A 115,343-nucleotide genomic window follows, 5' to 3' on the forward strand; every position below is an offset into this window, starting at 1 on the left:
GTATTGAAGCTTTCGGAAAAGCTGCGCGGTGAGGCCGAATCCAACCAGGGGCTTTTCACCACCCCCACCATGCCAGCCGTGTTGCGCTATACCGGCGTGCTTTTTGATGCCTTGGATGCCCCTTCCCTGCCCACGTGGGATCGCCTTGCTATTGGCGATGCCCTCTTTGGCGTCCTCCGCGCCAGCGACCCCATTCCGCATTACCGGCTTTCGGGTGGCTCGAAGCTTGGCGGCCGCACCATGAAGTCGCGCTGGGGCAAGCAGATTACGCAGGCGCTCGAGGGAGTGGACGAGCTTATTGTCGATCTGCGCTCGGGCACTTACCAGCAGCTCGGCCGGGTAAAGGATGCGGTAACGGTACGGGTGGAAAGCCTGCAGGACGATGGTTCGCGCAAGGTGGTCAGCCACTTCAATAAGCACTTCAAGGGCCTGTTAGCCCGCGAGTTAGCGCTCTCGCCTGCCGACGCCTATAGCGCCGCCGACGTTGCCGCCATCGCGCGCGCCGCGGGTATGACCGTTGAGGAGCCGGGGCCTGGGTCGAGTGAGCTTACGCTCGTCGTCAAGCGCTGAGCCCAACGCTGCCCGCTTAGCGCAGCTGCGGGTTATACAGCAGGCTATTGCGCTGTACCGAACATTCGGTAGCCACGCGGACCGAGCGGGCAACATGTCCGGACTCGCGCAAGGAATAAAGCTGGCTAACTACCCTATCACGCAGATCCCAGGGCGAGATGGTGTTGAGATAAATCTTGGTGCCGCCTTCGAATCCGGCAAGGGTAGAAATGCGGAGCTTGATGAGAATGCGCCATGGCTGAGCGACGTCGACATCGGCAGGCTTGTGGTGCCACTCCTCATTGCAGGGAACCTCGCGGCCGACAGCAGCGTGGGCAGCATGGACGAGGTCGCTCATGGCGCGGATTTCTTCTTCCGACTGCCGCCACGGCTCGCAGGTCGCGGACTTGGAGTAGACCTCCAAGGTGGGATAGCGGTGCCCAAAGCCGGCGAAGAGGACGGCATGGTCGTTTTCCGCAATGATGAGGTTGCGGCTAGCGGCATAGTCCACCGCCCACTCGTTGTACATATTCATATTGCTGCGCAGCATCTGTACCTCCCGGTGGGAGGCCATGCCGCGGTCATCGATGGCAACGAGTTGCTTGTGCAGGTGCTCAAAGGAGGCGCCGGCTGGCTGCAGCCAATTTTGGAAGGCCACCACATAGGGTGCGTAGCGGTTGCGTTCGTAGAGGTCGCGCATGGCGTCAATAGTCAGCTGCATAAAGAGCAGGTGCTCTTCGGCGCTGAGGGTGCCGGAAGATACCACTTGGGAATCATCCTGTGCACCGCGCTCAAAATGGCGGCCCGCCACGATGACGTCGTGGCCACCTGCGAAAAAGCCCGCCGCCTGTTCTATAAGTTCCTCGTCGCTTGCCTCGGGCAGGTGCGCTGCCTTTCGCTTCGTGCGCACGATATTGAGCACATGTTCACGGCCGGCAGGATCTGCAAGGTAGTTGTCCATGCGTTGGCGGGTCTCAGCATCCATGTCGAAGCCGTAGTTGGCGTGCCAATAGTCAAAGGAGACGATTTCAAACAGATTTGGAATGCGGCGAAAGGCCGGGACGGTGTGGCCGTATTCGCTCAAGGGCAATCCACGCACAATCCCGCCGGACGGCAGGATGCGGGCCTTTTCCGGCGGGGTATCAGTCATGCGCCCTGAACAAAAGGCGCAGCGGTGGGTGAAGTCTTCTTCCTGCAGTGGCTGCGGGTTAGCCACTGGCGTGGACAGCGGGCGGTTGCCGCGGCCCGGCACGGTCCACACTTCGGTCCCGGAGAACGGGTTGACCTGCTTGACCGTGCCATCCCGCATGGTCTGGATAGGTTCTATGCGGGCAAAAAGTGCATCACTCATGCCCACCAGCGTAGTTAGTTCTGGGAGTTATTTGGCGACGGACCGACGGCGGGACACTGCGCACGCACCGCCGACGCAGACTGCCAGCGTGACGCCCAGAATCAAAGCAGACACACCGCGGGAATGGTCCAAGGGGCCCAAATCGCTACCCAGGACCAAGGTCTGCATATTGGCGAAGGGCAGGCAGCTCAACAACGCTTCTGCCCACGAAGCGTCAAATGCCATAAGCGCAGTTTCAAGAACAAAGAACTCCACCACGAGGATCATCGCCGCAAATGTGCCGCTACGCAAGAGATAAGCCAACCCCATAGCCAGCAGGCTAAAGCCGGCCCATTCCAGGTAAGCAAACACCACTCGGTTGCAATCCGGCCACTGGTGAAAGCTTGTGAAGTCAATATCGCCGCCGAGTGCCGCAATCAGCAAGGTTCCCACAGCTATACCCAGCGTGGCAGCGAGCAAGAGTGATACCAGGATGACTAAGAATTGGCTGAGCACTATGCCAACGCGGCGGTTGGAGGAAAGATAAGACCATGCAACGGTTCCCTTTCCTAGGTCACCTCCGACCATCATCGCAGATGCAAAGATCATCACCACCATGGCGAGGTCACTAGCTGCCAAGACATCACTGGATTGAAACTTGCCGTCCGCGGTGCCGTTGAAGTCATAGCCCCAAGCCGTAAGCACGCCGCCGGCGGTCATGCCGAGTGCCACGATGGCGAGGTAGACCCAGGTAGAGCGAAGAGAAAAGAGCTTGCGGGATTCTGAAACCACAGTATTCATAGAAATCTGTCCTTAAAGGTTGGGTTGTGCGTTTAGGCGGAGCGGTAGGCCACGTGGTCGGCGGTCGCGCCGAGGTAGGCCTCTTCTAGGGAGGGCTGTTTGCGTTCCAAGCTGGAGATAAGAATGCGGTTATCCAGGCAGATGCGGCCGATGTCGGAGCCTTCGAGGCCGCGCACGCGCAGGACTTCACCGTCAAAGGAGGTTTCCGCATCGGTGCCGTGCAATAGGCGCAGGAGTTCATCGGGCTGGTCCACAATTACCTCGAGGCTTGCGCCTCCCGTGCCATTGACAAACTCCTCCACGGTGCCCTCGCCCAGCAGCTTGCCCTTGCCGATGACCACGAGGCGGTCTGCGGTGAGCTGCATTTCCGAAAGCAGGTGGGAGGAAACCAGCACGGAGCAACCGGCCTCAGCGAATTCGCGGATGCGGGCACGCATCCAGTGCACGCCTTCGGGGTCGAGGCCGTTGACGGGTTCGTCGAGAAGCAAGTGCTTCGGCTCGCCGATAAGCGCACAAGCAAGGCCCAGGCGCTGCTTCATGCCTAGCGAATAGCCGCCCACGCGCTTAGTGGCTACCTGAGTTAGGCCGACGCGGTCCAAGGTGTCATCCACGTGGTTCATAGACACGCCCTGCAGCGCGGCCATGTAGCCCAGGTGGGCACGGGCGCTGCGGCCCGGGTGGAACCAGTTCGCATCCAGCAAGGTGCCCACCATGGTGGCGGGATTGGACAGTTCACGGAAAGGCGTGCCATCAAAAGTCGCGGTGCCGGAAGTCGGATTCTCCAGCCCCACGCACATGCGCATGGTGGTGGATTTGCCGGAACCATTCGGTCCGAGGAAGCCGGTGACTTGACCGTCAGGAACCTCGAAGGAGAGGTCATCTACTGCTTTAAAGGAACGGAAATTCTTGGAAAGGTGTGAAACTTTGAGCATGGTTCCCATCGTGCCGCCTGACCGGCACAAAGTAACCATCCTTGGGAGTGATTTAGCAGGTCATACCTAGGGATGAGACAGCAGTTCCTCCACCGAGACCACGCCATGGGTAAGGGCGTAGAGCACAGCATGCACGCGGTCGCGCGAGCCGGTTTTCGTCAAGATATGGCGTACGTGGGTCTTGACCGTGGCCATGGAGACGAACTCGCACTCGGAGATTTCGGTATTCGAATACCCCAGTGCCATTAGCTTGAGGACGTCTAGCTCGCGTGGCGTGAGATCTTCTGCCGGAGGGGCGGTAGCTGCTGCCGCAACGGGGGTGGCATGTGAATCGGGCTGTGACGCGGACTGCCCGCTGCGCAATTGCTGCAGCACCTGTGCGGTAATGCGCGGTGAAAGGACGGCCTCGCCAGAATGTACGGTGCGAATGGCGGCGAGGAGTTCCTCCGGTTCGACGTCTTTGAGCAGGAATCCAGAAGCCCCGGCGGAAATGGCGCCGTGGACAAAGTTCTGGTCATCGAAGGTGGTAAGCATAATGACTTGGGTATCCGGGAATTCCGGCAGCAGCCTTTCGGTGGCGGCGATGCCATTGACGCGGGCCATCTGGACATCCATGAGCACAATATCGGCAGGCTGCGCGCGGGCGAGGTCGAGGACTTCATCGCCATCGGATGCCTGCCAGGCAACGTCTAAATCCTCTTGGGAGCCAAGGAGCATGGCGAACCCGGCGCGCACGAGGGGCTGGTCATCTACTAGGCCAATGCGGATGGGAGCGGCATGCGATCTTGCTGGCTGCTCAGAGTTAGTCATTGGGTACCTCCACGGTGATAAAGAAGTGTCCGTCCTCTGTGCGGGTAGCAACGCTGCCGCCATAGGCCCTAACGCGCTCGCTCATCCCGATGAGCCCGTAACCGGGCTCGTGATTGTCCGGCGTGCGTGCGGCCGGGTTATCGGCGCTCAATACTAGGCCGCTTCCAGTAGAGCGAAAGCGCAGCACTCCCCTTTTATCGCGGGAATGCTTGAGCATATTGGTCAAAATTTCTTGCACCACGCGGTAGACGGTGAACTGATAGAGCTCGTCGCTTTCGGTCGGCAGGTCCTCCAGCCCGTGCACGGTGATATCGAAACCGCTGCGGCGGGCTTCCGAGATGAGTCCTGCGATATCACTCGCGCCGGGCGCCTTGGTATCGGCGCGGGAATCTCCATCTCGCAGCACGGAGAGCAATCCGCGCATCTGTTTGAGGGAATCGCGGGAGGTAGAGGCGATGGTTTCTAAGGCTTCTGTGGCCGCTGCGGGATTTTTGGCGGCGGCGAACCGGGCGCCGTCGGCAAGAGCGATAACGCCCGCTAAGTTATGCGCCACAATGTCATGCATTTCGCGGGCGATGCGGTTGCGCTCTACCGCGCCGGCCATCTCCGCACGTTCAATCAGAAGCTGCTGGTCCTCGCGCTTTTTGCGGTCATTGGTGCCAAGCAGGAAGAAAAAGCCCATGACCGGCCACGCGATGATGACGACGGAGGCGAAGGCAGGAAGCGGGCCAACAGTGGTGTCTTCGAGGCCAAAATCGATGCCGCTGATAATCCTCCGCCCGTATAGGTCCGCTGCGGTGGCCGCCAAGGAGCCAAAGGCAATCCACCCTATCCAGATTCGCTGTAGTCGTTTGGGTGAATGTGCTCCTATCAGAAACACGCAGTAAGCCAAAGGGAAAAAGTGAGCGTTGCCCATTGCAGCAAGCGGGGTAAAGATGCACACCGTTAGCGTGATAGCAGTGACCCCGATGGCATATTCCCTGAGCTTGGGGTGTAGCCAGAGTGCTAGTGGAATAACGACTGTATAAAGTACGAGAACCAGCTCCTGGAAAAGCGAAGTTCTATCAATAACACCTTCTGCCGCCGGCACCGAAGCCCCCCAGAAAAACAGCGGAATGATAATTCTCCACGGTGGGCCTACCCACGCGCGAAGTGCATCGGGCCATAGCTTCTTCATGGCTTTCTAGGCTAGCGCAGGCGCTAAGCTTTAGTCCTCATCCCTGGGGCTGACTAGACTGGCGGGCATGCACCACGAGTTCTTTGAGGTTGATGTTTTTGCCACGGGTGCCTTTAACGGCAATGCCTTGGCGGTGATCGCGGGCGCCGACGGCCTAAGTACCGAGCAAATGCAGGCAATCGCGAACTGGACCAACTTTTCTGAGACCACCTTCTTGCTCGAGCCTCACGACGCCCGCGCGGACTACCGCGTGCGCATTTTCACCCCGTACGAGGAGTTTGATTTTGCCGGCCACCCCACCTTGGGCAGCGCTGCCGCGTGGCGGGCGCTAGGCAATAACCCGCAGACAGAGGGAACTATCGTCCAAGAATGCGGCGTGGGCTTGGTAACCGTCCGCGAAGAGGGCGAAGTCTTGTCCTTTGCTACCCCGCCGCTGCGCCGCGATGAACCGCTAAGCCCGGCGGATCTGAAGGAGGCCTGCGGTGGGCTGGGGCTAGATAGCGCGGATATTGTTGACCATGGCTGGGTGGACAATGGCCCGGGCTGGCGCCTGCTGCAATTACGCGATGCCGCGGCGGTGCGCGCGGTTGAGCCTCGATCCGAGCGCCCCAAGGTCGGCGTAGTGGGCCTTAATCCCAACGCCGCAGAGGGTGAGTCGGCCTATGAGGTTCGGGCCTTTACCACGCAATTCGAAGACCCAGTCACCGGTTCTTTCAATGGCGGCGCCGCGCAGTTTATGCGCTCGCGTAACTTGGTGCCGGCGCGTTATACCGCAACACAAGGCAGCCAGATAGGCCGAGCGGGCGAAGTATTTATCAACGATGACGGCACGGATATTTGGGTAGGCGGTCGCGCCCAGATTCGCGTGCGCGGAACACTGGAGGTTTAGATGCAGCTACACCACGATTTTGCTCAGAAGCTCCCCCACTTGGTTCGCCCCACCGAGGGTGAGGAGCAGCCGAACCCAGAGATGGTCATTTTGAACGAGGAACTGGCTAGTCAGTTGGGCTTTGACCCGGACTGGCTGCGCTCCTCCGAGGGCATAGATTTCCTTACCGGCCGAGCAGGCGGCCACGCTATGGCCTATTCCGGCTTCCAATTCGGTGCGTTTAACCCGCAGATGGGAGACGGCCGGGCCATGCTCTTAGGCGAGGTAGAAAAGGACGGCCGTTTGTGGGATCTCCATGCCAAAGGGACTGGGCTTACTCCCTTTTCCCGCCTCGGGTCCGATGGCCGCGGAACGCTATCTTCCATGCTGCGCGAGTACCTAATCTCTGAGGCTATGCATGCCTTGGGTGTTCCCACCACCCGGGCGCTGGCGGTTATCTCCACCGGCCGGCCCATTCAGCGCGGGCACGTGCAACCGGCCGGCATTGTGGTACGCGTGGCAGCCAGCCATATCCGCGTCGGCACCTTTCACCTAGCCGCGCAGACGGATTACACCCGCCAGTTGGCCGACTATGCCATTGCGCGCCACTACCCTGGCGCGGACTACCAGGAATTTTTCACCCAGGTGATGGATGCGCAGATCCGCACCGTGTCCCACTGGATGCGCTTGGGCTTTATTCATGGCGTGATGAATACGGATAACACCACCATCTCTGGCGAAACCATTGACTATGGCCCCTGTGCCTTTATGGAGGCCTATTCGACCGCCACGGTCTTTTCCAGCATCGATAGGCAGGGCCGTTATGCCTTTGGCAATCAGCCCTCCATTCTGCGATGGAACCTGGCCCGCTTGGCAGAATCCCTCCTGCCGCTTTTTGATTTGGACATGAATAAGGCCATGAGCTTTGCTCAGGAATCCATCACCGGCTTTAGCGACCGCTTTGAGGACCAGCGCAGAGCAGATTTAGCACAGGCTCTGGATACCTCTCTAGAAGTCGCTTCTTCCTATGCAGCTGCCATGCAGCTCAACGGCCCAGATATCACGCTGGCTCACCGCGCTCTTGCCGACGCCGCCGCGGGCCACCCCACCCTCGCCCGCGAGCTCTTTGCCGAGGGAGACTTCTTGGATGACTACCTTGCCTCCTCGCCCGATCCTTCCCGCGTCGATAGCGCCATGCCGCGGGTCATCCCGCGCAACCTCGCTGTAGAATCCGCGCTGGATGCTGCCGAACGCGGGGAGATGGGCCCGTATCAGGAGCTCCTCCACGCGGTCACCCACCCGTGGGAGCCCAACTCCACGTTCGAATCGCCGGATCCTAATGGTCTCGAGGGCTACCTCACCTACTGCGGCACCTAGGGCTGCCATTACCTGCCTAGGACGCACGAAACCCTCGCACCGGCACGAAGGGGGTGCGAGGGTTTGTGAGGCCGAAAGCTAGCTCTTAGCGGTCCAGCTTCAGGGTCTTCTGGGTGTACTCCCACATCTCGTCGTACAGCTTCTCATCGTTGCGCAGCTTGATGCCATAAGACGGAACCATCTCGCGAATCTTGTCTGCCCAATCAATCATGTGCTCGCCGAAGCAACGCTCCAGCAGCTCCAGCATGACGGCCGGGGCAATGGATGCACCCGGGGAAGCGCCGAGCAGGCCGGCGATATTGCCCTCCTGGTTATTCACCAGGGTGGTGCCGAACTCGAGGGAACCGAACTGCGGGGCACCAGCAGGCTTAATCACCTGGACGCGCTGGCCAGCGATAACGGTTTCCCAGTCGCTTTCCTTTGCTTCCGGTACGTACTCGCGCAGGGCTTCCACGCGGTCCGAGAAGCTCTTGCGCACCTCATCGACCAGGTACTTGGTCAGGCCGAACTCCTGCACGGCAACGCCGAGGTAAGAGGTGATGTTGTCTGGGCGGATGGACTTGAACAGGTCCAGGTAGGTGCCCTTCTTCAGGAACTTCGGGCTCCAACCACCGTAAGGACCGAAGAGCAGGCCCTTCTCACCGTCGATCACGCGGGTATCCAGGTGCGGCACCGACATTGGTGGGGCGCCCACGGCAGCCTTGCCGTAGACCTTAGCCTGGTGCTGCTCGATAAGCTCTGGGTTCTTTGAGCGCAGCCACAGACCGGATACTGGGAAGCCTGCGTAACCGGCAACTTCCTTCACCTTTGCCTTGCGCAGCAGGTCCAGGGCGTAACCGCCAGCACCAACGAAGACGAACTTTGCCTTAACTACGGTGATGTCACCGGTGTGCTTGTTCTTGGAGTACACCTTCCACGCGGAGCCATCGCGCTTGATGTCGATGACCTCGTGTCCGTAGCGGATCTCGGTGCCGGAAGCCTTAGCTGCGGTCAGGAACTGCTTGGTCAGCGCGCCAAAGTTGACGTCGGTACCAGCGTCGGTCCAAGAAATGGCCACCTTATTGGAGAAGTCACGGCCCTTCGCCATCAGCGGCAGCTTCTCAGCAAAATCGGAATCGTCCGCGGAGAACTGCATGCCCGGGAACATGTGCTTCTCGCTCAGCACATCATAACGGCGCTTGAGGTAATCCACCTGGATTTCGCCCTGTGCGAAGGACACGTGCGGAACCGGATTAATGAATTCGCTCGGGTCGGTGAGAATACCGTTGTTGAGCTGGTGGGACCAGAACTGGCGAGACTTCTGGAACTTCTCGTTGATGCCCAGAGCCTTGGAGATATCAATGCGGCCGTTCTTCTCCGGGGTGTAGTTCAGCTCGCACAGTGCGGAGTGGCCGGTACCGGCGTTATTCCACGGGGAGGAGGACTCCAATGCGGGGCCATCGAGGCGCTCAAAGACCATTTGGGTCCAGCTGGGCTCCAACTCGCGGAGCATAGCACCCAGGGTGGCGCTCATGATGCCAGCACCGATTAGTGCTACATCGACCTCGTCTACAACCTGTGCTGTCTTCTTAGCGGAGGACACTGTGTTATTACCTCTTCGAATTGAAAATAGATATCCATCGGCGCGGTCTACGCCTTGATTTTTAGCGCTTAGCGCCCCGCGCCACCATCGCTGCACTATGACAACCTGGCAGTGCGTCACGCATTAAGGCCTTACTCTACGCTTTTCTCATCCAATTTGGGATTTCTCCCCCAGACCAGTGGCGAAAATGTGGGAATTTCCGCCCCCACTATTTACACCCCACCGGCAGCACCATAAATTCTTCGTTGCACCTAGAATCGAGGCATGGTTACACACTCCCCGGTATGGGGCCCAGACAAGCTTGGCCCTGACTATGAAGCTGCCACCATTGACTTGGGTACAGACCCCGATGGCGAGGGCGACGTGGTCACCACCCTGGTGCACTACGCGCCGGAGCATGCGGGCGATACTGCACGTGAGTCAGCCGCCCCGTCTCGCCCGGCACTGGTGTGGCTACACGGCATGACCGATTATTTCTTCCACACCCACGTAGCCGAGCACTTTGCCGCCGAGGGTTATGACTTTTATGCCATCGATCTGCGCAAGTGCGGCCGCTCGCGCCGCTCGGGCCAGTCGTGGCACTATGCTTCGGACCTGGCGCTGTACTTTACAGACCTCACCGCCGCTCTTGATGCGATCCCCAATGATGAAGTCATCTTCATCGCCCACTCCACCGGTGGCTTGATCGCCCCGCTGTGGATGGATCATCTGCGCCGAACCGACCAAGAACGCCACCAACGCTTGGCGGGCCTCATCCTTAATAGTCCATGGCTGGACATGATGGGCGTGCCCGGCCAGGTCCTCACTCCCCTCAAGCCGCTGCTCTACACATTGGGCCGCATCGCCCCCATGACTCCCCTGCCTGGTGGCAACCTCACTGCTTACGGCGAGTCCGTGCATAAGGATTTCTACGGCGAATGGAATTTTGACCTCCGCTTTAAGCCACTGGCGGGCCATAAGAAATATGTCGGTTGGATAGCCGCGGTATTCCACGGCTTTGATGCTATTCACAGCGGCCGCGTTGATGCCGGTGTCCCCATCTTGACGCTGCAGTCCACTCGCACCCAATTGGGTCAGCCTTACTCCGACAGCGTGAACCACGCAGATGTCATCATCGACGTTGCGCAAACGCGGCGCTGGGCAAAGGAACTTAGTGCCCACTACACCTTGCATCCCATCAAGGGGGCTAGGCACGATGTGTTCCTATCGCTTCCGGACCCGCTCCAAGAAGCTTTTGACGCCTGTGACAAGTGGCTGCCCACCGTCCTAGAAACCCCACAATCTACTCAGTAATTAAGCCCCTATATATAAGGAATAAACGTGACTACTTCACACCAGTCCCACACGCCCGCTGCCGAGGAACATTTCGACCTCATCATCATCGGCACTGGCTCCGGAAACTCCATCCCTAGCCCGGATTTTGATGACCGGAAAATCGCCATCATTGAAAAGGGCACCTTTGGCGGGACCTGCCTCAACGTAGGCTGCATTCCCACCAAGATGTATGTCTACGCCGCCGATATTGCCCTAGCGGCGCGCGAGGCCGGCCGGCTCGGCCTTGATGCTCAGGTCACTAGCGTGGATTGGGATTCCATCGTGGACCGGGTCTTTACCAACCGCATCGACCAGATTGCCCAGGGCGGCGAACAGTACCGTCGCGGCGAAGAAACCCCGAACATTACCGTGTTTGATGAGCACGCCCGTTTCGTCGGCCCGAAGACCATTCAGACCGGCGAGCATGTCATCAGCGGCGACCAGATCGTCATTGCCGCCGGCTCCCGTCCGGTCATTCCGGAGGTCTATGCCAACTCGGGCGTGAAGTACTACACCAATGAAGACATCATGCGCATGGACCACCAGCCAGAAAGCCTCATCGTGGTAGGCGGTGGCTATATCGCCATGGAGTTTGCCCATGTCTTTGACGGCCTCGGCACCAAGGTCACCGTGGTCAATCGCTCCGAGACCTTGCTACGCCACCTGGATGATGACCTATCTAGCCGCTTCAACCAGATTGCTCGCGATCGCTTCGACGTGCGCATAGCCAATGGCACCAAGCTCGAGGAGACTGACACGGGCGTGCGGTTGGAGCTCGACAATGGTGAGTCCGTGGAAGCAGAAGCGATTCTGGTTGCTACTGGGCGCACCCCAAACGGCGATCAGATGGATCTGGACAAGGCGGGCATTGAACTGCTTGCCGACGCCCGCGTGAGCACCGACGAGTTCGGCCGCACCACCGCCGAGGGTGTTTGGGCGCTTGGCGATGTCTCTTCTCCATATATGCTCAAGCACGTAGCCAATGCGGAGACACGCGCAGTGCAGCATAACCTGCTCCACCCAGAAGATCTCCGCCCACTGCCCCACGACAATGTCCCCGCCGCCATCTTTACCCATCCACAAATCGCCACCGTCGGCCTGACAGAAAAGCAAGCACGGGAGCAAGGATTCGACGTCACCGTCAAGGTACAGAATTTTGGCGATGTTGCCTACGGCTGGGCCATGGAAGATCACACCGGCATCTGCAAGCTAGTAGCAGACCGCGCGACTGGGCAGCTTCTCGGCGCGCACCTGATGGGCCCGCAGGCCTCAACCTTGATCCAGCAATTGATTACCGCGATGGCCTACAAGTTGGACATGCGGGAGTTCACTCGCAACCAATATTGGATCCACCCTGCGCTGCCGGAAGTAGTGGAAAATGCCCTTTTGGGACTGGAGTGGAATAAGTGAACTGTTACGTGATCCTTCTCACACTCCTCCAGTTTCTTCCCAGGGTTTAGGACGTTTTCCCACTTCACACCAAGGAAGCCCCATTCACAATTTCAGGCAATTCACCACCATAAAGGGGCCCAAATTAATTAAATCGCTGAAATTCCAGTCTTTGACGTGCAAAAGGACGGGAGTTTTACTAAATTCACTTGGGACACCGGCTCGAGCCGATACGAACACGGCTACCGCGTGTTTATGAATACCGCCTGTGTATTCAATAACACTTTGGTTTCCCAGTGCGGAAGCCTTGCAAGTACGACTTTTAAGGAATTTTGATATGCGTATCCGCAATGCAGCAATCGCTGGCGCAACCGCTCTCGCAGTTGCCTTCGGCGGCACCACCGTTGCCGTAGCAGCTGAGGGCTCTTCCGACGCCGCTCAGACCGCTCCTGCAACCAACGAGGGCTCCTCCCAGCAGGGCTCCTCCTCCGAGGGCCAGAGCTTCCCTAACAAGGTTGACCAGGACCTGAAGCTCGAGGGTGAGAAGGCAGCTGACGGCACCAAGATTTTCGGTTCCTCCAAGGACTTCTCCGAGCAGCCGGTTTGGGCTAAGGTCCTGTACTCCCTGACCATCCTGGGCGGCATCGGTGCTGTTCTGGGCGGCGTCATCGGCCCGGTCGTCAACTTCATCAACCACGGCCCTTCCTTCTAAGCAACAGCCATACGGCTTCATCAAAACTTCCGAAAGGTAATTTTCACAATGCGTAACTTCCGCACTGCAGCCGTTGCTGCTGCTACCGCTGCTACCGTCGCTTTCGGCGGCGTAGCTGTCGCTTCCGCTGAGGACACCACCAACGAGCGTGCTTCCCTGGGCGAGAACCTCTCCTCCGTCATCAAGGACACCAAGGCTGACAAGGGCGAGTACCCGACCCTGTCCTCCAAGATCGGTGCTAACGCTGACAAGGATCAGCAGGTAACCGGCCACGACCTTCTGGGCGAGAAGAAGGGCGAGAACAACCCTCGCTGGGGCGAGATCTGGCGCGACGGCACCGTTGCTCTGGGTATCACCTCCGCTATCGGCGCCCTGATCGGTGCTTACAACTACGCCGTATACAACGGCTTCATCCCTCACGTTCTGGACCCAATCTTCCGCTAATTGCTAGCTAAAGATTGGCTCTAGATAGCTAGGGCTTACACGGGGCCTCGTTCTTAGCACGAGGCCCTTTTGCTATACGCCGGTTCACTCCTGAGGCAGAAGGATTGCCACACGCGGGGCATCGGCAAGCATGCACAAGGCCGCCTCCACTTCCCTGCCGAGGGTCGTGTGGAGGCGGCCTTTGTTAACTAGTTTTAGTCCTCGTCCGGCATGGTGAGGATTTCGTTGCCATCCTCGGTGATAACAAGGGTGTGCTCAAACTGGGCGGTGAACTTGCCGTCGGTGTTTTGGACGGTCCAGTCGTCATCCCAAATTTCGTAGTCCAAGGAGCCAAGGTTAATCATCGGCTCAACAGTCAGGGTCATACCAGGCTCAAGGATGTCGCGGTACACAGTCGAGTCATGGTGTAGGACAACAAGACCGTTGTGGAAGGTTGGGCCAACACCGTGTCCGGTGAAATCGCGCACGACGTTGTAGCCAAAGCGCTTGGCATAAGACTCAATAACGCGGCCAATGACGTTAATCTCACGGCCGGGCTTTGCGGCCTTGATGCCGCGCATCGTGGCCTCCTTGGTGCGCTCTACCAGCAGGCGGTGTTCCTCGGAGACATTACCGGCGAGGAAGGTGGCGTTATTATCCCCGTGGACGCCATTCTTATAAGCGGTGATATCGATATTGACGATGTCGCCATCCTCAATCACCGTGGTATCCGGGATGCCGTGGCAAACAATCTCATTGAGGGATACACAGCTGGACTTGGGGAAGCCGCGGTAGCCTAGCGTAGACGGGTAAGCGCCATGGTCGCACATGTACTCGTGCGCAACGCGGTCTACATAATCAGTGGTCACGCCCGGCTGTACGGCCTTGCCAGCCTCCTTGAGGGCGTTGGCCGCAATCTTGCAGGCCTCACGCATCTTCTCAATAACCTCTGGGGACTGGACGTAGGGCTCGCCAATGCCCTCCTGCACCTCGTCCTTCCACGCGTACTCTGGGCGCTCGATGCTCTCCGGCACGGTGAGGATCGGAGTGGGCTTGCCTGGCTTTAGCTTTCCTCGATTACTCATGGTTTCCCATGGTAGTCCTCTGCGCCCATAATGCAGCGGCCGGGGTCAAAAGACAGGGCCATAGCTCCAGCTCTGAGTCTACGTCTACCCTTCGGCCGGCGGAGCCGCACCCTCGTGCGGTCCGGACCGGTAGTCATCGACCTTCTGCAAGAAGTTGCTAGTGATATTGACCGAGACATCGGAGCCGCCGCCCAAAACCACGAGGGTGGCAAAGGCGATATCGTCTTCTTCCCGGTAACCGGTAAACCAGGCGTGCGAGCCCTCGTTAATCTCGGCCTCACCGGTCTTGCCGTAAATCGTGCCGCCCGCTGCCATGCTGCGTGCGGTACCGCTAGTAACCACTTGGCGCATCATGCCGCGGACGTTATCTAGCACAGGCTTCGAAATCTGCTGCGGCTTATCGGAGGCTTTGGTCTCATGGCCTTCAATCAGCGTAGGTGTTGGCGTCTTGCCATTAGCTACCGTGGCAGAGACAAGCGCCATGCCGAAAGGGCTAGCCAAGTCGTAGCCCTGGCCATAACCGGATTCGGTGCGCTCGAGTGGTTCTTTGCCCTCCGGAATGGAACCGGTAATGGTAGTAAGGCCCGGGATTTCGTATTCCACGCCGAAGCCAAACTTTTTGCCCATATCCTTCAACTCACCAGGCTTAAGCTTGGTGGAGATATCCGCGAAGGTAGTGTTGCACGATTGTGCAAAGGCTTGGCTGAGCGGAACGCTACCTAGGGCGAAGGCGTTGTAGTTGGTCACCACGCGGCCAAAGATATCCATGGTGCCAGGGCACGGAACGATGGTATCGGTATTAAGCCCCTGCTTTTCTACGCCGGCCGCAGCGGTGAGAATCTTGAACACCGAGCCGGGCGGGTACTGACCTTGTAAGGCTACATCACCGTCTTCATCGGCTTTCTCGGTTTGGGCGACGGCCAAGATATCGCCATTGGAGGGCCGAATGGCTACGAGCATGGCCTGGGAATCGGCACGCTCATTGACCGCCTCCTGCGCGGCACGCTGCACGTCGTAGTCCAGACCTACCTTGATCGATGGCGCCGCATCAGGGTCGTGCTTTTCCACATCAGAGAGCGCCGCACCATTTTCATTGACCACAGAAATAGACCAGCCCGTTTGGCCATCGACCTCATCTTGGACCGCGGAGCGCACGCGCGACATCAGATCGGGTGCCAGCCCACGGTCGCGGGTGACCAGAGCCGGTTCTTCATTGAGGCGCACGCCGTCTATGCCTTCCACCTTGGGGCGCACGGCCTTGGCTTGGTCCTCCGTAAACATGGTCACGGAAAAGGAGCCGTCTGCATCCTCCAATTTTTTGGCCAGATCCTTGGCATCCATCTCCGCAATGGAGTCATCCTGGCGATGGGCGGCAGCAAGTGCGCCGCTGATCTTGGAAGCGGTGGGCCGCACATCATCCAGCGAGCTGGTATCTACCACCAGCCGGTAATTCAGGCCCGGGCTCATCAATTCCACCCCGTTGGAAGAAACCACGCTGGCGCGCTCTGCCTCCAGCGCGCGCAGTTCCAGGTGCTGATTTGCTCCCAGGTCGGGGTGGATAAGGCTCGGCTTCCACCGCACCGTCCATTCATCCTCGGTCTTGGTCAGCGTCATCTGCGTGTCATAGCTCAAGGTGCGGTCCTTGGGCAGGTCCCAGGTGACCTTGTAGTTCGCCGTGGCGAGGTTCTCATCCTGGTCCACGCCTTCAAGCTCCATGTCGAGCCCCTCGGCTTGCAGGCCGGAGTAGGTGGCATCGAGAGCGGAGGTGGCGTCCGAGGGGGCGTCGGTAAGCGCGGCTAAACCGTCATTATTCCGGGACTCCATCCCCTGGAGGAATTCCTCCGCCACCGGTTCCGCGGAAACCGGCTTCGGCGTACAGGCAACCACGCTGGTGGAGGCGAGCGTGATAGTTGCAACCAGCGCGACCAACTTCTTCATGTCTTGGCACTCTAGCAGCGCAAGCGCCAAAAAAGACTGCCCCACACCGAAGTGCGGGGCAGTCTGCTCAAAGTGGGTGAATTACTGGGTTACGCGAACCTCAGCCTTGGCGCCTTCCACGGCTTCCATACCCTGCTCATCGGCAATGCGCATGGCCTCTTCAATGAGGGTCTCCACGATCTTGTCTTCCGGCACGGTGCGAACAACCTCGCCCTTAACAAAGATCTGACCCTTGCCATTGCCAGAAGCAACACCGAGATCGGCATCGCGGGCCTCGCCTGGGCCGTTGACAACACAGCCCATCACGGCAACGCGCAGCGGGAACTCCATGCCGTCCAAGCCGGCGGTAACTTCTTCTGCCAGCTTGTAAACGTCCACCTGGGCGCGGCCGCAGGACGGGCAGGAGACGATTTCCAACTTGCGCGGGCGCAGGTTGAGCGACTGCAGAATCTGGTCGCCCACCTTGATTTCCTCTACCGGCGGGGCGGACAGGGACACGCGAATGGTATCGCCAATGCCCTCTGCCAGCAGTGCACCGAAGGCCACGGAAGACTTGATGGTGCCCATGAACTTCGGACCGGCCTCGGTCACGCCAAGGTGCAGCGGGTAATCAGTCTTTTCCGCCAGCTGGCGGTAGGCCTCCACCATCAGAACCGGATCGGAGTGCTTAACGGAAATAGCGATATCGCCATAACCGTGCTCCTCAAAGAGGCCAGCCTCCCAAATAGCGGACTCGACGAGTGCCTCCGGGGTGGCCTTGCCGTACTTTTCCAGTAGGCGCTTGTCCAAGGAGCCACCATTCACGCCGATGCGGATGGGAATGCCGGCATCGCCTGCGGCCTTAGCAACTTCCTTCACGCGGCCGTCAAACTCGCGGATATTACCTGGGTTTACGCGGATGGCGGCGCAACCAGCGTCGATGGCCTGGAAGATGTACTTCGGCTGGAAGTGGATATCCGCAATCACCGGGATCGGAGACTTCTTGGCAATGGCCGGAAGTGCCTCCGCGTCGATGGGCTTAGGGCAAGCCACGCGCACGATATCGCAGCCGGAAGCGGTCAGCTGCGCGATCTGCTGCAGCGTGCCGTTAATGTCGTGCGTCTTGGTATTGGTCATTGACTGCACCGAGATGGGCGAGTCAGAGCCGACGCCGACCGGGCCCACCTGCAGCTGACGAGTCTTGCGGCGCGGGTGCAGGACTGGTGGTGGGCCGTCTGGGATTCCTAGACCGATGGGGGTCGACATGAATTCTCCTTGTTGAAGCACAGTAATTACATACGGTGGGTGATTAACGCCCCCACTCTAGCACTGCTTGCTTTATGCCTGAAGTGCGCGCAGCGGGGGCTGCGGCGGCTAGCCAAATAGCCGAATGGGGTTGACCACATCGGCGACGATCACGATGGCCCCAACACCCATCAGCAGCGCGGCCATCACATAGGTCACCGGCATCAGCTTGGTGTAATCGGCCGGGCCCAGAGCTGGCTTGCCCGCCATTTTGCGGATGCCATCGCGCAGCTTTTCATAGATGATGACGGCGATATGTCCGCCGTCAAAAGGCGGCAGCGGAATCAGGTTAAAAAGCGCGAGGAAGAAGTTCAGGGTGGCCAGCATCATAAAGAACATCGACCACAGGGAGCGCTCCGCCAATTCGCCGCCCACGCGGGAAGCGCCGACGACGGACATCGGGCCATCGGCCTCGCGTTCGTGGCCGAAGATGGAGGCCACCACACCCGGAATTTTGCCGGGGAATTGCTTGAGACCGTCAACCGTGGCTTCCAGCGAGTAGGTGCTGAAGCGCCAGGTTGCTGGCAGGGCGTCGACGGCGCCGTGCTTTTCGACGACATCGATAAGCTGATTGCTCAGCCCAATTGAGCCAGCATCCACTAGCTCGCCGTCGTGGTTCAATCGCTTGACCGTATCGAGGTGGACTGTGAAGTCCCTTTCTTCCCCACCGCGCTCAACCGTCAGCGTGATGGTCTCGCCGGGGCGCTGCATTACCTCATCGCGCAGCTGGGTAAAAGAATCCAGCTTCTGGCCATCGAGGGCCACAATAATATCGCCCTCCTGCACGCCGGCCTTTCCAGCGGGGCCTTTACCCGTGCACGTCTCTAGCTCTTGGTTCGGCTTCTGATTGGCCGAGCAAGTCACCTCGCCCACGCGCGGGCGAACATCAGCATCCGGATTGGGCAGGCCGGCCGTCATCGCCACAAAGTAGAGGATGACAAAGCCCAAAATCAGGTTGACACCGATGCCGCCGGCCATCACGATAATGCGCTGCCACCACGGTTTTTTATACATCGCATGGGGTTCTTCTTCCTCGGTGAGGAATTCATCCTGAGCCGTCATGCCAGCGATATCGCAAAACCCGCCCACAGGGAAGGCCGCAAGCCCATATTCGGTATGGCCCTTCCGGAAGGAAAATAGGCGCGGCCCAAAGCCAATAAAATAACGCCGCACGCGCATGCCAAAGGCGCGCGCGGTGAGCATATGGCCTGCTTCGTGCAGCGCTACGGTAAGCCCGATGCCGAGGGCGAAAAACACAATGCCCAGCAAGTTTGCCATGGTGTGAAAGCTTTCTAGTCAGCCAGCGAATCAATCAGCGCATTCGCGCGCCTGCGCGCCTCGCCTTCTACCGCGAGGATTTCATCGAGGCTAGAGACTACACCAGCAAACTCGGATGCGGAATCAAGGATCGTGCCCACGACGTCCACGATCTCCGGGAAATGGATGCGCCCAGACAAGAACGCGGCAGCTGCTTCCTCATTGGCGGCGTTGTAGATGACCCCTGTTCCCTCGGCCGCGGCCCGGCGGGCGAGGTTGACAGCGGGAAAGGCGGCATCGTCAAGCGGCTCAAAACGCCAGTCATGCGCCTGCGCAAAGTCCAAGGCCGGCTGGGCGCCTGGTACGCGGTGCGGCCAATTCATCGCCAGCGAAATGGGCAGCTTCATTGACGGCGGCGAGACCTGAGCGATAGTGCAGCCGTCTTTGAAGGTGGCCATGGAGTGAATGATGGACTGCGGGTGCACGGTGACGTCGATGCGCTCCGGGGCGATGTCAAAGAGCAGGGTGGCTTCAATCAGCTCCAGGCCCTTATTAATGAGGGTGGCAGAGTTGAGGGTATTCATCTGCCCCATGGACCAGGTAGGGTGCTGCGCTGCCTGCTCAGGGGTCACGTCCCACATCTCTTCGCGCGACCAACCGCGGAAGGGGCCACCAGAGGCGGTAAGGACAAGCTTATCCAGCTCCCCCTCCTCGCCGGCACGCAGACACTGCGCCATGGCGGAATGCTCCGAGTCAACAGGGATAATCTGGCCAGGGCGCGCCTTCTGCGTAACCAGCGTGCCACCCGCCACGAGGGATTCCTTATTGGCCAAGGCTAAATACTCGCCCATCTCCAGAGTGGCCAAGGTGGCCTTGAGCCCCAAAGACCCCACCAAGGCATTGAGTACCGTATCGGCCGGGGCCGAGCGCACTAGGTGCTCTGCAGCGTCGGCGCCACTCAAGACCGAACCGCCTAAAGCGGCCGACACCTCGGCGGCGGCGGCCTCGTTGGCCACGGCAACGTGGTCAAACGAAAGGTTGAGGCTACGGGCTTGTTCGATGATGAGCTGCGGGTTGGAGCCACCCGCAGCGATTCCCACGACGTCGAATTTATCGGGATTATCCGCAATGACTTCCAGAGCCTGCGTGCCGATTGAACCGGTGGAACCAAGAATGAGTATTCGCTGAGTAGTCACGCCTCCACCCTAGCGCCCACCACCATTGGGCGTGCGCGCCAGGTACGCCGCACTGCGACGGGGGTGTTTAATCGCCATCTCAGGTGCGATGTTTTAGAATGTGTAGCAGACAAATGGCATTGGTGTGCCCGCATGCCCATCGCACAGACGGACACACGCAGAAGCGAAGGAGAGCAAGTGTCTTCCCACAAGCCGGTACCGCAGGTATTTGACGGTGTTTCTACTGAGGACGTCCCATCCGCAGGATTCGGTTGGTCCCGCATCAGCCGCTCTGGCGTACAGATCGCCGGTTGGATCTCTGTCCTGTTCCTGCTTGCCTACAACTTTGGTAACCACAAGGGCCACGTTGAGACCATCTGGCTCATTGCCTTGGCTATCTTGATCGCCGTTGGCCTGCTCATCCACGCTTTCCAGCCTAAGTTGCACCAGGTCCGCACCGTGACCGCCCGCAACCAGCCGGTGGGCCACCAGGAGCCGGACTGGGTCTACGACCAGAAGACCAACACCGGCGTATACGCCGAGCTGACCGATTCCCAGCTGCGCGCGCTCAACATTGAGCCTTCCCGCGTTTCTCACCTGCGCGTTGAGCCAGGCACCAACAACGCCACCCCGGTTTCCTCCGGCAAGTACACGCTCTAAGCTTTTAGTACGCTTTAGCTACCGCCGCCCTTCCCCGCGAAGGTCGGCGGTTTCTTTATGCCTCCGCTTGGCGACGCCCCTCCTCCTCACCAACACATCCTGTCGTTTAGGCCCCACTCCCAGCCCCCACGGCCTCAACCGCGACCCCGAGAGGGCCGCAATGCGGCCACTGTCGCGGGGGCCGGAGGATTAAGACACCCAGTGCCCCACCTTGGCGTAAATCTCAGGCAGGGAGTTGTCCACGCGTTTTCCGCTTACCCGGAGGGCAACGATATAACACGCAACTGGAACCGCGATGACGAGGATAAACCCCAGCGCAACCAGTACCATATTCGAGCCGTAGCCGATGGCCATTGGAATGACGCCAGGGATAATCGGCGTCCAGCCAATAAACAAATTCAAAATGGCGCTTAAGAAGGCACCGGCCGAGTAGCCGGATTTATCTGCCCACATACTGCCACCGGGCCGCGCGGTGGCAAAGGGATTAAAGGTGGATAGCAGCAATGACAATCCTGCAGAAGAAATGAAAATTCCCAGTGCGACCACCATCAAGCACCCGGTGAGCGCTTTGTCGGCGCTCACCGCGAAAAGCACCGCCGCCGAGAGGACGAAAGTTATGGCTGTGGGCGCCAAGTGCGCCCAGTGCCGCGCGTAGAGAAACGTGCGCGGACGAACTGGTGCGGCCATCTTTACCCACAGGCTTGGACCGTCATAGCCAAAATCATTTGTGGCTACAATTCCGCCGAAGAGTCCCAGAAATAGCACTCCTATAGACGGCATGACGGAATCAGTAGTAAAGCCTTGAATGATAAAGACGATTGCCAGAATCGGCTGCATGATGATGGTTCCGATAAGGCGGGAGTCACGGAAGATGTAGCGCAACGAGCGCGTAAATTCCATCGCAGCTGGTCCGCGATAGGAAAAGGAGCCCAAGGAAAAGCGGTTAATCCCTTTCGCCTTTTCGCGGCGTTGGTGCTTCGGAGACAAGAGTGCGCGGCGCTCGAATTGCAGGCGCAGCAACCGGTGCCACGCCCAGATGGCTGCGCCCAGCGACGCCGCGGCGATGAGAAACTGCAAGAAGGCTACTACTGGTTCGCCTTGGGCGAGCGCGAGCGCCCAGCCCACAGGTGCACCTACAGGCGTCCAAGCCAGACCCTCGCCCACAGTTCCCAATGGGAAGTCCGAGCCCGCGAGGGACGCAAGCCGATTCGAACCAAAGATGAGCAAGAACACCGCCAGCGCACCCAAAACTTTGAGGGTGGTCGAGCTTAGCTCCGCGACAGTAACCCCGACATAGACCGCGAGGTCCACTAAAACCAGCGTCAGTACTAGGGCAAAGAGCATGCCCAGGCAGAAGGGCACGATGAACAATGCCTTGCCATTGGCCGCCAAGATCACACTTCCCGCCACCGCATAAGCGATGGAGAGCAAGACTGATACTGGAGCGCGCAGATTGAGCACTGAGGCAATAGCAAGCGCCGGTGTGATGTCTTTTAACCGCACCGGCAACGCGGAAAGCTCACGGGCAGAAAGCTGATTCTCCCCGCTGGGCATGATGAGGGTAATAACGATAAAGGCCAGCGTGCCTACAGCAGGTGCCACGGCCAGCGCTTGCATTTTTCCAGTTCCGATGGAGATATCTGCCGCGGCAAGAGCTCCTAGCGACGCAAGGCCGATGAGACCATAGAGCAAGAGGCAGATAGGGATCATGACCGCCGCGGCATTCGCCTTGAGATTGCGCGCCCACAGTGTGCGGTGCAGCTTGAGGAGCGTCGAAGTCATTGCGCCTACGCCTCCCCTTCCCCGCGCTGCGGCTCGCCGCCTTCACGACGCAGCCAGTCGAAAGAGCCCGCATCAAAATCACTCCCACCGGCAAAGTGGATGAAGGCATCCGTCAGGCTACCGCCTTGGCGCACCTCTTCGACGTGGCCAGCAGATAGCACCTGTCCTCCCGCGATAATGGCTACATGATCACACAAGCCCTCCACCAGTTGCATAACGTGTGAAGACAGGATTACGGTGCCACCGCGGGCGGCATAGGCGCGCAAGAGCTCCTGAATGAGCTGGCCGGAGACTGGGTCCACCGCTTCCAAAGGCTCGTCGAGGATCACTACCTCTGGGTTATGCAGGAGCGCACCTGCCAAAAGGATCTTCTTAGTCATGCCGGCGGAATAGTCCGCGATGGGTTTATCGGCGGCGTCGGCAAGCTGCAGGGCATCCAGCAGCTGTGCGCTGCGGCGCTCCACCTCGGCTTGGTTCATGCTGCGCAAAGCGCCGAGATAAAACAGGTACTCCGGGCCAGACAAGCGGTCAAAGACGGGAGCGCCATCAATGAGCAGGCCCATCGCCGCCTTAGCCGCAATCGGTTCCTGCCACGTATTGTGCCCAGCGATGAACGCCTCACCGCTATCGGGGCGCATCAGACCACACGCCATGGTCAGCATGGTGGTCTTGCCAGCGCCATTAGGGCCGACGATGCCATAAATAGAGCCCCGCGGAATGTCAAGGCTCAAATTCGACACCGCGGGGCGTCCAGCGAAAGATTTATTCAGACCGCGCACGGCAAAGGCCTGCGCGGTGGGGTCATCTGCAAGCGGTGGATAATTCGGAATAATCATATCCGCCAATGTTATCAGTTAGGCGGACTTATCTTCCCGTTCATCCGCTGCGAGCTGACCACACGCTGCCGCAATCTCATCGCCCTTGGTATCGCGCACCGTGCAAGGAACGCCTTGGGCCTGTACGCGGCGCACGAACTCGTCCTGGCGGTCCTGCGGGGCCGCATCCCACTCCGAGCCCGGCGTGGGGTTCAGCGGAATGACATTGACGTGAACCTTGGAGCCCAGCTTCTGATGCAGCTTGCGGCCCAGCATATCCGCGCGGAAATCCTGGTCATTCTTATCGCGAATCAGGGCATACTCGATGGACACGCGGCGAGCAGACTTATCCGCGTAATAGCGCGCAGCATCGAGCACCTCATCGACGGACCAACGGTTATTGACTGGCACGAGACCATCGCGCAGCTCATCATCCGGAGTGTGCAAGGAAACGGCGAGCGTGCAGGCCAAATCTTCGTCCGCCAGCTTACGGATTGCCGGTGCCAAGCCCACGGTAGACACGGTCACGTTGCGCTGGGAAAGACCAAAGCCGGCACCATCCTGGCCGGTAATCTGTCGCACGGCCTGCACCACGCGCTTGTAGTTGGCCAGTGGCTCACCCATGCCCATGAAGACCACGTTGGACAGGCGGCCACCTTCTGCTGCCATCGCGGCTGCAGCATGGCGGAACTGCTCAACGATCTCGCCCGTGGACAAGTTGCGGTCTAGACCGCCCTGGCCGGTAGCGCAGAACGGGCAGGCCATACCGCAGCCGGCTTGGGAAGAAATACACAACGTGGCGCGTCCTGGGTAGCGCATCAGAACCGACTCCAGCAGCGTGCCATCATGCAAACGCCACAGGGACTTAGTGGTCTCGCCGTCATCCGTGGAAGTAGTCCGGATAGGCTGCATGAGCTCAGGGAAGAAGGCTTCCTTAACTGCTTCACGCTTGCCGGCGGGGATATCGGTCATATCCTCTACATTGTCGGTATAGTGCTCGTAATAGTGCTTAGCCAGCTGCTTTGCGCGGAATTTAGGCAGGCCAATTTCTGCGAGCTTGTCAATACGCTCGGTTTCGGTCAGGTCCGCGAAGTGCTTAGGGGGAAGTCCGCGGCGCGGGGCGGAGAAGTTAAGTTTCACTGGTTGAGCCATAGTGTTGCCCATCTTTCCACGGTCTGCGTGGGTTTTTCCAATTGAAAGCCATGCCAAGTGGCATAATCGACAGGTTTAAAGAAATAATGGATGCATGACAAATCCGAATTACCCCGCAGATGACTTTTCTTCTTCCGACGCAGACCTCTCCTCGACGGAGATGAACACTTCTGCACCGGAGACCGGTTCTGACCTAGAGCCGACGGTCTCTGACTCTACTTCTCACTCCACCCAGCCTTCTGGCAAGGCCAAGGGATCTTTCGCAGCCAGCACGTGGATCGCGCTCATCGTAGGTTTCCTGCTGCTGATTGTTCTCATTGTTTTCATCATGCAAAACCAGCACGAGGTTCCCATGAACTTCCTGGGCTGGTCCGGTGAGTTCCCTGCCGGAATTGCTTTCCTCATCTTCGCCATTGGCGGAGCACTCATCATGGCGCTGGTGGGTGGCTGGCGCATGTTCGAGTTGCGCCGCCAGCTGCGCAAGCAAGCTCAGCAGGTATAAATCTCAAAAAGCCGCCGCTCCCCTTTTCCCGCCTTCTTAGGAAGGACTATTGGGGAGAGGCGGCTTTTGCGTACCCGCTGCTTCTATGGCGTAAACGTTGCCAGGAAGCTAATGGCCACCCAGGTAACCATGGCGGAAGGCAGCATGCCATCCAGGCGGTCCATCAGTCCACCATGGCCTGGCAGCAGGTCCGACATATCCTTGATTCCCAGCTCACGCTTAAACTGTGATTCCACCAAGTCGCCCAAGGTGGCGCAAATGACGAGGCCAAGGCCCATCAGGCCGCCCACCCAGGCATCGTGATGGAGCAGGAACTTCACGGTAAGCGCGCCGGTGACCACGCCGAAGACGATGGACCCGGCAAAGCCCTCCCACGATTTCTTGGGGCTTACTGCGGGGGCCATGGGATGCGAGCCAAACATCACGCCAGCGATATAGCCACCAGTATCGGATGCCACCACGCACAACATGAAAACGACGATGGAAGCGGCACCACTGGCAAACGGGGTCGACACCAGCGATAGCATTGCTGCGAAGGTAGCAAATAGCGGAATCCACGTCAGCACAAAAATGCCGACGGACATATCGCGCAGGTAGTTAATTGGTGGGCGATGGCGACCATTATGGAAGAGGCGACCAAACATAAGCGCCAGCACAGCGGTAACATAGACCGCCACAAGGCCGGGCGCGCCCAGTGGCCACGAGACCCACACCATGGCTTGGCCCAGAATAATGAGCAAGGTGCGCGGAATATAGTAGGAATGCTCCCGCAGGCGGCTGAGCACCTCCCACATAGCAACGCCAACTGCAAGGGCGACGACCGCGTACCACGCGAGCGGGCCGGCCCATACGGCGAGCACGACAAGTGCGCCGAGGCCTACGCCAACGCCGATAGCGGCCGGCAAATCGCGGCCTGCGCCATTCTTCGGCTGAGGCAATCGGCGGTTTATGGCGTCACTCACCGTGACCGGCTCCTTTCGCTGCTTCTTTCGCGCCCCCTCGCTAACGTTCACTGCTCGCCCTCCCCTACTCCAGACTTCGGAGCTGTAGGCCGCGGAACAGAAAAAGCGCCGCCGGCCGGGGACAGGCACGGCGGCAATGACGGGAGGTGCTAGACCTCCATCAGCTCGTTTTCCTTGTTTTCTACCAGCTTGTCCACCTGCTCGATGTAGCCGGAAGTAATCTTTTCCATTTCCTTTTCCGCTGCGATGACCTCGTCCTCGCCGGCGTCGCCGTCCTTCTGCAGCTTCTTCAACTGCTCCATGGCCTTGCGGCGAATATTACGGATAGCAATCTTGCCGTCCTCGCCCTTGCTCTTGGCCAGCTTCACCATTTCCTTACGACGCTCCTCCGTCAGCTGCGGAACGGTCACGCGCAGAACTTGGCCATCGTTGGTAGGATTCACACCCAAATCCGAGTTGCGGATGGAGTTTTCAATCTCATGAATCATGGACTGCTCATAAGGCTTGATGAGCAGCATGCGCGGCTCCGGTACGGAAATGGTAGCCATCTGGGTAATCGGGGTAGGTACACCGTAGTATTCGGCTACCAAGCCGTTGAACATGGTGGGGTTCGCGCGGCCGGTACGAATGGTCACCAGCTGCTCGCGGGTGTGCTCGACGGAAGCGGTCATGTGCTCTTCTGCTTCGAGCTGAATCTCATCGATCATGAGGTTAAATCATCCTTAAACGAATAGGGGTGGCTGTATAAAAAGGTAGCAGGTTCGCGGCCCTTACAGTATTAGGACTGCACCAGCGTGCCGATAACTTCGCCGCCTGCGGCACGGGCGATATTGCCCTCCTCCAGCAGGTTAAAGACCAAAATCGGCATATCATTGTCCATGCACAGGCTAAAGGCCGTGGCATCTGCAACCTTGAGGCCCTTTTCAATGACCTCACGCGGAGTGATTTCGGAGTACAGTTCCGCATCCGGGTTGGTGCGTGGGTCATCGGAGTAGACGCCATCGACTGCCTTGGCCAAGAAAAGAACCTCGGCACCAATTTCCAGGGCACGCTGCGCGGCAGTGGTATCCGTGGAGAAGTACGGCATGCCCATGCCGGCGCCAAAGATAACCACACGACCCTTTTCCAGGTGGCGGTCAGCGCGCAGCGGCAGATACGGCTCGGCAATCTGCGCCATGTTGATGGAGGTCTGCACGCGGCAGTCCACGCCCTGCTGCTTGAGGAAGTCCTGCAATGCGAGAGAATTCATTACCGTGCCCAGCATGCCCATGTAGTCCGAACGAGCACGATCCATGCCGCGCTGGGAAAGCTCCGCGCCGCGGAAGAAGTTTCCGCCGCCGATAACCACTGCAATTTCGATTCCCTGGCGGGAGACCTCGGCGATTTGGCGGGCTACGTTTTCAACCACGTCTGGGTCGATACCGACCTTGCCGCCGCCGAACATCTCACCGCCCAGCTTCAGCATTACTCGCTTGTATCCAGTTCGCTTAATATCTGCAGCAGTCACGCCTACTTCGTCTCCTTAACGCGGGACAGTTTCAATCTCCGCCCTATCTTACCCATATATCTTTCGCTTCCTCACACCGCCCGCCGGTGCAGGCCAGTAGGCAATTGCGAGGTGCCAGTCCCGCTCCTGCGAATAGACAATCCGCACAAGTCGGCACGGTGAGCGCACAACAAAGCCCACGAAGGATAATCCTTCGTGGGCTAGTCGTTACAGCGGGATGGGCTTAAGCGCCAACCTCGTAGCGAACGAAGCCGGTGATGGTGGTGCCAGCTTCTTCAGCAACCTGCTTTACGGTCTTCTTGTTATCAGACAGGGAAGCCTGCTCCAGCAGAACGATGGACTTGAAGAAGCCGTTCAGGCGGCCTTCCACGATCTTCGGCAGGGCTGCCTCTGGCTTGCCCTCCTCACGAGTGGTGGCCTCAGCGATCTCGCGCTCCTTCTCAACGATCTCTGCAGGAACGTCCTCGCGGGTGAGGTACTCAGCGTTCATTGCAGCAATCTGCAGTGCTGCGGCGTGAGCGCCTTCCTCGCTACCCTCGTAGGAAACCAGAACGCCCACTGCCGGCGGCAGGTCAGCGGAACGCTGGTGCAGGTAAACGGCAACGTTGTCGCCCTCTACGGTAACTGCACGGCGTGCCTGCAGCTTCTCACCGGTCTTTGCGGACTCCTCGTCCACGACCTCGGAGACCTTCTTGCCGTCGATTTCAATGTTGTTGAGCTCGTCAGCGGAGTTTGCCTTGGCCTCAGCAGCAGCGTCAGCAATCTTGGCTGCGAAGGTCTTGAAAGCCTCGTTCTTAGCAACGAAGTCGGTCTCACAGTTGATCTCGACCATGGTGTTGCCGGAAACTGCGATGAGGCCCTCGGTAGCCTCACGGTCAGCGCGCTTGGAGACGTTCTTAGCGCCCTTAATGCGCAGGTACTCAACGGCCTTGTCGTAGTCGCCGTTGGACTCTTCCAGAGCCTTCTTGCAATCGAGCATGCCGGAGCCGGTAGCTTCGCGCAGTGCCTTGACGTCTGCAGCAGTGTAGTTCGCCATAGTTGGGGCGATCCTCCTTGAAAATCAAACAGTGTTCGTTCAAACAGCGTAGTCGACGCGGTGAAATCGCGCCGCTTTAGGGTGGCAGAAACCACCCCTTTCCCACCTCTGCGTAAAGGTGGAGCTGGCTTCAGCAGAACCCAGCATAGATAAAACCAACCCCCGCCGCCGTTAAAGCACGGTGGCGGGGGTTGGTAAACAGCCTTGGGCAGGAATTACTCCCTTGCTGCCCCACACCAAAAGTGCGTGGGGTATTCAGTTAAACGCAGGTAAGGAAGATTCCTAGCGAGAAGTTAAGACTACTTCTCGGCCTTGTCTGCGGATGCTTCCTCAGACTTTTCCGCGGAGGCCGGGTCGGAAGCTGCGGCAGCTGCCTCAGCGTCACGCTTTTCCTTCTCAGCGGAGTCGCCGGCAGCTTCCTTAGCTGCAGCCAGCTGACGCTCCTCACGAGCCTTCTTGCCTTCCTCAACAGCGGAGGCAACGATGCCGGAGAGCAGCTTGGTGGAGCGGATGGCGTCGTCGTTGCCCGGGATCGGGAAGTCAACGTCGTCCGGGTCGCAGTTGGTGTCCAGGATGGCAACAACCGGGATGTTCAGCTTGTGAGCTTCCTTTACCGCGATGTGCTCCTTGTTGGTATCAACAATCCACAGTGCGGATGGGGTCTTGGCCATATCGGAGATGCCACCCAGAACGCGCTCGAGCTTGGCGCGCTCACGGTTGAGCATGAGAACTTCCTTCTTGGTGCGGCCCTTGTAGCCGTCCTCACGCTCGTCCATTGCCTGAAGCTCCTTCATGCGCTTCAGACGCTTGGAAACGGTCTGGAAGTTGGTGAGCATGCCGCCCAACCAGCGGTGGTTGACGTAAGGCATACCGACGCGGGTTGCTTCCTCAGCAACTGCTTCCTGAGCCTGCTTCTTGGTACCAACGAACAGGATGGTGCCGCCGTGTGCAACGGTTTCCTTGACGAACTCGTAAGCCTCGTCAATGTAGGTCAGCGTCTGCTGCAGGTCGATGATGTAGATGCCGTTACGGTCAGTGAAGATGAAACGACGCATCTTCGGATTCCAGCGACGGGTCTGGTGGCCAAAGTGCACACCAGCGTCGAGGAGCTCGCGCATGGTTACAACTGCCATGATTCGCTCGCTTTCTTTTATCTTGTCTTTCGGTTTTCCAATTGTGCGGTGTTTTATTCCGCACCCTAGCAACGAAGGCCCCGCTGACACCTTGTTTCCAAGGACCACGTCAACCGTCAGGCTGTCTCTTCCTTCCAGCAGGAAGCGACAACTTCGCCGCGCGTAGTCAATGCCTCCACGAGGTGGACACACTGCTGCCCCAAAGAATAATCCCTATACGCTGGTTTTTCCAAACCGAAGACAGCTTATCCACAACTTCGCCGCAGCCACTTTGCATCAATCGTCACAACCGACTCAATCACATCATGCAACCCAAGTTGTCCACAGCTAAAGAAGAACGGACTACCGAAACGCTTCTTTCCGGCTGACACTGTGCCCATGAATTATGTGCTTTCCTGCTCCGCATTTCCCGCTTGCCGACGCCCCAGCTTCCTCCCCACTGCTTTCCTCACCCTTCTTTCGCTTTTTATTCTGTGTTGCCCACCGGCCACGGCCTACGTCGACCCTGCCTCGGGCAAACCTAGCCCGGCGCGGGTGCTGCGTGGATTCGACGCCCCAGAACACAAGTGGAGCCCTGGCCACCGCGGCGTCGACATGGCCCTATCAGTAGGCTCGCCGGTGGTCGCCGCCGAAGACGGCGAAGTCGCCTTTGTGGGTACGGTGGCCGGCAAACCAGTTGTCTCCATTGCCCACGCGGATGGAGTGAGAACGACGTATCAGCCCGTGCACGGCTCCGTAAAGCAGGGCCAAAAAGTCCGCGAGGGCCAAGTGATAGGCCGTTTAGGCAATCCCGTCGATGGCTATCCCGGACTGCACTGGGGTGCACTCATCGCAAAAGATACCTACATCGACCCTTTAACCCTGCTGGATATGCCGGTAATTCGCCTCAAACCGCTTTAAGCTCGGGGATGGGCTTGGTCGTAAACGCGCTGCAAGCGCTGCGCGGACACGTGGGTATAAATCTGCGTGGTATTAAGCGAGGAGTGCCCCAGCAGTTCTTGCACTACGCGCAAATCTGCCCCGCCTTCCAAAAGGTGGGTTGCGGCAGAGTGGCGCACCCCGTGCGGGGTAAGCCCCTGTGCACCAGTGACTTTGGCGGCCTTTTCCACAATGCGGCGCACCTGGCGTTGATCGATGCGCCCTCCCCTGCTGCCAACAAAGACCGCTTCAGTTTCAGCCGAGGCGATTTCTCCACGGCCTTTGTCAATCCACTGCTTTAAGGCGTCTTCCGCTGCGTGCCCGAAAGGTACTACGCGCTGCTTATTGCCTTTACCGGTGACGTGCAGGGTACCGCGCTGAAAATCAATATCGCCCAGGTCCAGCCGGACCAACTCCGCCACGCGCATACCGGAGGCATAGAGCAGCTCCAGGATGGCGCTATCGCGAAGGAAGTGGACTTCATCTGCAGAGACCGCATTGCCCATAAGCTCGCCGGCCTGCTCCGGAGCAAGAACCGTGGGAAGATGACGCCCCACTTTGGGCGTAACTAAGCGGGCAGCAACGTCTCGCTTAAGGTGACCTTCGCGCACCGCCCAAGTAGAAAAACCCTTCGCTGCCGCGGTGCGCCGCGCCAGGGTGGAACGCGATTTTCCTTCCGCAACAGCCTCTGCCAACCATTGGCGCAGGCTGTTGAGGTCAAACTCCGCGAAGGTAGGCACGCTGCGTGCAAGGTCGCGCAAGTCGGCGCGATACCCGCGCACCGTCGCTTCTGCACGGCCCCTGACATGTAGTTGGAAATCCGCGAAGTCCTCAATGGCCTCAGCCATCTGCCCCTCAACTTTCGGAGCCTTCGCGGATTTTCCATCTTCACTCATGCCACAGCAGTGTACTCGCCAAACGCAGGTGCCATTTATTCCGTTTCCCGGCGTGCCCAGGTATTGCCATGCCGGACGACAACGCACATCTTTTCCAGCGCCAGAAGTAAGTGAACTGTCAGCGGTAAACGGAATCCCGCTTCACGGGCAATGTCTTCTGCCGTTGCTTTTTCCTGTCCTAGCGGTGGCGTCGCGTCAAAGACGCGCAACTCATTGCGGGAGAGGCGTTGGGTTATGGTTGCCGCAAAATTGATTTCGTACTGTGCGCCTGGGTCCACTTCCCCGGCGCGACTTACTAGAGCGCGAATTTCATCAGCACTGGTAACCAGCTGTGCGCGGCCTTCTTGAATGCGCTGGTGGCAGCCCAACGAGCCGCTAGTAGTTATCGGCCCCGGCACCGCCATCGCAACTCGCCCAAGCGCTTCTGCCCAGTTGAGGGTATTCAATGCGCCAGATCGAAATGCGGCCTCCATAACGACGGTGCCGTGGCTCAATGCTGCCACTAAGCGATTGCGCGTTAAGAACCGGTGGCGCTTCGGCGCGGTTTCCGGCGCAAATTCAGAGACGATACAACCATTGTCCGCAATCTTGGCGAATAAGTTGGCATTGCGGGCTGGGTAATCCCTATCGATGCCACACGCTGCTATGGCTACCGTGCGTCCGTTGTTGTGCAACGCTGTTTCGTGCGCGACGGTATCCACTCCCAACGCGCCGCCTGATATTGGAGTCCATTCATGCTGAACCAATCCGGACACGACGTTTTGGGTGGCCTGCCAGCCATAGCGGGAGATGGCACGAGTACCGACGATGGCCACAGCTTGAGCAACCTCTGCCTGCAATGGCGCACCGCGCACCCACAGGCTATGCGGTGGCAACGCTTGGTCATCAAAAGTAGCTGGGGCCTCCCCGCTGTGCTGATAAAAGCCGAATGCAGAGTCGAACTCCTCTGTGGGCCACTCTGGGCTTTCTGCCGTAATGAGCCGGGCCCCGACTTTTTCGGCTGCCGCCATGTCTTCGGCTTGCCGCAACCAGTCATAGCGGGAGGCCGTGCGCGCCAAAAGCGGGCCTATCCAGTCGGCACGATTGTAGATTCCGTGGGCGATTTCCTCTGCTGGGTACTGCGTGAGCAGGGCCTGCAATGCAGCAGAGGGGCCCTCGACTACGCGGTTGAGGTATACCCAGGTCGCATACGGAGTAGAGAGGTCAAGTTCGCTCATGCTGCGAGCCTCCCTACGTTAATTGAGCCGCGCAGATCGAGCGCGCGCCCCACTTCGTCCAGGTCCGGCTGCGCCTTTCCTGCTAGATCGGCCAGAGTCCAGGAGAGCTTCAATACGCGATCCACTCCGCGCTGGGATATTTCACCTTCAGCCAAGTAGGCAGACAACATGACCATTGCAGCCTCCGCAGCGGGCCTCTTTCGGCGCAAATAGGACGAGGGAACTTCCCCATTGGTGCGCGCGGTGATACCATCCGCCCACCAGCGCGCGGCGGAACGTTCACGGGCAGCGGCGACGCGCTCGGCGATGACTGCGGATTCCTCTTCACCGTCCGCGTTAATTGTTGCCGCCTGCCCGCTTAAGGTGACCACCATATCCAAACGGTCTCGCAACGGTCCGGAGAGGTTGGAGAGGTAGTTCATTCGTTCATGGGGGTTGCACCTGCACTTGGACGGATCTTCGGCCGCACACCTGCACGGATTTGCCGCCATGACCAATTGGAAGCGGGCAGGATAGGTGACCTCGCGGCGCGAGCGCGCCAACCGCACGTGTCCTTCCTCCAGCGGTGCACGCAGACCATCGAGTACTGGCGCGGCTACCTCACTGGCCTCGTCGAGAAAGAGCACACCATTGTGAGCCAAACTCACCGCACCAGGCCGCGGATGTCCGGAACCGCCGCCAAGTAAAGCCGCCCGAGTAACCGAGGCATGTGGGGCGATGAACGGGGCGCGCTCGACGACCTCACCTGGGGTTCCGGTAAGCGAATGAATTGCGGTGGTTTCAACCTGCTGGTCTGGGGTAAGGGTAGGCAGGATGGTGGGCAGGCGCGAGGCGATCATGGACTTTCCTGACCCAGGCGGCCCAATCATCATCAAGTGATGGCCGCCGGCTGCAGCAACCTCGGCAGCCCATTTGGCGTTAGCTTGGCCAGCGATATCGCTAAAGTCGAGTCGCGACGCCGCCGCAGGCGCGGGGCTGAGCGACCCCGAAAAGCTCGCCGCCTGCGGCAGCCCACGATTACCGCAGGCCCATCCGAAAGCCTCCTTCAAAGACGAAGCAACCAGTACGTCCATGTCCGGCACCAATGTGGCCTCAGCGGCATTGCCGGGCGGAACAACGAGAGTTGTAATTCCTTGTTCCCGTGCGGCCAGAAGAGCGGGGATAATACCTGCTACAGGCCGAACGGAGCCGTCGAGACCGAGCTCGCCTAGGACCAAGGTGCGCTGCAGGCGTTGGGCGGGCGAGGGAGTACTGCCATAAGACGGGAAGTCGGCCTCCGCCTGTGCCGCGAGGATCGCAAGCGCTATGGGTAGGTCAAAGTGGGACCCGGATTTGGGAAGCGAAGCCGGGGACATGGAGACCACCACTTTGGTCTTGGGCCAGGGCAGATGGGAATTGAAGGCTGCGGTTCTGATCCGGTCCCGGGATTCGGAGATTGCGGTATCCGTCTGGCCTACAACGTGAATCCCTGGCAGACCGTGACCGACGTTCGCTTCCACATCAACCAACTGCGCTAGGACTCCGTTGAGGGACATGGTCAAACAATTACCTAGAGCCATCTTCAACCCCCTTGAAGTGTTCCAGCACAAACCCTTGCCCGCGCGCGACCAGGGCAATGACGTCGAATCGCACCTCAGATAGTGGTCTTCCGTCGAGCCACTGCGCCGCTGCTTTCCGCAGGCGCGCGAGCTTCTGTGGAGTTACGGCCTCAGCTACCCCGTAGCTGGAATTAGCGCGGGTCTTAACCTCAACAAAGACGATGGTTCCGTCTGCTTCCCGGGCGATGAGGTCGATTTCTCCCACCCGATAAGAGACGTTGGCGGCGATGATGTCTGCTCCGCGCTCGCGCAAATAGCGCGCTGCGAAGGCCTCTCCCCTTTTGCCTAAGACTTGTTTATGACGAGGCTTCTTCGTGGCCAAGCGGTGTTCTGAACTAAAGTGCATTGCGATTTATCCTTGTGCATCGAAAAATTTATTGGCCTGCACAGAACACCGCAGCTGGCAGGGCCTACACAAGGGGCACAAAAGCAAAAAGACCCTAGCTGTGGATAACTTGGCTCTGCAGCACTGTTATCCACAGCTAGGGCGCGGCGCTGTGTGCGCCGTCTTGACAAAGTTATTCCGGCATCATGAATTCCGGCTTATCCAGCTCCTCGATATTGACATCCTTGTATGTAATAACGCGGACGTAGCGCACAAAGCGCGCGGAGCGGTACATATCCCATACCCAAGCATCAGACATGCGCACCTCGTAGTAGACATCAGGCCCAGAGGTATGCGGAATAAGCTCGACCGCATTAGCCAGATAAAAGCGCCGCTCAGTTTCAACGACATAGGAAAACTGGCTGACAACGTCCCGGTACTCGCGGTAGAGAGACAGCTCTACCTCAGCCTCGTAGTTATCGAGTTCCTCTGCACTCACGGTGGACCTCCAGATTGTGGGTTAGCTCGCTTTAGCTTAGCGCGAGAAGTGCTAGTTTCTAGCTAGGCACGCGCGGCAAACTCCGCATGAGCACGGCGGACGTTTTCGTAGCTCATCCGGTGCTCCGGGCACGCTCCAAGCGCCGCAATTGCGGCCTCATGCGCCTTGGTTCCGTACCCCTTATGGCTGGCTAACCCGTAGCCGGGGTACCGCGCATCCAGCTCGTACATCAGGTGGTCGCGGCTGACCTTGGCCAACACACTCGCCGCGGCGATACACCGCGCGGCCGCATCGCCGCCGATAATGGGCAGGTGGGGTTGGGTGAGGCCGGGGATAAAGAGGGCGTCGGTAAGCACATAGCCCGGACGTGTCTCCAGGCGCACAACTGCCCTGCGCATGCCGGAGATATTGGCGTGCTGGATGCCACGCTTATCGATGTCCCCCGCACCAATATGCAGTACAGACCAGTCCACAGCCTTGTCTTTAATGAGTGGAAAAAGCTTCTCGCGTTGTTTGGGGGTGAGCTTCTTGGAGTCAGTAAGTTCCGACAACTCCTTGATCGGCCGATCGGGCATCACACAGGCCGCGATGGTGATTGGTCCACAGCAGGCACCGCGACCCGCTTCATCCACACCGGCTACCGGGCCTAAACCGGCCTTGTTCAATGCGACCTCGTAGGTGCGTCGCTGTTTAAGCCGCCGCATGCGAAATTTCCGGGTGTTCCACCCCGCCCCAACGCGAAAGCGGCAAAATGATGGCCTCGACGCGCCCGCGGACATTGTCCACCGGCACGGTGCCCTGCAGGTGGTCACCCAAGTGCGCACGGGAATCGAGGGAGTTGGTGCGATTATCGCCCATCACCCAAAGGTTTCCTTCGGGGACGGTGACCGGGCCAAAATACTCTCCGCCACACTCTCGCGAACCCACGCTGGAGTCTACGGGAATCTCCGGCGGATCGAGGACGAAGGATTGGTCAATGGGTTTTCCGTTCACCATGACCGCAGGATCGCCGGCCTGACAGCTCACCGTCTGCCCGCCGGTAGCTATGACGCGCTTGACCAGGATATTTTCCCCATTGGGAAGCAGCCCTACGGCCGCCAGAGCATTTTGGGCCCCGCGCACGAAGATATTGTGCGAACGATTGACCTCAAACTCGTTATTCCACGACTCGGGCCCTTCAAAAACCACCACTTCCCCGGGCTTTGGGTCCGTGAAGTAATAGCTGACCTTTTGCACGGCGATACGATCGTTCTTGCAGCCAGGACACCCGTGCAGGGTCGGTTCCATCGACGCAGAAGGAATGACATACATCCGCCCCACCAGCGCCTGCAGGAGCACCAGCAGGACAAAGCCTGCCACCACGGGGATGAGAAAATCCCGGGTGCGCAGGCGTTGGGAGGAAGGCTTATTCCTGAATGTCCGGGTCATCGACCCCACCAATGCGGGTAAACGGCCAGAATACGAATTTCACCTTGCCGCGGACGTTTTCTACTGGAACCGTGCCATGGAACTTATCGGTCATGTGGTAACGAGAATCGGCCGAAGCAGTACGGTTATCGCCCATCACCCAGATATTGTCCTCCGGTACCTCGACGGGACCAAAGTACGGACCACCGCAGGCCTCCGAGCCGGTCGACTCATCTACCGGGTACGTTGGCGGGTCTTGCACATAGTCTTGCTCGATGGGTTTGCCATCCACCATGACTGCAGGATCGCCCTCCTGGCAGGACACCGTCTGTCCGCCGGTAGCGACCACACGCTTGACCAAGGTGTTTTCATCTGGTGGTGCCAAAGATACGAAGCTCAACGCATCCTGCACGCCATGAATGATCGGATTGGACGAGCGTGGTGAGACGTAGCTGGAATTCCAGTCCTCGGTGCCCTTGAATACAACGACATCGCCCGGCTCTGGCTCGCCGTCACCGTAATAAGAGATCTTCTCCGTAAAGATACGGTCATTTGTGCAGCCCTCGCAGCCGTGGAGGGTCGGCTCCATTGAACCCGACGGGATCACATACTGCCGGCCGATAAAATTCTGGAATAGTCCGACGATCACGAGAACCGTCGCCACTACCAGAAGGGTTTCTAGCAGCCACGGCATTTCTTTCTTCTTAGTCGCCTCTTTGCCTTGCTGGGTGGCCTCGCCCTGTACTGGGTGGGCCCCCTCGCCTTCTGGCGGCTGTTCCTGCGAGATGCTGTCTTTATTCACGCGCTAGATCCTAGCAACCCCACGCCCGACTTCCGCTCTTATCCCCCTCGCTGCAGGGGGATTCACAGTGAACTTTCCGTTTAGATCATGCTTCTAACTTTGGAATAAGCGCAATTGGGTATTAAAAATCCCCTTGCACCCACAGTGGGGCGCAAGGGGAAGCTGGCGCGCAGCGCGCTAGTACTAGCGACGCTCCTTGATGCGAGCCTTCTTGCCGCGCAGATCACGCAGGTAGTAGAGCTTCGCACGGCGGACGCGGCCACGGCGGGAGACCTTGATGGACTCCAGGTTCGGGGAGTGAACCGGGAAGGTACGCTCAACGCCGATGCCGAAGGAAACCTTACGGACGGTGAAGGTCTCACGGATGCCGGAGCCCTGACGACGGATGCAGATGCCCTTGAAGAGCTGTGCACGCTCGTTGTTGCCCTCGATAACCTTTACGTTAACGTCGAGGGTATCGCCTGGGCGGAAGGACGGGATATCGTCGCGCAGCTGTGCTGCATCGACCTTGTCAATAATGTTGGACATGCCAATATTCCTTTTCAGTTTGGGACAGAGGACCCTAGCGGCGTACTGCCTAACCGGTTCGTGCCCGTTACATAGAACGGTGCACTATTTTTCCACATACGCCAGCCGGAACCAAATTCTCATATCGCAAGCTTGCTTGCTCTGCCCAAGGTTCCTCACCGCAGTGCAAGGAACCTAGAAACCTGCCTTCTTCAGAGCATCGGCCATGGCTCCACCACCGCCGGCGCTGCCCGCACCACCCGTGCGGCCGCGCGAACCGCCCCGGGATCCGCGGCCGGACTTGTGGCCGGAGCGCTTTCCTTCTCCCCTGCCGCCGGACTTGGCGGAACCGCGTGGGGAATCACCGCGGCGTTTGGGAGCCGGCTGCCCCGGTTCATCATCCAAACGCAGGGAGAGGCCGATGCGCTGGCGCTCCACATCAACCTCCATGACCTTCACCTTGACCACCTGGCCAGAGCGCACGACCTCGTGCGGATCGGAGACAAACTTGTGGCTCATGGCAGAAACGTGGACGAGGCCATCCTGATGGACTCCGACATCCACGAAGGCGCCAAATGCCGCCACGTTGGTCACCGTGCCCTCAAGAATCATGCCCGGGGTGAGATCGGAGACCTTATGTACGCCTTCTTTAAAGGTGGCGGTCTTAAACTCAGGGCGCGGATCGCGTCCGGGCTTATCTAGCTCGGCGATGATATCGGTCACCGTAGGAATGCCGAAAATCTCGTCTGCAAAGTCTGCTGGCGCCAGCGTGCTGAGTACGCGGGTATTGCCAATAAGTTCAGAAATACCCAGGCCCGTCTTCTCCGCGATGCGGGAGACGACAGGATAGGCCTCTGGGTGTACGGCAGAGGAATCCAGTGGATCGGTACCGCCGTTGATGCGGAGGAAGCCCGCAGACTGCTCAAAGGCCTTAGGCCCAAGACGCGGTACCTTCTTCAGTTCCTTGCGGGAAGCAAAAGAACCGTGTTCATTGCGGTAGGCCACAATATTGGAGGCGATGGTGGAATTGACACCAGCTACGCGCTCGAGCAGCGGGACGGAAGCGGTATTGAGATCCACGCCCACGCCGTTTACCGCACTTTCCACCACGCCATCGAGGGTGCGGGCGAGCGCCGTCTGGTTAACGTCGTGCTGGTACTGCCCCACACCAATAGCCTTCGGATCGATCTTGACCAATTCAGCCAAAGGATCCTGCAAGCGGCGAGCGATGGAAACCGCGCCGCGCAGTGAGACATCCATGTCAGGAAATTCCTCCGCCGCAAGCGGCGAGGCGGAGTAGACCGAGGCGCCGGACTCGGAAACCACGACGGGCGTGGGTCGCTGGCCGCCGGCCTGTTTAATTAGGTCCGCAATTTCCTGAGCAAGCTTCTCGGTCTCGCGGGAGGCGGTGCCGTTGCCGATGGCCATAAGGTCTACAGAATGCTTGGCGCACAGGGTCGACAGCGTCTGAACTGCTTGACTCCACTGATTTTGCGGCTGATGCGGGTAGACAATGGCGGTGTCGAGCACCTTGCCGGTTTTGTCCACTACCGCGCACTTCACGCCATTGCGGTAGCCCGGATCCAAGCCGATGGTGGCACGCTGGCCGGCAGGGGCGGCGAGCAGCACGTCGCGCAGATTAGTAGCAAAGATCTTTAGCGCGCCTTCCTCCGCAATCTCTTTCAGCCGCATGCGAACGTCCAGGCTGGAGGAAATATAGAGCTTGGTGCGCCAGCCCCAATGGACGGCGTCGGCAAGCCACTTGGAGGAGCGATCTAGCTCGAAGCGGGAGGCGATTACATCCTCGTAATCGGCGTCATCGCCGGCATCTAGTTGCAACTGCAGCACTCCCTCATTCTCGCCACGCAGCAGCGCCAAAATGCGGTGCGAAGGCAGCTTGTGGAAGGGCTCGTTGAAATCGAAGTAATCCTTAAACTTCGCGCCTTCGGCTTCCTTTCCCTCAACTACGTGCGCGCCCATGGAGCCTTCAGTGAACATACGCTCGCGTACTTCACCCACCAGATCCGCGTCGAGCGCGAAACGGTCCACCAAGATGGCGCGGGCGCCGTCGAGGGCCTTCTTGGTGTCCTCAAAGCCCTCGGTAACAAACCCCTGTGCCAGCTCTTCTGGAGCGGCGTTGGGATCCGCAATGAGCTTATCGGTCAGCTCCTCTAGGCCGGCTTCGCGGGCAATATCGGCCTTGGTTTTGCGGCGTTTCTTATACGGCAGGTACAGGTCCTCCAGGCGCGCCTTGGTCTCGCAGGCAAGGATTTGCTCCTTGAGGGCGTCGCTAAGCTTGCCCTGCTCTTCAATCGCCGCAAGGATGGTCTCCTTGCGCTCCTGCAGTTCCTTCAAGTAGTTCGCGCGCTCTTCAATGGTGCGCAGCTGGGAATCATCCAGCCCGCCGGTGGCCTCCTTGCGGTAGCGGGCGATAAAGGGCACTGTATTGCCCTCCGCAAGCAGCTGCAACGCGGTAGAAACCTGTGATTCCTTGACGTTGAGCTCGGCGGCGATAGTGGCCGCAATATTCACGTGGTCTCCTCACTCTTTCTCGAGGTTTGGGATTAGACCCACCCAATTTACCGCACGACTCTTACACCGCCTTCGCTTGCCGACGCCCCTCTCAACGCAAATCCTCCTTTCCAGCAGGGAAAGGAGGAAGGTGCGGCGCGTGCTTAGTGGATAACCACGCGGGCGTTATCGCCGCCGGTGCAAGTAACCCGGGCGGAGCTACCGGAGCAGTACATGGTGTAGGTACCACCGGTGGTCGGCGAATGGACGCTCAAGGTGACGTTGGTGCCGCCACCCGCAACCCAGTTATTCATAAAAGCGGTGTAGACGTTGCGAGCAAAAGGACTGGAAGTCGGGCCCGTCGCATAATAGTTAGGGTAATCACCCCAGGAATGTCCATTGCTGGAGCCAGCGGAACCAGCCTGTGCCGGTGCTGGTGCCGGGGCTTCCTTGGTCTCGGTCACCGTGACCGGGCTGGAGTCCTCATCCTCTGCAGAATCCTTGGAGGAACCGGACTTCTTGCCGGACCCCGACCCAGTTCCGGATCCGCTATTCGCATCCGCCTGCTGGAATTGGCTATCGGCAGCAGCGCTGGTCGATGCATCATCCTTGTTATTGGTCACGAACATGATGACCATGGCGGCCACCGCAATGACCGCCACAATGGCTGCGATAATTGCCGCGATGGTGGCGCCGCCTACGCCACCGCTTTGCTGCGGCTGGGAATAATACTGCTGATTGTACTGGGGCGGCTGCTGGTTATATCCACCGTAGTTATTGCCATTGGGAGCCGTCATAGTTCAGGGACCACCTTGGGAATAGGAAACTGAGGGAATGTCCCCTTTACTATAACCCTAGAAGGCATATGCGCTGCAGTTTAGGCAGAAAAAGCGCTAAATGATTTCCAAATTCCGCTTATAACCCAGAATCCGCCCGCCACACCGCCGGGGCACCAAGCCCCATCTCCGTAAAACCGATTTCCGCACTGCCCACCCAGGGGGCTTGCGGCGGCAAGCAGTCTGCCACCAAGGAGGCTACTGCAGCCAGGGACTGTGTGGTCTCTCCGTTAACGATGAGCCGCCACACCGGAATTCCTTGTGGCCACTGGCCGAAACTGAAGCGATATTCCTGCGCTAGCGGGCTGCTTTCAGTGCACTCCTCCGCTACCTGGAGAGCGAAAATGCTTAGCGGCTCAAAGCCCCGTGCCCGCAGCACCTCTGGCAATGCTTCGAGGCTTTTCTCCCACTTCTTGGGCTCTATGAGCACGGAAAGATCGGCGCTTACCTCCATTAGCCTTCGCCCTCTGCGTGAGCTTCTTGTTTCAACTCCGCGATAAAGGCCCTGTCCTTCTTATCGAGCTCAGCCGTCTCCAAGAGTTCGGGGCGACGCTGCCACGTGCGCAGCAATGCCTGTTCCCTCCGCCATTTGTCTACCAAACCGTGGTTTCCCGAGGTGAGTACGTCCGGCACGGCTAGACCACGCCACTCTCGCGGCTTGGTATAGCTCGGGCCTTCCAATAGACCATCAGAAAAGGAATCTTCCTCATGAGAGCGCTTATTTCCCAGCACACCAGGGATGAGTCGCACTACTGCCTCTGCAATCACCAACGTTGCCACTTCCCCACCGATCAACACATAATCGCCGATGGAAACCTCGCGCACACGGTAGCGCCGAGCGGCGTCATCCACCACGCGCTGATCGATGCCCTCATAACGCCCGCAGGCAAAAACAATGTGCTCCTCATTGGACCACGCCCGCGCATCTGCTTGGCTAAACGGTTTTCCCGTCGGCGTCGGCACGATAAGCAGTGGAAGGTCGCTATCCTCATCGGCCGTGGCATCAACCGCATAGGCTTGCGCCTCAACCCCTTCTAATTCATCGTGGCGCGGACGGTTTAGGTGTGGCAACGCAGACTCTAGATTGGGCGCACTTTCCCGCGTGGCGACGCTATCGAGCGCCGGCCCCCAAACTTCTGGCTTCATAACCATGCCGGGGCCACCACCGAACGGCGAGTCATCGACAGACTTATGCGCATCCGTAGCCCACTGCCGCAGATCGTGCACACCTACTTCAAGGCGACCTTGTTCAATGGCCTTCCCCAAAAGCGCATGCCGCAACGGGTCCAGGTACTCCGGAAAAATGGTGATGACGTCGAGCCTCATAGGTCAAGCAATCCTTCCGGCGGATCGATGGTGCACGTTCCAGCCTCTAGGTTCACCTCAGGAACAATGGCATGCACGAAGGGAATGAGCGCCTCCTTGTTGTTGTCGAGTTTTATCTCCAACAAATCTTGGCTTCCGCCGTGGATGACCGATGTGACCTCACCGATCTCCTCGCCTTCCAGAAGTACGCGAAGCCCTTCCAGCTCGTGGTCATAAAAACCATCATCATCACTGTCAAGCGGAGCGGCAAAGAACTTGGTACCGCGGAGGCTATCCGCCACGGTACGGTCTTTGATCTCTTCGAAGGTAACGAGCAGCCTTCCCTTATGGCTCCGGACCGCCTTGATAGTTAGTGTGTGCTCCTTCTTGCCCTGCGTGCCATGAAGAACTTCCCCTACCGCAAAGCGCACCTCCGGTTCATCCGTAGTGGCCTCGACTACGACTTCACCTTTCACGCCGTGCGATTTAATCACGCGACCAATCATCAATTCCATAGCGGAAAGTCTACAACACAGACCTCTTTGCCCTTGTCAGTCATGAATTTTGGCGCTTTGGAAAGTAAACCCAGATTTTGAGTATTGTTGCCGTTAAAGTGGGCTTATGAGCGATCTACCGACCAACTCCCCGGACACGTTTGGCGCGGCTTCTCATTCAGGCGAGGATTCCGTAATGTCCGCGCTAAACCTGCTGGACATCGCGCCTGATACCGATCCGCACCGCCCGCGCCCGGGCGTACAGCGCGTCTTGAGCGCCGATGGTGCCAACCTCATTCTCTTTAGCTTTGCGCCTGGACAGTCCCTGCCCAACCATAAGGCCGCACATCCCATCACCGTGCAGGCGCTGCGCGGTGAGCTTAACTTCAGCTACGGCAGTGAAACCATCCCGCTCACCCCCGGCTCTATCGTGCACCTTCCTGCATATGAGGTGCATAAAGTCGAGGCCACGCCGGAGAGCGGCGACCCTTCTACCCCCGCAATTTTGCTGCTCACCATGCTCACCAAATAATTTATACACGCATAAGTTTTGGTGATAAAATGAGTTTTATGGAAACGCACAATAAGCCCTACCATCATGGAAATCTCCACGATGAGCTGCTCCGTATCGCTGTCCAACTAGGTAAAAGAAGCGGCCCCGACGCTATTACCGTCCGTGCGGTAACCCGCGAAGCAGGAGTGTCCCCTACCTCCGCCTACCGCCACTTCAAGGACCAAGAAGAACTGCACGATAAGGTAGCCGAGCTTGCCACCGATGAGTTGGTTCGGCGTTTGCACGAAACAACCGAGACTGCAGAAGGCCTAGATTTTCCAGAGCACCTGATGCAGATTGGTTACGCTTACCTCGAGTTTGCCTTGGATGAGACCAATTTCTTCCGCTGCATGCTGGAGTGGAAGGCGCTGCGTTTCATGCTCGGCGTAGATCCCAATACGGAAGATGATCCGAAGATGGATCACCTACAGCAGATTCGCGATTTCTTTGCCCTGTTGTCCCGCCACGCCGAAGCACTGGACAATACCACTGAGCCTACGTATTTCCTGCAAAATGCTCTGCTGGCCTGGTCGGCTATTCATGGATTTACCGTGCTTGCCATCAACGGCCCTATGTCGCAGCTTCCACGCGAGCAGATCCTCGAGCTTTTCACACCGGTTGTTGCAGGCGCCCTGCGCGGCATGGACTTTAAGCAACCCTCTAACGTCTACAGCCGCTACTCCAACTACAAGCCACAGAACTAAAGGCGAACTGGCATATCCCGACATGGATGCCGCAAGTTTCCTAGCGCGTCACCGCCAGTAGCGACCGCGTACGCAGCCCCGGCAAGGACTAGCGTGCGCGGTCGCTATAGTGTGCCGGCGTTCTTCCGCGAAAAATAAAGGCCCCGCTACTACGACCAGTGATCGTAGCGGCGGGGCCCGAAGCTAAAGCGCTATGCGCTTAACGAGGGAGGCAGATTACTCTGCGGACTCCTCAGAGGCTTCCTCAGCCTTCTCCTCGGCCTCAGCGTCAGCTTCGCCGGCGGCAGCAGCGGCAGCCTCTGCAGCAGCAGCTTCCTCAGCAGCCTTCTTCTCAGCCTCTTCCTTGGCCTTCTTCTTCTTTTCAGTGATGGCCTCGATGGTCGGGCCATTGTTAGCCTCAGCCAGTGCCTCGTTGAAGATCTCCAGCTTGGACTTCTTCTCCTCAGCAACCTTCAGGGTGCCCTCTGCGCCCGGCAGGCCCTTGTGCTTCTGCCAGTCACCGGTGACCTTCAGCAGAGCGAGAACCGGCTCGGTTGGCTGTGCGCCAACGGACAGCCAGTGCTGTGCACGCTCGGAATCGATCTGGATGAGGGAAGGCTCTTCCTTCGGGTGGTAGATACCGATGTTCTCGATGACCTTGCCGTTACGACGGGTGCGGGCATCAGCAATAACAACGCGGTACTCAGCAGCGCGGACCTTGCCCAGGCGCTGCAGCTTGATCTTGACAGCCATGTTGGCTCCTTTACTAGTCACTGGGCAGTACAGACGCGCACTAGATTGTGCGCCGGTTCAACCCTTGGATTTTATCTGCGCGTGACATACCGGCCGACCGTGGACGGAAACGGTGCTACGCAGAATATTACGTTCTTCAGTTTATCTAGCTCAGAAATCCGAGCAGACAACCTGAAATATTTTAGCGCGAGTAGCTGCATTTTCAAAAATTACTACGCCACGCACGCAGGTTCGTTATGCCTGCGATACTGAAGCAGAGTACCCTTAAGGGCCGAATATAGACATTTCGTTTCATATGTATGGCGCGCCTTCCGCCCCACCATTCAGGCATAGGCGCACGAAAAGACAGTTTATGACTAAAGAATCACCGCGAAATTTCCGGTACCGCTATGACCTTGATGGCCTGCGCGGTATTGCCATCGGCCTAGTAGTTATCTACCACGTATTCGTCGGACGGGTATCCGGCGGCGTCGACGTATTCCTGCTGCTATCCGGCTACTTCTTCTTGGGCTCCCAGCTGCGCTACGCAAGCAAGCCCAACGCCTCGCTGAACCCATGGTGGCCCATCTGGCGCACCTTGCGACGCCTAGTGCCGAGCTTGGTTCTGGTCATCGGTGTGACCTACATTCTAGTGCGAATTTTCACCCCGCAGCTCATGCGCACCGAGCTCACCCAGCAGATTACAGCCACCATGCTGTATTACCAGAACTGGGAGCTAGCGGAACAAAACGCCGACTACACGGCGGCCGCGGCCGATACCTCGCCGCTGCAGCACATGTGGTCCATGGCCGTGCAGGGTCAGTTCTACATCATGGGCATTGCCTTCGCGCTCATCTTGGCTGCCATCATGAAGTTCCGGCCGAAGCAGCAGCCTTTGGGCAAGCGCAGCTTCCCCACGGTCAACCAGATTGCTGGCCCGATCCTCATCGTGGTCACCATCGCCTCCTTCGCCTATGCTTCGCGCCACGGCCTCTACGGAACTCCGGAGAACTACTATTCCACTTGGTCGCGCGCTTGGGAGTTGACCTTGGGCGCGGTCTTGGCCATCTACGGTTCCTCCTGGAAGATTCCAGCCCGCCTCTATGACCTCTTTACCGGCCTGGGCCTTCTGATGCTCATCTTTACTGGTGCCATCATCGCGGATACCACTGCGTATCCTGGCCCGCTTTCCCTCTTGCCACTAGGCGGCGCCGTGCTCATTATCTTGGGCGGCGGTGGCAAGATTTCCAAGGCCATGGCCTCCAAGCAAGCGCGCTGGCTGGGCGATGTAGCCTACCCGCTCTACCTGTGGCACTGGCCATTGCTCATTTTGTCCACCTCCTACCTGGGTCAAGAAACCCCGTCGTGGTGGTTGGGCGTCATCATTATCGTCATTTCGCTAGTGTTGGCGGACCTCACGCACCGCTTTTTGGAAAAGCCCCTGCGCCAGCATCGCAAGCGCCCCACGGCCGAGGATCTGCCGGTACGTAAGGGCCTTTCGACCTTGCAGAAACCCGCCGGTGCCGCCCGCGGTGTGGGCGGCGTCGTAGTCGCTGCGGCTGTTGTCGGCCTCTTGGCTATCCAGCCACTGTGGATGCGCACCCTTGATGATGCTGATGCGGAGCTTTTGGATCCTGCCCTCTACCCCGGCGCAACGACGTTCATCAACGACATCACCCCGCCGGATAACGTGGAGGTCAAGCCTGATCCGATTCTGGCCGGCGGAATCCAGCCACCAGTAGCGACAAATTGGTGCTTCGTGCCAGATAGCCAGCCCGCTGACTTCTTCTTCGAAACCCGCAAGGACGGCAAGACCCCCTGCATTTTCGGTGACCCCAACGCAGAGAAGGAAGTCTATTTGGTCGGCGGTTCCCACGCGGAGCAGTATTCTGCCCCGCTGGACCGCTTAGGCAAGGAAATGGGCTTTAAGCTGGTACCACTGCTGCGCCAGGGCTGCCCGATTGAATTGGGTGACGATGTCACCGTGACCCCAGAGTGTGCCGAGTGGGGCAAGCTGGTCATGGATCGCATCGAAGAGGCGAACCCGGCCTTGGTTATCTCAAATACCACTCGCCCGCAAAATGAATTTGGCACCGGCCCCGATGCCGTGCCCGCCGGCTACCAGGCATTCTGGGAGGAATTGGCCGAACGCGATATTCCCTTCTTGGGCTTCCGCGATAACCCGTGGGGATTCGACGAAGAAGGCCGTCCACGCGAGTTTGATGAGTGCTACGTCGCTACTGAAGATGCCTACGGCTGCGGCATGCGCTTTGAGCAGGTCTACCAGCCTTATGACCCCGGTGCAGTCGTGCTGTCGAAGTACCAGAATATGCTCTCGATCGATACCGCTCCGTGGTTCTGCGATGCCAATGGTGACTGCCCGGTCATCATCGGCAATACGATGGTCTACCGCGACATGCACCACATCACCAACGCTTTTGCGGAATCAGCAATGCCGATGATTCGCGAGGCCCTAAAGCCCTTCCTCAACGGGGAAAAAGTCCAGCAGGAAGCCCCGGATATTCCACCGGAGCAGGCTGCAGGAGCCGTAGAGCAAGCACCCGCAGCACCTACCAACGCCGGCAAGCAGCATGCCAACCCCGTCCCCTACCCCAACGCTGCACAAGACGATGCCGTCTAGGCCATAGCTCGGTCGTGCACAAGCCCCGAGGGCGAAGGCGCCTCATGCGAAGGCGCGCTGGGGCTTAGGGCGGCGTCGGCAAGCGTATAAGAAGGAGGCTCCCGCAGCAACGCGGAAGCCTCCTTCTTTATGCCTTAAGGCTGGGGAACACTACTTTTTGCCCTTGCCAAAGTCCAGGTTATTGAGGTCGATATTTTCCATTCCCTTTGGCATCTTCGGCATGCCAGGCATACCGCCCGGCATGCCACCGCCGCCGCCCATTTGCTGCTGGAGCTTTTGCAGCTCCTCCATGGACGGCATGCCGCCGCCACCGGGCATTCCTGGCATTCCGCCCATGCCCGGCATACCGCCCGGCATCTTCGGGCCACGGTTGCCACCGCCGCCTTTGCCCTTCTTTCGCTTGCCATTCTTGCCTTTGCGACCCTTGGGCTTCTTCTTGGTAGCGGAGCGACCACCCATGCCGCCCATGCCGAATTGGCCGGCCATCTTGGACATCATTTTCTTAGCCTGGTTGAAGCGCTCAATAAGCTGGTTGACCTCGGAAACGCTGACACCAGAACCATTTGCAATGCGCTTGCGGCGCGAAGCATTGAGAATCTTCGGATCCTCGCGCTCCTGCGGCGTCATACCGCGAATGATCGCCTGGATGCGGTCCAGCTGCTTTTCATCCACCATGGCGGCCATTTCATTCATCTGCTTGCCGCCGGGCATCATCTTCAGCAGGTTGCCGATGGGGCCCATCTTGCGGATCATCAGCATCTGCTCAAGGAAGTCATTGAGCGTCAGCTCGCCAGAGCCCAGCTTAGAGGCTGCCTCCTCAGCTTTCTGGTGGTCCAGGGTTGCTTCAGCCTGCTCGATAAGGGAGAGCAAATCACCCATGCCCAGAATGCGGCTGGACATGCGCTCCGGGTGGAAGACATCGAAATCATCGAGCTTCTCACCGGTAGAGGCGTACATGATGGGCTTGCCGGTGACCTCACGGATGGACAGGGCCGCACCACCGCGGGCGTCACCGTCCAGCTTGGTGAGAACAACGCCGGTAAAGTCCACGCCATCGCGGAAGGCCTCGGCCGTCTGCACGGCATCCTGGCCGATCATGGAGTCGATGACAAAGAGGACTTCGTCCGGGTTGACGGCATCGCGGATATTGCGCGCCTGGGTCATCAGAGTCTCATCTATGCCCAAGCGGCCTGCGGTATCGATGATGACCACATCGTGCTGCTTCTGCTTGGCCTCAGCAATGCCCTGCTTGGCGACGTCCACCGGGTCCCCGTGCGAGGTACCCATTTCATGCTCGTTGGAGTCCAGGGAGGTTCCCGGATCCGGTGCGAAGGTCGGCACCTCAGCGCGCTCGCCGACGATTTGCAGCTGCTGCACCGCGCCTGGACGCTGCAAGTCACAGGCCACCAGCATCGGGGTATGGCCCTGCTTAGCCAGGTGCTTGGCCAACTTACCGGCCAGGGTGGTTTTACCAGCACCCTGCAGGCCGGCAAGCATGATCACCGTCGGCGGGTTCTTAGCCAGGTTCAGGCGGCGAGTTTCGCCACCCAGGATCTCAATGAGCTCCTCATTGACGATCTTGACTACCTGCTGCGCCGGGTTGAGCGCCTCAGAGACTTCCGCGCCACGGGCGCGTTCCTTGATGCGCTTGATAAAGCCACGGACGACGGTCAAAGACACGTCGGCTTCCAGCAGCGCGAGGCGGATCTCGCGAGCGGTGGCATTGATATCAGCCTCGGTCAGTTTGCCCTTACCGCGCAGGCCCGCCAGGGCTGACTGTAGGCGGTCTGATAGTGAGTCAAACACTACGGATGCGCTCCCTTAATTTAGATCGATCTAAAGTTCAACTATTCAATCTTAGTCCCTAGCCAGGGCCCTGGTCACATTCCCCACCACGGTAGCGCGAGAAACCTGCCCGGCAAGGTACACATTGACGATCATCGTCGCGCCCATAATCTCATGGCGCAGCCATACAAAGTCCGGCAATGCCTCTACCAAGTGCCCTAAAGCGCCGATGCGCTCGACCGTCCGGATGACCAAAATGCCGCCTACATCGAATGCCGCGGTGGTCACCTCCCCTGCTATGGCCGGCAGCTCCGTATAAGTTCGTGAGTTATAGGACTGAATAAACCTTATCTCCTGCGCTGCCTCCTTTAGGGTCTGTTGCACCGTGCGGATAAAGAACTCCGCCTTATAGGCACCGTCCTCCTCGCGAACGATATTCGCCCGCACGATGGTCCACCCCAGCGCCGATAGCAAAGCGAAGATGCGCTTTAGCTCCCCTTGAGAGGTACCGCACCACGACACGCTGACTTCTTGGTCTTCCCAATCCACTTTGAGCGCAACGCCTTCGCTAGATAGCGGTACATGCATAGCAGGGCGGCTGAGAACACGTGGTTTGAGCGCCTCTAGTGCCCGCGCAACGATCAGCTTCTGTGCTTGTTCCACTCGCAGTGTCCACACGCCCGGCCCGGTCGATTGGGCATCAGCCTCAGCCAAAACCGCTAACAGGGATATAGTCAGCTGGTCATAATGTGCGGCAGCCAAGAGGGCGTCGCGAGCGTCATCGGAAGCCGGGTCCATCGTCGCCGCTAACCGCGCCAAGGTGGTATGTTCTGCCACCAGGGTTTGGGCGCGCGACCTATCGGCAACACTCAACCGCATACGGGCTGCCTGGCGGGTAATCATCTCCGCACCCACTTGGGCATGAGGTCGCCCGTAGCCCTTGCCTATGTCATGGTAAAGCGCGGCCAGCAGCAATAAATCCGGACGAGCCACCGACGTACGCACCTGCGCGCACCGCGTTACCGTTGCGATGAGATGATGGTCCACTGCATGGACGTGGCTGCGCTCGCGCGGCAACAAGCCGCGCACATGCCCCCATTCTGGGACTAAGCGCTCCCACAGGCCATAGCGGTCCAAATCCTGTATGACGCGCGGCGTGCATCGCGGGGAGGACAAAATAGCGAAGAAATCATCCACCGCTGCCCGCGGCCAGCGTGGCGGCAGCTCGGGCAGTTCTTGGAGCTGGTGCCACGTGGTCTCGGCGATGATATATCCCGTGCGTGCCGCGGCAGCCGCCACGCGGGTGAGCAGCCACGGGTCCTCTACATTTGGATTGCGGGAAAGGAAAATGTTGCCGCCCTCGGACACCACGTCCACATCGAGCGGGCGGCGCCGACCCCGGCCGGCCACTGAAGCATTGCGACCTAGCACCCCACGGGCGGTAGCAAGGCCGCGCTCCACCGCCTTATTAATCGTGGCCGCAGCGCTGACCAAAGCCGCTGTCAAGGCATAACGGCTTTCAAACCCCAGGTCCGCAGCTACATCCGCGGCGAACTCGGGATCCAAGATATCCCGGTGGCGCCGGGCTGTGACGTGCAGGAGCGTGCGGGCGTCGAGAAGCAGCCGCTGCTCAACGTCCAAATCTGGAAAGTCGCACAAGTTGCCTAAAGCCATCGCGCGCAAGAGCTGAATATCGCGCAATCCCCCGCGCCCATTTTTCAAGTCCGGGTTCGTCATCGCTGCCACAGCGCCCGAACGCTTCCACCGGGTAATCGCGGTATCCAAGAAATCATCAAAGCCGCGCTGCAGCTGGCGCCGCCACGCCGCGAGCAATTGCGCCCGCGCCTCATCCACCAGAACCTTGCGCCCTGCTACAAAGGCCAGATCCAATTGGGCAAAGCCGGCAGAGGCATCTTCTGCGGCAATCGCCCCGCACTCTTGTGGGGTGCGCAGGGCATAATCCAGGCGGTACTTGGCATCCCACACGGGGTACCACAGCTGCTCCACCAAAGCCGGGTCTGGCCCGTGACCTTCCGGATAGATGAGGATGACATCAATATCCGAGTGCGGAGTCATCTCATTGCGCGCAAAGGATCCGGTGGCAGCGAGCGCTGTTCCCGGTGGAAGCTCAAGACTGCGCAATACACGAAGCGCCGAGGCATGGGCCTCGGCGCGAATCTGTGCGGCGGTATGCATGCGGGCTTAGAGCGCCGCCTCGCCGCGCTCACCGGTGCGCACACGAATGGCATCTTCAACCGGGGTTACCCACAGCTTGCCATCGCCGATCTTGCCCGTGTAGGCAGCATCCACAATGGCATCAATGATGTCTTCGACGTGGTCATCGGCCACAACAATCTCCAGCTTCACCTTGGGCACAAAGTCGGTGGCGTACTCTGCTCCGCGGTATACCTCGCTGTGTCCACGCTGCTGCCCAAAGCCCTGGCTTTCAGTAACAGTGAGGCCGCGTACTTCCTGCTGCTCCAGAGCCTGACGGATTTCCGGCAGGGTGAAGGGCTTAACGATGGCCGTGATGAGTTTCATTGTTACTCCTTGCTAACTCTTCGGGGCGGGTCTAGAGGCACCGAATAATGTGCACCCATTCTAGCCCGAGCACGGCAACTGCTGTGCAACTTTTTCCACATTGCGTATTCAGAGCGTTGGTGGGTTCAGAAGACCCCCTGTGCAACCAGAAAAGCGGCGAGCTGTTCTGTCTTCCCCGCAGCCACGCGCAGGAGCAGAACAAGCTCGCCGCCAGAAGGCGCTGGAGCTGACTAGATATCGTCTTCCTCTGCTTGCACGGTCTGAATTTCCTTATTGTTGTGCTTGGCGTGTTTGACATCGGTGACAGTTACGCCATAGATGGAACGGCCCAGATAAAAGGAACCTACCGAGCCGATGATCCATACACCGAAGCAGGCGATCAGTGCCTGGATGAGCAGCCACAGCGAAAAGCCATCGCGGCCAAAATCTACGACCAGCTTGGCCACGATAATCAGCGGTACCGCAAGTCCCACAGTGGGGCCCAGCAGGTTGGCCCGGGTCAAGGCATCGGGCGCTCGCCACAGAGACACCACCGTAGCGACCACCAAGAGCGTAGCGATGATAAGCAGAACCGAGGCGATAATTTCAGAAATGGCCATGGTTTATCGCCTGCCCTTCGAAATGATGCGGGCCATCGATAGCGTCGGTAGCACACCGGCGGCAATGGCTCCAAGGAGTGCAATGTAATACGCCATCGGGGCGTTATTGGTCATCGACCACGCCAAATACATGCAGATCATGCCGTAGAAAACGATATCCGAGGTAATGGCGCGGGTGAGCTCATCGCGCGTGCGAAGCGCCAGCAGCACGCCGCACCACGTGGCGACGCCCATGATGAATACGCATACAAATACGACCCAGCCGAACGGGGACAATGTGGCAAAGTCAATCATCGCTCGGTCTCCTTTCTGCGTTGTACGTTGCGGGCGCGGCGCTTTGGCTTTTCGACGTCCGCTTCGCTTTCTGAAAGCGGAGTGTCCTCCGCCCGTGCCAAGTCAGGCGAGCGCATATAACGACCGACGGACTCGAGCGGATACTCGTAGAAAGCCTCATCCAATTCTGTAGTCTCCCCTTGACCCGGGACGCCGTAATCGATGTCCTTAACCCGCGGGGCGAGGCGCTGTTCCATATCAGCAAGATCAGCGACGATTCCCGCCGGGTCAGATCCTTGGACTGCCTGTACTAGCACGATGCGGGGCAGCCCCTTGCGGGGCGGTTCGCGCAAACCGAGTGAGAGCGTGCCCGGGGTTGCGGTAATGGAAGACGTAAACCAGAAGATCTCCCAGGCGCTAGTCACGCGCAGTGGGTAACGAATGATAACTGGGTTATATTCGTTATCCGGTTTGAAGGCCGCCAGTGCCAAGCTAATGCCGGCGACGAAAATCTCCTTGATGAGCCACAATGCATACACAATTGCGTTCATTTAACGGCCCTCCTGGATTTCATCGATAGTGGGAACGGCAATCGGCTCGTCGCCCAAGACGGTTTCAGTATATGCGTTAGTGTCCAAAAGCTGCTCCGCTGCAGCATCCACGACATCGAGGACGATGCCGGAGAAGATGAACATGCACAGCGAACCAAGGATGAGAGCGGCGGATGGGGCCATGAGCTTTTTGCGGATGACCAGTTCATCCGGAACCTTGTCTTCCGGCAGTCCCTTGCCCCAAAAGACCTTGCGCCACACGCGCAGCATAGCCAAGAAGGCAGCGAAGGAAGCGATGATGATGGCCGCGATAGCAATCCAGGCCCAAGCACCGCCCACGCGGGCAACCTCGAAGACGATCATCAGCTTGCCCCACATTCCCGAGAACGGTGGGAAGCCCACGACGGAGAATGCACCGGCAGCGAAAATCCACGCGATGATGGGGTCGCGGCGAGCAAGGCCGGAAAGCTTGCTGAGCAAGCCAGTGCCGTAGGTCTCCTCAATGGCACCAGAGGCCAAAATCAGCGAACCAACGGTCAGCATGTGGTGAATCGTGTACATGATGCCGGCTGCCAGTGCGCGACGTGGGTCATCAGAGGTAAACGCAAGCATGACCAAAATGAAGGGCATGCCGTTGAGCATCTGGTAGCCGAGGACGCGGCGGATGGAATTTTCCGCTAGGCCGCCGAAGGCGCCGATCATCATGGAGATAATCATGATGACGATGATCAACACATTCCAGCGCTGTTCCAGATCGAATAGCTGCACGTAGAGCCGGTAGAGCATGTAGACGGCCACTTTGGTGTGCAAGCCGGAAAACAGGCCCATCACCGCGGCCGAGGTCCCTGGGTAGGTGCGTGGCAGCCACGACTGCACGGGGAACACGCCGGCCTTGGCAGTAATCGCAATGAGGATCAAGCCTGCTGCCACGGTCACCGGCCCATTGCCTGCCGCTGCGCCCTTCAGCGCGCCCAGGTTGACCGCACCGGTAACCGAATACATATAACCCACGCCAACAACCAACAAGGTGGAGGCGAAAAGGTTAACCAAGACGAAGGCACGGCCGGCTGCCAAGCGCGACCACGTACCAGACATGGTGATAAGGCCATAGGACGGCAGAAGCATGACCTCAATAAAGACGAAGAAGTTAAAGAGGTCGGCGGTGAGCAATGCACCGCACACACCAGTGATCAAGATCAGGGTGAGCGAAGGATAGTAGCGAGACTTAGTCTCTCCGCCCACAATGGCAAACCAGTTGGCACCAAACGCGACGATCATCGTAGTAATGATCATCAACGCGGAGAAGGCATCCGCCGCAAACGGAATACCCACATTGCCTTGGTAGAGGCCAACGGTATGGGCTACTACCCCATTGTTCATGGTGTAGATGAGCAGACCCAAGCCGGCGAAAATTCCAACGCCCGGGATGATAAGCATGATGGAATCGCGTACCGCACGCCACGGTGCCAGCAGTGCGAAGGCCGCTGCAATCAGCGGGACCGCTGGAAATAGCGGAAGGAGTTGAGCTACAGCATCAGCCATTATTTGTCATCCTCCTTCTGTTCAATTGCCCCGCGTTCTGCAACGGGAGTGTTGTGGTCAACCTGACCAATTCGGTCAAGCTGATTGGTGGATTCCTCCAAAATTTGGCGATTTTGGGCGTCGCGTCCCAAGGTCGAAAAGGCATGGTCGATGGTGTTGTCATCAACTGGTTCCACCACATCGGTGTCGTCGTTCTTGCCCATGGCCGCCATCGTCAACAAGATGGTCGAGGTTGCCATGGAAATAACAACGGCGGTCAGCACGAAGGCCTGCGGCAGCGGGTCGGCCATCTGATCGTGCGGAACCTGGGATGGGAAGGACTCTCCGCGGTAGGAATACACGCCCGTAGCCAGCAGCATCAGGTTGGCACCGTGACCAAAGGCCATCATGCCCAGCACGATGCGTACCAAGCCGCGCTGCTGAATGAGATAGACAGCACTGCCGATGAGCAAAGCAATAGTCAATGCAAGGATCATTACTTCTCCCCTCCCCGGTTAGCCGCGGAGCGCTTATTCTTCCTCTTCGTCTTTGCTTCCGAAGGCGTCAGCAAGGCCAACGGATCGGTCGAAGGGTTGATCGGGTCTGGGTACGGATCGTCGACGTCTTCAAGCGAAATGCGTGGAGTCGTCGGCAGCGCGGAACCATCATCATGAACCCATGGCAAGAAGTCACGCTCCGTGCCTGGGCGCAGGTAGCCGCCCAACGCGTTAATCGCCATGGTCAACATACCCAGCACCGCTAGGTAGATGCCCAAGTCGAAGATGAGCGAGGTGGTCCAGTGTTGGCCAAAGGCTTCGGCATGGATTGCAGCCAAGAAGCCACCATTGCCAATGCCGTGGTGCAAGTAGCCTACAAAGCCGGCGATCAAGGCGGTGATGATGCCGATACCGGTCAGGTGAATCGGAGTCATGCGGCCGAAAACAATTTCATCGGAGCCACGGGACAGATAGATAAGCCCGATTGCTGCACCCATGATCAGCGCCGCGGGGAAGCCGCCGCCGGAGGCATTGTGCCCGCGGAAGAAAACGATGACGGACATAATGACCAACAGCGGGATAACAACGTGCACGCCCTTGCGCAATGGCACGGAGTTCAGCTGGGACTGGCCAAACGGCGCTGGGCGTGTACCCGACTTGAATGGGAACCGCGGCAACGTCGTAGTGATTGCTGCAATAACCACCGCAGCCATGCCCAGTACGGAAAGCTCGCCCAAGGTATCGAGTGCACGGAACTCCACGATGATAGTAGCGACAACGTTGTCGCCGCCGGTGATGTCCGGAGCATTGTCCAGGTACCACATGGCCAAATCGGAGCGCTCGTGTCGGCCCATGAGTCCCCACACGCCTAGGAACGCAGCCACACCGGCCAAGACCGCAATGACGATGGAGCCGGTCTTGCGGGATTTGTTCTTCACCGGCTGGAAAGTTTCTGGCAGGTAGCGCAGCACCATCATCATGACGATGACGGACAGGGCCTCCACCATAAACTGCGTCAGCGCCACGTCAGGTGCGCCAAGCAGGAACATCTGCAGGGTCACGCCCGTGCCGGCAATGCCAATCATGATGGCACCGGTCAAGCGGTTCTGGGTGCGCACCAGCCCAAACATCGCTAGGGCGATGATGCCCAGTGGCAGCAGGTCCCATGGGTTATCCAGGCCAGCCACCCGTGGCTGCAGTGCTACCCCGTCGACGCCATCGCGAATGAGGGTGGTAGCTGCCAGCACGATAATCAAAATGACAATCGGCACCATATGGCGGGATGGATTATGCGAATCGGACATCTTGCCCAGGACGCGCCCCAACTGGGAGCAACCCTTCATCAGTGAATACAGCAAATCATTGCCGCTGCGCGGCATGAACTCGTGAGCTTCAAAGCTTGCCCACATCTTCTTGCGGGCAAAGATACCGGCAATACCGACGATGAGGACCACTAGCGAGATAAGGAAAGGAACGTTGAGCCCGTGCCAGAGGGCAAGGTGCGAATGATGCTCCAATCCCACGGCAGCCACTGCATCATCAATCGGGGCATTAAAGAGCCCAAGCACAAATACCAGCGGCAGGGACATAAAGCCCGGCAAAGCGGCGGGCAGCCAGAGCGACACGGGGGCTTCATGGACATGTCCCATATCGCGAGGACCGTCAAAGAAGGCGCCGAAGACAATCTTTGCGGAGTAAGTAAAGGTGAAAAAGGCACCGATACCAGCAACGATGAGCAGGATTACCTGGCCCGCGCCGCCAATCGGGGCGTCCTCAAACGCCGTGAGCATTCCCTCTTTGGACACAAAGCCCAGAAGCGGTGGCACCGCAGCCATCGAGGCCGCACCAATTACTACGGAGCCAAATGTCCACGGCATCTTATTCCACAGTGGTCCTAGGCGGCGAATATCGCGCGACCCAGCCTCGTGGTCGATGACGCCAATGAGCATAAACAACGAGGACTTAAACAGCGCGTGCGCCAGAGTGTGGACCAACGCTGCAGCGATAGCGAACGGGGTACCCACGCCAATGGTGGCAACAATCCAGCCCAGATGGGAGACGGTGGAATAGGCCGTAAGCTTTTTCAGATCCGTCTTCTGCACTGCAAATACCGCGGACATCACCGCGGTGCCCATGCCTACGACGATGAGCAACCAATTCCACACCGCCACATCGTGGAAGATGGTGGAAAAACGAATAAGCAGGTACACACCGGCCTTGACCACCGCTGCTGCGTGAAGGAAGGCCGATACCGGGGTGGCGGCGGCCATAGCCTCTGGCAACCAGAAATGGAATGGGAACTGTGCCGCCTTAGTAAAGGCGGACGCCGCAATCAACACGGCTACGGCTGCCGTTATCCCTGGGCGTTCCGTCCATACAGGGGACGCCAAGATATCAGAAATGGTAGTCGATCCGGTCACCGTCGCGGCGATACCCAAGCCGGTCAGCAGGGTCAATCCACCAATAAAAGTCAGGATCAGTGTGCGCTGCGAACCAGCCTCGCCGCCTGAACCGGAGCGAGCAATCAACATAAACGAAGCCAAGGAGACTAGCTCCCAGGCAAGGAACAAAACCACCACGTCGTTGGCCAGAACCAGCAACAAGATGGACAGCGTGAACGCTGTCATCAAGGTATAAAAGCTGGTGTTGCCCTCATTCTTGGGCAAATAGGCCGCCGAATACGTGAAAACGACGGCGCCAATGACCAGCGCCAACATAGCGAAGAAGATGCTCAACGCGTCCCCGCGGAGAGCAAAACTTACGTCGACGCCTGGTGCGATGAAATCACGCACCCAAGTGGCGTGGAAACTTAATTCCTCCCCGGCTGCAATGGCAGGAAATTCCTTGGCGATGAGGACCGCTGCAATAAGAAAAAGGCCAGCTAGTGGATAGCCTGCCTTTCGGTCAATAACCTTTACGGTTACCGGTGCCAAGATCACTGCCAGCGCCGCGAGGAGGACTGCATAAAGTAGCGTCACGAAATACTTGCCTCACGAACCTTGGTCTAGGTTTAATGCGAATTTCGCATTAAATACAGCCCTTTCAGGCTACCATTCCCGCCAAGGTCAAACCACATTGCAGCATTCCCCTACGCTACGTAAAAGGCAAGCACAACCGTCACAATTACGCTCGCAGGCAGAGAATTCACAGGCGCTCAGCAGGACTTATTCCCGCGCCAATTGCATAGGACTTTTTGCATAGTCTGCGAACCGACAGCGAGATGAGAGCGAAAAGAATTCGCGAGATTGTTGCACGCTATCACTCGCCCATGAAAACAAAGGACTCCCCCAGCACACCGTGGCGCACGTACGTGACACCTGATATGCAGGGGGAGTTGCAAGGTTGGCTGCTACTTCTCACCCAACAAAGCGTCGACGAAGCCTTCGACTTCGAATGGCGCGAGATCATCGGCACCTTCGCCCAAGCCCACAAGCTTGACTGGAACACCCAATTCTTCTTGTACCTGGAAGACGATTCCGCCCTTAGCGGTGCCGTCCAGCTTGGTGAGAACCACACCGGTGATATCTACTACCTCGCGGAAGATTCGTGCCTGCGTAAGGCCATTCTGCCCCACCGTGGCATCCAATACCAGCAGGACCTCGTCCACATCGGTCTTCTTTTCTACCACGCGCTTGACCTTGCCTAGCTGGTCCATCAAGTCCGTGGAGGTATGGAGGCGGCCTGCGGTGTCGACCAAAACCACATCTACTTGCTGTTCCACGCCGGTTGCTACCGCATCGAAGGCTACCGATGCTGGGTCAGCGCCTTCCTTGCCGCGCACGGTATCGGCGCCAACTCGACGGCCCCACGTCTCAAGCTGATCAGCGGCCGCAGCTCGGAAAGTATCGGCCGCGCCCAAAAGGACCTTATGGCCCATGGCTACTAGCACGCGAGCAAGCTTGCCGGTGGTTGTGGTCTTGCCGGTGCCATTGACACCGACGACCATTACGATTGCTGGCTTGCCCTCATTCGGCATGGCCTTAATGGAGCGATCCATCTCTGGGTGGCCTGCTTCAATCAGGCATTCGCGCAGCATGGCACGGGCTTCATCCTCGCTGGAAACTCCGCGCTCTGCAATCTTCTCGCGCAGGGAGTCAGTCACCTTCATCGTGGACTTGGTGCCCAAATCCGCCATGATGAGCGTGTCTTCGACTTCTTCCCAAGCTTCTTCATCCAAATCGCCTGCGGACAAAATTCCCATGAGCCCTTGGCCGATGGCATTTTGCGAGCGCGAAAGGCGCCCGCGCAAACGGCCAAGACGCCCACCGGCGGGGGCGATATCATCCTGCGGAGCTGGTGCTGGGGCAGGTTCGCCTGTTGGAACTTCGGTCTGTTCCTTGGCGGCTTCGGCTGCACCGGTTTGTGCCTCGGCAGCAGCTGCGGCTTCTTCGGCTTCCTCGCGGTCGTCCACCCGCTCCTCGATGTCTTCCGCATCATTGTCTTCAACAACCTCGTCGAAGACTGGGGACTCCTCTTCTACCTCGGCATTTTCCACGGGGACAACGTCTTCCGGCTCCTTTGCCTTTTCGGCAGCTGCCGGCTCTTCCGGCTTGGGTGCAGCTTCTGGCTGTCCAGCTGCTTCCGGGGCACGGTCCGCGTGCGATTCTTCGCTTTCCGACGCCCCAGCTGCCGCACCCGCTACGCCTGCCGCGCCAGCAGTCGTCGCCGCGGCCGCAGCGCCAGTTCCCTTAGACTGTGGTTTGTCTGTCTTATCAGCGGAAGATTCTGCCGCTTGCTTCTTCTCCTCCGCTGGCGCTTGGGCCTGGGCCTGCTTAGTAGGCTCTGCCGGCTTGTCGGTCTTCGCCGGCTTCCCCTGTTGAGGTGCCGGCTTGGTTTCTGGTTCCTCTGCCACCGACTTGTCTGCCATAGGCTTGTCGGCCACGGGCTTGTTTGCCGCGGCATCAGTCGTGGGCTGAGCAGACTGTGGCTTATCAGCCTGCGGCTTAGCCTGTGCCTGCGACTTTTCCTTAGACTGTGAGGTCTTGCCGCTGAGCTGCTCGTTGGCGATGGCGGTAGCATTCGGCTCTGCCTTAGCGGCCTGCTGCGACTGAGCGTGTTTTTCTGGGGCAGGCTTGTTCGCGCCGGGTTTGTCCGCCTGAACCGGGGCTTTCTGCGCTTCCTTAGCGCCGCCAGCAGGAGCGAATTTAAAGCCGGACTTGGCTTGATAGTTGCCGGACTTTTGCTCCTGGGTCAGCTGCTTCGGTTCTTCCTCAGCAGGCTTATCAAAGGACACCTTCTTGGCGTCGCCGCGCTTTTTGCCGATTACTACGAAAAGAATAATCAGCACGATGACGACGATCGCAATGCCGATCCATAACCATAAAGAATTCATGCCTCTATAGTGCCAGTCTTCTCAGCTCGCGGCACGTCAAACCCCCTCCTATAGCGGGAAGGGGTCCTGCGGGAAGTGGACGAGCCCCAGGTTACTTCCCCGCCTCGTCACCCCGGGGAGCATCTACACCCAAGCGAGTGGCATCCTCGCTGGCTTGCTCCGTTCCAGGGGCGCTGCCTGCGGGATTCATGCGCTGCGAAATCACGCGAGTAACACCATCGCCGCGCATGGTTACGCCATAGAGGACGTTGGCGACATCCATCGTCGGCTTTTGGTGCGTAATCACGATTAGCTGCGAGTCTTTACGCAGCTCCTCAAAGAGGGCAATGAGGCGGCGCAGGTTGACGTCATCAAGCGCTGCCTCAACCTCGTCCATGACATAGAACGGGCTGGGGCGGGCGCGGAAGATGGCTACCAGCATCGCAAGCGCAGTAAGTGACTTCTCGCCACCAGATAGCAAGGACAGGCGCTTGACTTTCTTGCCCGGTGGGCGCGCTTCCACCTCGATGCCGGTGGTGAGCATGTCCTCCGGCTCGGTGAGGATAAGGCGCCCCTCTCCACCGGGGAAAAGGGTCTGGAAAACCTTTGGAAACTCCGCTTCGACGTCGTGCCACGCATCGGTAAAAAGCTGCAAAATCTGCGCGTCTACATCCTCGATAACGCCCGCCAGATCCTTGCGGGCCTGGATGACATCCTCCAACTGAGTAGAAAGGAAGGAATAGCGCTCTTCCAAAGCCTTGTATTCTTCCAGCGCGAGCGGATTGACCTTGCCTAGTGAATTGAGGTCCTTTTCTGCTTGCTTCAAGCGCGCATTTTCCGCCCCGCGGTCGAAATCTTCGCCTGGAGTGTAGTCCTGCAAGAGATCCGAAATCGCAATGCCCAGCTGTTCCACAATCTTGGCCTCTGCTTCGTCTACACGCACCTGCGCCTGGGAGCGAGCAATTTCGGAGTCATGGGCGCGGTTGCTCAGCCGGTCCAGCTGCTGCCGCGCGGCCGATACGTGTTGCTTGACCTGCTGCAGCTGTGAGTTTAGGGAGGTGCGCTGCGCAAAGTAGTCATCGCGCTCAGAGGTCGCGCGCTCAAGCAGCTGCGCGGCGCGGGCGGCCAGATCGCGGGAATGCTTGGCTACCGCACCGGCCAATTCTCCCTGGGCTTTGCGCCGCGCCATGGCTTGCTCATGGCGGGCCTTGGCTTGGCGTTCATGCTGCGCTTGGCGACGCAATGCCTCCCCCTTCCCCGCTACCTGACCCACGTGGTCTTGGGCCGAGCGGGCTGCCACCTGCGCCTCCATTTCCATGGACTTGACCTGCTCTAGTGCTGCAGAGGCCTCGTCGCGCTCTGCCGAAGAAGGCTCGTCGGGTTGCTCGTCCGCATCGACGCGGGCGAGCCTATCGCGGGCGTCGGCAAGCTGCGTGCGGGCCTCGGTCAGCTTGACCTCGATCTCGGTCGCGCGCGCCGCGGCCTTCTCGTGCTCGTTCTTATTGGCCTCGTACTGCTTGAGCAGACGCTGGTGATCGCGCTTCCACGCATCAACTTCGGTATCGTGCTCGCGCAAGGCAGCCTTCGCCGAGGCTGCAGTCACGCGGGCATCCTCCGCCGCGATCTTCGCGCCCTCGAGCGTGCCGGATAGTTCTTCCAGCTCCTGCGTGGCGGATTCCAGCTGCTCCTCTGCCTCCGCGATGCGGGCGGAAACCTCGACCGTGGATGAGGCACCAGTGCCCACTTCTACCCAACCTTCACCCAGCACCACGCCGGATTCGGTGACGGCACGCAGGCGCGGATCCTCTGCCACCAGCTTTTTCGCCTCCGCGACATCGGAGACGAGCACGACATCCGCAAGGAGGCGGTGCAGCGCAGCGGATACCTCGGGGACCACCGCAATATGGTCGAGCAACCACGAGGTGCCTGCGGGCAAAGTCGCATCCACGCGCCAGGAAGAGGAGGGGGCGGCCACGGAGACGTCGATAAGCGCGGAGCGCGTGCCCTTTTCCAAGTCTGCAATCAGCTGGGCAGAAATCTCGCCGGCCTGGGCCTCTGCAAAAGCACCCAACGCGGCAGCTACCGCGGTCTCGTACTTGGTGGTAATGAACTCCGCCAACGGTTGGAAATGCTCGCCTACCTCAATCTTTTCCGGCGCAGTCTGAGCCAAGGTATCGATGCGGGAACGCAGGGTATAGACAGCGCGCTCACGCTCGCGCTGCTCGTCGCGAAGCTGCTCCAAACGCTTATCGGCCGCACCCGATTCACTGGCCGCCCGCACATGGGCTTCCTCAAGCGGCTCACGCTCGCCGGCCAAAGACTGCAGCTTATCCGCCACCTCATCGGCTTCCGCCTGGGCGGCTTGGGTGCGCTGCTTGGTAGAAGTCAGGGTCTCCTCTTGGCGCGCCAGCTCCTCTTCGGCCGAAGTAACCTGGCCTGCCGCCTTTTCCTCTGCGGCAATGAGGCGGACGACGCCCTCGCGCCTATCCGCAATGGCACGCAGCTGCGCCATGTGTTCGCGCTCCGCGGCCTCGAATGCCTCACGGCGCTCTGCTACCTCTTCGCGGATAGCCTCCAGGCGTTCCGCAGCCTCCTCCGCTGCGGCGAGAAGCTCTGCATGTTCTTCGTCCGCGCGGGCAGCCCGTGCCTCTAGGTCATCCGGATCCTGGCCAGAATAGGCCACCTGTGCGCCGGCATTGGCCGCTCGTTCCTCCGCGATGCGCTGGGTCGCGGAAATGCGCTCGGATAGCGTGGACAGGTCGAACCACAGTTTTTGAGCCGCCTCCGCCTGGGGGTTTACCTCCTCTAGCTGGGCTTCCACTTCTAGCTGCGAACCTGTTGCTTCTTCCAGCTGCGCGGTAACTTCTTCTACCTGCTCGGCTAAGACCTCTGCCGCGCGCTCGGCCTCCTGAAACTTGCTGCGCAGGCGCACCACCCTATCTCCTGCCAGCCGCAGGCGGGCGTCGCGCAGATCAGCCTGCACAGTGGCGGCGCGCTGCGCGGCCTCAGCCTGGCGGGCCAAAGGCTTGAGCTGCTTTCCCAACTCATCAGTAAGGTCCTGCAAGCGATCCAAATTGGCCTGCATGCCGGTGAGCTTGCGCTGCGCTTTTTCCTTGCGGCGGCGGTGCTTGAGTACACCCGCGGCTTCTTCGATATACGAGCGCCGATCCTCAGGCCGCGATTCTAGGATCTCAGAAAGCTTGCCTTGGCCAACGATGATGTGCATCTCGCGGCCAATACCGGAATCAGATAGCAGCTCCTGAATATCCATCAGGCGCGCTTTGGAGCCATTGATTTCGTATTCGCTGGCGCCATCGCGGAACATGCGGCGGGTGACCGACACTTCCGAGTATTCGATTGGCAGCGCACCGTCCGCATTATCGATAGTGAGGGTGACCTCGGCGCGCCCCAAAGCCTTGCGGTCGCCGGCGCCGGCGAAGATGACGTCCTGCATCTTTCCGCCGCGCAGCGTCTTGGCGCTTCCCTCACCCATTACCCAGGCCAGGGCGTCCACCACATTGGACTTGCCGGAGCCATTCGGTCCGACGACGGCGCAAATTCCTGGCTCGAATTTCAGAGACGTCGCCGACGCGAATGATTTGAAGCCTTTCAGCGTCAGCGATTTCAGGTGCATTTGGGTAAGTTTAGCAAGCCTTGAACGCAGCTGCCCAGCCGAGCCTAGAGGCTCGCTTCGGCGGGCTTGTGCTGCGAGTTAACGTTCGATGAAGCCAGATTCGCCCTTAGGGGAAGCCCATTGTTCGACAACCAGATCCACCGTTCCCGGGCGGCGGGTCGTACTCGGCTGCTCATTGAGGAGGCCCAGCAAGTCCTCGCATTTCTCCCGCGGGCCTTCCGCTACCACCTGCACCCGGCCATCTCTCAGATTGGTGGCATGCCCGCTCAAACCGAGCTCCAAGGCCCGGGAGCGCGTCCACCAACGAAAGCCCACTCCTTGGACGTGCCCATGGACAAAAGCGGTCATTCTCTCCAGTGCCATGCGGCCTCCCAAACTTCTAATAGCGGTCGTGGTGTCCCTTATCGCGCAACACGCGGCGATCCTCCTCGCTGCGGCGAGTGACAGGATCCGATCCGTCCCAGCACTCTACGCCCTTCAGCTCCGGCATCATATCGCGGTGGAATACCGGGTCAATGCCGTGGCTGCGCTGCTTGTTGTAATTCTTGAGCAACTTAATCGCCACACCGGAGAGTGGCACGATGACGATAATATTGAGAATCACCATGGTTGCCGCACCGGTATCGGCCAAGGCAAAGACCAGCGGCAGAGAGCCCACTGCGCCGAACCAGACAAAGAAAAGCACAACGAGGCGGAAAATTACCAGCGCAGGCTTGCTCTGGGTGAGGTACTCCAGGTTAGATTCCGCCAAGTAATAATTGCCCAGGATGGAGGAGAAAGCCAGGAAGAAAAGAATGAAGCTGACGAAGTGGATGCCCCACTCGCCCACCTCAGAAGACAAAGCCGCCTGGGTCAAGGAGACGCCTTCTGCTTCGGCGCCGTAGGCAATCTCCGGCCCCAGCAAGATGATGAAGGCGGTGATGGTACACACCACCAAGGTGTCGAAGTACACGCCAAGGGTTTGCACCAGGCCCTGCTTGACCGGGTGCGAGACTGCCGCGGTAGCCGCTGCATTCGGAGCAGAGCCCTCACCAGCTTCGTTGGAAAACAGTCCACGCTGAATACCCTTCATCATGGCCGCACCGAGACCGGCGCCAGCGATTTCCTTAATACCCAGAGCGTGGCCGACAATATCGCCAACCATTCCCGGCACCTTGTCAAAGTTCGTGATGACTACAAAACCGCCGACAAGCAGGTAGGCCACCGCCATAAAAGGCACGATGATCTGGGTGATATTGGCAATGCGGTTAACACCGCCAAAGATGATGAGGCCTGCAACCACGGCGATAACAACACCGATGATGGCACGGAACATGGTGTCATCGCGGTCAAAAGAGAAGGACACCGCATCCGCGATGGCGTTGGTCTGGAAGGCGTTGTAGACCAAACCAAAGGTAAAAGCGATAGCGATGGAGAAAAGAACGCCAAGCGGGCCCCAGCCCAAACCGCGCTTCATGTAGTACGCAGGGCCACCACGGTAACCATCACCATCGCGTACCTTCCACAGCTGCGCCAGGGTGGATTCGATGAATGCAGTTGCACCACCAAGGATGGCGATGAGCCACATCCAAAAGACAGCACCTGGGCCGCCCACGGAAATGGCCACGGCCACTCCGGCCACGTTACCGGTGCCGACGCGGGAAGCGGCCGAAATAGTGAAGGCCTTAAAAGCAGAGATACCCCCATAGTCCTCGTCCTCATCGCGACCTTCCCCCTTGGGTCGCTCGACGACGGCCCGGAACATGTCCGGCACCATGCGCACCTGCACCAAAGCGGTACGGATGCCGAAGAATAGGCCCGCAGCGATGAGCAGCCAGGGCAGAATCCACGACCAGACGCCGTCATTAAATGTCGTTACGACATTTTCAAGAAAATCCATGCAGAATAATTTACTGCCTTGAGGTTCACAACGTGAACCCCATGCGCCATAACTTATTGACAATGGGGGCAGAAATGGGTGGAACGTCCTGAAATTACGCAGCGCTCCAAGGGCGTTCCGCAGCGCTGACAGGGCTGGCCAGCCCGCCCATACGCGGCCAGGGACCGCGAGAAGTATCCCGATTCACCATTCACGTTGACGTACAAGGAATCGAAGCTCGTGCCACCCACTTTTAGGGCGGCGGCCATGACCTCTTGGGCCGCTTCAAGCAGAGCTACGGCATCCTTTTGCCGCAACGTCGATGCCCTTTTGCGGGGCGGAATCTGTGCCGCCCACAGGGATTCATCGGCATAGATATTGCCGATTCCAGAAGCCAAGGTTTGATCCAATAGTGCAGTCTTTACTGCAGTCTTCTTGGCCCGCAAGCGCCGTGCGGTTGCCACAATGTCGAAGTCTGGTTCCAACGGGTCAATGCCAATGTGCGAGATCTTCGCCCACGGTGCATAGAGCCAATAGCCAAAGGTGCGCTGGTCTACAAAGCTAAGCTCTACCCCACCGCTTAGCTGAGCGCTAATGCGCAGATGCGGCGAATCGGTCGTGCCGATTCGAACTTGGCCCGACATGCCCAAGTGGATGAAGAGGACGTCGCGGTGGGGATCCATGGAATCTTCGCCCACAAATTCCAGCCACATGAACTTTCCCCGCCGAGCCACAGCGGCGACCTCTTTACCGATAAGAAGACCGGAGAGTGGCTCATCTTGGCCACGGTTGGCACGCGGGTGCAGGACTTGCACAGACTCAAAAGTCCGCCCCACCACGTGGGGCTCAAGACCCCGGCGGACGGACTCGACTTCCGGCAGTTCCGGCATGCTTAGCCTTCTTTATGCGCAGTGCCCTGCACCAAGAGAGGAGTCTCACGCAAAGTCTGGCACGCCTCTTGAGCTGCTTGCTGCTCGGCCAGCTTCTTATTGTGTCCCACTCCATTGCCCACGGTCAGACCAGCGACGGTAGCTACCGCGTTAAAGGTCTGGTCATGTTCTGGGCCGGTGGAGGTAGCCGAGTAGACCGGCATCGGTGCCTTAAGCTCGGCACACAGCTCCTGCAAAGTGGTCTTCCAATCCAGATGGCGGCCACTCACGGTCGCATTGTCGATCTTTTCTGCAAATAGGCGCAGGATGACATCTCGCGCAGTTTCGAATCCATGCTCGCGGTAGATGGCGCCAAAGATCGCCTCGGTGGTATCGGCAAGGATGGAATCCTTATCGCGGCCACCAGTGGACTGCTCTCCCTTGCCCAGCAAAATGTGTGGGCCGAGGTTTATCTCACGAGCGATATCCGATAGTCCGTAGCGCGAGACGATCGAGGCACGCATCTTGGAAATATCCGATTCCGGACGAGAGGGATAAGTGATGTAGAGCTGGGAGGCCACCGACAGGCCCAGCACCGCATCGCCCAGAAACTCCAAGCGCTCGTTATTAGGCAAATGCCCATTCTCATTGGCAAAAGAGCGGTGAGTAAGCGCTAGGCGCAGGTGTTCTGGCTGCAAGTCCACGCCGAGCGATTCCAACAGTGGGCTGTGGTCTACTGCAGCAAATTCGGCTGCCAGTGCCTCTTCCCCGGTTAGCTTCTTTTTGCGGCTCATAGGAACTTCTCCAAACCAGCCCAGCGGGGATCGACCTTGTCTTCCTCTTCTTCGCCAGAGATACCGGTGGTCACCCCTTCAGGCGTGTCAATCTCACAGCGGTCCTCACACACCGGCGCGAAGGGAAGGTTGAGGCCTGCCTCATCGATCACGGCCTGCAATAGATCCAGCTCATCGTCTTCGATCTCCGGAATCTCATCTCCGGAGCCTTCATCATCGGCTGCAGGATCATCGCCGGAGACGAAGGATTCATCGGCAGCAAAGACCTGCGTGACATGCAAGTCCAGCTCTGGGTGCAGTTCCTTCAAGCACCGGGAGCATTCCCCTGTCAGCCGTCCAGATACGTTGGCATCCACCAAGACACCTGCACCTAGAGGGGTCAAGGTGGCGTCTACGGTGAGCTCCTCACCCTTCGGAATAGCGATCATCTCGACGCCGATCCTCTCAGGTGCGGGGCCGGTCTGGGTGCGTTGCTCCGGCGGTGCGTCAGCGCCTTGGGCGTTCAACAATTCGCCCACATCGAACTTCAATGGTGATGTCATAACACTAGGTAGTCTACCTTGCCCCGCAAACTCCGCCTAGCGGCCCGCACAGGCAAACTTTCTGTCAAGAGTCTGTCGTTTAAAGTAAAAGGGCCTATGCCTTTCCGGCTTAGCCTTTTCCCAAGCCAAAGCCATCTTTAGTGTGGAGGCATGACTTACCACTTGGCGCTAGCCTCCACGGATCCACGCAGCATCGCACTCGGATTCGCCGTGTTTAGCTGCCTTCCTGCCGCGGTATTAACCATTGCCGGCACGCTCGTGCACGCGACTCCACGGCCGGACCGTTCAGGTATCTATGGTGCTAGTGGGATTCGCCTCTTTACTGCACTCATCTGCAGCATCATTGCTGGTTTGATAGCTGGCACCATCCTGGTATTGCCCACTGGCATGGACCTTTCGGTGCTTACCGGCGCACTCATCTTTTCCCTAAGCGCAGGCGCCATTACCTGGTTTTCTCGGGAGACCATTCCCACGGCGCTTATTTCTGTAGGCACCATGCTGGTTGCCACAGGTGCGCTAGTGAGTATGTGCGCCGCGTGCTTTCCGCAGAACTTTAGTGATAGTTCTTTGACGTCACTGTCTTCCTATTTCTTTACCGCACTCGTTGCATTCCTTTTCCCTGGATTAGTAACCACAATCATTGCAGCATGTATGGCCGTCCAATCCGCCGCGCCTGCGCATCTCACCTCGAGGAAGGAAGGAAGCGCCACGTCCGCACACACGCCGTTAACAGCTGCTCCCCATGCACCGAATCCGGCAGTGTCCACCACACAGCCTCGCTCCCGCGCAACCTCCTGAACTGCTCATGCTGGTAGGGAAACATAAAGGCCCTGGTGGGTGGGAAGACGGCGTACGACAAACCGTCTGCCCACCCACCAGAGCCTTTAGCCGTGCCTGGTATAAGGGACTAAACCACCCCTCACCCCTCAAGCCCCAGAGCCCAGTTCCATCCGGGAAATGAAGCTTAAGGGCAGGAAGAATTTAAAAGTTTAGCGCTCGTTATAGCGACGCTCGTAGTTCTCACTTTCTGCGTAGCGGGAGCCGCCCGCAACACCGCCGGCACGACTCGAGGGCTGGTAGTCGCCGCCGCGGGAACGGACCCCGGCACCGCCGCGCAGTGCAGAGCGGTCGGAGCTTACGGTGCGCAGCAGCCCATTGAGGGTGGTTTCAAATTCGCTTAGCTTGCCGTCTACAAACTCATCGCATTCACTGCGCAGACGGTTGGACTCAGTGTGGGCGGACTCCACGATGCGGTGTGCTTCCTCATCAGCGCGGCGCACAACTTCCGATTCCGAAACCATGCGCTCTTGCTCGGCGCGGCCTTCTGCAACGGAACGTTCATATTCATCATTGGCCTGAGCGATGGTGCGGTCTGCTTCCGCGCGGGCCTGTTCCACCATGGACTGAGCGCGAGCTTCAGCATCAGCCACTAGCTTGGCGGCATGCTGTTCTGCGTGGGAGACCGTGGCATCCGCCTCTTCGCGAGCATGGCCCACGATGTCATCGGCCTGCGCATTAGCGTCGTTGATCGTCTGATCCGCGCGCTCTTCGGCGCCGTGCAGGATTTCATCCTGCTTATCCAAGACATCCTGCGCGTCATCAATCTCAACGGGCAGGGCGTTTCGGAGGTCGTCGAGAAGCGCGAGCATTTCATGGCGCGGAACCATGCAATTAGAGGTCATGGGGAGGCTGTGGGCCTCTTCCAAGTGCTGGACTAGTTCATCTAGGGACTCAAAGACACGGTACATGCTGCGAATTTTACATGCCCTCACGTGCCAGACGTGGAGGCCACGCACCGAGTGTGTACTGAGGATTTACCCTCCAGTGCAAACAATCGCCTTCCACCCACCCACTCACACAATCTATGGCGCGTATTTACAGCACAAACTCCCCTTCTCCACTACACAAAGGCAGCACAGAAAGGGAGCTTGAAAGAAGAAGTGAGCAGCTAGATAACGCCCTGTGCCAACATGGCGTCCGCTACCTTCTTGAAGCCAGCAATATTTGCACCGGCAACGTAATCGCCTTCACGGTCATATTCCTTGGCCGTACTATCGATGTTTTTAAAGATATTGGACATGATCGCGTGGAGGCGATCATCGGTGTAATCAAAGGACCAGGAGTCGCGGGATGCGTTTTGCTGCATTTCCAGCGCGGAGGTAGCAACGCCACCAGCGTTGGCTGCCTTGCCCGGCGCGAAGTTGATCTTGGATTCTTGGAAGACGTGGACCGCCTCTGGGGTAGACGGCATATTGGCACCTTCGGCTACGTAACGCACGCCGCCGTCAACGAGCTTCTTGGCAGAATCGCCATCGAGCTCATTTTGGGTGGCACACGGCAGAGCTACGTCTGCCTGCACTTCCCAGATATTTCCCCCCTTGTGGAATTCCACGCCGTTTCCAGCTTCTTCGGCGTAGGTGGAAATACGTTCACGGCGGGTTTCCTTGACGTCCTTGAGCAGCTCAATGTCCACGCCGTTAGGGGTGGTGATGTAGCCGGAGGAATCGGACATGGCCACTACAGTAGCGCCAAGCTCTTGGGCCTTGGCTGCGGCGTAGATGGCCACGTTGCCAGAACCGGAGACGATAACCTTGGCGCCGTCGAAAGACTCGCCGTGCGTCTTCATCATCTCATTGGTGAGGTAGACCGTGCCAAAGCCCGTGGCCTCAGTACGAACCAGGGAGCCACCCCAGGTCAATCCCTTGCCGGTGAGGACGCCGGATTCGTGCTGCGTGGTCAGTCGGCGGTACTGGCCAAAGAGGAAGCCGATCTCGCGGCCGCCGACGCCGATGTCACCGGCCGGCACGTCGCGGTATTCGCCAATATGGCGGTGCAGCTCCGTCATGAAGGACTGGCAAAAGCGCATGACCTCTACCTCGGACTTGCCCTTGGGATCAAAGTCAGAACCGCCCTTGCCGCCGCCAATGGGCAGGCCGGTCAGGGAGTTTTTGAAAATCTGCTCAAAGCCAAGGAACTTGATGATGCCCAGGTTGACCGAGGGGTGGAATCGCAGGCCACCCTTGTAGGGGCCGAGCGCGGAGTTGAACTGAACGCGGAAGCCGCGGTTGACCTGGATGTCGCCACTATCGTCGATCCATGGCACGCGGAAGATGAGCTGGCGTTCAGGCTCGCACAGGCGCTCCACCAGGCCGTAGTCCGCGTACTGCGGGTCTTTTTCTAGGACAATTTTCAGCGAATCCAGGACCTCAGAAACCGCTTGGTGGAATTCCGGTTCTCCCGCATTGCGCTTGAGCAATTTGTCGTAGTACTCAGAGATTTGGCTATCTACTGACATGGTGTGCATTCCATTCTGTGGGCTTGTAAGAACAGATACCAGTTTCCTATCAAACTACCGATAATGCAAGCATGTTCGAGGCTTTAGGGAGACATACAACGCCTTTTACCAGCGACAATAAAGTTAAATATTTTCTGTAGACCGTTCGAATCTTAAGTCGCACCGTGCCCCAGCGCGGGCGGGCTTTATAATCACGGGCATGCATATTGTTGTCGCCCCAGACTCATTTAAAGGCACCGCCTCCGCGCCCGAGGCCGCAGCCAGCATTGCTATGGGGGTGCGCCAAGCGCTTCCCGACGCCACGGTGACCACCCTGCCCATGGCCGATGGCGGCGAGGGCACCGCTGCCGTCCTCGCGCAGGCAGCAGCGGCCGGCGGACAATCCGCCGAGACCATTACCCTGCCCACTACCGACGCCATTGGCCGCTTGACTCAGGCAAGCTATGTTCTCGCCGGAGCCACTGCGTTCATTGACGTCGCCTCTGCCACTGGGCTGCCAGCCGTGCAGGACAGCCTTGATCCGCTCCACGCCGATTCCTATGGCACCGGCGTCTTGATCGCGGACGCAGAAACACGTGGCGCTACCTCGATCGTGCTGGGATTAGGCGGCACCGCCAGCATTGACGCCGGGATGGGCATCCTCACCGCACTCGGCGCCGCCGCGCACGACTCCCGCGGCTATGCCCTGCCCAAGGGCGGCGCTCCCCTCGTTCAGCTAGACCACATCGATACCGCGCAGCTCAATATCAAGGCGGGCATGCTTGACTTCACACTGCTGGCAGATACCCGCGCTACCCCAGTGCAGGCAGCAACCATGTACGGCCCGCAAAAGGGAGCTCAAGGCGAACAAGTAGCGCTGCTGGCCGGCGCCATGCTCCAAGCATGCGAGGTTACCGGCACCGATGCAGATTCTGCATATTATGGCGCCGCGGGTGGCCTTCCCATTGGCCTGTCCTGGCTCTCGCGCACCCTCTGGGGTTCAGACGAACACGTGCGCGTCCTGTCCGGCGGCACGCACGTGGCCGCTGCACTGGGCCTTCCGGAAAAGATCGCTTCGGCCGATCTCGTCATTACCGGCGAGGGCCGCTTTGATGAACAGTCTCTGACCGGCAAGGCAGTCGGAACCATCACGGATCTCGCCCGGCAAGCCGGAACGCCGGTGGGCATTATCGCCGGCTCCTTCGAGCATGACACCGACGCCTACTGCGCTCCCCTTAGCCAAGAAGGCTCGTTGGCCCAGCAGCTAGCGGCGGCCGCCGGGCACATCGTCAAGCAGCTCTAAGGCCGAATGGACAGCGACCACGGGAAGATAGCGGGCCGCTCATGCGCCAGCTCGTCTTCAAGCAATACGTGGTCCTTGGGCAGCACTGCATGCGGGGTGAGAAGGCGCGAGAGCACCATGCCCAGCTGGTTGACGGAGCCACTTACGCCCACCACCGCAATGTCATAGCGGTGCACGCTCGCATCCGCAAGGTCGCGGTCTTCATGCTCGTCGCGATAATTTTGCCGCAGCTGCTCCTCCAACCCCTCTGGAAACTGCGGCGCCTCCGGGCGAGTAACGTCAGCTGAGGAAAGCGAACCGCCCTCCACCAGCTTGTCGGTGGCGGTGGTAAAGATTTCCGCAACGCGCTCTGCTTGCGCGTTGGGAACCAAAACATCAAATTGAATAACCGGCATAGCGCCAACCCTACCCAATCCCTAAGGTGTGAAACCATGTCTGATTCTGCCCGCATCGCCCAGCTCACCACTTCCCAGGAAGCCGATCTGGGGTGGCAGCAGGACTTTTATGAGGACCTGCACCGCCACCCCGAGCTTTCGCATGAAGAGGAGCGCACCGCCGGTCGCATCCGCGCCAAGCTCGCCGATTTTGACTGCGAGGTAGTAGAAAATATCGGCGGCTTTGGCATGGTCGCCATCTTCCGCAACGGCGATGGCCCTACTGCTTTGCTGCGTGCGGACTTTGACGGCCTACCAGTGGAAGAGGCCACCGGCGTGTCCTATTCCGCCACGAATGGAAAGATGCACGCCTGCGGGCACGATATGCACACCACGGCGCTACTGGGTGCCTGCGCGCTTCTCGACGCCTCCCGCAGCTCCTGGTCCGGCACCTTCCTCGCCCTTTTCCAACCTGCCGAAGAATCCTCCGTGGGAGCTAAGGACATGTTGGCCGATAACCTCATCGAGCGCGTGCCTCGTCCCGATATTTGCCTAGGCCAACACATCATGCCCGGCCGCGCCGGCACGGTGCGCCACACCGCCGGTCCCATCATGGCCGGCTGCGATTCCCTGCGCATTCGCGTCTTTGGAAAATCGGCCCACGCTTCCATGCCCCATAACTCCATCGACCCCACCTATATCGCGGCCATGATCGTCACCCGCCTCCAAGCTATTGTGGGCCGCGAAGTTGCCCCGCACGAGTTCTTTGTCATTTCCGTAGGCGAGCTACACTCCGGCGATAAAAACAACATCATTCCCGAATCCGCCGAGCTCGTGCTCAATACGCGCTACTACGATCCCGCACTCGCGGAAAAGGTCTATGCCTCCCTCGAGCGCATGGTCAAGGCCGAGTGTGTGGCGTCCGGAAGCGAGCAAGACCCGACCTTTGAGTACTATGCCCACGGCGAGGTCACCGATAACGACGCCACGGCCCACGCACCAGTGGCCGAGGTTTTCGATGCCGCTTTCGGCTCCGATTCGGTCATCGCCGCCCCTTCTACCGCCTCTGAGGACTTTTGCTACCTACCCCAGGCATGGGGCGTGCCTTATGTCTTCTGGCATATCGGCTGCACCCCGGAAGACGAGTTGCAAGACCCACCGGTCAACCACCAAGCAACCTTCCTGCCGGACTATGCCCCGACCGTCTATGCCTCCACCCGGGCAGCGTATGGTGCGGCATTGACCTACTTGGCAAAGCCCTAAGTACCCGGTGCGCCTTTACCTATTTCCTCCCTGCAAGGCGGCGCCAATCCTATTAAGCTGGCAGGCGTTTCGTGACTTCCCACTACCTTAAGGTTTCACATGAGCCAGCCACGGCACTCTGTTTTCGAATCCACCGTTCCCTCCCATGTTCGTGCGGCCTCCGGTGTAAGCCCGCACAGCGCTTCCTACCGCAAGTTCTGGTCGGGCCTATCTGGTGCCGTCATGGAGCAGATTGCCGATAATTGGGAGCGCACCCGTTCCGCCTACGCTGCGACCCGCCAACAGCACTACTTCTCTGCGGAGTTCCTGCAGGGCCGCGCACTGCTCAATAACCTCACCAACCTAGGCTTGGTCGACGATGCCAAGGCAGCGGCCTCCGCTGCCGACCACGAGCTGAGCGATGTCCTCGAAGCCGAGCACGATGCCGCGCTCGGCAACGGTGGCCTCGGCCGCCTTGCCGCTTGCTTCCTCGATTCCGCTGTCACCCAGGACTACCCCGTCACTGGTTATGGCCTGCTTTACCGTTACGGCCTTTTCCGCCAGTCCTTTGAAAATGGCTTCCAGAAGGAACAGCCTGATGCGTGGATGGAAAACGGCTATGACTTCATCATCCGCCGCGCCTCCGAGCAGCGCCGCGTCCACTTTGATGACATGGACGTGCGCGCCATTCCTTATGACATGCCTATTACTGGCTACGGAACCGATAACGTAGGCACGCTACGCCTGTGGAAGTCCGAGCCCATCGATGAATTCGATTATGATGCCTTCAACTCCCAGCGCTTTACGGAGGCCATTGTCGATCGCGAGCGCGTCATGGATATCTGCCGCGTGCTCTACCCCAACGACACCACCTACGAGGGCAAGGTACTGCGCGTTCGCCAACAGTACTTCTTTGTCTCCGCATCCCTGCAGACCATGGTGGATAACTACATTGCCCAGCACGGCGAGGACCTCACCGGTTTTGCGCAGTACAACTCCATCCAGCTCAATGACACCCACCCAGTGCTCGCCATCCCCGAGCTCCTGCGCATTCTGCTCGATGACCACGGTCTGAGCTGGGATGCGGCGTGGAAGATCGTCACCGAGACCTTCGCCTACACCAACCACACCGTGCTCGCGGAGGCACTGGAGAGCTGGGAAGTGTCCATCTTCCAAAAGCTATTCTGGCGCATCTGGCAGTTGGTGGAAGAAATCGATCGCCGCTTCCGCGAAGACATGGCCCATCGCGGCCTGGATCAGGGTCGCATTGACTACATGGCGCCGGTGTCCAACGGGCAGGTTCACATGGCCTGGATCGCCTGCTACGCCGCTTACTCCATTAACGGTGTCGCCGCCCTGCATACCGAAATCATCAAGGCCGATACGCTGTCCGAATGGCATGAGCTCTGGCCAGAAAAATTCAACAATAAGACCAATGGCGTCACCCCGCGCCGCTGGCTGAAGATGTGCAACCCCCGCCTGGCAGAACTGCTCACCCAGCAGGCTGGTTCCGATGCGTGGGTTACTGACCTCACCCAGCTGGCCAGACTTGCCGATAAGGCCGACGATGCTGACCTACTACGAGAACTGATCGCCATCAAGCAGGCCAATAAGCGCGACTTTGCGCAGTGGGTAAACGTCCACCAAGGCGCTGAAATCGACCCTGATTCTATCTTTGACGTGCAGATTAAGCGCCTGCACGAGTACAAGCGCCAGCTGATGAACGCCCTCTACGTCCTTGACCTCTACTTCCGCATCAAGGACGAGGGCGAAACTGTGCCGAAGCGTACTTTCATCTTTGGTGCCAAGGCCGCACCGGGCTACGACCGCGCTAAGGCGATTATTAAGCTCATCAACACCATCGCAGACCTGGTCAATAACGACCCGGCCACCAAGGACATCATCCGCGTCGTCTTCGTGGAGAATTACAACGTCTCCCCCGCAGAGCACATCATCCCAGCCGCTGATATCTCCGAGCAGATTTCTGTGGCTGGCAAGGAAGCCTCCGGCACGTCCAATATGAAGTTCATGATGAATGGTGCACTGACCTTGGGCACCATGGATGGAGCAAACGTAGAAATCGTCGAGGCGGTTGGCGAGGACAACGCTTATATCTTCGGCGCCCGCAATGAAGAGTTGCCGCAGCTGCGCGCCGAGTACAACCCAGGCGAGCTTTACCAGAGCGTGCCAGGCTTGGCCCGCGTACTGGATGCGCTTGTCGACGGCACCCTGGGCGCAGACAATGCCGGTATCTTCGGCGATCTGCGCGCCTCGCTTCTCGACGGCTTCGGGGAGCACGCCCAAGACCAGTACTACGTCCTAGGTGACTTCGCCGACTACCGCGAGACCCGCGACCGCATGGCCGCGGAGTATAAGGAGGACGAGCTTGCGTGGGCAAAGAAGGCGTGGCTAAATATCTGTTATTCCGGTCGTTTCTCCTCGGACCGAACCATCGCGGACTACGCGAACGAGGTGTGGAAGATCCAGCCGACCCCGATTTCCCAGCGCTAAGAAAAGGTCCTACCCTTCGCTTCCACGGCGGAGGACAGGACCTTTATGTAGGCGGTGTGCCTGATGCTGTTTAGCGCAGGCCCACGCGCTTGAGCTGCTCATAGATGGGCTTCAAGTCAATGTTAAGCACGCCCATCTGCGTAGCTAGGAAGCCGAGGCCGCCGACAACTGCGCCCAGAATCCCCAGACCCGTAGCTAGACCAGCAGCAAAGCCCTTGCTGCTGCCTTCCTTGCCGGCATCAGCGTCATCGGACGGGTTGGCAGCGTCTTCTGGCTGCTCTGGGTCGCCTGCTTGGCCGGTGCCATCGTTCCACCACTCATCAAAGGTCAAGTTGGCTACCAGGGTGTTATCGATGTAGTCACCGCGGACCGAATCGGTTCCAGAGGTACGGGCCATGATGTCCTCGGAGCCGGCGCCCTTGAAGAAGAACGGCACCAACTGGTTGGTGTGCTGACCGGAGTACCAACCGTGGCGAGCAACCTTGCCCTTCTCACCTTCCATAGCGTTGAAGCGGTTATCCGCCTCAGGGTTATCCTCAGTCGGAGCCTCGTTCGCACCGGAGAGATAGCCGGTTTCGTGGTCTGCGGTAACAACCAGCAGGGTCTCCTCCCACGAAGAGTTCTCCTCTACCCACTTGATGGCGGCATCGACCGATTTGTTGAAGTCCTGGGTCTCTTCGATGTCGCGCACCGGGTTATTGCCGTGTCCAGCCCAGTCGATGGCACCGCCCTCGATCATGACGGAGAATCCATCCTCATCCTGCCCCAGTGCGTTGAGTGCGCCGGTGGTCATGGTGGGGAGATCCACGACGTCGTTAAGCGGGTCAGAGTACGGCTCCTTCGTCTCGCCAGAGCGGGAGTTCTGCAAGGTGGATCCTACCTGTGCGATACCCCAGTACTTCTGGCCCGGCTTGACGTCGCCTTCCGCCAGTTTCTTGAAGTCATCGTTGGACTCAAAGTAGTTCCAGTCGGTCTCGCCGGCGGAAAGCTTGGCGTAGTCCTCCTCGTACATAAAGCTGTAGTCCGGAGTATCGACCTTTTGGTGGTCATTGTCGTAGAACGGGTGACCAGCTGCCATGACAACGTCAAGGTCGCTGCCAAGCATCTCGCGGCTGATGTCCGGCAACTTATTGCGGTCCATGTTGTGCGCGGCCCACGCCGCCGGAGTGGCTTCGGAATAGAGAGTGTCTGATGGTTTGTGTGTGGGTACCTAACCCGCATAAGGAGATGGACCAGAATGACTACTGTGGCGAGACGAGATCCGGCTGATAAGGCCAAGATTGATGCGATTGAAAAGAAGCTGCTTGCTAACCCTGAAATCGCGAAGCTGATTGATGACCTAGGCACATCCACAACGGATGCCAATGACCTGGTTCGCGGCATGTTGCAAGCCTCGATTACCAGGGGACTCAACGCTGAAATGGATGCCCACCTGGGCTACGAGTCTGGCGACAGGAGCGCTAAAGCTGCTGCTGGAACAGACAATCACCGCAACGGGTCGTATCCAAAGACCGTGGATTCTAACTACGGGCCAGTCACCGTTGATGTGCCAAGAGATCGGGCTGGAACATTCTTGCCAACTATGGTCCCTAAAGGCTCGAGGAGATTGACTGATGTCGATGACATGATCGTTAGCTTGTACGCCGGTGGGATGACAATTAGGGATATCCAGCATCATATGGCAACGGCGATGCGTGTTGATATTTCCCATGAGACGATTTCAGCGGTTACTGACGCCGTCCTCGATGAGGTCATGGTCTGGCAAAACCGCCAGCTAGACGAGTTCTACCCGGTCATTTTCCTGGATGCGCTGCGCATTAAAGTCCGCGATGGCGGCCGAGTGGTCAATAAGTCCGCGTACATGGCTATCGGCGTGGATCTCGACGGTATCAAGCACATTTTGGGATTGTGGATTGCCAAAGAAGAAGGCGCTTCATTTTGGGCGCAGGTATGTGCCAATCTTTCCAATCGTGGGGTCAAGGACGTCTTTATCGTCTGCTGTGACGGGCTTAAAGGTCTGCCTGAAGCAGTTGAGGCAACGTGGCCGAACTCTATGGTGCAAACCTGTATCGTGCACCTGATTCGTGCCGCTAACCGGTGGGTAGCCTACGGAGATCGCCGGGGCGTATCGGCCGCGTTGAAAAAGATTTACACCGCCACGGACGAGTCCACAGCTAAGGCTGCCTTAGACGAATTTGAAGCCTCTGAATTGGGAGAAAAGTATCCACGCTCAGTCAAGGTCTGGCGAGATGCTTGGGCGCGTTTCGTACCGTTTCTGCAGTTCCCACCAGCGGCCAGAAAAGTAATCTATACGACGAACTCGATTGAATCATTCAACAATGAACTGCGTAAAGCTACCCGCAACAGGGTACAGTTCACCAACGATGAATCAGCGCTCAAGACGCTGTGGCTGATGATCTGCAATATCGAAGACAAACGAGCTGCAAAGAGAGCGAAGCAGGGCAAACGAGTCTCAGCGACAGCCGGCAGACTCATGGAAGGAGCCCGAGTTTCCGGCTGGAAACAAGCCATTAACCAAATGGCCGTGGCCTACCCCGACAGCTTCGACAAATACCTATAAACCTAGCCCCACACACAAACAACTTGACGCTGATAATGGGAATACAGGATCGGAACCACGTGGAATGACCCACTTCTTGACTGGCCATGATCTCCTCATGTGCCTTCAGCGTGATCTGTCTTCCATGTTAGTTCCGACCCTGTACCGCAATCTGGTGAATCCGCCCATGACCTTATAGGAGCGTGACGTCTCCACCGTGACCACCCCGGCAGGTGTCTAGTGTAGTCGTCCCATCAGCGTCTTGTCTGCCCGGAAACCCCGGATCGCGGGTCACCCGCACGTTTGCTCACAGACAGGACCTGATCCCCAATGTCTACCACTTTCGACTGCCCCACCGGCCCCGTTGCCGGAATCGACACCCACACCGATACCCACACTGTTGCCGTTATTTCGGACACCGGCCGGCACATCGCCACCGACACCTTCCCCGCCACCAACCCTGGCTACGTGGCGATTTCAGAGTTCATGGCAACCTACGGTGTCACCACCGTCGGTGTGGAAGGAACCAGCTCCTATGGAGCAGGCCTGACACGCCACCTTCGCACCCAGAAATACTCAGTCGTAGAAGTCTTACGCCCTACCCGGGCCGTTCGACGCCGGGACGGCAAATCAGACCCCGTTGATGCTGTCGCTGCCGCCCGCCAGGTGCTCACCGGGGAAGCCTTAAGCATCCCGAAAGACACTTCCGGGCCAGTGGAATCCCTCCGTGGGTTGCAGATCACCCGCCGTCAGCTCGTGATGACAGCAGCGAAACTGATGACAACGATCAAATCGTTGCTGGTCACAGCACCCGATGAGATTCGACGCCGCTATAGTGCGATGTCCACATTGGTCATGGTGGAGGCCTTGTCCCGGTGCCGACCATCAGCTGACCTGGCCGACCCCAGAAATGGGGTGCTCCTCGCGTTGAAGACATTAGCCACCACCTATCGTGATTTACAGAAACAGGGTACGCAGCTGGAAAAACACATCAGTATCCTGGTTGAGATGATCAATCCGCATGTGACCTCGATATTTGGGTGTGGTTCCGTGGTGGCTGCTGATCTGATTGTCAGTGTGGGGGATAATCCAGGCCGGATTCACTCCGAGGCAGCATTAGCTCATCTGTGCGGGGCCGCACCGATTCCGGCTAGTTCTGGACGGACTCATCGGCACCGTCTCAACCGGGGTGGTGATCGTCGGGCGAATTCTGCGTTGCATCGGATCGCGTTGGTGCGGATGCATCATGACCAACGCACCAGGGACTACGTAGCCAAACGCACCAAGGAAGGATTGTCGAAAAAGGAGATCTTACGGTGTCTGAAACGCGCCATTGTCAGGGAGGTCTACCGGGTGTTGTGCTTGGGTCAGGCCGTTCTTCCAACGGGCCAGGTAGAGGTTGATGAACTCAAAGCTCGACGGATCGAGAGGCAGTTATCGCAAGCCCAGGTTGCTGAAAAACTCGGGTGTGCCCCGGCGAGAATCAGTGATATCGAAACCGGCAAGCGCCCTTTGCCGGAGTTGAGGTTGGCTTATGAAGAACTTCTCAAATCAGCTTGACACAACATAGGAGCATCACCCTCCGAACAAGCAAGCATTGATAGATGCAGGTCTGCACTACATTTTGTCGGTGAAACCCCACCGTGCCTGAGGTGATTGAAACCTGGCGGCGGGAAATCCCTGGTGAAGCCTACGCCCACGGCCAGATCTGGACACAAGCCTCGGCAAGCGATGCGCGCAAACACACAACCCCGAATACGGTGACCCACTTCCAGTACTCCTATGATCGGGCCAGACGCGGCCTGCGCGGAATCAAAGAGCAAGTCGCAAAAGCCAAACGCGCTGTTGACGGCGAAATCGCCATTAAGCGCAACCGCTATTTCGATCTTTCCACCCCGAACAAGAAGGTCAACTACGCTCTTGCTGCCAAACACCGAGCCCTAGCCGGAATTAAAGGCTATGAAACCGACCTGACCGCTCTTCCCGCCCAGGAGGTTATCGGGCATTACCGCAGGCTATTCCACATTGAAAATGTCGTATCGGATGTCGAAATCAGACCTGAAAGCACGCCCAATCTATGCGAGGAAACAAAACTCGATCACAGCACATCTCAATATTGTGATGGCAGCACTAGCCGTGACCCACCTGATGGAGCCCCGCAGTGGTCACTTCATCAAACGCCTCGTGAGAACACTCAAGAAATACCGCAGCTTTCAACTCGTCGTTGGCGGCGAAACCATTCACGCCGCCGTACCATTCCCGCCCGACCTCACTGCCACCATCCAAGTAATCACCGGCCGCGAACTTCCGCACAAAATTGGCCTAAGTCAGGTTAGAAGGGAATCAGCACACCGTCTCGTGGGATTCGTGCTCTGGGTGCTCAATCTGGATGGTGGAGTGCTCGATACCGTGTTCGCGCAGGGCCTGCTGGGCGGCATCCAACAGCGGGCCGGTGCCGACGGTGCCGTCGCGCACGATATGCACGGTCGTGAGCACGTTCACGCCGTCCAGGCTCCACAGGTGCAGGTCGTGGATGTCAGCAACGCCCTCGACCTGCCGCAGCGCGGGCTCGATCGCACTGGCGTCGAAGTCCGCCGGGACTTGCTCGAGCAGCACGCTCGCCGAAAGCCGCATGAGCTGCCAAGCGCGCGGCAGCACCATCGCCGCGATCGCTAGGGAGGCGATCACGTCCGCCGCCACAAACCCCGTGGTCAGTACCACGATGCCGGCCACGATTACTGCGATCGAGCCGAGCATATCCACTAACACGTGCAAGAACGCGCCCTCCACGTTGATCGAGGATTTGCGGTGCCGGTGCAGAACCCACGCCGATAGCGCATTCGCCACCAGGCCGATCACCGCGATGATCAGCATCGTTTTTCCCTGCACTTCGGCCGGGCTCTGCAGGCGGCGCACCGCCTCGACGACAATCCACACCGAGATCGCCAGCACCATCACTGCGTTCGCCAGTGCAGCAAGCACCTCCACTCGTCGGTAGCCGTACGTGGCCTGAGCCGATGCTTGTCGGCGCCCAACCAACACCGCTAACACCGCGATGATCAACCCCGCAGCGTCGGAAAGCATGTGCATCGCATCCGCCATCAGCGCCATCGAACCCGCCAACCAGCCGCCGATCAGCTCCGCGAAGAAGACGGTGCCGGTAATGCCTAGCGCAATCAAGAGTGCGCGCAGCGGCGTGCCGGAGTGATCGTGGTCGTGGTGCTCGTGTGCCATGCACTCAGCCTATCCCCGTCGACGCTTATTGACAATTAATTGAAAATGGATGGCGGTAAGCGCAGCCACTGAGGCCAAGTCGGCCTGATTTAGGTCATTGTGCAGTTGTCCTTTGAATGTGTAGAGAAGCTGAAACATGAACAACCAAAAAGTACTGCAGCCGCATGTCAGGAAAGCAACCGCTGAGTGTACTCGAGGTAAATATAAATCTACATTTGTATAAATGTATATAGAAAAGCGCCGCGAGCCGTGGAACGTGTTAAAGGGTGGGTCGCGGCGCTCGTGCCAAAAATCTACTTCTTGGTTTCACCCAACAAGTGACACTGAATCATGTTGGTGTTGCCAGCAATTCCTGGAGGAGTACCAGCAATGACGACAATCATGTCGCCTTCCTCGTACCTGTCCATCTCCAGCAATGCATCATCGATAGCTTCCATCATGTCATCGGTGGACTTAACGTGCGGGCTCAAGAAGGTCTCAGCACCCCACGTCAAAGCTAGCTGGGAGCGAACCGCTGGGTCCGGCGTAAACGCCAACAGCGGAAGCTGGGAGTGCAGGCGAGCCACGCGCTTAGCGGTATCGCCGGAGGTAGTAAAGGCTACGATGGCCTTTGCATTGAGGCGCTCGGCAATATCGCGGGCGGAATAGGACACCACACCACGCTTGGTGCGCGGAACGTGGGACAGCGGTGGAACCTTGCCGCCATCTTCAGCATTAGCCACGATCTTGGACATGGTGCGCACGACGTTCTGCGGGTCAATACCCACGGAAGTCTCACCAGAGAGCATAACGGCGTCAGCGCCATCGAGAACGGCGTTAGCCACGTCGGAAGCCTCTGCACGGGTCGGGCGCAGGTTAGAAATCATGGAATCCAGCATCTGGGTAGCCACGATGACCGGCTTAGCGTTCTCGCGAGCAATCTGGATAGCGCGCTTCTGGAACAGCGGCACGCGCTCCAGCGGCACCTCAACACCGAGGTCGCCACGGGCAATCATGATGGCATCGAATGCCAGCACGATAGACTCGAGCGCGTCTACTGCCTCAGGCTTTTCCAGCTTGGCAATGACTGGAACGCGGCGACCCTCTTCGTCCATAATCTCATGGACCTTATCCACATCTGCTGGGGAGCGGACGAAGGACAGTGCCACGAGGTCAACGCCGAGATTCAAAGCGAAGCGCAGGTCAGCGATATCCTTTTCCGACAAAGCCGGCACGGAGATATCCATACCAGGGAGGGAAACGCCCTTGTTATTGGAAACCGGGCCACCTTCGGTGACCTCACAGACGACGTCGTTGCCGTCGACTTCCTTACAAACAACGGCAACCTTGCCGTCGTCAATCAGCAGGCGGTCACCTGGCTTAGCATCTTTGGCCAGGCCCTTGTAGGTGGTGGAGACGCGGTCATGGGTGCCTTCGATATCGTCCACGGTAATGCGGACGATCTGGCCGTTATCCCACTGCTCCTCGCCGTTGATAAAGCGGCCAAGGCGAATCTTGGGGCCTTGGAGGTCCGCCAAGATACCTACGGCGCGGCCGGTCTTATCGGTGGCTTGGCGCACCCAGTTGTAATTCGCCTCGTGGTCTGCATGCTCGCCGTGAGACATATTCAGGCGGGCAACGTCCATGCCGTCCTGTACGAGGCGCAAGATGCCGTCCTCGCTAGCAACGGCAGGGCCGAGAGTACAAACAATCTTCGTTCTTCTATCCAGCATTATTGGCCTATTCCGTCGGGGGAAATTGAACACTCCCCAACCTACTCCTTCGAAAGGATTGGGGCCACAATTTTGTGGTTCCATTTTCTGAACGGACACCACAAAATGCCCCATTTCCCACAAAAACAAATCCAACCGGGCACACTTGGGCAGTATTTACGTCGATAAAGAGCCCGGTTGCTGCCCATCAGATACCGCGTGCTCTGGGCTGTGCTCATCAGCATCCCGGCGCTCCGCCCAATACTTAGGATCTACCTCTTCGGGGGACTCTGGCCCCTGGCGGTGCCTATCGAGCACGAAGAAGACAATCGCGGCGATGAGAAAAATCGCTAGGGAGACGATGATATTCACGCGGACCCCAAAGATATGGGTCGCTTCATCGGAACGCATCCCTTCAATAAAGAAGCGGCCCAATGTATAGCCCATGACATAGAGAGCAAAGACGCGGCCGTGCCCCAACTTCCAGGCCTTGTGAGCCCACAAGAGGAAAAGGCAGACCAAGACATTCCACACGAGCTCGTACAGGAAGGTCGGGTGCACCGAGGTCATGACCTCACCCGTGGAGTGTCCGGAAACGGGAGCATAGCCACCATTTTCATTGACGCGGTAATAGATGTCTAAAGCCCACGGAACGTCGGTCGGGCGTCCGTAGAGCTCCTGGTTAAACCAGTTACCTAGGCGTCCAATCGCTTGCGCGAGGACGAGGCCTGGCGCCACCGCGTCAGCAAAGGGGCCGAGCGGCACCTTCTTCACTTTAAAAAGCACCCATAAAGCTAGTGCGCCCAAGGCTACGGCGCCCCAAATGCCCAGGCCGCCGTTGGTAATCTTCAGCGCGTCCGCGGGATTGCAGCTATCGCAGAAGTACTTCTGGTTATCGGTAATGACGTGGTAGAGCCGCCCGCCAATGATGCCGGCTGGGATGACCACGATGGCGGCATCCCATACTGTGTCTGGGTTACCGCCGCGTGCGGTATAGCGGCGTAAGGTCATTCGCAGGGCGACGATAATTCCTACGATGATGCACAGCGCATAGGCACGAATGGGAATGGGCCCCAACTGCCACACGCCCTGCGGCGGAGACGGAATATTTGCAAGAATTTCTGTGTGCACGTAGCTAGTGTGCCTTATCCCCCACCCCACCAGCTAGTTGGGGCCTTAATCTATCTTGCGCGCGGGGCACGCTGGATGCTGCCCGGCAGCCACCAAGGAGCGCGCCAGCGCCGTAGGATCTTGGGCAGCCATGACGGATTCGCCCACCAAAACTGCATCGGCGCCGCGTGAAGCATAGTGAAACAGGTTGCGCGCGTTGTTTACCCCGCCTACTGCGATGCGCAGGATGGATTCTGGCAGGCCTGGGGCGATATCGTTAAACGCCTCGCGGTTAATGGCATCCGAAGCCAACGACCACGCATTGATGGCGATGACGCTACTTCCTGCCTTGATTGCGCGGTCGACCTCTGCGCAGTTGCGTACCTCTACGATGGCGGTCATACCGAGCGATTCCACGCGGTCTAAAAGCGCCTCCAGGCGAGCTTGCTCTAAGAGCTCTACCTGCAGCGGAATGGCATCGGCCCCAAAGCACCGGGCTTCATGAATTTGGTAGGGGTCCACGATGAGATCGCGCGACATCATGGGAATATCAATCGCAGCACGGGCAGCTGCCATGTCTTCTAAAGAACCGTGGAAACGGCGGAAATCAGTCTGGCATGCCATGAGATGTACGCCGCAGTGTTCAAAGGTGCGGGCCCATTCCGCCATCTGTTCCGCAGAGCCAACATGAGCGATTTCGCCGCCGTAGGGTACGGCGCGCTTGAGCTCCGTGATGACCGAGCAGCCTGTGCGTAGCAAAGCCGCGCGTGCATCTCGGGGAGGTTCCATGTCACGCGAGCGCGCCTTCACCTCTTTAAAGGACACGCGGGCTTCCCGTGCAGCGACGTCCTCCAAGACTCCTGCAACAAGGTGGTCAACGGCAATGGGCGTAGGCATCAGCACCTCCCTCCACGGGCGATTAAGATCACACTTAGGTTAACCTGCTCACCTGCCGTTCCGGAAATTGCACAGGAAACGGGGCTAATTTTTGTCCATATCAGTGGGATCGATATCACTATCAAGCGCGTCCCACATCACACGGCCAGAGTCGGAGGAGGTTTCCAAATCCTCCTCCAACTTTTCCTGCCGTGCCGCTGGGGTTTCGTATTTGCTCGACACCTTCGCCTTATCCTCGCCTGGATTGCGTGCAAGCATCACTGCACCGAAGAGGGCTGCTGCCGCACCTATGAGAGCCAGAATAGGTCCCAGGGAATGCACCTCGGTGGAAACGACGGTGGCCCAGTCAGAGATCTGGGCAGAATCAACGGCGTTTTCATTGGCCGAGGCCCCCTGCAGGATCTTCTGCGCGCGCTCGGTGTCCGCGCCCGCAGTCAGCAGGCTCACCGGGGTCCATGCGCTGGCCGCGGCCGCGAGGGCGCACACAACACCCACCACTCGCCTACCAACGCGCCGCAGCGCCATCCCCGCGACGGCACCGGCTACCAGAACGAGGGTCAAGGCCATGATCTCCAGCGACCAAGCCGAGCCGATGATGTCATTGGCCGCGGAGCCGGCCTTATCGTCCTCGCTGGCGGCTACCACCCACGTGGCACGGGAGGACAGCCACAATACGATGGCTCCTACAGCGATAAGTAGTGGTCCAAGGCGTCTAGCCTTCACGGTTGCCCTCCTAGGAGATCGGTGGCGTCAAAGCACGTGCGGTCGCCGGTATGGCAGGCGCCGCCGCGCTGCCGCACGGTCAGCAGAATAGTATCTCCATCGCAGTCAAGGCGAACGCCCAGCACCTCTTGGGTATTTCCAGAAGTCTCTCCCTTGACCCAATACTCATTGCGCGAGCGCGAAAAATACGTTGCCTTGCGGGTGGCGAGGGTATGGGCCAAAGCGTGGTCATCCATCCAGGCCATCATCAGCACCTCACCAGATTCAGCCTGGGCTATGGCCGGCACTAAGCCTTGCTCATTGCGCTTGAGCTGCTTGGCGATGCCCCCGTTAAGTTCATAGTTGCCCGGGGTACTCATCGGCGCACCTCGTAGCCCGCAGCGTCCAAGGCGTCTTTCACGTCGCTGATTTCTACCTCACCGAAGTGAAAAATACTTGCTGCCAAGACGGCATCGGCGCCGGCTGCAACGGCTGGTGGGAAATCCGCGGCTTTTCCCGCGCCGCCAGAGGCGATAACGGGAATGATCACCGCTGCGCGCACGGCGCGCAGCAATTCAAGGTCAAATCCTTCCTTTGTGCCATCGCCATCCATTGAGTTGAGGAGGATCTCCCCTACGCCGAGTTCTTCGCCGCGGCGTGCCCATTCGATGGCGTCGATCCCGGCCGATTCCGTACCGCCGTGCGTGGTCACCTCAAAGCCGGATGGCGCATACTCTTCGCGGCGCCGGCGAGCATCAACAGACAGCACGATGCATTGGGTCCCGAAAATCTCAGCCATTTCACGCAGCAGTTCCGGATTCTTAATGGCCGCGGTGTTTACAGAAACCTTATCTGCCCCAGCGCGCAATAATTCCCTGACGTCATCAACGCTGCGAACTCCGCCACCCACCGTCAAGGGGATGAATACCTGGTCTGCGGTGCGGCGCACTACCTCGAGCATGGTGGAGCGGCCTTGTTTAGAAGCAGAGACATCCAAGAAGGTAAGTTCATCGGCTCCTAGGGCGTCATAACGCGCGGCCAACTCCACTGGGTCGCCGGCATCGCGCAGGTTGCCAAAGTTGATGCCCTTGACCACGCGACCTTGGTCCACGTCTAGGCAGGGGATCACGCGTACGGCTACAGCCATGGCGGCCGCCTCCTTTGAAGGTTTAAATTTTAGCGGTGAAAAGTACCGGTATGACGAGACAGGATATCCACGATGGTGGCATGGACCTGCGGGGTACCTGCCACCATGCCGCGTGACTGCGCAGTCCACGGGTTTCCGTCCGGATCGGTAACAACTCCACCGGCTGCCTGGATCTGCAGTGCACCCGCGGCGTTATCCCAGGGGTGCGGAGAGAAGTTAATCGCACCATCGAACACACCCTGCGCGACGAAGGCATTATCAAGCCCCACAGAACCGGTCATTCGCGGTCGCAGTCCGGTCTCGCGCAGCTCATGGAAGATTTCGGTAGGCAGGTGGGAAGAGCAGCCCACGTGGCCGCGTGCTTCATCAAATCCCATTGCTTCGTCCCCTCCTCCGAAGCCAGTGGCAGGCCCACCTACTGAGCGCAGTGGGGAGCCATCGCAGGTGACCAGACGGCGCCCCAGGAGCGGGAAGTCAGATACCGCAGCAACAGGGGCGCCCTCATGAATGAGCGCCACTAGAATGCCGGCCATAGGGTTTCCGGCGGAGTAGTTTGCGGTGCCATCGATCGGATCTACCACCCACACGGTATCGAGCACGCTGCCGCCCGATTCTTCTCCATAGACCGGGATGCCGGTCATCTGGGTCAAGATATCGCGCAGCTGTTGCTCGATGACGAGATCTACCTCGGTGGCAAAATCTCCTTGCCCCTTAAAACGGGCGGGCGCAGCTCCGAGGCCGGAGCGAAAAATGGGTTCTACTTGGTCTACGGCCGCCTCCGCGAAGGCCACCAACTCGCGGGGTTCCATCATGGCTTAGTTGTCCTCAGGATCGAAAGGGTCAATGGTTTCTTCCGCCGGCAGCGGCTCTACCTCGGCCACCGCAGCGAGTGCTTCGTCGAGGGTGAAATTCCCTTCGTACAGGGCCTTGCCAATAATGGCGGAATCGATGCCCTCATTTACATAAAGCGCGAGCTCTCGCAGGTCTTCCACGCTAGAAATGCCACCGGAGGCGGTGATCTTTGCCTCCGTCGCCATCGCTACCTCGCGCAGGAGCTCAGTATTGGGTCCGGTGAGCGTGCCGTCTTTAGACACGTCGGTCACCACAAAGCGCTGGCATCCGGCAGCGTCCAAGCGCTCGAGTACTTCCCACAGGTCGCCGCCATCAGAGACCCAGCCATTGCCGGCAGTACGCCATTCGCCGCCTTCCTCGCGCACGGCGAGATCCACGGCGACCTTATCGCCAAAGCGCGCGAGGATGTCCTCGATCCATTCCGGCTGCTCTAGAGCAGCCGTGCCGATACTAATGCGCTGCGCGCCGGTAGCCAGCGCGCGCTCCACCGCGGCATCATCCCCTATGCCGCCACTAAGCTCCACATTTACGCCCAGCTCACGAGTAATCGTCGCCATTTCTTCGTGGTTGGAGCCTCGACCAAAGGCCGCATCCAAATCCACAAAGTGCAGCCAGTGCGCGCCTTGGGACTGCCACTTTTGCGCGGCATCGCGCGGGGAGCCGTACGAGGTTTCGGTGCCTGCTTCGCCTTTATCTAGGCGCACGGCTTGGCCTTGAGATACATCGACTGCTGGCAAGAGCGTAAAAGTCATATTCTTCATCCTACCTAGAGCGTGCGCATCCAGTTTTCCAAAAGCTGTGCACCGGCGTCCCCGGATTTTTCAGGGTGGAATTGGGTCGCCCACAGGGCGCCGTTTTCTACGGCCGCGACGAACCTATCGCCCGCGTGCTCGGCCCAGCTCACCTGCGGCGGACGGGTAATTTCCGTTTCCAATTCCCACCGGCGAACACCGTAGGAATGCACGAAATAAAACCGCTCGTCTTCGGCCACCCCGGCAAACATATCGCTGCCGACGGGTACCTCTACGGTATTCCACCCCATGTGCGGCAGCACCGCAGACTGCAACTTTTCCACGGTGCCGGGCCACTCGCCGCAACCGGTGGAGTTGATGTTGTGTTCCACTCCGGCGTCGAAAAGCACCTGCATGCCTACGCAAATGCCCAACACCGGCCGCTCTCCTGCCAAGCGCTGGCCGATGACCCGAGGCCCCTGGACCGCGCGCAGCCCGCGCATGCAGGCAGCAAAGGCACCCACGCCGGGAACAAGCAGGCCGTCCGCTTCCACCGCTTCCTTGGGGTCTGCGGTGACGGTAACGTCCGCGCCTACCCGCTCCAGCGCGCGCTGGGCTGAGCGCACATTGCCCGCGCCATAATCCAATAATGCGACCGTCTTTGCCATGGGCTATACCTTACGCATGCGACGCAGTCGCGTCCGGATATCGTTGGTTTCGCTCACGCGGGTGCGCCCAAGGATAAAATCTGCCAGCGTCATCACAACGCCGGCGACGAGGATGACCACGCCGGCGCCAAAAGCCCCTGCATAGCCGTAGCCGGCGACCAAGGCGCCCAAGAGGGTCGAGCCCAAGCCAGTGCCGCCATCATAGAAAATATTCCAGATGGCCGAAGCCTCCGAGACGCGCTCGCGCGGCAGGCGGTCAAACATCGACAGCAGGGCCTCATTTTGCGCAATACCGAAGGCACCACCGAAGAGGAAGGCACCCAGCACGAGCCACCACACGGAACCGTCGAGGTACAGCGGGACGGCGATGGCGAGCACGCCCACGATGGCCATGATCTGACTGGGGATATACAGACGGCCTGGGGTGCCTACGCGGTCTGCCACCATGCCGGCAAAGTAGCGGAAAATCATGGCGGCGCCGCCCACGATGGACAGCATGATACCGGCCAAGCTGGCGCCGCGCTCGGCATCAAGTTCTTGTACCGCGGGCGGCAGGAAGGATGACACGGCGCCATAGCTCATTGAAAATGTCGTTAGCGCCAGCGCAGGAACGAGCACTAGCTTCCACGTAGGAACGCGGATAAGGTTCGGCTCCTCTTCAGTATCGGAGGCGAGCGTGACCTTAATCTTGGGAATGCGCAGGCACAGGCCAAAGCCCACAAAGCCAATGATGCCGGCGGTGATATACGTCGAGGCATAACCCAGCTTTTCCGCCATGATCAATCCCAGGGGCAAAAAGACCATTTGGCCCAGGCCGGTAAAGACACCAATCATGCCGGTAGCCTTGCCCAGCAAGCGTACGGGCGCCAGTTCCGCAATAAGCGCGGACTCAGAAACGGTCAGCGCGCCAAAGCCCACGCCGCGCAGAGCGGAAAAGAGCAGGACAACCCAAGCATCAGTACCCAAGAGGTGGCCAAAGGCAGGTACACCCAGGGTAAAAGCGGACAGCGCCATCACGCGGCGGTAGCCCCACCGGCGCAGGAGCCACGGAGAGATGATCTGGGTCAGCACGGTAAAGGCCATGAAGATGCCCGTGGATGAGCCCGCCAAGGTAGCTGAGCCGCCGGAGTCAATGACCGCTAGCGGCACCACTGGAAGGAGGATGGACCACGCACCGAAGGCCGCGGCGATGGCCAACATGGTCGCGGTATAGCCCGGAACCTTCCAGATATTAGTTTCTTGGGTATTGCTCATTTACCAAACGCTCCTACCATCCACGAGATTGCTGCTACCACGGTGATTGCGGCCAAAAGAGAGGCTACTACTGTCATTGCCTTCGACCCCTGTTGGTAGGCAGACCATGCGCCTCCCACCAGCATGCCAGCTACGAGGAAGAGGACCAAGATCATAAAGTGCATGCGTTCTAGAGTGCTCCCTTCGTCGATGGAATTCCAGTCTGGCGGGGGTCGAATTCCACCGCACCGCGCAGCGCACGCGCGACGGCCTTAAACTCCGCTTCCGTAATGTGGTGCGGATCGCGCCCATAGCGCACGTTGAGGTGGAGCGTTACCGCAGCGTGGGTGGCGAGCGTTTCAAAGAAGTGGCGGTTGATCACGGTGGCGTAATGCCCACCGATGGTCTGCCACTGCAGGTGCTCTGGTTCGCCGTTCATGACGAAATAGGCGCGACCAGAAAAATCTGCAACCGCTTCCACCAAGGCCTCATCCATGGGCAAAAGCTGGGAGCCAAAGCGGCGAATGCCGGCCTTATCCCCCACCGCCTCACGCAGCGCGGTGCCGAGCACGATGGCGGTATCTTCCACAGTGTGGTGGGCATCTACCTCCACATCGCCCTCAGCCTGCACGGTGAGATCAAAGCTGCCATGAGTAGCAAAGGCCGTGAGCATGTGGTCAAAGAAAGGCAGGCCAGTAGCAATATCGCTACGCCCCGTGCCATCGAGGTCGATGACCACAGAAATCTGCGATTCCGACGTCGCCCGCTGGGCGCGCCCTACGCGGTTGCTCATGCTTCGCTCCTTTTACCTGCGGCCGGGGAATCAGCCACTACTGTATCCGCAAGGTCCTCTGCCACAGCCAAAAAGGCCGAATTTTCTTCTGGCAGCCCCACCGTCATGCGCAGGTAGCCTGCGATGCCAACATCGCGGATGAGCACTTCCTTATCCAAGAACTGCTGCCACACGCGGTGTTGGTCAGCAAAGCACCCGAAGAAGAGGAAGTTGGATTCGCTCGGCAGGACGGTATAGCCCAGTTCGCGCAAGCGAGCGGCCACCCGCTCGCGTTCGACGGCGATCTTTTCCACGGTGGCGAGCGTATCCGCGCTATGGCGCAGCGCCACCGTCGCCGCAGCTTGGGAAAGCACGGACAGGTGATACGGCAAGCGCACCAGCATTACGGCCTCCACAAAGGCCGGGTCCGCCACGAAATACCCGAGGCGGCCGCCGGCAAAATCGAAGGCCTTAGACATGGTGCGCGAGACCACCAGCTTCGTGGGGTATTTATCCAGCAGCGTCACCGCAGAAGGCGAGGAAGAAAATTCGCCATAAGCTTCATCGACGATGAGGATGCCCGGGGCGGCGTCGGCAAGCGCGGCAATATCGTCCACGCTGGTCACCCCGCCGGTGGGGTTATTTGGCGTAGTCACAAAGATGATATCCGGCTGGTGCTGCGCCACGGCTGCGAGCGCCCGGTCCATATCAATGCGGAAATTCTCATCGCGCGGGCATTCCACAAACTGCGTATGGGTGCCGTCCGCGAGGATAGGGTGCATGGAATAAGACGGGGTGAAACCGAGCACGCTGCGGCCTGGACCGCCGAATGCCTGCAACAGCTGCTGCAGAATCTCATTCGAGCCATTGGCCGCCCATACCTGTTCAGAGCCCACGCGCACCCCGGTTTGTCCAGAAACGTAGTCCGCCAGGGCCTGGCGCAGCTCCACCGCATCGCGCTCCGGATAGCGATTGAGTGTGGTGGCAAGGCGCCGGGTCTCCGCCACCAGGTCATCCACTAGTGCCTGCGAGGGAGGATAGGGATTTTCGTTGGTATTGAGCTGGTAGGCCACGTGGAGTTGCGGCGCCCCATAGGCAGACTTGCCGCGCAGCTCCTCGCGCAGGGGAAGATCATTAAGGTGCGTCATTTACTTCTCCTCGAATCGGGCGCGGATAGCCTCGCTGTGGGCGGGCAGCCCTTCGGCCTCCGCAAAGGCGATGACGTGCGGGGCAATCTCTTCCAACGCAGCTCGGTCATACTCAATAAGGTTGACCGGCCGCAGAAAGGTATGGGTAGAGAGGCCGGCAGAAAAGCGCGCCGTACCGGAGGTGGGCAATACGTGATTGGAGCCGGCCGCGTAATCTCCGAGCGGCACTGGAGCAAAGTCCCCTACAAAGATGGCACCGGCGTGCTTAATCCGCTCGGCCACCGCGCCGGGCTCTGCGGTGTGGATTTCCAGGTGCTCAGCGGCATAGGCATTGGCCACCGCCACCGCTGCGTCCAGGGAATCGATCAACACAATTCCGGATTGCTCACCGCCTAGAGCTTCGGCCGCCCGCTGCGCATGAGCGGTGGCGCCGTAGCGCGCCTCTACCTCTGTTTTCACACGCTGAGCCAGGCTTGGCGATGCCGTAATGAGCACACTCGCGGCCATCGGATCATGCTCGGCCTGGGAGATGAGGTCATAGGCCACATACACCGGATTCGCGGTGTCATCAGCGATAATGGCGATTTCGGTCGGCCCGGCCTCGGCATCAGTGCCCACCACGCCGCGCACCAACCTCTTGGCTGCGGTGACGAAGATATTTCCAGGACCGGTAATCATGTCCACCGGGGCTAGTTCGGCGTCATCATCGCCGTAGGCCATCAGCGCGATGGCTTGGCCGCCTCCTACCGCCCAGACCTCGTCCACGCCCAGCATCTGGCACACGGCCAGCACCGTGGGGTGCGGCAGACCGCCGAATTCCTTTTGTGGCGGCGAGGCTACCACTAAGCTTTCCGAGCCGGCCGCCTGTGCTGGCACGGCGTTCATAATCACCGAGGACGGATAGACCGCCTTGCCTCCCGGCACATATAGCCCAACGCGCTCGATGGGGCGAAAGACCTCGGTCACCGTGGCACCTGGTGCCAGCTCGGTGGTGTGCGCGGCCGGCTTTTGCTCGGCGTGAACCTTGCGAACCCTCTCGATGGAGGCCTCAATCGCTTGGCGCACCTGCGGGTCTAGACCGGAAGCGGCCTTCTCCAACTCCGCTTGGGGCACCCGCAGATGGGCTGGACGCACGCCATCGAATTGCTCGCCATAGTCCAAGGCCGCCGCCGCGCCTTCGTGACGTACTCGATGAACCAGCGGCGCCACCTTGTCCACCACGGCGGCGACGTCGGTGCCACCGCGCGGCAAAACTCGCCGCAGCTGGGCGGGGCGCAGCTCGTGGCCACGCAAATCGATGGTGCGGAGCATTCCCGGATCCCCTTTTTGCCAATCGGATTTCTGTTATTAAACCAATATCCTAATGGCCAAACGCCAGCGAGGGGGCCGGTTTGGGCTATAGACTCGATGTCAACACAGCTTTAAGGTGGTGGCAGCGATGAGCGAGATTGAACCCTCTCTTCTGCTCGCGCATGCCTGCACCATCGCCCGCGATAATGATGTTTCCTGCTGGACCCTGCCCACTGGCGAGCTACTCGTGCCGCATGCGGCCGGTGGCTCCACTTTCATTTTTGTAGACCAGCTGGAAGAACCGGTGCTCCACCTGCACACCAGCCCCCGCGGCGGCGTCGATCTCAGCGAGATCTCTGAGCTCGCGCACTTGGCCAACGAGTGGAATCACGATTGCCTCTCCCCGGCCGTCGTGGTTGATTATGACCAGCCCGACTGCGTGAGCGTGTCTGGCCATAGTTATCTGCCGGCCGACACCTCCCCCAGCCGCGAACAGCTCGCGGCATTCCTCCTACCGGCGCTGCGCAACGCGGAGGTCCTCATGGATCTGCTCGCTCAGTCGCACCCCGGCCTCGTGCGCGAAGCCTCACCGGAGCTTGCCCCGCTTGCCGACGCCCCCTTAGAACCCTTCACCCTCGATAGCGTGGCCGAGATCCTGCCGCTTATCGGCATCCAACGCTTCCAAAGCGACGGCGCCACCGCCATCTACGCCTGGGTCAATGACGTCCTTTTCGCCTTCGCACTGGACAACGGGCCCAGCCTCATTCTCAAAGGGCATTGGGACCCCAGCCTGGACGAGGCGGAATTTACCCGGCTATTCCTCATTTGCAATGACTGGAATCGCGCCCACCACGGCGCCGTGGCATTTTGCCACCACACCTCCGAGGGCCTGCAGGTGCGGATGGATGCCGCCACCATTACCGCCGCGGGACTTACCCGGCCGCAACTATTTAGCGCCATCGGCCGCGGGCTCAAGCACATTCTGCACGGCATCGATGACATTGCGCACGAAGTAACCGGCGCCTCCCCCGTCGAATGGCCCTAGACGCGCGGATTACCAATCTTCATCGGCACTCACAAAGGCCGTGGACCAATAGGCAAACATCGCCATAAAGGGCGCGACCGCCCACGAGATGGCCGGGGAGAAATTTGGCGCGAACTCAACGACTTCCCCTGGGTTTTCTGGCGGATGCGTGGCAGTGACCCCGCCAAAGACATAAAACGACGCCGCCCCGGCCAGGGCACATACGCCGACCCACAGGAGCATCGACAAGCCCCGCCCCTGCCGGCGCAGATACGCGCCCAACCCCAAGAACAAACCAAGCAGGCCGGTAATGAGGGCAAAGGTGATAAAGGCGATGAACTGGGCGTTTCCCATCGCATCGATGGCATAGCCGCCGTCATCCACCTCATGGCCGGTAAGTGTCGGCCGGAAAAGCCCCCACAGCGCACCGGCCACGCCATACACCAGGAGCGCACACGCGAGTAACCCCGCACCAAAACCTAGGGTGCGGGGTAACCGGAGTTTTAACAATGACAACTTAGTTACAGAAGGTCCAGTTGCCGTTCTCGCGGCGGAAACGAACCGTAGAGGTCTCGGTGCCCTCAGAGTTGGATACGCTCACGGTTGCAGAAGCATCGTCGCCATTGACCACAACGTCGTTGACGGACTGCAGCTTGGTCGACTGCGGGATGGACTCCAGCTGGCCAGCGAACTTCTCTACCTCGGGGTTGCCACCGCCCTGCTGGCGCATGGTGTTGGCGTACTCAGCAAAGGACTGGTTCGGCAGGCTATCGACGTACTGCTGGTACTGGCCGAACTCCTGGGACTGCTCATCGCGGACTGCCTGGCAGGCGTGCTGCGGCATGTAGTTGAAGTATTCCTTCACGTTATCGATCTCGTGCTGGCCGCGAACCAGCTGCTCGATGGCCTGCTTATCGCCATCATTAGCGGCCTGGCCGCCTTCGATCGGCTTGATATCCTTCGCTCCAGCGAAAGGATCCTCACCATTGTTCAGCGGGTTAGCCAGCTGATCGGGCCCCTCGCCAGCGCCGTCCTCGCCTTCTTGGCCTTCTGCACCCGCAGCGGCGTCCTTCTTTTCGCCGTCCTTATTCTGATCCTTTTCTTTGTCTTTGTCCTTGTCCTTATCCTTATCCTTGGACTTATCGGCATCTTTGCCCTCGGACTTATCTGCAGACTTATCCTCAGAAGACTTGGACGCCGTGGTGGCGGCAGCCTTCTTGGAGTCGTCATTGTCATCCGAACCACACGCAGCCAGCGCCAGCGGGGTGACCAGCGCAACCGCGATGAGGGACTTCTTTGCAGGGGTCAAAAAGGACAAGGGAAAGCTCCTGAATCAATCTTGCGAGTGTGAAGCCGCCCCAAGGGCGGCCTCTTATTTGTCTTCGCAATACTAACAACCCGACGATGGAAATGACATTGAGACTCCGTTAAAAGAACCTGTGAACTACCGTCCCGCCCGGCCAAGTCCGTACAATTGCCAAGGTGCACATAAACCGCGAGAGTATTATCGACGCCGCTCTTTCCCTGCTTGATGCCTACGGGCTTGGCGACGTCACCATGCGTCGCGTTGCTTCCTCCCTCGGCGTCGCCCCCGGCGCGCTCTACTGGCATATTGCCAATAAACAGGCGCTCATTGCAGCCCTAGCGGAGGAGATTATCTCCCCCGTTTCTGGGGAGTCGCTCGAGGCTATCAGCCTCAATCTTCGTGATTTACTGCTCGCCCGCCGTGACGGCGCCGAGGTAGTCATTGCCGGCCTCTCCCTCCCACAGGCCCCTGCCTGGGATCACCTCTTGGCGGCCTTCACCGCTGCAGCCGCTCACAGCACGCCCGCCGCCGACAGCGCCCACCGCGCCGCCGCACTGTCTGCTATTCACCTCGTGCTCGGCGCCACCTTGATGGAACAGTCCCAACGCCAGCTTGCAGAAACCACCGGTGAGTCGCCGGCCGCAGATTATCGCGCAGACCTCATACGCGGCGTACGCATTATTAACGCCGGACTTGCGCACGGCGCTGGGGACTAAAATGTGGTTATGCTCGTGGGCATGAACACTCCCGCCATGGACGCAGTCCCCACGCCCACCGAGAGCTACGGTCGCCAAATCTGGCCCGGCAAACCCACCCCACTGGGATCCACCTTTGATGGATCCGGCACCAACTTTGCCCTGTTTTCCGAGGTAGCAGACAAAATCGAGCTCTGCCTCATCGACAAAGAAGGCAACGAGGAACGCATCGAAATGTCGGAGGTCACCGCCCATGTGTGGCATATTTACCTCCCCAATGTCACCCCTGGCCAGCGCTATGGCTACCGCGTCTATGGCCCCTATGAACCAGAAAACGGCCTGCGCTGCGACCCTTCCAAGCTCCTTGTAGACCCCTATGCCAGGGCGTTCGACGGCGAATTCGACGGCGATGCCTCCCTTTACTCCTATGACATCCATGCCGAGGAACCCGGCACCGGCCGCAACGAAGAAGACTCGCTGGGCCACACCATGCTGTCGGTGGTCATTAACCCCTTCTTTGATTGGCGCAGCGACCACCGCCCCCATATTCCCGATAACGAAAAGGTCATCTACGAAACCCATGTCAAGGGTATGACCATGACCCACCCGGACGTGCCGGAAGAGCTCCGCGGCACGTATGCCGGCATGGCCCACCCTGCCGTCATTGACTACTTCAAAGAGCTTGGCGTTACCACCGTTGAACTCATGCCCGTCCACCAATTCCTGCAGGACGATCGCCTGCGCAACCTGGGGCTGCGCAACTACTGGGGCTATAACACCTTCGGTTTTTTCGCCCCACACCATGACTATGCCTTTGCCAAGAAGCCGGGCGAGGTGGTCTCCGAGTTCAAGTCCATGGTTCGCGCCTTCCACGAGGCCGGCATCGAGGTCATCCTCGACGTGGTTTATAACCACACCGCCGAGGGCAATCACATGGGCCCGACCATTGCTTTCCGCGGCATCGACAATGGCGCCTACTATCGCCTCGTCGAGGGCGATGAGGCCCATTACATGGATTACACCGGCACCGGCAATTCCCTCAATGTCCGCCACCCGCACTCGCTGCAGCTGATTATGGATTCGCTGCGCTACTGGGTTACGGAGATGCGCGTCGATGGCTTCCGCTTCGACTTGGCTGCGACCTTGGCGCGGGAGCTTGACGACGTCGATAAGCTCGCTACCTTCTTCGACCTAGTCCAGCAAGACCCCATTGTCAGCCAGGTTAAGCTCATCGCCGAGCCGTGGGACATTGGCCACGATGGCTACCAGGTGGGCAACTTCCCGCCGATTTGGAGCGAATGGAACGGCAAGTACCGCGATACCGTGCGCGATTTCTGGCGCGGCGAGCCCGCTACCCTAGGTGAATTCGCCTCCCGCCTGACCGGCTCTTCGGACCTCTATGCCGATAATGACCGCCGCCCCACCGCCTCCATCAACTTCATCACCGCTCACGATGGGTTTACCTTGCGCGATCTTGTGTCCTATAACGACAAGCACAACGAGGCCAATGGCGAGGACAACCGCGACGGCGAATCTTTCAACCGCTCCTGGAACTGTGGCGAGGAAGGCCCCACCGATAACGACGATATCCGCAAGCTGCGCCGCCGTCAGGCCCGCAACTTCCTGACCACTCTCCTGCTTTCCCAGGGCACTCCTATGCTCTCGCATGGCGATGAATTCGGCCGCACGCAGGATGGAAATAATAACGTCTACTGCCAGGACAACGAGCTGTCATGGATGGACTGGTCCATGCTGAAGGAAGAAAAATCCGCCGCGATGCTGGGCTTTACCAAGCGCGTCCTGGCCATCCGCAACCACCACCCCGTCTTCCGCCGCAAGCGTTTCCTCGCCGGCGGCCCACTCGGCGCGGACGTCAAGGAACGCGATATCGCCTGGCTGGTTCCTTCGGGCCGCCTGATGACCCAAGACGACTGGGACCACGACTTCGGCCGCGCCCTCATGGTCTACCTCAATGGCAATGCGATTACGGAAACCACCGCCCGCGGCGAGCGCATCACCGATGATTCCTTCATCATGATTTTCAACTCCCACGACGGCGAAATCGAGTTCACCCTGCCCACCAAGGATCTCGGCGCTACGTGGCGGCTGATGGTCGATACCGCCGATTCCGGCGGCTACCCCGCGGAGGAAACCCTCATTGAGGCAGAGGGTACGATCACGGTGCAGCCGCGTTCAACGCTGATTCTGCGTCAGATTGAACCGCCCATCTTCGATTCCTAGAGAAAGGCCCCTCGTGTCATTTCCCGCGCACGGCGTACTCATCGATGTCACAGCGGATAAACTCGTGCTCCACCGCACCCTGCTGGCTACCAGCCTCGGCGCCCCCGCCACGCAGGATATCCCGCTTGAGTCCATCGACACCGTGCGCGTGAGTGAACCGACCGCCACCGGCTTCGGCGCCCTCGAGTTGGGCGCCGCCGGCACTATCGCCTTCGCCCCGCACCAAGACCCGCAGGCAGTCGCCCGCGCCATTTCCGCCGCACAGCGCGGCGAGGCCCCCTCCTCCGCCGCCACCATCCCCGGCCTCGATTTCACCGCCGTGGACGTGGAAACGGCCAATGACAACTGGGGCTCGATCTGCCAAATCGGTGCGGTACGCTTCCGCGACGGCCAGGAGACCGACTCCCGGTCCTGGCTGTGCACCCCTCCACCAGGCCTAGAGCACTTTGCCGATATCAACGTCTCCATCCACGGCATTACCGCGGACGATGTGAAAGGAGCGCCGGCTTTTGCCGACGTCGCCAAGGAGCTCTTCGATTTCCTCGGCGGCGACGTGCTTGTCGCCCACAACGCCCAGTTCGATTCCACCGCACTGCGCTCCGGCCTGCTTACTGCCGGTGCCGAGGTGCCCACCGTGCCGCTGGCCTGCTCCCTCGCGCTGTCCCGCGATGCCTCCAAGGCCAAGGTTATTTCGGTGCGCAACCACAAGCTGCCCACCGTCGCCGCCCACCTGTCTGCGCCGGACTTCAGCCACCACGACGCCACCGAGGATGCTCGTGCGGCCGGCGAAATCATCGCCCGTTTGGCCGAGCGCTTCGGGCACACCGGCAGCATCCGCGATCTATTCACCGCCCGCGAATTCACCTTGGGCCGCCTTGATTCCGAGGCCATCCTGCCCGTCCTGCGTGCCCACACGGCCCCCACCTCCGGCGCGGACCTCGGCGCTGGGACCGACTTCCGCGACCAAACCCGCGCAGCCGGTGCCAAGAAAAAGTCCAGCGGGCCCGCCCCGTGGCAGTCCGTCGCCACCCCGGACACAATCCCGGAGCCCAACCCCGACGCCGACCCGGAGGGCGCACTCTACGGCCAGCATGTCACCCTCACCGGTGATTTCGAGCCCTATGACAAGGGCGTGCTGTGGCAGGGCATCGCCGAGCGCGGTGGCCAAGTGGCAAAGAACGTCACCAAAAAGTCCACCCTGCTCATCGTGGGCGAATGGGCCAAGAAGACCTCCAAGGAAAAGCGCGCGGAGGAGCTGCAGGCCAAGGGCCAAGAAATCGACATCTGGCCGGCCGATAAGCTCTTTGCTGAGCTGCAGCTCGACGCCGAGCCACCCTTCTAGGTCCGCCCGGGGAACCAAACGGCGGTTTCTCCAGTCCAATTAAGGCGACCACCCCTACCGCCACACTGGAGAACCCGCCGTGACCGTCGCCCTGCGCCCGCCTCGCCCCACCACCGCAAACCTGCTGCCTGCTCTCTTTGCTCGTTCCTGGCTGAAAGAACAGCGGCTTTCCGACGACGGCTTTTGCGACTCCCTCGCCACCATCCAGCTCTCCCCCAGCCTGTCCATGGCGCTGGTCTTTCCCGGCAAGCAGACCTTTCGCCGGCTGAGTCACCGCGGCCTCGCAGACATGGACATCTCCACGCGCCGCGCATGGAACCACGCCTCGCATAATCTGCAGCGCGCCGCCCTCGATTCGCAAGGGTTGCGTTTTTGGACCCGGCCTGCCGCCTGCGAGCTGCCTTCCGCCGCTCGTTTCGGTGGCTTGCAGGTGCGCTCCCACGGCGCACCGATTTCCTCCTGGATTGCCCACCCAGAGACCTTTACCGTGTTGGACAAGCACATGCGCCGGCTCCTGCGATCGCACTCCCTGACCTACCTAGTTCCGGACTCCGCCACGCTCTTTGCCTTTGCCCACCTGCCGGACACCTATGCCCGCCAGCTGGCCGCCGATGCCGTCGCGCGCGTGCCCCGCCATCGCACCGTGCTCCACCCACGCCCGCTAGTATGGTCTAACGGATTCCCGCGGGAGTTATGAAAGGAGCACTATGCCGGAAAGTAGGATGTCGCGGCTGAGCAACCAGTACCACGACTGGGCGCGCAGCCACCCCACCGCCGCGGTGGACTTCCGCACCGCCATCGAGGACCTCCTCAATGACGCCGGCATCATCTTTGACCGCGTCTCTACCCGCGTAAAGACCTGGCCCTCGCTGAAGGCGAAGGCCAAGAAGCGCCGCGAGAACGGCGATTTTGTCTATCCCCAGCCCTGGCAGGAGATCCACGATGTGATGGGCGTGCGCGTGACGTTGTATCACTCCACCGCCATCCCGCAAGCGCTCAACGTCTTTGGGGAGTCTTTCCACGTGGAGCGTTCCGTAGACAAGGCGGCCGAAACTCGCATCTCTGGCGGATTCGGCTATGGCTCCCACCACTTGGTGCTCACCGTGACCGAGGATAGCGCCGCCGCGATGGAAGAACTCGCAAGCTACGTGGGCTGGACCTTCGAGGTACAGATACGCACCGTCCTGCAGCACGCATGGGCGGAATTTGAGCACGATATCCGCTATAAGCAGGGACCGAACCCGCCCTCGCCGGAGGTAGATCGCCTCTTTACCTTGGCCGCGGGGCTTATCGAGCTCGCCGACCAGCAATTCGATGAGATCGCCGCCCTCAAGGCCCCCGATACAGAAACCGACAAGGACGTCGAGCTTACCGCCGAGACCCTGCCGGGCGTGCTCGCCATCATTTTGGGTAACCGCTTCCCGCTCTCGCGCTCGGAGCACTACCGCTTCTTGGCGGAGCTCCTGGAACAGAACGGCGTGCGCCACCTAGGCCAGCTTGAGCAGTTGCTGGATGACACCGCCATTGCCCACGTCCACGACGCCATGCGCTACCGTTTCCGCCCCGGCCAGGTGCGGCTTATCGACGACCTGCTGCTCAACAAGTTTGGCAAGCAACACATCGAGGCCACCGCCGAATCCGGCGACCGCCCAGGCCGCAAGCGGCGGCTTACTGCGCGCCTGAAAGCCCTGCGCGCCGCCCACTAGCCGCGCGGTAATTTCGGCGACTTACCGGAAACCGCCGCGGAATTTCTCCATATCGCGGCGCTCCTTCTTCGTCGGCCGACCGGCACCGCGCGGGCGCACGGGAACCGACGGCAGAAACTCCTTGGGCGGCGGCGGTGGCGCGTGGTCCGTATAGCAGGTACGCGCGACGGGCGCGCCGACGCGCTTAGCGACGGTCGCTAAAACCTCGAGGTCATGCTCATGGTGGTTGCGCCACACGCGCACGCGGTCGCCCGGCACCACCTGTTGGGAAGGCTTGACGGCCTCGCCGTTTATCTTCACGTGCCCGGCGCGCACGGCCGTCGCGGCCGCGGACCGGGTTTTAAACATGCGAACGGCCCACACCCAGGCATCGATCCTGACGGGGCGGCCGCTAGGTTGCGGTGCCGGCATCTAGTACTGGTTGTGGTTCTCGTTGACGATTTTCTGGATCTTCAGCCAGTTATAGCCGCCACCTGCGACGGCGACGATGGCCCCCAGTAGCATCCAGGCCCAGAAGTTAGCCGAAAGCACGCCGAGCACTACGCCCACACCGAGGCCGCCGGCCACGCATACGACGGCGTTGCGGGAGTGCTTGCGCACCTGCTGCTTGCGCTGCGCAATGGGGTTATTCGGTCGTTGCTGCATAGTCATGGTCAGGATCCTACCTCAACCCAGGCGCTGCCGGCCTCTGCCGCTTCGAGCTGGCCCTGCGAGATCGCTGCGAGCGTAGCTTCCAGCTCGTCCAGCCCGCCTGGGCGCACGGCCAGCGTAAAGGTTACCGCGGCCGCATAGGCGGTATCGGTTATCTCATAGCCGCGCCCGCGCAGGTCCGCCTCTACCCGCCCGGCCGTCGCATGCGGGCACTCCACCGCATAAAGCTCCCGGCGCGCCCTAGTTACTGCGCTCACCTTCTCCATGGCCTCGCTCACCGCGCCGCCATAGGCGTGCACTAACCCGCCAGCGCCCAACTTGATGCCGCCGAAGTAGCGCACGACCACCGCGCACACATCGAGCATGCCGGAGCCCTTCACCACGTCCAACATCGGCTTTCCGGCCGTACCGGAGGGCTCGCCGTCATCGGAAGAGCGCTCCACCGGGTTCGCACCATCAACGTGATAGACGTAGGCGGAGCAATGGTGGCGGGCGTCGGGAAAGCGGCTGCGGGCGGCGTCGATAAACGCGCGGGCCTCTTCCTCATTGGTAACGCGACCGATCAAGGTAATGAACCGAGAACGCTTAATCTCAATTTCGTGTTCAACCTGGCCCACTGGGCGACGATAAGAATCCTTCATTAGGCCACGAGGAATTCGTACTCGGGGGTGCCGGGCTTGAGGTACTGCACCGAAATCTTGGATTCTCCCATGCGCTCTAGCAGGCCCTCGAGATCCTCGGCACGGCTAAGCTGCAGGCCCACCAGCGCAGCGCCCGTCTCTCGGTTATTGCGCTTGAGATATTCAAAGAGCGTGATGTCATCGGTCGGGCCCAGAATCTCGTGCAAGAAGTGGCGCAACTGGCCCGGCTCCTGCGGGAAATTCACCAAGAAATAATGCTTCAGGCCGCGGTGGACCAGGGAGCGTTCCATGATTTCGGCGTAGCGCAGTACATCGTTATTGCCGCCGGAAATTACGCACACCACCGTCGAGCCTGGCTCCAGGTCCAATTGGTGCAGGCCCGCCACCGACAGCGCACCGGCCGGCTCCGCAATGATGCCCTCATTTTGATACAGGTTGAGCAGGTCCGTGCACACCGCGCCCTCGGACACGGTGTCGAAGCTCAGGCGCTCGCGATTGGCTGCCAAAATCTCATAGGGCAGCACGCCTAGGCGCTTGACGGCCGCGCCATCCACGAAGGGGTCTACCTCTTCCAGCGTGACCGGGCCGCCGTGATCAAACGCCGCTCTTAGCGACGCCGCCCCCTCCGGCTCCATACCCACCACCCGAGTCTGCGGCGCCATATCCGCCACGTAGGAGGTGATGCCAGAAATCAGGCCGCCACCTCCCACCGGAACGACGATGGTGTCGAGCGACTTGCCCTTGGCCGAAAGCTGCGCCAGAACCTCCGCCGCGACCGTGCCTTGCCCGGTGATTGTATCGCGGGCGTCGAAGGGCTCGATGAAGGTGGCGTCGCGCTCGGCGGCGTCGGCATGCGCGGCCGCGGCTGCCTCGTCGAAATTGGCGCCTACCACTACCAATTCCACCTGGTCGCCGCCATGGACCAGGATGCGGTCGCGCTTTTGCATCGGCGTGGGCTCCGGCACGAAAATCTTGCCGGCAATGCCCATCGTGCGGCAGGCATAGGCCACGCCCTGCGCATGATTGCCGGCCGAGGCCGTAACGATTCCCCGGCCGCGCTCTTCCTGGGGAACATTCGACATACCGTTTAACGCGCCGCGAATCTTATAGGAGCGCACGTCCTGCAGATCCTCGCGCTTGAGATAGACCTCGCAGCCCGTCTCGGCCGACAGCCGGGCACAGTATTGCAGCGGAGTCGGGGCGATTTCCGAGCTAATCCGCGCCTGCGCCTGCTGGATATCGGATGCATGGATGGTCGAATCAGTCATGTCTTGACAGTCTACCCATTCACTGGAAATTCACTGTCCTTTAGTTGCACCGTTACCTCGGTCAGCAATAGTGGACATAACCACAAGAAAGGAATACTTATGCTCAAGCGCATCTCTCTCTGCGTTACCTCCTCGCTCGTCCTCGCCTGTGCCCCGGCCGCCCACGCCCACATCGTGGATAACGTGCTGGAACACTCCGCCCCCAACGCGGCACTGCAGCTGACCCCCATCGGTTCCCATGAATCCGGCGTGCTGGGCAAATCCGCCGCCGAAATCGTCGCCTACCACGCTGCGTCCCAGCGCATCCTCACCGTCAATGCGCGCTCCGGCGAGGTCGATATCCTGGACGCCTCCGACCCCACCCAGCCGCGCAAGATCGGCGCCCTCTCCGCCGGCGGGGACAAGGAAATCAACTCCGTGGCCGTGCGCCCCGATGGCCTGGCCGTCGCCGCGGTACAGCAGGCGGACAAAACCGACAACGGCGAGGCGCTGTTCTTCAATGCCGAAACCGGCGAGGAGCTTGGGCGCGTAGGCGTAGGCGCCCTGCCCGATAACGTGCACCTCACCGCCGACGGCCGCCACGCGCTGGTAGCCAACGAGGGCGAGCCTTCCGACGCCCTCAACGCCGAGGGCACCGCCTATCTCAAGGACCCGGAGGGCTCCATTTCCGTCATCAGCCTGCCCGTGGACGTCGCAGCGCCCGCGCTTGGCGACGTCCACACGGCCGACTTCGCCGCCTTTGACACCGCCGACCTCGACCCCTCGATCCGCGTCTTCGGCCCCTCCGCGCACCACAACCTGCCCTCCCGGGACTTCGAACCGGAATACATCTCCTCCGCGGGCGGCAAGGCCTATGCCACGCTGCAGGAAAACAACGCCATCGCGATCATCGATATCGAGTCCGCCACCGTGGAAAAGGTAATCCCCGCCCATATCGCGGACCACTCCCAGGTGCCGCTGGATCCGTCCAATAAGGATGACGCCGCGGAGCTGCGCACCATTCCGGTCAAGGGCCTGTCCATGCCGGACTCCATCGGCGCCTTCGAGTCGGAGGGCCAGACTTATTTCGCCACCGCCAACGAGGGCGATGCTCGCGAGTGGGGAGGCTATACCGACGAAGTAGAGCTCAAGGACCTAGTAAAGGACGGCAAGGTCTGCGACGATCTCGAGCTTCCCGAGGGCATTGAGGATAAGAAGTTCGCCGGCAACCTCAAGCTCACCAACGCTTCTGGTTGGAACGAAGAAAAGGAATGCTTCGACGGCCTGTATTCCTATGGCTCGCGCTCCTTTAGCATCTACGACGCCGAGGGCAACGTCGTCTTCGACTCCGGCGCGGACTTCGAGAACATCACCAAGGATATGCCCGGCCTGAACTTCAACGCCGATAACGAGGATCCGGATTTCGATGACCGCTCCGATAACAAGGGACCAGAGCCGGAAGCCTTGACCATCGGCAAGGTTGGCGAGCGCACCTACGCCTTCATCGGCGCAGAGCGCGTGGGCGGCATCTTTGTCTACGACGTAACCACCCCCGCCGAGGCAAAGTTTGTCACCTACGTCAACAATCGCGATTTCTCCGTCGGCTACGACGAGGACGATGTTGCTGCAACCACCAAGGCCGGCGACCTCGGACCAGAGGGTCTAGCCTTCGTTCCCGCCGCTGACTCCCCTGCCGAGGACGCCCTTCTCATCGCCGGCAACGAGGTATCCGGCACCACCACCGTGTTCTCCGTCAAGGACCTGCTTGCCGACGCCTCCGACAACCCCGACTCCCCTACCGCATCCGGCAGCTCCGACGGTTCCAGCAACAGCAGCAGCGGCAGCAGCGTCGCTGCCGGCGTGGGCATCGTGGCTGGTTTGGTAGGTCTTGGCGCCCTGATTGGCGGGGCGCTGGGCTTCCTGCCGAAGACCGTCGACGAGTTCTATGCGCTGTTGCCGGCGCAGGTGCGCAAGCTATTGCCATAGACCTTCCGGGATTTACCTGCTAAATTGTTTGAGGCTAATACCTCTCACTCTAAAGGAGAACCATGCGCAACCGTCTCAGCACTTCGCTCGTCGCCGCCACCGCCGTGGCAGCGGGCCTCGTTGCACCAGCAACCGCTTCTGCCGCAGAAGATAAGCCGAAGGAGATTTCGGCCGAATGCCAGGCCGAGGTCGACAACGCCAAGGAAGAGCACCTCAAGAAGATTGAGAGCGGCGAGCTCGGATCTTCCGCCCGCACCCCGCAGGAGCTCATGCAGGGCCTGGCCAACGGCTACGGCTCTTCCGGAATGCCAAAGGAGCCGGACTGCGTAGCCGAGGAAGCAGAGGCGCAACAGATCGAGGCACTCAAGCGCCTGCCTATCTGGGGTTCCTCTTCCCCAGAGAAGTTCCTCGAGGTCATGAGCTGGGTTACCGTGGCTGCCAGCCTCGTTGCCGCGCTGCTGCAGGCCTTCACCATGGTTGCCAAGGTGAACCCGGCCGTGCTGGAGCCGATGAAGAATGCCCTCAAGCAGCTGGGCGTGCGCTTCTAAGCACTGAATAATTTAGCCGCTCCGGAGCTCCGGAGCGGCTTTGTGTGTTTTAGAAGAGTTCGCGGGTAGCAATCTCCGCGCCCTCGACCAAGGACTGCAACTTCGCCCAGGCAATCTGGGGGTGCAGGCGGCCGCCCAAGCCGCAATCGGTCGACGCGATGACGTTTTCGGGGCCGACTACCTCAGCGAATTGGATGATGCGATCGGCCACGAGGCGCGGATGCTCTACCGCGTTGGTGGAGTGAGAGACCACGCCCGGGTAAATCACGGTGCCCTCTGGCAGCGCGTGGTCCTGCCACACGCGCCACTCATGCGCGTGGCGCGGCGAAGCGGCCTCGAAGGAGAAACCGCCGACCTCGGCGCGCAGGATTTCCTCGACGATATCCGCAAAGGGCACGTCGGTAACGTGCGGGCCGTGCCAGGAGCCCCAGCAGATATGCAGGCGCGTTTGCTCCTTGGGCAGGCCGGCGATGGAATCATTGAGGACGTCGATGCGCTCGCGAATGAAACCGCGGAAGTCTTCCACGGACGGCTCCGGGTTGATTTGGTCCCAGGCCTCGGCCAGGTCGGGCGCGTCGAATTGTACGGTGAGCCCGGCATCGGTGATGGCCTGGTATTCGGTGCGCATGGCGCGGCCGACGTCGGCAAGCAGCTCATGCTCATCGTCGTAGTAGCGGTTGGTCAGGCGCGCGGCCGAGCCGGGCGAAAGGGCGGCGACGAAGCCGGGGGTGCCAGCCGGGAGGGCGTCGGCAAGCAGGCGCACATCGGCGGCAACCTCGTCCTGGCCGATGTAGGTCACAGGGCCGGTGAACTCTGGGTTCGCCACCTTGGCGCGGCCGGTGAAGATGCCGGAATCCGGGTCATTATAGGCCTCCGAGAACAACGCGCGGTCGCGGCGATCAATAAACGACGTCAGCCGCGGCTCACCCGGCTTGGAGCGCACCACCTCGGCCGATTCCCAGCGGTCGGTATCCGTCATCGTCAGCCCGCCTAGGCGGCTAAACGAATAATTCCACCACGCGCCATAATCCACCGCGCCAGAGGTGATATGGCCGTACTCGCCCTCGTTAATGATATCGAGGCCGAGATCGAGCTGCCGCTTGACGACGTCTGCCACCGCAGCCTCCAAAATCCCCTGAAACTCCGCGGCCGGCAGCTCCCCGCGCTGCAGGTTGGCTTCCAGCAGTTCCGGGGTGCGCGGCAGTGAGCCGACGTGGGTGGTGCGAATCTTGTTCATCATTAGGTTTCCTCCATCGATATAGACTGTGCTGTCTAGATTAGTGGAGGGTGCCTGCCGCCGCCGAGTTTAAATTCAGCCTAATATGCCCGCGCCCATGGTGGCCTTAAGGTCACCCATGAGGTTGCCGGATCGCTCCACACGCAGGTGGTCGCCGAGGATCATGGTGGTGGACTCGGAGCCGTCGACAAGCTCGAGGTACACATCCGACTCGCCCTGGTTCTTGAGCAGGACCTGCTTGAGGCGGGCAATGTTTTCCATGGTGCACTGATCCGTGCGCATGGTCAGGCGCAGCGGCAGGCCGGCGCCGCCGCCCGGGCCCAGCTCCGGCACGCGGATATCGGAGCAGAACAGCGAGCGGCGCTCATCGCGCACCTTAACGTTCACTCGCGCGAGGATGATATTGTCCTCGACAATCTGCGGGGCGACGAGAGAGTACACCTTGTTGAATACCAGAATTTCCACCTGCGCGCCGTTATGGTCTTCCACCGTGACAATGGCCCACGGCGAGCCATCGCGCTTGGAAAAGCGACGGTCCACGCCCGAAATGATGCCGCCGATGATGAGCTCTTGGCCGTTATGCACCTCGTCGTTGAGGATCTTGGTCAGCGGGGTATCCGTCTGCGCGGCTAGCGCCTCCTCGAAGCCATCGAGAGGGTGGCCGGAAACGTACAGGCCCAGCATTTCGCGCTCGAGGGCGAGCTCGTGTTTGCGATCCCAGTTGTCTTCTGGAATGTCCAAGGCAAAAGCGTTGGAAGCCGCGTCGTCCTCTCCCCCGCCAATTCCAGCGAAGAGATCGAACTGTCCCTTATCCGCGGCCTTCTTGGTGGTTTGCACCGCATCCACCGCGTCCTCGTGGATGAGCATGAGGCCCTTGCGCGGGTGGTTCAAGTCATCGAAGGCGCCGGCCTTAATCAGCGCTTCTGTCACGCGCTTGGTGCAGGCAGCGAGCTCGATCTTGTCCAGGTAATCGCTAAAGGAGGTAAACGCGCCCTTGTCGTGGCGGGATTTGATGATGGATTCCACCACTTCCGAGCCCACATTGCGGATAGCGCCCATGCCGAAGCGGATATCCTCTCCCACCGCCTGGAAGTCCTCCTCGGACTCATTGACGGACGGCGGCAGCACCTTGATGCCCAGGTGGCGGCAGTCCGATAGGTAGATGGCGGACTTATCTTTCTTATCGCCCACCGAGGTCAGCAGCGCGGCCATGTATTCCGGCGCGTAGTAAGCCTTGAGGTAGGCCGTCCAGAAGGACACCAAGCCGTAGCCCGCGGCGTGGGACTTGTTAAACGCGTAGGACGCGAAGGGCTCGATGGTGCCCCACAGCGCGTCCATGGCGGACTTGGAGTAGCCGTTTTCTTGCATGCCGCCCCAGAACTTGTCGTACTGCTGGGCCAGCACTTCGGGCTTCTTCTTACCCATTGCCTTACGGAAACCATCTGCCTCGCCGGCCGTGTAGTTGGCGACCTTCTGCGAGATACGCATGATCTGCTCCTGGTAGACGATAAGGCCGTAGGTCTCATCCAGGATTTCCTTGAGCGGCTCTTCCAACTCCGGGTGAATTGGGGTGATTTCCTTGCGGCCGTTCTTACGGTCCGCGTAGTCCCAGTGGGCGTTCACACCCATCGGGCCTGGGCGGTAGAGCGCAAGGGAGGCCACAATATCCTTAAAGCCGGTCGGCTTCATGCGCTTGAGCAGCTCCTGCATGCCGCCGGAGTCGAGCTGGAAGACGCCCAGCGTATCGCCGCGCGAGAGGAGGTCATAGACCTTGGAGACCTTGGGGTCGTCGGCATGCAGCTGCTCCAAGTGGATTTCTTCGCCGCGGTTGCGCTTGATGTTTTCAATCGCATCGCCGATAACGGTGAGGTTGCGCAGGCCCAAAAAGTCCATCTTCAGCAGGCCGATGGCCTCGCAGGCCGGGTAATCCCAGCCGGTGATATAAGCGCCGTCGGCCGGGCGCTTCCACATAGGAATGTGGTCCATGAGCCGGACCGAAGCCATAATCACCGCACAGGCGTGCACGCCCGCCTGCCTGACGACGCCCTCCAAGCCCCGCGCCGTGTCATAAATCTTTTTCACGTCCGGGTCGGATTCCACCATCTGGCGGACCTCGGCGGCCTCGGAGTAGCGCTCGTGGTCCGGGTCCGTGATGCCCTTAAGCGGAATGTCCTTGGCCATGATGGCCGGCGGCAGCGCGCCGTTGATGCGGTCGGCCATCTGGAAGCCGGGCTGGCCAAAGTGCACCTTGGCCGAGTCCTTAATGGCCTGCTTGGTTTTCACCGTGCCGAAGGTAATCACCTGCGCCACCTTGTCCTCGCCCCAGCGCTCGGCCGCATAGGTGATCATTTCACCGCGACGGCGGTCGTCGAAGTCGATATCGATATCGGGTGCGGACGGGCGTTCTGGGTTCAAGAATCGCTCGAAGAGGAGATCGTGCTCCAGCGGGTCGATATTGGTAATGGTCAGCGCGTAGGCGACGAGCGCACCGGCCGCCGAGCCACGGCCCGGCCCCACACGAATGCCCACGGAGCGCGCGTGCTTAATGAGCTCGGCCACGATGAGGAAGTAGGACGGGTAGCCCTTCATCTCGATAACGGAGATCTCATACTTGGCGCGCTCGATATATTCCTCCGGTACATCCTGGCCGGGGAAGCGCTTTTGCAGGCCCTCCATCACCTCATGGGTGAGCCAGGAGGTTGGGGTGTGGCCCTCGGGGACGTCGGCAATAGGCATGCGATCGTGGGTGTGTTCTTCCCAGATCTCGCCGTAGTCCTGCACGCGCTCGGCAATCCACAGGGTGTTATCGCAGCCATCTGGAATCATATCGTCCCAGGTCTCGCGCATCTGCGCGGCCGACTTAATGTAGTAGCCGGTGCCGCCGAACTTGAAGCGGTCCGGATCCATGAACGTCTTGCCGGTCTGCACGCACAGCATCGCCTCGTGCGCCGGCGCCTGGGACTCCAACACGTAGTGGCAGTCATTGGTCACCAGCGGCGGCAAGTCCAGCTTGCGGCCGATTTCTAGCAGGCCATCGCGTGTGCGCTTTTCGATGTCCAGCCCATGGTCCATCAACTCCAAAAAGAAGTTGTCCTTGCCGTAGATGTCCTGCCACATGGCCGCGGCCTCCAGCGCCTCGTTGAACTGGCCGAGGCGCAGGCGGGTCTGGACGTCGCCGGAGGGGCAACCGGTGGTGGCGATGATGCCGTCTGCGTGCTCGGCGATGAGCTCGGCGTCCATGCGCGGCCACTTGCCCAACTGGCCTTCGTAGGAAGCCAGCGAGGACAAGGTAAAGAGGTTGCGCAGGCCGGTGGCATTCTCCGCGATCATCGTTTGGTGGAGGTAGGCACCGGACGCGGAGACGTCGTCGCGCTTTTGATCCGGCGTGCCCCACAGCACGCGCTTCTTATTGAAGCGGGATTCAGGCGCCATATAGGCCTCGATGCCGATGATCGGCTTGACGCCGGCACCGGTCATGCGGCGGTAGAAAGCATCAGAGCCATACATATTGCCGTGGTCGGTCATACCGACGGCCGGCATTTCTTGGCGAACCACCTCGTCGGCCAGCATATCGACCTTGGCCATGCCGTCCAGCATGGAAAACTCGGTGTGGTTGTGCAGGTGGACGAAGGAGGAGTTTTTGGCCATGCGGCTCATCATAGCGGGGCGGTCAAAATGGGCTATTTTTTTGTGATGCTCTACACGCTCGCCGCCTACATCATGTGGGGATTTTCCCCGCGTTCTTCCCTCTGTTGCTGCCGGCATCGCCGCTAGAAATCTTGGCTCACCGCGTGCTGTGGACCGCGGTGTTAGTCACCGGATTTTTGCTCCTCGGCGGCCGGTGGCGCGAAATGGCGCGCATGGACAAGCGCACGTGGGGTTGGCTTGCGGCCGCGGGTGTATTCATCACGGTCAATTGGGGCACCTACGTGGTGGCGATTAATAGCAACCACGTGGCCGATGCGGCGCTTGGGTATTTCATCAATCCCCTGGTTTCGGTCGCCCTCGGCATGGTGTTTTTGAAGGAACGACTGCGGCCATGGCAGGCCGGCGCTGTAGGGGTTGCGGCCATCGCGGTGCTGTATTTGACGTTCTTTACCGGCCAGGCGCCATACATTTCGCTGCTGCTGGCCTTCAGCTTCGGCTTTTATGGGCTGCTCAAAAAGCAGGTCCGGGTATCCTCGGCCGTCTCGGTCGCAGCGGAGGCGCTCGTGATGTCACCGCTGGCGGTGGGCTACATCCTGTGGCTAGAAACAAGCGGCCAGGGCACGTTCGCCAGCGAGGGAGTCGGCCACGCGCTGCTTTTAGTTAGCGCCGGCTTGATTACCGCGCTGCCGCTCCTCTGCTTTGCGGAGGGCGCACGGACGCTGCGCTTATCGACGATCGGCATGCTCCAATACCTCACCCCCATCATGCAGATGCTGTGGGCGCTTTTTGTCACCCACGAGCACTTTTCGACGCACCGCTGGATCGGCTTCGGCATCATCGGCGTGGCGGTGGCGATTTACGTCGCCGACTTGGTGCGCATGGCTAGGAGCGCTTAAGTTCCTCGCGGGCGGCGCGGGCGCGGCGACGCGCCGCCTGTTCCTCTTCTGCGCGCAGCGCCCAGCGCGGCATCACCACGACGAGAAAAATGCCATAGGCACATACGATCCCGGAAAACACCAGCGTCATCGGGGTGCCGCCGGTGACAAGGCCGATGAAAAGCGCGATGCCGGAAACCACCACCGCGACCCACGCGGCGATATAGCCAAATTTGTAGTTGGGCATCCACTGCGAAAAGGGCTGGCGTGAGGACATAGGTCTAGTCTACGCGGTGGTCGTATTCGTGGGCCCGGTATCGACGAGGTCCGGTGGGGGCGGATCCCAGGGGTTAACCCAGCGAACGCCGCGGGCGGTGCGCTCGAAGCGGCCATTGCGCGGCGGGCCGGTGCGGTGGTCGTCATTGCGACCATTGTGATAGGCACAAGCGGTGGTGAGGTTCTTCGCATTGGTCCACCCGCCGCCGGCCCAACTGAAGATGTGGTGAACCTGGCACTCATCGGCGGGCTTATTGCATCCCTTGACCGGGCAGGTGGGATTTTCCGCCGCGGCCATCATGAACTGCTTCCAGGTGGCCCCACGGCGCATGCGGTACAGGTTCACTGGGCCCTCTACGGGGTGGAGCAGGGTGACAAATCCCTCCTCGGCAAGCGCACGCTGGGCCAATTCAGCACCCGTAATCTGCGCGCCATTGGTCATGGTCAACACCACATCGTCGCTGCCATGGGCCACGCCGACCAACTTATCCAGTGGCACTACAACATTGGTGCGCACGGCTGCGGCGCCGGTACCGGTGCGGAAGAGGGAGGCGACGTCGGCAAGCGAACCGGCATGCTGGTGTAACTCGGCGATGAGTGCGGACGGCCCAGTGATGGACAGCGTCCAGGGTTTGCCGGCGGCGCGGCGCCGCAACCGCACCCCCGGCTTGGGTTCGCGCGGCGCGCGCATCTCGCGCAGCTTCTTGCGGGCATGCCTGTCCATCTCCCGCGTATCGCACGCGATATGGGTGAGCTCGGCGCGCAGGGCCCAGGCGCGGGCTTGCGTGGGCGCGCGCCGGGCATGCTTTTCGATGACCGCCAGCGTCGGCAGCGAATGCCGGTTGCGGCGGGCCCCGTCCACCGCGCGGCGTTGGCGGCGGCGAAAGCTGGTGGTCCCGAAGTAGACCTGCGCGAGCTGCGCAATAGTGT

105 protein-coding genes and 3 pseudogenes (2 of these 108 cut by a window edge) are annotated in these 115,343 nt (G+C 59.6%); 29 read left to right on the forward strand and 79 right to left on the reverse strand.

From position 1 onward, the window contains the following. Positions 1–570, forward strand: partial view of a peroxide stress protein YaaA gene (gene yaaA, locus BJ985_RS03795; protein WP_179386637.1) — the 3' portion only. It extends 153 nt beyond the left edge of the window; 570 of the gene's 723 nt are visible here — the last part of the coding sequence; the start codon falls outside the window, past its left edge; it ends in the stop codon at positions 568–570. Positions 571–586: 16 nt separating this feature from the next. Here yaaA and BJ985_RS03800 read toward each other — a convergent pair whose 3' ends face one another. The 5 genes from BJ985_RS03800 to BJ985_RS03820 form a co-directional block, all read right to left on the reverse strand. Further along, positions 587–1,900, reverse strand: coding sequence for a DUF4921 family protein (locus BJ985_RS03800; protein ID WP_040425276.1), 1,314 nt, complete (start codon positions 1,898–1,900; stop codon positions 587–589). Positions 1,901–1,927: 27 nt separating this feature from the next. After that, on the reverse strand, positions 1,928–2,680 hold the full coding sequence (locus BJ985_RS03805) for an ABC transporter permease (RefSeq protein ID WP_005325189.1): 753 nt from the start codon (positions 2,678–2,680) through the stop codon (positions 1,928–1,930). 32 nt (positions 2,681–2,712) lie between these two features. Further along, entirely contained in the window at positions 2,713–3,612 is a 900-nt protein-coding gene (locus BJ985_RS03810; protein ID WP_179386638.1) for an ABC transporter ATP-binding protein, read from the reverse strand. 66 nt (positions 3,613–3,678) lie between these two features. Next, positions 3,679–4,422, reverse strand: a complete 744-nt coding sequence (locus tag BJ985_RS03815) for a response regulator (RefSeq protein WP_005325191.1) — start codon at positions 4,420–4,422, stop codon at positions 3,679–3,681. Further along, positions 4,415–5,302 (reverse strand): sensor histidine kinase, encoded by an 888-nt coding sequence (locus tag BJ985_RS03820; protein ID WP_236587096.1) that lies wholly within the window; start codon positions 5,300–5,302, stop codon positions 4,415–4,417. Before BJ985_RS03820 ends, BJ985_RS03815 begins: the two co-directional genes overlap by 8 nt. Before the next feature lie 364 nt (positions 5,303–5,666). On the opposite strand from BJ985_RS03820, the gene BJ985_RS03825 reads away from it, so the two are divergent. Together BJ985_RS03825 and BJ985_RS03830 are read left to right on the forward strand one after the other, a co-directional pair. Beyond that, entirely contained in the window at positions 5,667–6,488 is an 822-nt protein-coding gene (locus tag BJ985_RS03825) for a PhzF family phenazine biosynthesis protein (protein WP_005325193.1), read from the forward strand. After that, positions 6,489–7,844, forward strand: coding sequence for a protein adenylyltransferase SelO family protein (locus tag BJ985_RS03830; RefSeq protein WP_179386639.1), 1,356 nt, complete (start codon positions 6,489–6,491; stop codon positions 7,842–7,844). 85 nt (positions 7,845–7,929) lie between these two features. Here the strand turns inward: BJ985_RS03830 and mqo are convergent, their stop codons facing one another. Continuing rightward, the gene (gene mqo, locus BJ985_RS03835; protein ID WP_005325195.1) at positions 7,930–9,426 is read right to left on the reverse strand and encodes a malate dehydrogenase (quinone); all 1,497 of its coding nucleotides are present in this window, start codon (positions 9,424–9,426) and stop codon (positions 7,930–7,932) included. Positions 9,427–9,690: 264 nt separating this feature from the next. Between mqo and BJ985_RS03840 the strand changes: the two genes are divergently transcribed. From BJ985_RS03840 to BJ985_RS03855, 4 genes are all read left to right on the forward strand, one after another. Continuing rightward, complete coding sequence (locus BJ985_RS03840) at positions 9,691–10,719, forward strand: alpha/beta hydrolase (RefSeq protein WP_005328696.1); 1,029 nt, start codon at positions 9,691–9,693, stop codon at positions 10,717–10,719. 27 nt (positions 10,720–10,746) lie between these two features. Continuing rightward, on the forward strand, positions 10,747–12,150 hold the full coding sequence (mtr, locus tag BJ985_RS03845) for a mycothione reductase (protein WP_179386640.1): 1,404 nt from the start codon (positions 10,747–10,749) through the stop codon (positions 12,148–12,150). A gap of 316 nt (positions 12,151–12,466) precedes the next feature. Next, entirely contained in the window at positions 12,467–12,841 is a 375-nt protein-coding gene (locus BJ985_RS03850) for a hypothetical protein (protein WP_179386641.1), read from the forward strand. Between the two features lie 48 nt (positions 12,842–12,889). Continuing rightward, positions 12,890–13,285: a hypothetical protein gene (locus BJ985_RS03855; protein WP_179386642.1), complete on the forward strand. Its 396-nt coding sequence runs from the start codon at positions 12,890–12,892 to the stop codon at positions 13,283–13,285. Positions 13,286–13,479: 194 nt separating this feature from the next. On the opposite strand, the gene map is transcribed toward BJ985_RS03855, so the two are convergent. From map to dxr, 5 genes are all read right to left on the reverse strand, one after another. Next, the gene (map, locus tag BJ985_RS03860) at positions 13,480–14,349 is read right to left on the reverse strand and encodes a type I methionyl aminopeptidase (RefSeq protein ID WP_179386643.1); all 870 of its coding nucleotides are present in this window, start codon (positions 14,347–14,349) and stop codon (positions 13,480–13,482) included. An 84-nt stretch (positions 14,350–14,433) separates the two neighbouring features. Beyond that, positions 14,434–16,287 (reverse strand): penicillin-binding transpeptidase domain-containing protein, encoded by a 1,854-nt coding sequence (locus BJ985_RS03865; RefSeq protein ID WP_179386644.1) that lies wholly within the window; start codon positions 16,285–16,287, stop codon positions 14,434–14,436. Positions 16,288–16,368: 81 nt separating this feature from the next. Further along, positions 16,369–17,532, reverse strand: coding sequence for a flavodoxin-dependent (E)-4-hydroxy-3-methylbut-2-enyl-diphosphate synthase (gene ispG / locus BJ985_RS03870; protein WP_179386645.1), 1,164 nt, complete (start codon positions 17,530–17,532; stop codon positions 16,369–16,371). A 108-nt stretch (positions 17,533–17,640) separates the two neighbouring features. Beyond that, on the reverse strand, positions 17,641–18,849 hold the full coding sequence (locus BJ985_RS03875; protein WP_179386646.1) for a M50 family metallopeptidase: 1,209 nt from the start codon (positions 18,847–18,849) through the stop codon (positions 17,641–17,643). A 14-nt stretch (positions 18,850–18,863) separates the two neighbouring features. Then, complete coding sequence (gene dxr, locus BJ985_RS03880) at positions 18,864–20,024, reverse strand: 1-deoxy-D-xylulose-5-phosphate reductoisomerase (protein ID WP_150850637.1); 1,161 nt, start codon at positions 20,022–20,024, stop codon at positions 18,864–18,866. A 132-nt stretch (positions 20,025–20,156) separates the two neighbouring features. Here dxr and BJ985_RS03885 point away from each other — a divergent pair, with 132 nt between their 5' ends. Next, positions 20,157–20,663: a DUF2631 domain-containing protein gene (locus BJ985_RS03885; RefSeq protein WP_179386647.1), complete on the forward strand. Its 507-nt coding sequence runs from the start codon at positions 20,157–20,159 to the stop codon at positions 20,661–20,663. A gap of 189 nt (positions 20,664–20,852) precedes the next feature. Here the strand turns inward: BJ985_RS03885 and BJ985_RS03890 are convergent, their stop codons facing one another. The 3 genes from BJ985_RS03890 to rlmN are packed head-to-tail and all read right to left on the reverse strand — an operon-like array spanning position 20,853 to position 24,412. Next, positions 20,853–22,445 carry a hypothetical protein gene (locus BJ985_RS03890; RefSeq protein WP_179386648.1) on the reverse strand — a complete coding sequence of 531 codons (1,593 nt, stop codon included), beginning with the start codon at positions 22,443–22,445 and terminating at the stop codon, positions 20,853–20,855. 5 nt (positions 22,446–22,450) lie between these two features. Continuing rightward, positions 22,451–23,281: an ABC transporter ATP-binding protein gene (locus tag BJ985_RS03895; protein WP_005325217.1), complete on the reverse strand. Its 831-nt coding sequence runs from the start codon at positions 23,279–23,281 to the stop codon at positions 22,451–22,453. A gap of 18 nt (positions 23,282–23,299) precedes the next feature. Further along, positions 23,300–24,412: a dual-specificity RNA methyltransferase RlmN gene (gene rlmN, locus BJ985_RS03900; RefSeq protein ID WP_034668468.1), complete on the reverse strand. Its 1,113-nt coding sequence runs from the start codon at positions 24,410–24,412 to the stop codon at positions 23,300–23,302. A 94-nt stretch (positions 24,413–24,506) separates the two neighbouring features. On the opposite strand from rlmN, the gene BJ985_RS03905 reads away from it, so the two are divergent. Beyond that, positions 24,507–24,914, forward strand: a complete 408-nt coding sequence (locus BJ985_RS03905) for a LapA family protein (RefSeq protein ID WP_179386649.1) — start codon at positions 24,507–24,509, stop codon at positions 24,912–24,914. An 83-nt stretch (positions 24,915–24,997) separates the two neighbouring features. Here BJ985_RS03905 and BJ985_RS03910 read toward each other — a convergent pair whose 3' ends face one another. The 5 genes from BJ985_RS03910 to rpsB all read right to left on the reverse strand — a co-directional run bounded on the left by BJ985_RS03910 (position 24,998) and on the right by rpsB (position 29,552). After that, positions 24,998–25,876, reverse strand: a complete 879-nt coding sequence (locus BJ985_RS03910) for a phosphatidate cytidylyltransferase (RefSeq protein ID WP_179386650.1) — start codon at positions 25,874–25,876, stop codon at positions 24,998–25,000. Positions 25,877–26,025: 149 nt separating this feature from the next. Beyond that, complete coding sequence (gene frr, locus BJ985_RS03915; protein WP_005325221.1) at positions 26,026–26,583, reverse strand: ribosome recycling factor; 558 nt, start codon at positions 26,581–26,583, stop codon at positions 26,026–26,028. 71 nt (positions 26,584–26,654) lie between these two features. Further along, a complete protein-coding gene (pyrH, locus tag BJ985_RS03920) occupies positions 26,655–27,341 on the reverse strand; it encodes a UMP kinase (RefSeq protein ID WP_023027755.1) in 687 nt (228 codons plus the stop codon). Between the two features lie 265 nt (positions 27,342–27,606). After that, positions 27,607–28,419 carry a translation elongation factor Ts gene (tsf, locus tag BJ985_RS03925; protein ID WP_005325225.1) on the reverse strand — a complete coding sequence of 271 codons (813 nt, stop codon included), beginning with the start codon at positions 28,417–28,419 and terminating at the stop codon, positions 27,607–27,609. A 299-nt stretch (positions 28,420–28,718) separates the two neighbouring features. After that, complete coding sequence (rpsB, locus tag BJ985_RS03930) at positions 28,719–29,552, reverse strand: 30S ribosomal protein S2 (protein WP_005325233.1); 834 nt, start codon at positions 29,550–29,552, stop codon at positions 28,719–28,721. Between the two features lie 378 nt (positions 29,553–29,930). Here rpsB and BJ985_RS03935 point away from each other — a divergent pair, with 378 nt between their 5' ends. Next, positions 29,931–30,452: a M23 family metallopeptidase gene (locus tag BJ985_RS03935; protein ID WP_218840683.1), complete on the forward strand. Its 522-nt coding sequence runs from the start codon at positions 29,931–29,933 to the stop codon at positions 30,450–30,452. Here the strand turns inward: BJ985_RS03935 and BJ985_RS03940 are convergent. The 14 genes from BJ985_RS03940 to rimM all read right to left on the reverse strand — a co-directional run bounded on the left by BJ985_RS03940 (position 30,449) and on the right by rimM (position 42,888). Further along, on the reverse strand, positions 30,449–31,366 hold the full coding sequence (locus BJ985_RS03940; protein ID WP_179386651.1) for a tyrosine recombinase XerC: 918 nt from the start codon (positions 31,364–31,366) through the stop codon (positions 30,449–30,451). The two genes, BJ985_RS03935 and BJ985_RS03940, sit on opposite strands and share 4 nt — an antisense overlap. A 35-nt stretch (positions 31,367–31,401) precedes the next feature. Continuing rightward, positions 31,402–32,583 carry a DNA-processing protein DprA gene (gene dprA, locus BJ985_RS03945; RefSeq protein ID WP_179386652.1) on the reverse strand — a complete coding sequence of 394 codons (1,182 nt, stop codon included), beginning with the start codon at positions 32,581–32,583 and terminating at the stop codon, positions 31,402–31,404. Continuing rightward, entirely contained in the window at positions 32,580–34,142 is a 1,563-nt protein-coding gene (locus BJ985_RS03950) for a YifB family Mg chelatase-like AAA ATPase (protein ID WP_179386653.1), read from the reverse strand. Before BJ985_RS03950 ends, dprA begins: the two co-directional genes overlap by 4 nt. After that, a complete protein-coding gene (locus tag BJ985_RS03955; protein WP_179386654.1) occupies positions 34,129–34,527 on the reverse strand; it encodes a YraN family protein in 399 nt (132 codons plus the stop codon). The genes BJ985_RS03950 and BJ985_RS03955 overlap by 14 nt, the downstream gene beginning before the upstream one ends. Positions 34,528–34,699: 172 nt before the next feature. After that, a complete protein-coding gene (locus tag BJ985_RS03960) occupies positions 34,700–35,005 on the reverse strand; it encodes a DUF2469 domain-containing protein (protein ID WP_005325239.1) in 306 nt (101 codons plus the stop codon). A 62-nt stretch (positions 35,006–35,067) separates the two neighbouring features. Next, positions 35,068–35,709, reverse strand: coding sequence for a ribonuclease HII (locus BJ985_RS03965; RefSeq protein ID WP_179386655.1), 642 nt, complete (start codon positions 35,707–35,709; stop codon positions 35,068–35,070). Then, complete coding sequence (gene lepB, locus BJ985_RS03970; protein WP_179386656.1) at positions 35,696–36,433, reverse strand: signal peptidase I; 738 nt, start codon at positions 36,431–36,433, stop codon at positions 35,696–35,698. The genes BJ985_RS03965 and lepB (BJ985_RS03970) overlap by 14 nt, the downstream gene beginning before the upstream one ends. After that, on the reverse strand, positions 36,411–37,214 hold the full coding sequence (gene lepB, locus BJ985_RS03975) for a signal peptidase I (protein WP_179386657.1): 804 nt from the start codon (positions 37,212–37,214) through the stop codon (positions 36,411–36,413). The genes lepB (BJ985_RS03970) and lepB (BJ985_RS03975) overlap by 23 nt, the downstream gene beginning before the upstream one ends. Before the next feature lie 183 nt (positions 37,215–37,397). Continuing rightward, positions 37,398–37,742 carry a 50S ribosomal protein L19 gene (gene rplS, locus BJ985_RS03980; protein WP_005325245.1) on the reverse strand — a complete coding sequence of 115 codons (345 nt, stop codon included), beginning with the start codon at positions 37,740–37,742 and terminating at the stop codon, positions 37,398–37,400. 174 nt (positions 37,743–37,916) lie between these two features. Continuing rightward, positions 37,917–40,253, reverse strand: coding sequence for a Tex family protein (locus BJ985_RS03985; RefSeq protein ID WP_179386658.1), 2,337 nt, complete (start codon positions 40,251–40,253; stop codon positions 37,917–37,919). Positions 40,254–40,396: 143 nt separating this feature from the next. Then, positions 40,397–41,029 (reverse strand): hypothetical protein, encoded by a 633-nt coding sequence (locus BJ985_RS03990; protein WP_005325248.1) that lies wholly within the window; start codon positions 41,027–41,029, stop codon positions 40,397–40,399. A 118-nt stretch (positions 41,030–41,147) separates the two neighbouring features. Beyond that, positions 41,148–41,522: a hypothetical protein gene (locus BJ985_RS03995; protein ID WP_179386659.1), complete on the reverse strand. Its 375-nt coding sequence runs from the start codon at positions 41,520–41,522 to the stop codon at positions 41,148–41,150. After that, positions 41,522–42,394, reverse strand: a complete 873-nt coding sequence (gene trmD, locus BJ985_RS04000; RefSeq protein WP_179386660.1) for a tRNA (guanosine(37)-N1)-methyltransferase TrmD — start codon at positions 42,392–42,394, stop codon at positions 41,522–41,524. The genes BJ985_RS03995 and trmD overlap by 1 nt, the downstream gene beginning before the upstream one ends. After that, on the reverse strand, positions 42,391–42,888 hold the full coding sequence (gene rimM, locus BJ985_RS04005) for a ribosome maturation factor RimM (RefSeq protein ID WP_005325251.1): 498 nt from the start codon (positions 42,886–42,888) through the stop codon (positions 42,391–42,393). Before rimM ends, trmD begins: the two co-directional genes overlap by 4 nt. A 106-nt stretch (positions 42,889–42,994) precedes the next feature. Between rimM and BJ985_RS04010 the strand changes: the two genes are divergently transcribed. After that, the gene (locus BJ985_RS04010) at positions 42,995–43,399 is read left to right on the forward strand and encodes a cupin domain-containing protein (RefSeq protein WP_005325256.1); all 405 of its coding nucleotides are present in this window, start codon (positions 42,995–42,997) and stop codon (positions 43,397–43,399) included. A 38-nt stretch (positions 43,400–43,437) separates the two neighbouring features. Further along, complete coding sequence (locus tag BJ985_RS04015; protein WP_236587097.1) at positions 43,438–44,124, forward strand: TetR/AcrR family transcriptional regulator; 687 nt, start codon at positions 43,438–43,440, stop codon at positions 44,122–44,124. 216 nt (positions 44,125–44,340) lie between these two features. Here the strand turns inward: BJ985_RS04015 and rpsP are convergent, their stop codons facing one another. Beyond that, entirely contained in the window at positions 44,341–44,856 is a 516-nt protein-coding gene (rpsP, locus tag BJ985_RS04020) for a 30S ribosomal protein S16 (RefSeq protein WP_005325261.1), read from the reverse strand. Between the two features lie 352 nt (positions 44,857–45,208). On the opposite strand from rpsP, the gene BJ985_RS04025 reads away from it, so the two are divergent. Continuing rightward, positions 45,209–47,476 (forward strand): acyltransferase family protein, encoded by a 2,268-nt coding sequence (locus BJ985_RS04025; RefSeq protein WP_179386662.1) that lies wholly within the window; start codon positions 45,209–45,211, stop codon positions 47,474–47,476. 150 nt (positions 47,477–47,626) lie between these two features. On the opposite strand, the gene ffh is transcribed toward BJ985_RS04025, so the two are convergent. From ffh to BJ985_RS04105, 16 genes are all read right to left on the reverse strand, one after another. Next, the gene (ffh, locus tag BJ985_RS04030) at positions 47,627–49,282 is read right to left on the reverse strand and encodes a signal recognition particle protein (protein ID WP_179386663.1); all 1,656 of its coding nucleotides are present in this window, start codon (positions 49,280–49,282) and stop codon (positions 47,627–47,629) included. A gap of 51 nt (positions 49,283–49,333) precedes the next feature. Next, positions 49,334–51,457, reverse strand: a complete 2,124-nt coding sequence (locus BJ985_RS04035) for a [protein-PII] uridylyltransferase (RefSeq protein ID WP_179386664.1) — start codon at positions 51,455–51,457, stop codon at positions 49,334–49,336. A gap of 6 nt (positions 51,458–51,463) precedes the next feature. Further along, positions 51,464–51,802: a P-II family nitrogen regulator gene (locus BJ985_RS04040; RefSeq protein WP_179386665.1), complete on the reverse strand. Its 339-nt coding sequence runs from the start codon at positions 51,800–51,802 to the stop codon at positions 51,464–51,466. 230 nt (positions 51,803–52,032) lie between these two features. Then, complete coding sequence (locus BJ985_RS04045) at positions 52,033–52,401, reverse strand: Na+/H+ antiporter subunit G (RefSeq protein WP_179386666.1); 369 nt, start codon at positions 52,399–52,401, stop codon at positions 52,033–52,035. A 3-nt stretch (positions 52,402–52,404) separates the two neighbouring features. After that, positions 52,405–52,695 carry a cation:proton antiporter gene (locus BJ985_RS04050; protein WP_005325267.1) on the reverse strand — a complete coding sequence of 97 codons (291 nt, stop codon included), beginning with the start codon at positions 52,693–52,695 and terminating at the stop codon, positions 52,405–52,407. After that, positions 52,692–53,225: a monovalent cation/H+ antiporter subunit E gene (locus tag BJ985_RS04055; RefSeq protein WP_005325271.1), complete on the reverse strand. Its 534-nt coding sequence runs from the start codon at positions 53,223–53,225 to the stop codon at positions 52,692–52,694. Before BJ985_RS04055 ends, BJ985_RS04050 begins: the two co-directional genes overlap by 4 nt. Further along, positions 53,226–54,767, reverse strand: coding sequence for a monovalent cation/H+ antiporter subunit D family protein (locus tag BJ985_RS04060; RefSeq protein ID WP_179386667.1), 1,542 nt, complete (start codon positions 54,765–54,767; stop codon positions 53,226–53,228). Beyond that, positions 54,767–55,243, reverse strand: a complete 477-nt coding sequence (locus BJ985_RS04065) for a sodium:proton antiporter (protein WP_179386668.1) — start codon at positions 55,241–55,243, stop codon at positions 54,767–54,769. The genes BJ985_RS04060 and BJ985_RS04065 overlap by 1 nt, the downstream gene beginning before the upstream one ends. Continuing rightward, positions 55,243–58,221: a DUF4040 family protein gene (locus BJ985_RS04070; protein ID WP_179386669.1), complete on the reverse strand. Its 2,979-nt coding sequence runs from the start codon at positions 58,219–58,221 to the stop codon at positions 55,243–55,245. Before BJ985_RS04070 ends, BJ985_RS04065 begins: the two co-directional genes overlap by 1 nt. A 371-nt stretch (positions 58,222–58,592) precedes the next feature. Beyond that, complete coding sequence (gene ftsY, locus BJ985_RS04075; protein WP_179386670.1) at positions 58,593–60,575, reverse strand: signal recognition particle-docking protein FtsY; 1,983 nt, start codon at positions 60,573–60,575, stop codon at positions 58,593–58,595. A 91-nt stretch (positions 60,576–60,666) separates the two neighbouring features. Further along, complete coding sequence (smc, locus tag BJ985_RS04080; protein ID WP_179386671.1) at positions 60,667–64,188, reverse strand: chromosome segregation protein SMC; 3,522 nt, start codon at positions 64,186–64,188, stop codon at positions 60,667–60,669. A 78-nt stretch (positions 64,189–64,266) separates the two neighbouring features. Next, a complete protein-coding gene (locus BJ985_RS04085) occupies positions 64,267–64,551 on the reverse strand; it encodes an acylphosphatase (RefSeq protein WP_034668477.1) in 285 nt (94 codons plus the stop codon). Between the two features lie 16 nt (positions 64,552–64,567). After that, positions 64,568–66,067, reverse strand: a complete 1,500-nt coding sequence (locus tag BJ985_RS04090) for an alanine/glycine:cation symporter family protein (RefSeq protein ID WP_179386672.1) — start codon at positions 66,065–66,067, stop codon at positions 64,568–64,570. A gap of 53 nt (positions 66,068–66,120) precedes the next feature. Further along, the gene (mutM, locus tag BJ985_RS04095) at positions 66,121–66,936 is read right to left on the reverse strand and encodes a bifunctional DNA-formamidopyrimidine glycosylase/DNA-(apurinic or apyrimidinic site) lyase (RefSeq protein ID WP_005325283.1); all 816 of its coding nucleotides are present in this window, start codon (positions 66,934–66,936) and stop codon (positions 66,121–66,123) included. A 2-nt stretch (positions 66,937–66,938) separates the two neighbouring features. Continuing rightward, positions 66,939–67,709: a ribonuclease III gene (gene rnc, locus BJ985_RS04100; RefSeq protein ID WP_005325284.1), complete on the reverse strand. Its 771-nt coding sequence runs from the start codon at positions 67,707–67,709 to the stop codon at positions 66,939–66,941. After that, on the reverse strand, positions 67,706–68,251 hold the full coding sequence (locus BJ985_RS04105) for a YceD family protein (protein ID WP_179386673.1): 546 nt from the start codon (positions 68,249–68,251) through the stop codon (positions 67,706–67,708). The genes rnc and BJ985_RS04105 overlap by 4 nt, the downstream gene beginning before the upstream one ends. A gap of 150 nt (positions 68,252–68,401) precedes the next feature. Between BJ985_RS04105 and BJ985_RS04110 the strand changes: the two genes are divergently transcribed. After that, complete coding sequence (locus BJ985_RS04110) at positions 68,402–69,049, forward strand: hypothetical protein (protein ID WP_179386674.1); 648 nt, start codon at positions 68,402–68,404, stop codon at positions 69,047–69,049. A gap of 191 nt (positions 69,050–69,240) precedes the next feature. On the opposite strand, the gene BJ985_RS04115 is transcribed toward BJ985_RS04110, so the two are convergent. Further along, positions 69,241–69,999: a DivIVA domain-containing protein gene (locus BJ985_RS04115; RefSeq protein ID WP_179386675.1), complete on the reverse strand. Its 759-nt coding sequence runs from the start codon at positions 69,997–69,999 to the stop codon at positions 69,241–69,243. Between the two features lie 200 nt (positions 70,000–70,199). Beyond that, positions 70,200–71,546, reverse strand: coding sequence for an NADP-specific glutamate dehydrogenase (gdhA, locus tag BJ985_RS04120; RefSeq protein ID WP_040425289.1), 1,347 nt, complete (start codon positions 71,544–71,546; stop codon positions 70,200–70,202). Between the two features lie 199 nt (positions 71,547–71,745). On the opposite strand from gdhA, the gene BJ985_RS04125 reads away from it, so the two are divergent. Beyond that, entirely contained in the window at positions 71,746–72,828 is a 1,083-nt protein-coding gene (locus BJ985_RS04125) for a glycerate kinase (RefSeq protein ID WP_179386676.1), read from the forward strand. Here the strand turns inward: BJ985_RS04125 and BJ985_RS04130 are convergent. Beyond that, a complete protein-coding gene (locus BJ985_RS04130) occupies positions 72,825–73,223 on the reverse strand; it encodes a hypothetical protein (protein WP_179386677.1) in 399 nt (132 codons plus the stop codon). The genes BJ985_RS04125 and BJ985_RS04130 overlap by 4 nt on opposite strands. A 36-nt stretch (positions 73,224–73,259) precedes the next feature. Between BJ985_RS04130 and BJ985_RS04135 the strand changes: the two genes are divergently transcribed. Both BJ985_RS04135 and BJ985_RS04140 read left to right on the forward strand, forming a co-directional pair. Beyond that, positions 73,260–74,465, forward strand: coding sequence for an amidohydrolase (locus BJ985_RS04135; protein ID WP_179386678.1), 1,206 nt, complete (start codon positions 73,260–73,262; stop codon positions 74,463–74,465). Positions 74,466–74,564: 99 nt separating this feature from the next. Continuing rightward, positions 74,565–76,955, forward strand: coding sequence for a glycogen/starch/alpha-glucan phosphorylase (locus BJ985_RS04140; RefSeq protein ID WP_179386679.1), 2,391 nt, complete (start codon positions 74,565–74,567; stop codon positions 76,953–76,955). Positions 76,956–77,025: 70 nt separating this feature from the next. Here the strand turns inward: BJ985_RS04140 and BJ985_RS04145 are convergent. Further along, positions 77,026–78,120: pseudogene (locus tag BJ985_RS04145) on the reverse strand (alkaline phosphatase); the annotation flags it as partial. Between the two features lie 72 nt (positions 78,121–78,192). Between BJ985_RS04145 and BJ985_RS04150 the strand changes: the two are divergent. The 3 genes and pseudogenes from BJ985_RS04150 to BJ985_RS04160 all read left to right on the forward strand — a co-directional run. Continuing rightward, a complete protein-coding gene (locus tag BJ985_RS04150; protein WP_179386681.1) occupies positions 78,193–79,536 on the forward strand; it encodes an IS256 family transposase in 1,344 nt (447 codons plus the stop codon). A gap of 309 nt (positions 79,537–79,845) precedes the next feature. Continuing rightward, complete coding sequence (locus BJ985_RS04155; RefSeq protein WP_005324630.1) at positions 79,846–81,075, forward strand: IS110 family RNA-guided transposase; 1,230 nt, start codon at positions 79,846–79,848, stop codon at positions 81,073–81,075. A 25-nt stretch (positions 81,076–81,100) separates the two neighbouring features. Next, a pseudogene (locus BJ985_RS04160) lies at positions 81,101–81,828 on the forward strand (IS1634 family transposase); the annotation flags it as partial. Positions 81,829–81,858: 30 nt separating this feature from the next. Here the strand turns inward: BJ985_RS04160 and BJ985_RS04165 are convergent. From BJ985_RS04165 to hisD, 15 genes are all read right to left on the reverse strand, one after another. Then, positions 81,859–82,749: a cation diffusion facilitator family transporter gene (locus BJ985_RS04165; protein ID WP_179386683.1), complete on the reverse strand. Its 891-nt coding sequence runs from the start codon at positions 82,747–82,749 to the stop codon at positions 81,859–81,861. A gap of 293 nt (positions 82,750–83,042) precedes the next feature. Next, positions 83,043–84,458: a pyruvate kinase gene (gene pyk, locus BJ985_RS04170; protein ID WP_100067822.1), complete on the reverse strand. Its 1,416-nt coding sequence runs from the start codon at positions 84,456–84,458 to the stop codon at positions 83,043–83,045. A gap of 159 nt (positions 84,459–84,617) precedes the next feature. Further along, complete coding sequence (lgt, locus tag BJ985_RS04175; RefSeq protein ID WP_179386684.1) at positions 84,618–85,571, reverse strand: prolipoprotein diacylglyceryl transferase; 954 nt, start codon at positions 85,569–85,571, stop codon at positions 84,618–84,620. A gap of 45 nt (positions 85,572–85,616) precedes the next feature. Beyond that, the gene (locus BJ985_RS04180; RefSeq protein WP_179386685.1) at positions 85,617–86,447 is read right to left on the reverse strand and encodes an indole-3-glycerol phosphate synthase TrpC; all 831 of its coding nucleotides are present in this window, start codon (positions 86,445–86,447) and stop codon (positions 85,617–85,619) included. Between the two features lie 84 nt (positions 86,448–86,531). Then, a complete protein-coding gene (locus BJ985_RS04185; RefSeq protein WP_179386686.1) occupies positions 86,532–87,170 on the reverse strand; it encodes a TIGR02234 family membrane protein in 639 nt (212 codons plus the stop codon). Then, positions 87,167–87,529: a phosphoribosyl-AMP cyclohydrolase gene (gene hisI / locus BJ985_RS04190; RefSeq protein WP_179386687.1), complete on the reverse strand. Its 363-nt coding sequence runs from the start codon at positions 87,527–87,529 to the stop codon at positions 87,167–87,169. Before hisI ends, BJ985_RS04185 begins: the two co-directional genes overlap by 4 nt. After that, positions 87,526–88,296, reverse strand: coding sequence for an imidazole glycerol phosphate synthase subunit HisF (gene hisF / locus BJ985_RS04195; protein WP_179386688.1), 771 nt, complete (start codon positions 88,294–88,296; stop codon positions 87,526–87,528). Before hisF ends, hisI begins: the two co-directional genes overlap by 4 nt. A gap of 29 nt (positions 88,297–88,325) precedes the next feature. Continuing rightward, positions 88,326–89,108: an inositol monophosphatase family protein gene (locus BJ985_RS04200; RefSeq protein WP_179386689.1), complete on the reverse strand. Its 783-nt coding sequence runs from the start codon at positions 89,106–89,108 to the stop codon at positions 88,326–88,328. A gap of 3 nt (positions 89,109–89,111) precedes the next feature. Beyond that, positions 89,112–89,900 (reverse strand): bifunctional 1-(5-phosphoribosyl)-5-((5-phosphoribosylamino)methylideneamino)imidazole-4-carboxamide isomerase/phosphoribosylanthranilate isomerase PriA, encoded by a 789-nt coding sequence (gene priA / locus BJ985_RS04205; RefSeq protein ID WP_179386690.1) that lies wholly within the window; start codon positions 89,898–89,900, stop codon positions 89,112–89,114. Between the two features lie 14 nt (positions 89,901–89,914). Further along, the gene (gene hisH / locus BJ985_RS04210; RefSeq protein WP_179386691.1) at positions 89,915–90,547 is read right to left on the reverse strand and encodes an imidazole glycerol phosphate synthase subunit HisH; all 633 of its coding nucleotides are present in this window, start codon (positions 90,545–90,547) and stop codon (positions 89,915–89,917) included. A 3-nt stretch (positions 90,548–90,550) separates the two neighbouring features. Beyond that, positions 90,551–91,801 carry an MFS transporter gene (locus BJ985_RS04215; RefSeq protein ID WP_179386692.1) on the reverse strand — a complete coding sequence of 417 codons (1,251 nt, stop codon included), beginning with the start codon at positions 91,799–91,801 and terminating at the stop codon, positions 90,551–90,553. Then, on the reverse strand, positions 91,798–91,965 hold the full coding sequence (locus BJ985_RS04220; protein WP_005324605.1) for a CG2302 family histidine operon protein: 168 nt from the start codon (positions 91,963–91,965) through the stop codon (positions 91,798–91,800). The genes BJ985_RS04215 and BJ985_RS04220 overlap by 4 nt, the downstream gene beginning before the upstream one ends. 5 nt (positions 91,966–91,970) lie before the next feature. Continuing rightward, positions 91,971–92,573 (reverse strand): imidazoleglycerol-phosphate dehydratase HisB, encoded by a 603-nt coding sequence (gene hisB, locus BJ985_RS04225; RefSeq protein ID WP_179386693.1) that lies wholly within the window; start codon positions 92,571–92,573, stop codon positions 91,971–91,973. Beyond that, positions 92,570–93,700, reverse strand: a complete 1,131-nt coding sequence (locus tag BJ985_RS04230; protein ID WP_179386694.1) for a histidinol-phosphate transaminase — start codon at positions 93,698–93,700, stop codon at positions 92,570–92,572. Before BJ985_RS04230 ends, hisB begins: the two co-directional genes overlap by 4 nt. Continuing rightward, on the reverse strand, positions 93,701–95,011 hold the full coding sequence (gene hisD, locus BJ985_RS04235) for a histidinol dehydrogenase (protein WP_179386695.1): 1,311 nt from the start codon (positions 95,009–95,011) through the stop codon (positions 93,701–93,703). Between the two features lie 127 nt (positions 95,012–95,138). Between hisD and BJ985_RS04240 the strand changes: the two genes are divergently transcribed. Continuing rightward, complete coding sequence (locus BJ985_RS04240) at positions 95,139–96,035, forward strand: YbjN domain-containing protein (protein ID WP_179386696.1); 897 nt, start codon at positions 95,139–95,141, stop codon at positions 96,033–96,035. A 9-nt stretch (positions 96,036–96,044) separates the two neighbouring features. On the opposite strand, the gene BJ985_RS04245 is transcribed toward BJ985_RS04240, so the two are convergent. Both BJ985_RS04245 and BJ985_RS04250 read right to left on the reverse strand, forming a co-directional pair. Continuing rightward, the gene (locus BJ985_RS04245) at positions 96,045–96,449 is read right to left on the reverse strand and encodes a hypothetical protein (RefSeq protein WP_150850770.1); all 405 of its coding nucleotides are present in this window, start codon (positions 96,447–96,449) and stop codon (positions 96,045–96,047) included. 82 nt (positions 96,450–96,531) lie between these two features. Beyond that, entirely contained in the window at positions 96,532–97,332 is an 801-nt protein-coding gene (locus BJ985_RS04250; protein WP_005324595.1) for a hypothetical protein, read from the reverse strand. Positions 97,333–97,496: 164 nt separating this feature from the next. Here BJ985_RS04250 and BJ985_RS04255 point away from each other — a divergent pair, with 164 nt between their 5' ends. From BJ985_RS04255 to BJ985_RS04275, 5 genes are all read left to right on the forward strand, one after another. After that, positions 97,497–98,036, forward strand: coding sequence for a TetR family transcriptional regulator (locus BJ985_RS04255; protein WP_005324593.1), 540 nt, complete (start codon positions 97,497–97,499; stop codon positions 98,034–98,036). Positions 98,037–98,057: 21 nt separating this feature from the next. Continuing rightward, entirely contained in the window at positions 98,058–100,256 is a 2,199-nt protein-coding gene (gene glgX, locus BJ985_RS04260) for a glycogen debranching protein GlgX (RefSeq protein WP_236587098.1), read from the forward strand. A 13-nt stretch (positions 100,257–100,269) separates the two neighbouring features. Further along, positions 100,270–101,598: an exonuclease domain-containing protein gene (locus BJ985_RS04265; RefSeq protein ID WP_179386697.1), complete on the forward strand. Its 1,329-nt coding sequence runs from the start codon at positions 100,270–100,272 to the stop codon at positions 101,596–101,598. Positions 101,599–101,677: 79 nt separating this feature from the next. Next, entirely contained in the window at positions 101,678–102,295 is a 618-nt protein-coding gene (locus tag BJ985_RS04270) for a hypothetical protein (RefSeq protein WP_005324579.1), read from the forward strand. A 10-nt stretch (positions 102,296–102,305) separates the two neighbouring features. Further along, positions 102,306–103,304 carry a GTP pyrophosphokinase gene (locus BJ985_RS04275; protein WP_179386698.1) on the forward strand — a complete coding sequence of 333 codons (999 nt, stop codon included), beginning with the start codon at positions 102,306–102,308 and terminating at the stop codon, positions 103,302–103,304. Positions 103,305–103,325: 21 nt separating this feature from the next. Here the strand turns inward: BJ985_RS04275 and BJ985_RS04280 are convergent, their stop codons facing one another. From BJ985_RS04280 to ilvA, 4 genes are read right to left on the reverse strand one after another with little or no spacing between them, the layout of a single operon-like run. Continuing rightward, on the reverse strand, positions 103,326–103,715 hold the full coding sequence (locus BJ985_RS04280; protein WP_005324575.1) for an RNA-binding S4 domain-containing protein: 390 nt from the start codon (positions 103,713–103,715) through the stop codon (positions 103,326–103,328). Continuing rightward, entirely contained in the window at positions 103,716–103,955 is a 240-nt protein-coding gene (locus BJ985_RS04285; protein WP_179386699.1) for a hypothetical protein, read from the reverse strand. A 2-nt stretch (positions 103,956–103,957) separates the two neighbouring features. After that, positions 103,958–104,596, reverse strand: a complete 639-nt coding sequence (locus tag BJ985_RS04290) for a YigZ family protein (protein WP_179386700.1) — start codon at positions 104,594–104,596, stop codon at positions 103,958–103,960. Beyond that, positions 104,596–105,864: a threonine ammonia-lyase IlvA gene (gene ilvA, locus BJ985_RS04295; protein WP_179386701.1), complete on the reverse strand. Its 1,269-nt coding sequence runs from the start codon at positions 105,862–105,864 to the stop codon at positions 104,596–104,598. Before ilvA ends, BJ985_RS04290 begins: the two co-directional genes overlap by 1 nt. A 99-nt stretch (positions 105,865–105,963) precedes the next feature. Here ilvA and BJ985_RS04300 point away from each other — a divergent pair, with 99 nt between their 5' ends. Together BJ985_RS04300 and BJ985_RS04305 are read left to right on the forward strand one after the other, a co-directional pair. Beyond that, a complete protein-coding gene (locus tag BJ985_RS04300; RefSeq protein WP_179386702.1) occupies positions 105,964–107,829 on the forward strand; it encodes a choice-of-anchor I family protein in 1,866 nt (621 codons plus the stop codon). 62 nt (positions 107,830–107,891) lie between these two features. Continuing rightward, complete coding sequence (locus BJ985_RS04305) at positions 107,892–108,377, forward strand: hypothetical protein (RefSeq protein ID WP_005324567.1); 486 nt, start codon at positions 107,892–107,894, stop codon at positions 108,375–108,377. A 49-nt stretch (positions 108,378–108,426) separates the two neighbouring features. On the opposite strand, the gene BJ985_RS04310 is transcribed toward BJ985_RS04305, so the two are convergent. Continuing rightward, positions 108,427–109,617, reverse strand: coding sequence for a cobalamin-independent methionine synthase II family protein (locus tag BJ985_RS04310; RefSeq protein ID WP_179386703.1), 1,191 nt, complete (start codon positions 109,615–109,617; stop codon positions 108,427–108,429). Positions 109,618–109,689: 72 nt separating this feature from the next. Next, positions 109,690–113,262, reverse strand: a complete 3,573-nt coding sequence (gene dnaE / locus BJ985_RS04315; RefSeq protein WP_005328847.1) for a DNA polymerase III subunit alpha — start codon at positions 113,260–113,262, stop codon at positions 109,690–109,692. A 45-nt stretch (positions 113,263–113,307) separates the two neighbouring features. On the opposite strand from dnaE, the pseudogene rarD reads away from it, so the two are divergent. Then, positions 113,308–114,158: pseudogene (gene rarD, locus BJ985_RS04320) on the forward strand (EamA family transporter RarD). On the opposite strand, the gene BJ985_RS04325 reads toward rarD, so the two are convergent. Next, entirely contained in the window at positions 114,145–114,414 is a 270-nt protein-coding gene (locus BJ985_RS04325) for a hypothetical protein (RefSeq protein WP_005324562.1), read from the reverse strand. The pseudogene rarD and the gene BJ985_RS04325 sit on opposite strands and share 14 nt — an antisense overlap. A gap of 9 nt (positions 114,415–114,423) precedes the next feature. Next, a protein-coding gene (locus BJ985_RS04330; RefSeq protein WP_179386704.1) for an HNH endonuclease signature motif containing protein crosses the window boundary here: on the reverse strand, positions 114,424–115,343 show its 3' portion. Its footprint extends 118 nt past the window's final position; 920 of the gene's 1,038 nt are visible here — the last part of the coding sequence; its start codon lies off the right edge, out of view; it ends in the stop codon at positions 114,424–114,426.

It is taken from the genome of Corynebacterium tuberculostearicum, assembly GCF_013408445.1.
Lineage (GTDB): Bacteria > Actinomycetota > Actinomycetes > Mycobacteriales > Mycobacteriaceae > Corynebacterium > Corynebacterium tuberculostearicum.

Coding starts and splice junctions, on each gene's coding strand:
- BJ985_RS03800 (WP_040425276.1), bottom strand. CDS start 1,900: ATGAGTGATGCACTTTTTGCCCGCATAGAACCTATCCAGACCATGCGG.
- BJ985_RS03805 (WP_005325189.1), bottom strand. CDS start 2,680: ATGAATACTGTGGTTTCAGAATCCCGCAAGCTCTTTTCTCTTCGCTCT.
- BJ985_RS03810 (WP_179386638.1), bottom strand. CDS start 3,612: ATGCTCAAAGTTTCACACCTTTCCAAGAATTTCCGTTCCTTTAAAGCA.
- BJ985_RS03815 (WP_005325191.1), bottom strand. CDS start 4,422: ATGACTAACTCTGAGCAGCCAGCAAGATCGCATGCCGCTCCCATCCGC.
- BJ985_RS03825 (WP_005325193.1), top strand. CDS start 5,667: ATGCACCACGAGTTCTTTGAGGTTGATGTTTTTGCCACGGGTGCCTTT.
- BJ985_RS03830 (WP_179386639.1), top strand. CDS start 6,489: ATGCAGCTACACCACGATTTTGCTCAGAAGCTCCCCCACTTGGTTCGC.
- BJ985_RS03840 (WP_005328696.1), top strand. CDS start 9,691: ATGGTTACACACTCCCCGGTATGGGGCCCAGACAAGCTTGGCCCTGAC.
- BJ985_RS03850 (WP_179386641.1), top strand. CDS start 12,467: ATGCGTATCCGCAATGCAGCAATCGCTGGCGCAACCGCTCTCGCAGTT.
- BJ985_RS03855 (WP_179386642.1), top strand. CDS start 12,890: ATGCGTAACTTCCGCACTGCAGCCGTTGCTGCTGCTACCGCTGCTACC.
- map (WP_179386643.1), bottom strand. CDS start 14,349: ATGAGTAATCGAGGAAAGCTAAAGCCAGGCAAGCCCACTCCGATCCTC.
- BJ985_RS03865 (WP_179386644.1), bottom strand. CDS start 16,287: ATGAAGAAGTTGGTCGCGCTGGTTGCAACTATCACGCTCGCCTCCACC.
- ispG (WP_179386645.1), bottom strand. CDS start 17,532: ATGTCGACCCCCATCGGTCTAGGAATCCCAGACGGCCCACCACCAGTC.
- BJ985_RS03875 (WP_179386646.1), bottom strand. CDS start 18,849: ATGGCAAACTTGCTGGGCATTGTGTTTTTCGCCCTCGGCATCGGGCTT.
- BJ985_RS03885 (WP_179386647.1), top strand. CDS start 20,157: ATGCCCATCGCACAGACGGACACACGCAGAAGCGAAGGAGAGCAAGTG.
- BJ985_RS03890 (WP_179386648.1), bottom strand. CDS start 22,445: ATGACTTCGACGCTCCTCAAGCTGCACCGCACACTGTGGGCGCGCAAT.
- BJ985_RS03895 (WP_005325217.1), bottom strand. CDS start 23,281: ATGATTATTCCGAATTATCCACCGCTTGCAGATGACCCCACCGCGCAG.
- rlmN (WP_034668468.1), bottom strand. CDS start 24,412: ATGGCTCAACCAGTGAAACTTAACTTCTCCGCCCCGCGCCGCGGACTT.
- BJ985_RS03905 (WP_179386649.1), top strand. CDS start 24,507: ATGACAAATCCGAATTACCCCGCAGATGACTTTTCTTCTTCCGACGCA.
- frr (WP_005325221.1), bottom strand. CDS start 26,583: ATGATCGATGAGATTCAGCTCGAAGCAGAAGAGCACATGACCGCTTCC.
- pyrH (WP_023027755.1), bottom strand. CDS start 27,341: ATGCTGAAGCTGGGCGGTGAGATGTTCGGCGGCGGCAAGGTCGGTATC.
- tsf (WP_005325225.1), bottom strand. CDS start 28,419: ATGGCGAACTACACTGCTGCAGACGTCAAGGCACTGCGCGAAGCTACC.
- rpsB (WP_005325233.1), bottom strand. CDS start 29,552: ATGGCAGTTGTAACCATGCGCGAGCTCCTCGACGCTGGTGTGCACTTT.
- BJ985_RS03935 (WP_218840683.1), top strand. CDS start 29,931: ATGAATTATGTGCTTTCCTGCTCCGCATTTCCCGCTTGCCGACGCCCC.
- BJ985_RS03940 (WP_179386651.1), bottom strand. CDS start 31,366: ATGAGTGAAGATGGAAAATCCGCGAAGGCTCCGAAAGTTGAGGGGCAG.
- dprA (WP_179386652.1), bottom strand. CDS start 32,583: ATGAGCGAACTTGACCTCTCTACTCCGTATGCGACCTGGGTATACCTC.
- BJ985_RS03950 (WP_179386653.1), bottom strand. CDS start 34,142: ATGGCTCTAGGTAATTGTTTGACCATGTCCCTCAACGGAGTCCTAGCG.
- BJ985_RS03955 (WP_179386654.1), bottom strand. CDS start 34,527: ATGCACTTTAGTTCAGAACACCGCTTGGCCACGAAGAAGCCTCGTCAT.
- BJ985_RS03965 (WP_179386655.1), bottom strand. CDS start 35,709: ATGCGGCGGCTTAAACAGCGACGCACCTACGAGGTCGCATTGAACAAG.
- lepB (WP_179386656.1), bottom strand. CDS start 36,433: ATGACCCGGACATTCAGGAATAAGCCTTCCTCCCAACGCCTGCGCACC.
- rplS (WP_005325245.1), bottom strand. CDS start 37,742: ATGTCCAACATTATTGACAAGGTCGATGCAGCACAGCTGCGCGACGAT.
- BJ985_RS03990 (WP_005325248.1), bottom strand. CDS start 41,029: ATGACGGCTCCCAATGGCAATAACTACGGTGGATATAACCAGCAGCCG.
- BJ985_RS03995 (WP_179386659.1), bottom strand. CDS start 41,522: ATGGAGGTAAGCGCCGATCTTTCCGTGCTCATAGAGCCCAAGAAGTGG.
- trmD (WP_179386660.1), bottom strand. CDS start 42,394: ATGAGGCTCGACGTCATCACCATTTTTCCGGAGTACCTGGACCCGTTG.
- rimM (WP_005325251.1), bottom strand. CDS start 42,888: ATGGAATTGATGATTGGTCGCGTGATTAAATCGCACGGCGTGAAAGGT.
- BJ985_RS04010 (WP_005325256.1), top strand. CDS start 42,995: ATGAGCGATCTACCGACCAACTCCCCGGACACGTTTGGCGCGGCTTCT.
- BJ985_RS04015 (WP_236587097.1), top strand. CDS start 43,438: ATGGAAACGCACAATAAGCCCTACCATCATGGAAATCTCCACGATGAG.
- rpsP (WP_005325261.1), bottom strand. CDS start 44,856: ATGGCTGTCAAGATCAAGCTGCAGCGCCTGGGCAAGGTCCGCGCTGCT.
- BJ985_RS04025 (WP_179386662.1), top strand. CDS start 45,209: ATGACTAAAGAATCACCGCGAAATTTCCGGTACCGCTATGACCTTGAT.
- BJ985_RS04035 (WP_179386664.1), bottom strand. CDS start 51,457: ATGCATACCGCCGCACAGATTCGCGCCGAGGCCCATGCCTCGGCGCTT.
- BJ985_RS04040 (WP_179386665.1), bottom strand. CDS start 51,802: ATGAAACTCATCACGGCCATCGTTAAGCCCTTCACCCTGCCGGAAATC.
- BJ985_RS04045 (WP_179386666.1), bottom strand. CDS start 52,401: ATGGCCATTTCTGAAATTATCGCCTCGGTTCTGCTTATCATCGCTACG.
- BJ985_RS04050 (WP_005325267.1), bottom strand. CDS start 52,695: ATGATTGACTTTGCCACATTGTCCCCGTTCGGCTGGGTCGTATTTGTA.
- BJ985_RS04055 (WP_005325271.1), bottom strand. CDS start 53,225: ATGAACGCAATTGTGTATGCATTGTGGCTCATCAAGGAGATTTTCGTC.
- BJ985_RS04060 (WP_179386667.1), bottom strand. CDS start 54,767: ATGGCTGATGCTGTAGCTCAACTCCTTCCGCTATTTCCAGCGGTCCCG.
- BJ985_RS04065 (WP_179386668.1), bottom strand. CDS start 55,243: ATGATCCTTGCATTGACTATTGCTTTGCTCATCGGCAGTGCTGTCTAT.
- ftsY (WP_179386670.1), bottom strand. CDS start 60,575: ATGAATTCTTTATGGTTATGGATCGGCATTGCGATCGTCGTCATCGTG.
- smc (WP_179386671.1), bottom strand. CDS start 64,188: ATGCACCTGAAATCGCTGACGCTGAAAGGCTTCAAATCATTCGCGTCG.
- BJ985_RS04085 (WP_034668477.1), bottom strand. CDS start 64,551: ATGGCACTGGAGAGAATGACCGCTTTTGTCCATGGGCACGTCCAAGGA.
- BJ985_RS04090 (WP_179386672.1), bottom strand. CDS start 66,067: ATGGATTTTCTTGAAAATGTCGTAACGACATTTAATGACGGCGTCTGG.
- mutM (WP_005325283.1), bottom strand. CDS start 66,936: ATGCCGGAACTGCCGGAAGTCGAGTCCGTCCGCCGGGGTCTTGAGCCC.
- rnc (WP_005325284.1), bottom strand. CDS start 67,709: ATGAGCCGCAAAAAGAAGCTAACCGGGGAAGAGGCACTGGCAGCCGAA.
- BJ985_RS04105 (WP_179386673.1), bottom strand. CDS start 68,251: ATGACATCACCATTGAAGTTCGATGTGGGCGAATTGTTGAACGCCCAA.
- BJ985_RS04110 (WP_179386674.1), top strand. CDS start 68,402: ATGACTTACCACTTGGCGCTAGCCTCCACGGATCCACGCAGCATCGCA.
- BJ985_RS04115 (WP_179386675.1), bottom strand. CDS start 69,999: ATGTACCGTGTCTTTGAGTCCCTAGATGAACTAGTCCAGCACTTGGAA.
- gdhA (WP_040425289.1), bottom strand. CDS start 71,546: ATGTCAGTAGATAGCCAAATCTCTGAGTACTACGACAAATTGCTCAAG.
- BJ985_RS04125 (WP_179386676.1), top strand. CDS start 71,746: ATGCATATTGTTGTCGCCCCAGACTCATTTAAAGGCACCGCCTCCGCG.
- BJ985_RS04130 (WP_179386677.1), bottom strand. CDS start 73,223: ATGCCGGTTATTCAATTTGATGTTTTGGTTCCCAACGCGCAAGCAGAG.
- BJ985_RS04135 (WP_179386678.1), top strand. CDS start 73,260: ATGTCTGATTCTGCCCGCATCGCCCAGCTCACCACTTCCCAGGAAGCC.
- BJ985_RS04140 (WP_179386679.1), top strand. CDS start 74,565: ATGAGCCAGCCACGGCACTCTGTTTTCGAATCCACCGTTCCCTCCCAT.
- BJ985_RS04150 (WP_179386681.1), top strand. CDS start 78,193: ATGACTACTGTGGCGAGACGAGATCCGGCTGATAAGGCCAAGATTGAT.
- BJ985_RS04155 (WP_005324630.1), top strand. CDS start 79,846: ATGTCTACCACTTTCGACTGCCCCACCGGCCCCGTTGCCGGAATCGAC.
- BJ985_RS04165 (WP_179386683.1), bottom strand. CDS start 82,749: ATGGCACACGAGCACCACGACCACGATCACTCCGGCACGCCGCTGCGC.
- BJ985_RS04180 (WP_179386685.1), bottom strand. CDS start 86,447: ATGCCTACGCCCATTGCCGTTGACCACCTTGTTGCAGGAGTCTTGGAG.
- hisI (WP_179386687.1), bottom strand. CDS start 87,529: ATGAGTACCCCGGGCAACTATGAACTTAACGGGGGCATCGCCAAGCAG.
- hisF (WP_179386688.1), bottom strand. CDS start 88,296: ATGGCTGTAGCCGTACGCGTGATCCCCTGCCTAGACGTGGACCAAGGT.
- BJ985_RS04200 (WP_179386689.1), bottom strand. CDS start 89,108: ATGATGGAACCCCGCGAGTTGGTGGCCTTCGCGGAGGCGGCCGTAGAC.
- priA (WP_179386690.1), bottom strand. CDS start 89,900: ATGACTTTTACGCTCTTGCCAGCAGTCGATGTATCTCAAGGCCAAGCC.
- hisH (WP_179386691.1), bottom strand. CDS start 90,547: ATGGCAAAGACGGTCGCATTATTGGATTATGGCGCGGGCAATGTGCGC.
- BJ985_RS04215 (WP_179386692.1), bottom strand. CDS start 91,801: ATGAGCAATACCCAAGAAACTAATATCTGGAAGGTTCCGGGCTATACC.
- BJ985_RS04220 (WP_005324605.1), bottom strand. CDS start 91,965: ATGCACTTTATGATCTTGGTCCTCTTCCTCGTAGCTGGCATGCTGGTG.
- hisB (WP_179386693.1), bottom strand. CDS start 92,573: ATGAGCAACCGCGTAGGGCGCGCCCAGCGGGCGACGTCGGAATCGCAG.
- BJ985_RS04230 (WP_179386694.1), bottom strand. CDS start 93,700: ATGACGCACCTTAATGATCTTCCCCTGCGCGAGGAGCTGCGCGGCAAG.
- hisD (WP_179386695.1), bottom strand. CDS start 95,011: ATGCTCCGCACCATCGATTTGCGTGGCCACGAGCTGCGCCCCGCCCAG.
- BJ985_RS04240 (WP_179386696.1), top strand. CDS start 95,139: ATGAGCGAGATTGAACCCTCTCTTCTGCTCGCGCATGCCTGCACCATC.
- glgX (WP_236587098.1), top strand. CDS start 98,058: ATGAACACTCCCGCCATGGACGCAGTCCCCACGCCCACCGAGAGCTAC.
- BJ985_RS04275 (WP_179386698.1), top strand. CDS start 102,306: ATGCCGGAAAGTAGGATGTCGCGGCTGAGCAACCAGTACCACGACTGG.
- BJ985_RS04280 (WP_005324575.1), bottom strand. CDS start 103,715: ATGCCGGCACCGCAACCTAGCGGCCGCCCCGTCAGGATCGATGCCTGG.
- BJ985_RS04285 (WP_179386699.1), bottom strand. CDS start 103,955: ATGACTATGCAGCAACGACCGAATAACCCCATTGCGCAGCGCAAGCAG.
- BJ985_RS04290 (WP_179386700.1), bottom strand. CDS start 104,596: ATGAAGGATTCTTATCGTCGCCCAGTGGGCCAGGTTGAACACGAAATT.
- ilvA (WP_179386701.1), bottom strand. CDS start 105,864: ATGACTGATTCGACCATCCATGCATCCGATATCCAGCAGGCGCAGGCG.
- BJ985_RS04300 (WP_179386702.1), top strand. CDS start 105,964: ATGCTCAAGCGCATCTCTCTCTGCGTTACCTCCTCGCTCGTCCTCGCC.
- BJ985_RS04305 (WP_005324567.1), top strand. CDS start 107,892: ATGCGCAACCGTCTCAGCACTTCGCTCGTCGCCGCCACCGCCGTGGCA.
- BJ985_RS04310 (WP_179386703.1), bottom strand. CDS start 109,617: ATGATGAACAAGATTCGCACCACCCACGTCGGCTCACTGCCGCGCACC.
- dnaE (WP_005328847.1), bottom strand. CDS start 113,262: ATGGCCAAAAACTCCTCCTTCGTCCACCTGCACAACCACACCGAGTTT.
- BJ985_RS04325 (WP_005324562.1), bottom strand. CDS start 114,414: ATGTCCTCACGCCAGCCCTTTTCGCAGTGGATGCCCAACTACAAATTT.